Annotated in this window: 74 protein-coding genes, 1 pseudogene and 1 riboswitch (1 of these 76 only partly in view); of the genes and pseudogenes, 31 read left to right on the top strand and 44 right to left on the bottom strand. The window is 73.0% G+C overall.

What is annotated here, in order from left to right:
- The 5 genes and pseudogenes from ABZ840_RS16030 to ABZ840_RS16010 all read right to left on the bottom strand — a co-directional run.
- A pseudogene (locus ABZ840_RS16030) lies at positions 1–851 on the bottom strand (hypothetical protein); the annotation flags it as partial.
- A gap of 156 nt (positions 852–1,007) precedes the next feature.
- Positions 1,008–1,955: a hypothetical protein gene (locus tag ABZ840_RS16025; RefSeq protein ID WP_361559489.1), complete on the bottom strand. Its 948-nt coding sequence runs from the start codon at positions 1,953–1,955 to the stop codon at positions 1,008–1,010.
- 413 nt (positions 1,956–2,368) lie between these two features.
- Positions 2,369–3,589, bottom strand: coding sequence for a VWA domain-containing protein (locus ABZ840_RS16020; RefSeq protein WP_361559486.1), 1,221 nt, complete (start codon positions 3,587–3,589; stop codon positions 2,369–2,371).
- The gene (locus tag ABZ840_RS16015) at positions 3,586–6,243 is read right to left on the bottom strand and encodes a DUF5682 family protein (RefSeq protein WP_361559483.1); all 2,658 of its coding nucleotides are present in this window, start codon (positions 6,241–6,243) and stop codon (positions 3,586–3,588) included. The genes ABZ840_RS16020 and ABZ840_RS16015 overlap by 4 nt, the downstream gene beginning before the upstream one ends.
- Positions 6,240–7,397, bottom strand: a complete 1,158-nt coding sequence (locus tag ABZ840_RS16010; protein ID WP_361559480.1) for an AAA family ATPase — start codon at positions 7,395–7,397, stop codon at positions 6,240–6,242. Before ABZ840_RS16010 ends, ABZ840_RS16015 begins: the two co-directional genes overlap by 4 nt.
- A 153-nt stretch (positions 7,398–7,550) precedes the next feature.
- On the opposite strand from ABZ840_RS16010, the gene ABZ840_RS16005 reads away from it, so the two are divergent.
- On the top strand, positions 7,551–9,050 hold the full coding sequence (locus tag ABZ840_RS16005; protein ID WP_361559477.1) for an SWIM zinc finger family protein: 1,500 nt from the start codon (positions 7,551–7,553) through the stop codon (positions 9,048–9,050).
- Between the two features lie 286 nt (positions 9,051–9,336).
- Positions 9,337–11,058 (top strand): DUF5691 domain-containing protein, encoded by a 1,722-nt coding sequence (locus ABZ840_RS16000; RefSeq protein WP_361559474.1) that lies wholly within the window; start codon positions 9,337–9,339, stop codon positions 11,056–11,058.
- A 130-nt stretch (positions 11,059–11,188) separates the two neighbouring features.
- Here the strand turns inward: ABZ840_RS16000 and ABZ840_RS15995 are convergent, their stop codons facing one another.
- Positions 11,189–11,599, bottom strand: coding sequence for a cobalamin B12-binding domain-containing protein (locus ABZ840_RS15995; RefSeq protein ID WP_361559471.1), 411 nt, complete (start codon positions 11,597–11,599; stop codon positions 11,189–11,191).
- A gap of 1,151 nt (positions 11,600–12,750) precedes the next feature.
- On the opposite strand from ABZ840_RS15995, the gene ABZ840_RS15990 reads away from it, so the two are divergent.
- Positions 12,751–13,494 carry an alpha/beta fold hydrolase gene (locus ABZ840_RS15990; protein ID WP_361559920.1) on the top strand — a complete coding sequence of 248 codons (744 nt, stop codon included), beginning with the start codon at positions 12,751–12,753 and terminating at the stop codon, positions 13,492–13,494.
- A 269-nt stretch (positions 13,495–13,763) separates the two neighbouring features.
- Positions 13,764–15,545, top strand: coding sequence for a M23 family metallopeptidase (locus tag ABZ840_RS15985; protein WP_361559468.1), 1,782 nt, complete (start codon positions 13,764–13,766; stop codon positions 15,543–15,545).
- 140 nt (positions 15,546–15,685) lie between these two features.
- Here the strand turns inward: ABZ840_RS15985 and pcrA are convergent, their stop codons facing one another.
- Entirely contained in the window at positions 15,686–18,187 is a 2,502-nt protein-coding gene (gene pcrA, locus ABZ840_RS15980) for a DNA helicase PcrA (protein WP_361559465.1), read from the bottom strand.
- A 450-nt stretch (positions 18,188–18,637) separates the two neighbouring features.
- Positions 18,638–18,820: riboswitch (cyclic di-AMP (ydaO/yuaA leader) on the top strand.
- Between the two features lie 7 nt (positions 18,821–18,827).
- Between pcrA and ABZ840_RS15975 the strand changes: the two genes are divergently transcribed.
- The gene (locus ABZ840_RS15975) at positions 18,828–19,985 is read left to right on the top strand and encodes an NlpC/P60 family protein (protein ID WP_361559462.1); all 1,158 of its coding nucleotides are present in this window, start codon (positions 18,828–18,830) and stop codon (positions 19,983–19,985) included.
- A gap of 91 nt (positions 19,986–20,076) precedes the next feature.
- On the opposite strand, the gene ABZ840_RS15970 is transcribed toward ABZ840_RS15975, so the two are convergent.
- Positions 20,077–20,430, bottom strand: a complete 354-nt coding sequence (locus ABZ840_RS15970) for a hypothetical protein (protein ID WP_361559459.1) — start codon at positions 20,428–20,430, stop codon at positions 20,077–20,079.
- A 744-nt stretch (positions 20,431–21,174) separates the two neighbouring features.
- Positions 21,175–22,053, bottom strand: coding sequence for an alpha/beta hydrolase (locus ABZ840_RS15965; RefSeq protein ID WP_361559456.1), 879 nt, complete (start codon positions 22,051–22,053; stop codon positions 21,175–21,177).
- A gap of 130 nt (positions 22,054–22,183) precedes the next feature.
- Between ABZ840_RS15965 and ABZ840_RS15960 the strand changes: the two genes are divergently transcribed.
- Positions 22,184–22,957, top strand: coding sequence for a GNAT family N-acetyltransferase (locus ABZ840_RS15960; protein ID WP_361559917.1), 774 nt, complete (start codon positions 22,184–22,186; stop codon positions 22,955–22,957).
- Positions 22,958–23,354: 397 nt separating this feature from the next.
- On the opposite strand, the gene ABZ840_RS15955 is transcribed toward ABZ840_RS15960, so the two are convergent.
- From ABZ840_RS15955 to ABZ840_RS15945, 3 genes are all read right to left on the bottom strand, one after another.
- Positions 23,355–24,059 (bottom strand): response regulator transcription factor, encoded by a 705-nt coding sequence (locus ABZ840_RS15955; RefSeq protein WP_361559453.1) that lies wholly within the window; start codon positions 24,057–24,059, stop codon positions 23,355–23,357.
- A complete protein-coding gene (locus ABZ840_RS15950) occupies positions 24,056–25,372 on the bottom strand; it encodes a PspC domain-containing protein (protein WP_361559450.1) in 1,317 nt (438 codons plus the stop codon). Before ABZ840_RS15950 ends, ABZ840_RS15955 begins: the two co-directional genes overlap by 4 nt.
- An 85-nt stretch (positions 25,373–25,457) precedes the next feature.
- Positions 25,458–27,302, bottom strand: coding sequence for a serine/threonine-protein kinase (locus tag ABZ840_RS15945; RefSeq protein ID WP_361559447.1), 1,845 nt, complete (start codon positions 27,300–27,302; stop codon positions 25,458–25,460).
- Between the two features lie 213 nt (positions 27,303–27,515).
- Here ABZ840_RS15945 and ABZ840_RS15940 point away from each other — a divergent pair, with 213 nt between their 5' ends.
- The gene (locus ABZ840_RS15940) at positions 27,516–29,033 is read left to right on the top strand and encodes a PspC domain-containing protein (protein WP_361559444.1); all 1,518 of its coding nucleotides are present in this window, start codon (positions 27,516–27,518) and stop codon (positions 29,031–29,033) included.
- Positions 29,020–29,253: a hypothetical protein gene (locus ABZ840_RS15935; protein ID WP_361559441.1), complete on the top strand. Its 234-nt coding sequence runs from the start codon at positions 29,020–29,022 to the stop codon at positions 29,251–29,253. The genes ABZ840_RS15940 and ABZ840_RS15935 overlap by 14 nt, the downstream gene beginning before the upstream one ends.
- Before the next feature lie 19 nt (positions 29,254–29,272).
- On the opposite strand, the gene ABZ840_RS15930 is transcribed toward ABZ840_RS15935, so the two are convergent.
- The 6 genes from ABZ840_RS15930 to guaA all read right to left on the bottom strand — a co-directional run bounded on the left by ABZ840_RS15930 (position 29,273) and on the right by guaA (position 35,733).
- Positions 29,273–29,818, bottom strand: a complete 546-nt coding sequence (locus ABZ840_RS15930; protein ID WP_361559438.1) for a DoxX family membrane protein — start codon at positions 29,816–29,818, stop codon at positions 29,273–29,275.
- 163 nt (positions 29,819–29,981) lie between these two features.
- Positions 29,982–31,331: a hypothetical protein gene (locus ABZ840_RS15925; protein WP_361559435.1), complete on the bottom strand. Its 1,350-nt coding sequence runs from the start codon at positions 31,329–31,331 to the stop codon at positions 29,982–29,984.
- Positions 31,332–31,503: 172 nt separating this feature from the next.
- Positions 31,504–32,289 (bottom strand): class II aldolase/adducin family protein, encoded by a 786-nt coding sequence (locus ABZ840_RS15920; RefSeq protein ID WP_361559432.1) that lies wholly within the window; start codon positions 32,287–32,289, stop codon positions 31,504–31,506.
- A gap of 157 nt (positions 32,290–32,446) precedes the next feature.
- Positions 32,447–33,331: a 2-hydroxy-3-oxopropionate reductase gene (locus tag ABZ840_RS15915; protein ID WP_361559429.1), complete on the bottom strand. Its 885-nt coding sequence runs from the start codon at positions 33,329–33,331 to the stop codon at positions 32,447–32,449.
- 95 nt (positions 33,332–33,426) lie between these two features.
- Entirely contained in the window at positions 33,427–34,029 is a 603-nt protein-coding gene (locus ABZ840_RS15910) for a Uma2 family endonuclease (RefSeq protein ID WP_361559426.1), read from the bottom strand.
- A gap of 120 nt (positions 34,030–34,149) precedes the next feature.
- Positions 34,150–35,733: a glutamine-hydrolyzing GMP synthase gene (gene guaA / locus ABZ840_RS15905; RefSeq protein WP_361559423.1), complete on the bottom strand. Its 1,584-nt coding sequence runs from the start codon at positions 35,731–35,733 to the stop codon at positions 34,150–34,152.
- A 265-nt stretch (positions 35,734–35,998) separates the two neighbouring features.
- Between guaA and ABZ840_RS15900 the strand changes: the two genes are divergently transcribed.
- Complete coding sequence (locus tag ABZ840_RS15900) at positions 35,999–36,370, top strand: chorismate mutase (RefSeq protein WP_361559420.1); 372 nt, start codon at positions 35,999–36,001, stop codon at positions 36,368–36,370.
- Between the two features lie 784 nt (positions 36,371–37,154).
- Positions 37,155–38,183: an LPXTG cell wall anchor domain-containing protein gene (locus tag ABZ840_RS15895; RefSeq protein WP_361559417.1), complete on the top strand. Its 1,029-nt coding sequence runs from the start codon at positions 37,155–37,157 to the stop codon at positions 38,181–38,183.
- Between the two features lie 75 nt (positions 38,184–38,258).
- Here ABZ840_RS15895 and ABZ840_RS15890 read toward each other — a convergent pair whose 3' ends face one another.
- From ABZ840_RS15890 to ABZ840_RS15880, 3 genes are all read right to left on the bottom strand, one after another.
- Positions 38,259–40,070 carry a GMC family oxidoreductase gene (locus ABZ840_RS15890; RefSeq protein WP_361559414.1) on the bottom strand — a complete coding sequence of 604 codons (1,812 nt, stop codon included), beginning with the start codon at positions 40,068–40,070 and terminating at the stop codon, positions 38,259–38,261.
- A gap of 42 nt (positions 40,071–40,112) precedes the next feature.
- A complete protein-coding gene (locus ABZ840_RS15885; protein WP_361559411.1) occupies positions 40,113–41,735 on the bottom strand; it encodes a succinic semialdehyde dehydrogenase in 1,623 nt (540 codons plus the stop codon).
- A gap of 139 nt (positions 41,736–41,874) precedes the next feature.
- The gene (locus ABZ840_RS15880) at positions 41,875–43,509 is read right to left on the bottom strand and encodes a serine/threonine-protein kinase (protein ID WP_361559408.1); all 1,635 of its coding nucleotides are present in this window, start codon (positions 43,507–43,509) and stop codon (positions 41,875–41,877) included.
- A 95-nt stretch (positions 43,510–43,604) separates the two neighbouring features.
- On the opposite strand from ABZ840_RS15880, the gene ABZ840_RS15875 reads away from it, so the two are divergent.
- From ABZ840_RS15875 to ABZ840_RS15860, 4 genes are all read left to right on the top strand, one after another.
- Positions 43,605–44,078, top strand: a complete 474-nt coding sequence (locus tag ABZ840_RS15875; protein ID WP_361559405.1) for a hypothetical protein — start codon at positions 43,605–43,607, stop codon at positions 44,076–44,078.
- A 251-nt stretch (positions 44,079–44,329) separates the two neighbouring features.
- Complete coding sequence (locus ABZ840_RS15870; protein ID WP_361559402.1) at positions 44,330–45,340, top strand: hypothetical protein; 1,011 nt, start codon at positions 44,330–44,332, stop codon at positions 45,338–45,340.
- Positions 45,341–45,642: 302 nt separating this feature from the next.
- Positions 45,643–46,296, top strand: a complete 654-nt coding sequence (locus ABZ840_RS15865; protein ID WP_361559399.1) for a response regulator transcription factor — start codon at positions 45,643–45,645, stop codon at positions 46,294–46,296.
- The gene (locus ABZ840_RS15860; protein WP_361559396.1) at positions 46,293–47,522 is read left to right on the top strand and encodes a histidine kinase; all 1,230 of its coding nucleotides are present in this window, start codon (positions 46,293–46,295) and stop codon (positions 47,520–47,522) included. Before ABZ840_RS15865 ends, ABZ840_RS15860 begins: the two co-directional genes overlap by 4 nt.
- A 388-nt stretch (positions 47,523–47,910) precedes the next feature.
- Here the strand turns inward: ABZ840_RS15860 and ABZ840_RS15855 are convergent, their stop codons facing one another.
- On the bottom strand, positions 47,911–48,285 hold the full coding sequence (locus ABZ840_RS15855) for an STAS domain-containing protein (protein WP_361559393.1): 375 nt from the start codon (positions 48,283–48,285) through the stop codon (positions 47,911–47,913).
- A 433-nt stretch (positions 48,286–48,718) separates the two neighbouring features.
- Here ABZ840_RS15855 and ABZ840_RS15850 point away from each other — a divergent pair, with 433 nt between their 5' ends.
- On the top strand, positions 48,719–49,342 hold the full coding sequence (locus ABZ840_RS15850) for a sigma-70 family RNA polymerase sigma factor (protein ID WP_361559390.1): 624 nt from the start codon (positions 48,719–48,721) through the stop codon (positions 49,340–49,342).
- On the top strand, positions 49,339–50,790 hold the full coding sequence (locus ABZ840_RS15845) for a zf-HC2 domain-containing protein (RefSeq protein WP_361559387.1): 1,452 nt from the start codon (positions 49,339–49,341) through the stop codon (positions 50,788–50,790). The genes ABZ840_RS15850 and ABZ840_RS15845 overlap by 4 nt, the downstream gene beginning before the upstream one ends.
- Before the next feature lie 103 nt (positions 50,791–50,893).
- Here the strand turns inward: ABZ840_RS15845 and purU are convergent, their stop codons facing one another.
- Positions 50,894–51,766, bottom strand: coding sequence for a formyltetrahydrofolate deformylase (gene purU, locus ABZ840_RS15840; protein ID WP_361559384.1), 873 nt, complete (start codon positions 51,764–51,766; stop codon positions 50,894–50,896).
- A 97-nt stretch (positions 51,767–51,863) separates the two neighbouring features.
- On the bottom strand, positions 51,864–52,376 hold the full coding sequence (locus tag ABZ840_RS15835; RefSeq protein WP_361559914.1) for a hypothetical protein: 513 nt from the start codon (positions 52,374–52,376) through the stop codon (positions 51,864–51,866).
- A 121-nt stretch (positions 52,377–52,497) separates the two neighbouring features.
- On the opposite strand from ABZ840_RS15835, the gene ABZ840_RS15830 reads away from it, so the two are divergent.
- Positions 52,498–53,850: an ABC transporter substrate-binding protein gene (locus tag ABZ840_RS15830; RefSeq protein ID WP_361559381.1), complete on the top strand. Its 1,353-nt coding sequence runs from the start codon at positions 52,498–52,500 to the stop codon at positions 53,848–53,850.
- 95 nt (positions 53,851–53,945) lie between these two features.
- On the opposite strand, the gene ABZ840_RS15825 is transcribed toward ABZ840_RS15830, so the two are convergent.
- Together ABZ840_RS15825 and ABZ840_RS15820 are read right to left on the bottom strand one after the other, a co-directional pair.
- Positions 53,946–56,210 carry a hypothetical protein gene (locus ABZ840_RS15825; protein WP_361559378.1) on the bottom strand — a complete coding sequence of 755 codons (2,265 nt, stop codon included), beginning with the start codon at positions 56,208–56,210 and terminating at the stop codon, positions 53,946–53,948.
- Between the two features lie 261 nt (positions 56,211–56,471).
- The gene (locus ABZ840_RS15820) at positions 56,472–57,860 is read right to left on the bottom strand and encodes a transcriptional regulator (RefSeq protein ID WP_361559375.1); all 1,389 of its coding nucleotides are present in this window, start codon (positions 57,858–57,860) and stop codon (positions 56,472–56,474) included.
- Between the two features lie 497 nt (positions 57,861–58,357).
- Here ABZ840_RS15820 and ABZ840_RS15815 point away from each other — a divergent pair, with 497 nt between their 5' ends.
- The 3 genes from ABZ840_RS15815 to ABZ840_RS15805 all read left to right on the top strand — a co-directional run bounded on the left by ABZ840_RS15815 (position 58,358) and on the right by ABZ840_RS15805 (position 61,850).
- Positions 58,358–59,032, top strand: a complete 675-nt coding sequence (locus tag ABZ840_RS15815) for a bifunctional DNA primase/polymerase (protein ID WP_361559372.1) — start codon at positions 58,358–58,360, stop codon at positions 59,030–59,032.
- Between the two features lie 374 nt (positions 59,033–59,406).
- Positions 59,407–60,207 carry an ABC transporter ATP-binding protein gene (locus tag ABZ840_RS15810; protein ID WP_361559369.1) on the top strand — a complete coding sequence of 267 codons (801 nt, stop codon included), beginning with the start codon at positions 59,407–59,409 and terminating at the stop codon, positions 60,205–60,207.
- Positions 60,204–61,850, top strand: coding sequence for a transporter (locus ABZ840_RS15805; protein WP_361559366.1), 1,647 nt, complete (start codon positions 60,204–60,206; stop codon positions 61,848–61,850). Before ABZ840_RS15810 ends, ABZ840_RS15805 begins: the two co-directional genes overlap by 4 nt.
- A 142-nt stretch (positions 61,851–61,992) precedes the next feature.
- Here ABZ840_RS15805 and ABZ840_RS15800 read toward each other — a convergent pair whose 3' ends face one another.
- Both ABZ840_RS15800 and ABZ840_RS15795 read right to left on the bottom strand, forming a co-directional pair.
- Positions 61,993–62,874: an alpha/beta hydrolase gene (locus ABZ840_RS15800; protein ID WP_361559363.1), complete on the bottom strand. Its 882-nt coding sequence runs from the start codon at positions 62,872–62,874 to the stop codon at positions 61,993–61,995.
- 739 nt (positions 62,875–63,613) lie between these two features.
- Entirely contained in the window at positions 63,614–64,306 is a 693-nt protein-coding gene (locus ABZ840_RS15795) for a metal-dependent transcriptional regulator (RefSeq protein WP_361559360.1), read from the bottom strand.
- Between the two features lie 386 nt (positions 64,307–64,692).
- On the opposite strand from ABZ840_RS15795, the gene ABZ840_RS15790 reads away from it, so the two are divergent.
- Positions 64,693–65,457, top strand: coding sequence for an SIS domain-containing protein (locus ABZ840_RS15790; RefSeq protein ID WP_361559357.1), 765 nt, complete (start codon positions 64,693–64,695; stop codon positions 65,455–65,457).
- Positions 65,458–65,554: 97 nt separating this feature from the next.
- On the opposite strand, the gene ABZ840_RS15785 is transcribed toward ABZ840_RS15790, so the two are convergent.
- Positions 65,555–66,934, bottom strand: a complete 1,380-nt coding sequence (locus ABZ840_RS15785) for a PAS domain-containing protein (protein WP_361559911.1) — start codon at positions 66,932–66,934, stop codon at positions 65,555–65,557.
- 508 nt (positions 66,935–67,442) lie between these two features.
- The gene (gene pdxH / locus ABZ840_RS15780; RefSeq protein ID WP_361559354.1) at positions 67,443–68,123 is read right to left on the bottom strand and encodes a pyridoxamine 5'-phosphate oxidase; all 681 of its coding nucleotides are present in this window, start codon (positions 68,121–68,123) and stop codon (positions 67,443–67,445) included.
- Between the two features lie 419 nt (positions 68,124–68,542).
- On the opposite strand from pdxH, the gene ABZ840_RS15775 reads away from it, so the two are divergent.
- The gene (locus ABZ840_RS15775; protein ID WP_361559351.1) at positions 68,543–69,646 is read left to right on the top strand and encodes a citrate synthase 2; all 1,104 of its coding nucleotides are present in this window, start codon (positions 68,543–68,545) and stop codon (positions 69,644–69,646) included.
- Positions 69,647–69,692: 46 nt separating this feature from the next.
- On the opposite strand, the gene ABZ840_RS15770 is transcribed toward ABZ840_RS15775, so the two are convergent.
- The 8 genes from ABZ840_RS15770 to ABZ840_RS15735 form a co-directional block, all read right to left on the bottom strand.
- Positions 69,693–70,298 (bottom strand): TetR/AcrR family transcriptional regulator, encoded by a 606-nt coding sequence (locus tag ABZ840_RS15770; RefSeq protein ID WP_361559348.1) that lies wholly within the window; start codon positions 70,296–70,298, stop codon positions 69,693–69,695.
- Positions 70,286–71,056, bottom strand: a complete 771-nt coding sequence (locus tag ABZ840_RS15765) for an enoyl-CoA hydratase family protein (protein WP_361559345.1) — start codon at positions 71,054–71,056, stop codon at positions 70,286–70,288. Before ABZ840_RS15765 ends, ABZ840_RS15770 begins: the two co-directional genes overlap by 13 nt.
- On the bottom strand, positions 71,053–72,636 hold the full coding sequence (locus ABZ840_RS15760) for a 4-coumarate--CoA ligase family protein (RefSeq protein ID WP_361559342.1): 1,584 nt from the start codon (positions 72,634–72,636) through the stop codon (positions 71,053–71,055). Before ABZ840_RS15760 ends, ABZ840_RS15765 begins: the two co-directional genes overlap by 4 nt.
- Before the next feature lie 81 nt (positions 72,637–72,717).
- Entirely contained in the window at positions 72,718–73,881 is a 1,164-nt protein-coding gene (locus ABZ840_RS15755) for an acyl-CoA dehydrogenase family protein (RefSeq protein WP_361559339.1), read from the bottom strand.
- A gap of 25 nt (positions 73,882–73,906) precedes the next feature.
- Positions 73,907–75,760: a biotin carboxylase N-terminal domain-containing protein gene (locus ABZ840_RS15750; RefSeq protein WP_361559336.1), complete on the bottom strand. Its 1,854-nt coding sequence runs from the start codon at positions 75,758–75,760 to the stop codon at positions 73,907–73,909.
- A gap of 7 nt (positions 75,761–75,767) precedes the next feature.
- Positions 75,768–77,375 (bottom strand): carboxyl transferase domain-containing protein, encoded by a 1,608-nt coding sequence (locus ABZ840_RS15745; protein ID WP_361559333.1) that lies wholly within the window; start codon positions 77,373–77,375, stop codon positions 75,768–75,770.
- Positions 77,372–79,093 (bottom strand): acyclic terpene utilization AtuA family protein, encoded by a 1,722-nt coding sequence (locus tag ABZ840_RS15740; RefSeq protein WP_361559330.1) that lies wholly within the window; start codon positions 79,091–79,093, stop codon positions 77,372–77,374. Before ABZ840_RS15740 ends, ABZ840_RS15745 begins: the two co-directional genes overlap by 4 nt.
- Positions 79,090–79,932 (bottom strand): TIGR03084 family metal-binding protein, encoded by an 843-nt coding sequence (locus ABZ840_RS15735; RefSeq protein WP_361559327.1) that lies wholly within the window; start codon positions 79,930–79,932, stop codon positions 79,090–79,092. Before ABZ840_RS15735 ends, ABZ840_RS15740 begins: the two co-directional genes overlap by 4 nt.
- Positions 79,933–80,215: 283 nt before the next feature.
- Here ABZ840_RS15735 and ABZ840_RS15730 point away from each other — a divergent pair, with 283 nt between their 5' ends.
- A complete protein-coding gene (locus ABZ840_RS15730; RefSeq protein ID WP_361559324.1) occupies positions 80,216–80,575 on the top strand; it encodes a cupin domain-containing protein in 360 nt (119 codons plus the stop codon).
- A 38-nt stretch (positions 80,576–80,613) separates the two neighbouring features.
- Here ABZ840_RS15730 and ABZ840_RS15725 read toward each other — a convergent pair whose 3' ends face one another.
- From ABZ840_RS15725 to ABZ840_RS15715, 3 genes are all read right to left on the bottom strand, one after another.
- Positions 80,614–81,576, bottom strand: coding sequence for a teichoic acid biosynthesis protein C (locus ABZ840_RS15725; RefSeq protein WP_361559321.1), 963 nt, complete (start codon positions 81,574–81,576; stop codon positions 80,614–80,616).
- 365 nt (positions 81,577–81,941) lie between these two features.
- Complete coding sequence (locus ABZ840_RS15720; protein WP_361559908.1) at positions 81,942–82,850, bottom strand: EamA family transporter; 909 nt, start codon at positions 82,848–82,850, stop codon at positions 81,942–81,944.
- Between the two features lie 198 nt (positions 82,851–83,048).
- Positions 83,049–85,916 (bottom strand): FAD-binding and (Fe-S)-binding domain-containing protein, encoded by a 2,868-nt coding sequence (locus ABZ840_RS15715; protein WP_361559318.1) that lies wholly within the window; start codon positions 85,914–85,916, stop codon positions 83,049–83,051.
- A gap of 125 nt (positions 85,917–86,041) precedes the next feature.
- Between ABZ840_RS15715 and serC the strand changes: the two genes are divergently transcribed.
- Positions 86,042–87,160 carry a phosphoserine transaminase gene (serC, locus tag ABZ840_RS15710; protein ID WP_361559315.1) on the top strand — a complete coding sequence of 373 codons (1,119 nt, stop codon included), beginning with the start codon at positions 86,042–86,044 and terminating at the stop codon, positions 87,158–87,160.
- 108 nt (positions 87,161–87,268) lie between these two features.
- On the opposite strand, the gene ABZ840_RS15705 is transcribed toward serC, so the two are convergent.
- Complete coding sequence (locus tag ABZ840_RS15705; RefSeq protein ID WP_361559312.1) at positions 87,269–88,288, bottom strand: hypothetical protein; 1,020 nt, start codon at positions 88,286–88,288, stop codon at positions 87,269–87,271.
- Positions 88,289–88,378: 90 nt separating this feature from the next.
- Between ABZ840_RS15705 and ABZ840_RS15700 the strand changes: the two genes are divergently transcribed.
- Positions 88,379–89,065: a GDSL-type esterase/lipase family protein gene (locus tag ABZ840_RS15700; RefSeq protein WP_361559309.1), complete on the top strand. Its 687-nt coding sequence runs from the start codon at positions 88,379–88,381 to the stop codon at positions 89,063–89,065.
- On the opposite strand, the gene ABZ840_RS15695 is transcribed toward ABZ840_RS15700, so the two are convergent.
- Positions 89,062–89,475: a hypothetical protein gene (locus ABZ840_RS15695; RefSeq protein ID WP_361559306.1), complete on the bottom strand. Its 414-nt coding sequence runs from the start codon at positions 89,473–89,475 to the stop codon at positions 89,062–89,064. The two genes, ABZ840_RS15700 and ABZ840_RS15695, sit on opposite strands and share 4 nt — an antisense overlap.
- Before the next feature lie 120 nt (positions 89,476–89,595).
- Between ABZ840_RS15695 and ABZ840_RS15690 the strand changes: the two genes are divergently transcribed.
- From ABZ840_RS15690 to ABZ840_RS15680, 3 genes are read left to right on the top strand one after another with little or no spacing between them, the layout of a single operon-like run.
- Positions 89,596–90,372: a helix-turn-helix transcriptional regulator gene (locus tag ABZ840_RS15690; protein ID WP_361559905.1), complete on the top strand. Its 777-nt coding sequence runs from the start codon at positions 89,596–89,598 to the stop codon at positions 90,370–90,372.
- Positions 90,369–90,590 carry a DUF397 domain-containing protein gene (locus tag ABZ840_RS15685; RefSeq protein WP_361559303.1) on the top strand — a complete coding sequence of 74 codons (222 nt, stop codon included), beginning with the start codon at positions 90,369–90,371 and terminating at the stop codon, positions 90,588–90,590. Before ABZ840_RS15690 ends, ABZ840_RS15685 begins: the two co-directional genes overlap by 4 nt.
- Entirely contained in the window at positions 90,572–91,570 is a 999-nt protein-coding gene (locus ABZ840_RS15680; RefSeq protein WP_361559300.1) for an aldo/keto reductase, read from the top strand. Before ABZ840_RS15685 ends, ABZ840_RS15680 begins: the two co-directional genes overlap by 19 nt.
- 325 nt (positions 91,571–91,895) lie before the next feature.
- Here the strand turns inward: ABZ840_RS15680 and thpR are convergent, their stop codons facing one another.
- The gene (gene thpR / locus ABZ840_RS15675; RefSeq protein WP_361559297.1) at positions 91,896–92,477 is read right to left on the bottom strand and encodes an RNA 2',3'-cyclic phosphodiesterase; all 582 of its coding nucleotides are present in this window, start codon (positions 92,475–92,477) and stop codon (positions 91,896–91,898) included.
- A gap of 131 nt (positions 92,478–92,608) precedes the next feature.
- Between thpR and ABZ840_RS15670 the strand changes: the two genes are divergently transcribed.
- The 3 genes in view from ABZ840_RS15670 to ABZ840_RS15660 are tightly spaced (at most 24 nt apart) and all read left to right on the top strand, a layout consistent with a single transcriptional unit that may run on beyond the window.
- Entirely contained in the window at positions 92,609–92,992 is a 384-nt protein-coding gene (locus ABZ840_RS15670) for a hypothetical protein (RefSeq protein ID WP_361559294.1), read from the top strand.
- Between the two features lie 24 nt (positions 92,993–93,016).
- Entirely contained in the window at positions 93,017–93,367 is a 351-nt protein-coding gene (locus ABZ840_RS15665; protein ID WP_361559291.1) for a hypothetical protein, read from the top strand.
- Positions 93,364–93,599 carry the 5' portion of a hypothetical protein gene (locus ABZ840_RS15660; protein ID WP_361559288.1) on the top strand. Its footprint extends 22 nt past the window's final position, so 236 of the gene's 258 nt are visible here — the first part of the coding sequence; its start codon is at positions 93,364–93,366; its stop codon lies off the right edge, out of view. Before ABZ840_RS15665 ends, ABZ840_RS15660 begins: the two co-directional genes overlap by 4 nt.

The raw sequence follows: 93,599 nt of genomic DNA, 5'->3' as shown, positions 1-93,599 counted from the left end.
AGAGCGACGGGCAGCTGGCCGGTGGGCAGGTCGGCCGGGAGCTTGTCGGTCGGCAGAGCGACGGGCAGCTGGCCGGTGGGCAGGTCGGCCGGGAGCTGGTCGGTCGGCAGAGCGACGGGCAGCTGGCCGGTGGGCAGGTCGGCCGGGAGCTTGTCGGTCGGCAGAGCGACGGGCAGCTGGCCGGTGGGCAGGTCGGCCGGGAGCGTGTCGGTCGAGAGGCCGGTGGGCAGGTCCGCGGGGAGCTGGTCGGTCGGCAGGCCGCTGGGCAGCTCGGCCGCGGGGACCTCGACCGGCAGGCTGCGCAGGTCGAGGGCGGGAACGCCCTCGACGGGCAGGAACGGCACGGCGGGCAGGCGGCCACCGGCGGTGTCCTGGACCTGGCCGACGGTGCCCTCGGCGGTCTTCGCCACCTTGCCGACGGTCTTGGTGGCCTTGCCCGCGCCCTTGACGGTGTCGGCGACCTTGCCGGCGCCCTTGACGGTCTTGGTGACCTTGTTCAGGTCGGCCTTCTTCTGCACGCCGTTCACGGTGCCGGTCACGTCGCCGAGCCCGTCGGTGGGCAGCGCGTCGCCGGTCAGACCGTCGGTCAGGCCACCGGTGGCGGGCAGGCCGTCCATGGTGTGCACGTCACCGCCGCCGAGCGCGCCGGTCACCTTGCCGACCGTACCGCCCACGGTCTTCCCGACGGTGCCGGTCGCCCCGTCGGCGGTCTTCTGGACCGTGCCGGTCAGGGCGCCGGTGTCGGGAGCGTCGACGGGCAGCTCGGCGGCGCTGGCGCCGGTGGCGCCCAGGGCCAGCAGACCGGTGGCGGCAGCGGCGACGACGATGGAACGGCGGATGTTCTTGCGCATGATGGCGATGAGCCCTTCGGATTCCAGGGATGTGTCGGGCAGACCTGTCCCGCCCCCGCGCGGCAGGTCTGGAGGAGCTGACGGCCGTCGGATCCCTGCGCTCGCCGTACGTCGGCGAAGGCGCGTATGCGGTGGGAATCCGGCGGGAGGTCTGCCCTAACCCGGGAATTCGAGGATGTCGGTGCTGCGCTCGCGGGTCGGCGCACCGCCCGCGGCCCGTACGCCGCCGGGCACCAGCCCGAAGTGCGGCTGTCCGCCCGGCAGGACCGCGTGCTGGTCCCCGCTCCGGGGGCCGTTGCCGTCCCCGGTGGTGTGCGAGGCCGGCGCGGCCGGTCCCTGCGGGAGCTGGCCGGGCAGTCCGCCGCGGCCGTGTCCGTCGCCGGCGTCACCGGAGGTGGCACGCGCGGCCGTACGGTCCTGACCGGCGGCGTCCCCGGAGGGACCCGTCAGCCGGTCGTCGCCGGTACGGTCCGTGCCGCACCGCTCGGGCGCGGCCATGTGCTGCCGGCCGCCGTCCCGTACGTCACCGTGCTGCGCCCGCTCGCCGCCACTGCGGTCCTGACCAGCGATTTCGCCGGGCAGCCGGACCGGGAGGCCGGTCGCCTGACCCACGCCGCTGACGACGTCGTGCACCGGAGCGGTGACCGGGTCGGTGACGGGCTTCAGGCGCTCCGCGAGCGGGCGTACGGTCTCGCCGAGCCGCTCCTCGGACGCCTGCGCGCCCTCGGAGAGCCGGGCACCGGCCTGCTGCGCGACACCCGCCTCCGGCTCCGCGGCCGCCTCGCCGGCGTCCCGCCCCAGCGCGTCCCCCGAGCCGACGAGCGGCGAACGCCCGTCGGTGGGGGTGGCGGTGGTGGTCGAACCGGTGGTGACGGCGGAGCCGGTGCTGTCTGTGGCGGTGCCGGTGTCGTCGGTGGTGCTGGTGGCCTTCGTGAAGGCACCCTGCGCCTGCTCGGTGCTGTCCGCCGCGTGTGCGGTGCCGCCGCCGAACGCGACGGCGAGAGCGACGAACCCGACGAGGAAGAGCCCGGTCAGCAGCGCACGCCGCACGGCCACGGTGCGCGACAGGCGCACAACGGCAGGCAGAGCGAGCACAGCAGACAAGGGGGACCTTCCCGGAAGGACCGCGACCGGGACCAGGGCGTCAGGCACCCCGGATCAACCGGCACGTCGCGGGTGATCGAGCGATGCACCGATCCTTGCACGAGCAGCCAGGGGCCGCGCAAGTCCCCTGTGCCACCTGTCACCGTTACTCCGCCATGTCCGGTATCGACAGTGGCGAAAGGGTGTACGACCTGCGAACACGCCGGTGTGTCGGGGGAGGTGGGCGGCCGGTGGAGGATTCCGGTTCCGGTACGGCCGAGGAATCCGGTTCCGGGACGGCCGAGGAATCCGGTACCCGGTACGGCCTCGTCGTCGTGGACGGTGGTGTTGTCGTCATGGACGGTGACTGTCGTCGTCGGCGTGGGCCGTTCGGGCCGTTCGAGCAGTTCGGTCCGCCGGAGCGGTTCGGGCCGTCACGCCGTCGTGTCGGGTACCGGCAGCGGCCGCTTCTCCAGCGCGGCCGCCATCACCTCCGGGAAGAGGTCGGGCGTACAGGCGAACGCCGGTGCCCCCAGCGCGCCCAGAGCCGCCGCGTGCTCCCGGTCGTACGCGGGCGCGCCCTCGTCCGACAGCGCCAGCAGCGTCACGAACTGCACACCGGACGCCTTCATGGCGGCCACCCGCTTCAGCATCTCGTGGCGTATCCCGCCCTCGTACAGGTCGCTGATCAGCACGACCACCGTCTCGGTGGGCCGGTTGATCCGCGACTGGCAGTACGCCAGCGCACGATTGATGTCCGTGCCGCCGCCCAGCTGCGTACCGAAGAGCACGTCCACCGGGTCCTCGATCTGGTCGGTGAGATCCACGACCGAGGTGTCGAACACCACCAGCCTGGTGGCGAGCGACCGCATGGACGCGAGCACCGCGCCGAACACCGAGGCGTACACGACGGACGCCGCCATCGAACCGGATTGATCGATGCAGAGGATGACCTCCTTCTTGACCGACTGTGCTGCTCGCCCATAACCGATCAGCCGTTCCGGCACGACCGTTCGGTACTCGGGGAGGTAATTCTTGAGATTCGCGCGGATGGTGCGATCCCAGTCGATGTCGCGGTGGCGCGGCCGGCTGATGCGCGCCGACCGGTCCAGCGCGCCCGTCAGGGTGGCCCGCGTCCGGGTCGCCAGCCGCTTCTCCAACTGCTCGACGACCTGCCGTACGACCGCCCGTGCGGTCTCCTTCGTCGTCTCGGGCATCGCCTTGTGCAGCGAGAGCAGCGTGCCGACCAGATGCACGTCGGCCTCCACGGCCTCGAGCATCTCCGGCTCCAGCAGCAGCGCCGACAGGCCGAGCCGGTCGATCGCGTCACGCTGCATCACCTGGACGACGGAGGTGGGGAAGTAGCGCCGGATGTCGCCGAGCCAGCGCGCCACGGCGGGCGCGGAACCGCCCAGCCCCGCCGACCGTGTCCCGCCGCCCTTCCGGCCGTCGCGCCCGCCCGGGCCGCCCGGCCCGCCGGATCCGGGTCCTTCGCCGTACAGCGCCCCGAGCGCACCGTCCATCGCGGCGTCCCGCCCACGCAATTCGCACCCGGTCCCGTCGCCCTCTCCCCCACCGAGCACCAGCCGCCAGCGCCGCATCCGCTCCTCGGCCGACCCCGTACCGTCCGCCGTCTCCGCGGCCTCCGCCGTCATCCCTTCTCCCCCTTCGCTGTGGTGACGTCTTGCGCCCTGGTGGTGCCCTTCGCTGTGGTGGCGCCTGTCGCAGTGGTGGTGCCCTTCGCTGTGGTGGTGAGGCGGCGGGCTTCGCCCTCGGCGCCCATGCCCAGCGGGGCTTGCCCGTCGCCCTGGCCCAGCAGGGCGTGCAGCGTCGGCAGGACGGCCGCGGCGCGGTCGCGGTCCAGGCCGGGGCCGAAGCCGGGGGCCGCCGCCTCCTCTCCGGTGCCGGCCGCGCCACGACCGGCCGCCGTGCCGCCGCCCGGCGTTCCCGGGGCGACCGGCCCGCGTCGGGCCAGTTCCCCGAGCGTGCGCCGCACCCCCGGCTCGAACTGCGAGAACGTCCGGCGCAGCAACGGCAGTACGTCCGTGAACGCCTCCCCCGGAACCCGCGTCAGCCAGTCGTCCACCAGCCCGAGCAGCCGCTCGTCGTGGATCAGCAGCATCCCCCCGCCCGCACCGCCCCCGACGAACCCCTCGATCCAGGCCGCGGCGTCCGCCGGCGGCACCCCGGGCGAGAGCGCGAGCCCCATGAGCCGCCCGGCGCCCCCGTCCACCGACGCTCCGCTGCCGTGCTCCTGACCCTCGCCGCCGTCCAACGCCCCGTCGTCGACGAGCATCCGCGCCGCACGTCCCCGGATGAGTCCCGGTATCGCCTCCCGCTCGGCCAGCACGCGCAGCACGGCCGTCCAGCGCTCCCGCAGTCCCGCCCCCGCGCCGCTCTCCTCCCGCGGCTCCGACGCGCTCCGCTCCGTGTGCGCCAGCAGCGCCACCGCCTGCCGCGTTGCGTCGAGATGTGTACGCATCTCCGCCGCGCCCTCCGCGTCCAGCGAGGCGCAGGCCGGTGGCAGGCCCACGAAGACCCGCTCGGCCAGGCCGACCGCGACCTCGCGCAGCGCCGCCGCGTCCGTACCCCGCACATCGCCGTACCGCACCGACCGCACCAGCGCGGGCAGTGCCTGGGCGAGATGGCCGACATCGGCGTCGAGCGCGGCCCGGTCCGCCAGCACCCGCATCACCACCGGCAGCGCGTCCGGCAGTTCGGCGAGCAGGCAGCGCTCGGCCAGCGCCGTGACCTCGGCGAGCGCGCCGGCGTCCCTGGCGTCGGAGGCCGCCCGCGCCGTGGCGGCGGCGAGCACGGTCGTGCCCCAGATGCCCGCCTCCGCGACCCGCACCGACAGCTCCGGCTCCCAGCGCAGCCGCCAGGTCTCCCGGAACGTGCCCGTACTCGCCCGCGAGTCGGCGGGCGCCCCCCACGGGATGTCCAGCAGCCGCAGCCGGTGCAACAGGCGGCTGCGCGCGGCGTCGGTCTCCTTGCGCAGGTCGAGCTCCAGGTCGCGCTCCTTCGCCTCCGGCTTGAGGCGCAGGGAACGCTGGTGGCGGGCGATGTCCCGCTGGAGCGGCACGGCGGGCGCGGCCTGCGGCACCTCGCCGAGCACATCCCCGACCACCAGGCGGTCGTGGACCAGCGAGGCGGGCACGTCCGAGCCGTCACTCATCACGGCGCGCACCGCGTCCTCGGCCTCGGTGAGCCCCGCGAGCGGACGCCCGCGCATCGCCGCGAGCGACTCGGCGAGCCGTACCGCCTCGATGACGTGGGCGGTGGAGACCGCGTAGTCCTCCTCCCGGAGCAGGCCCGCGACCTTGGTCAGCCAGCGCTCCATGGGGCGGTCGGGGCTGGCGAAGAGGTGGCCGTACCAGCCGGGCGACGCGATCCCGGCCCCGTACCCGCTGTTCCGCGCCAGCCTGCGGTGCGTCCAGGGCACCCAGGTGACCGACACCTTCGCCTTCGGCAGGCCCTTGAGGAGGGCGCGGTCGGCGGTGACGGTCGTACGGCGGGTGAGCGCCGGTACGTGCCAGGCACCGCAGACGACCGCGACGTCGTCCCCGAACTCCCGCCGCGCGTCGCGCAGTCGGAGCCGCATGTGGGCTTCGCGTACGGCGTCGCGGGAGTCCGCGCCCTCCTCGTACCCCTCCCGCAGCGCCCCCATCGCCTCGGCCAGCGCCTCGAACGGCGCCAGGGCGTCACCGGAATCGCCGGGGTTGCCGCTGCCGCCCGTGCCGCGGTGCTCGACCACGTCCTCCCACCAGCGCTCCGCGTCGTCGTACCCGGCCGCCTCCGCAAGCACCCCGATCGGATCGACCCGAGCGTCCGCACGGGCGTCCACCCGCGGGTCGCCGCCCACCTCCCGGTCGCTGCCCCGGTCCAGCGTCTGGTCGCTGCCTCGGTCCGGCTCTCCGGCCGCCTCCTCTCCCGCTCCCTCCCCCGCTTCCGTCCCCGCTCCCGCGAGGGAGTGCGCCGCCGGGAGGTCGATGAAGCGCACCGGGATGCCGCGTCGCAGTGCCCACTGGAGCGCCACCCACTCCGGGGAGAACTCCGCCAGCGGCCAGAACGCGGCGCGCCCCGGGTCGTCGGTCACGTGCGCCAGGAGCGCGACCGGCGGCCGCATCTCCTCGTCGGCGGCCAGCGCCACCAGCGCGTCAGCCTCCGGCGGCCCCTCGATGAGCAGTGCCTTCGGCTCGCACTGTGCCAGGGCCGCGCCGACCGCACGGGCCGAGCCGGGCCCGTGGTGCCGCACTCCGAGCAGCCACGGGCCTTCCGCCCGGCGCTCCCCCGTGCCGTGTTCCGTCATGCGCTCACCTCCCGGCAGGCGCGGTAGAAGTCCTTCCAGCCGTCGCGCTCGCGGACGACCGACTCCAGGTACTCCTGCCAGATGACACGGTCGGCCGACGGGTCGCGCACGACCGCTCCGAGGATGCCCGCGGCCACGTCCGCCGGCCGCAGCACGCCGTCTCCGAAGTGCGTGGCCAGCGCCAGCCCGTTGGTGACGACGGAGATCGCCTCGGCCGTGGAGAGCGTCCCGGACGGCGACTTGAGCTTCGTCCGCCCGTCCGCCGTCAGGCCGTCCCGCAGCTCGCGGAAGACCGTGACCACCCGGCGGATCTCGTCCATGCCGTCCGGCGCCGCCGGCAGGTCCAGCGAGCGGCCGATCTGCTCGACACGGCGCGTGACGATGTCCACCTCGTCCTCAGGCGTGGCCGGCAGCGGCAGCACGACGGTGTTGAAGCGGCGACGCAGCGCGCTGGAGAGTTCGTTGACTCCGCGGTCGCGGTCGTTGGCGGTGGCGATGAGGTTGAAACCGCGTACGGCCTGCACCTCCTGGCCCAACTCCGGTATGGGCAGCGTCTTCTCCGACAGCACGGTGATGAGCGTGTCCTGCACGTCCGCCGGGATCCGCGTCAGTTCCTCGACCCGCGCGGTCATGCCCTCCGCCATCGCCCGCATCACGGGGCTCGGCACCAGCGCGTCCCGGCTGGGGCCGTGCGCGAGCAGCTGCGCGTAGTTCCAGCCGTACCGGATCGCCTCCTCCGGCGTGCCGGCCGTGCCCTGGACCAGCAGCGTGGAGTCGCCGCTGACCGCCGCGGCGAGATGCTCCGACACCCAGGTCTTGGCCGTGCCGGGAACGCCGAGGAGCAGCAGCGCGCGGTCGGTCGCGAGGGTGGTGACGGCCACCTCGACGATGCGGCGCGGGCCGACGTACTTGGGCGTGATGACCGTCCCGTCGGCGAGCGTGCCGCCGAGCAGATACGTCGCCACCGCCCACGGCGAGAGGCGCCAGCGCGCGGGCCGCGGCCGGTCGTCCGCGGCCGCCAGCGCGGACAGTTCATTTGCGAATGCATCTTCTGCGTGCGGCCGGATGACCGCTCCCGAACCTTCCGCCGACCCGGCCTCGGCCGCCGTCCCGCGACCGCTTCCCGCGCCGTTCTCCGTCATCGCGTAAGACATGACTCCCCCTCGTCCCAGGCCGTTCGGCCCGCACCCCGCAACCCGCGGGCCGCTTGCGGATTCCAGACTGCACCATGCCACTGACAATCGGCCCCGGCGTGACAAACATGCAGGTCAGAGCGATTGTCAGTGGCTGGGTCTAGCGTTTTCACCATGCTGGGAACGGACGGGGAGCAGACCCCGAAACCCCGAGCGCAGGGGGAACGCTGGACGACCGAACAGGTGCTGGCGGTGGCGCCCGACGCGGCGTCGCGCAAGGCCGGCGGAAAGCTCGCGACACCCGGCCCGTGGTCGGGGACGGGCGCGGGCGAGGGAGCGGTATGGGGCGTGTGCAAAGGGAGCGGCGGCACTCCGTACCGCACGATGACGGACACAACGGGGCCTGCCTTCAAGTGCAGCTGCCCGAGCCGGAAGTTCCCGTGCAAGCACGCGCTGGGGCTGCTGTTGCTGTGGGCGGGGGAAGACGGTTCCGAGGGGGATGCCGAGGCGGTGGTGCCGGCCGGTGAGCCGCCGCGGTGGGTGGCCGAGTGGCTGTCCGGGCGGCGCGAGCACCGCGAGGACCGGCCGGGCAAGGGGGACAAGGACGGGGGCAAGGGCGACAAGGGGAGCAAGGGCCTCGCCGACCCGGACGCGGCGCGCAGGCGGGCGGAACGCCGGGCGGAGCGAATCGGCGCGGGGGCCGAGGAGTTGGAGCGCAGGCTCGCGGATCTGCTGCGGTCGGGGCTGGCCGCGGCGGACCGTGCGGGGTACGGCAGCTGGGACGAGACGGCGGCCCGGATGGTCGACGCGCAGGCGCCCGGACTGGCGGCCGGGGTACGGGAGTTGGGTTCCATCCCGGGGTCCGGTGCCGACTGGCCGTCCCGGCTGCTGGAGGAATGCGCGCTGCTCCACCTCCTCGACGAGGGGTTCCTTGGTATCGAGCGGCTTCCGGAGCCGCTGGCGGCCACGGTCCGCTCACGAGTGGGGCTACCGGCCGATGTGTCCGGTGCCGGCGCCGCGGAAGACGCTCCGGACGGCTCCGCCGAGGGTTCTCGGAACGAGGGTTCTCGGGAGCGGACGGTCCGGGACCGGTGGCTGGTGCTGGCGCAGCAGGATCGCGAGGAAGGCCCGCAGGGGAAGTTGACCACGCGGCGCATATGGATGAGGGGCGAGCGGACGGGCCGGATGGCACTGCATCTGTCCTTCGCCGGCCCGGGGCGGGCGCACGAACTCGCCCTGCCGCCGGGGCTCGTCCTGGACGCCGACCTGACCTACCACCCCGGCGCCCGCCCGCTGCGCGTCACCCTGGGCGAGCGGTACGCGCCGGCCGTGCCGGGAGGCGTCCCGGCCGGGTGCGGCACGGACGCCGCGCTCGCCGCGTACGGGGACGCGCTGCGCGACGACCCGTGGCTGGACTCGTGGCCGGTGGTGCTCGCCGACGTCGTACCGATACCGGCCCGGCCGCCGGCACCCGGGCAGCCGGGCACCGGCTGGCAACTGGCCGACGTGGACGGCGAGTCGGCGCTGCCGGTGGATCCGCGCTGCGCGGGCGGCCCGGGACTGTGGCAGCTCGCGTCGATATCCGGCGGCGGTCCCGTCACCGTCTTCGGCGAGTGCGGCCACCGCGGCTTCGTCCCACTGACGACATGGGATCCGGCCCCGGTGGCGCTCTGAGGGGCAACGGGGGAAGCGGCGCGCCGCCCGACGGGGGAACGGGGGGTGTCGGCGCGCCGCCGCTCAGAGGGGGGAACGGGGGAACGGCGTGCCGCCGCCGGCCGGAGGGGGGTCGGCGGCGGCACGCGACGGGGGTGAGCGGAGGGGCCCCGCCCCTCGGGCGGTCGGCACCGGTCGGGCCCCTCAGGCAGTCGATCAAGCAGGCAGCCGATGAGGCGGGAAGAGCCGATCAGGCAGGCAGTCGAGCAGGCAGCAGGAAGTCGGTAACGGGAGGGGTTCGGAAGCCGTGAGTGATGTGCGAGGGACACGTGGGAACGGCGCTCCCTGGGGAGAGTTGGTGAGTGCCGCGCTGCTCGGGACGGACCGGCGTACGCCGGACGTGCCGATGCGCGTGGGCCAGGAGGCGGCCGCCGCGCTGCTGGACGCGGCGGCGGTGAGCACCGTACGGCGGCGGGCCGGGCTGCGTCCCGCACCCGCGGCGGAGCGCCCCGCTCCGGCCCCGCCCGACCCGCGGCCCGAATTGCCGGACGCGGCGCGGCGGAGGCTCGCGCTGCTGCTGGCCGACCGGGGCGGGCACACCGGCAGCCGGCGCGGCGCGGCCCCCGACCTGACGGAACTGCTGCCGCAGTGGCTCGCGGCAGCCGGGGAGCGGGGGTACCGCGCGCCTGCCGCACTGCTGCCCGCGCTGCTGGACGCGGCGCGGGCCCGTACGGATCTGCGGCCCGCCGCGCTCGCGCTGGCCGGGCCGGGCGCGCTGTGGCTGGCGCGGCTGAACGACGACTGGAAGTTCGCGCTGCGCGGCATCGGCGGGGCGGCGGCGATCCCGGCCCGCGGGGATCAGGAGGCCGGTCGCCGCCTCTGGGAGGAGGGGCTGTTCGCGGAGCGGGTGGCGCTGCTGTCGGCGACCCGGCGCCTGGATCCGGCGGCGGGGCTGGAGCTGATCGCGAGTACGTGGTCCACCGAACGGGCCGAGGACCGGCTGATGTTCCTGGATTCGCTCCGGGAGGGCCTGTCGGCGGCGGACGAGCCGTTCCTGGAGAAGGCGCTCTCCGACCGCAGCCGGAATGTCCGGGCCACCGCTGCGGAGCTGCTGTCCGCACTCCCCGGCGCCGCCCTGGCCACCCGTATGGCGGCCCGCGCGACGGCCTGCCTGCGGCTCGAGGCGGCGGGGGACGAGGAAGGCGGCGGCCCGGTCGTCGTCGTGGAGGCGCCGAGGGGCTGCGACGCGGGGATGGAGCGGGACGGGGTGGTGGCCAAGGCGCCGGCCGGGCGGGGTGAACGCGCTTGGTGGCTGGCCCAGTTGCTGGAGTCGGCGCCGCTGGACGCCTGGTCCGGGCACCTGGGCGGTCGCGGTCCGGCGGAGATCGTCGCACTGCCGGTGGCAGAGGGGCGGCGTACGGAGGTGCACGACGCCTGGTGCCGCGCGGCGGTGCGCCAGCGCGACACCGCCTGGGCGCGGGCCCTCCTGGGCACGCCGTCCATGGCGGCCGACCGGCCCTCCTCGATACCGGACGCCGCGCCCATGAACGCGGGCCCCGCCGCCACGGAGGCCGGATCGTCGCGCGACACCGCGAAGCTGCTCGGGGTGCTGCCGGAGGGGGAACGCGGCACATGGGTGGCGGAGTTCATCGCGTCGCACGGGCTGTCGGACGCGTTCCGGCTGCTGGGGGTGTGTGCCGTGCCGTGGACGGAGTCGCTCGGTACGGCGGTGGTGGACGCGCTGGACATCGCGCGGGACGCCGGGAGTTACCCGTGGAGTTTCAGCGGCGTGATGGGGCTGGCCGAACGGTGCCTGGACCCGGCCGCCGCCGATCGGCTCGACAAGCTCACGGCCCGGGGCGACGAGCCGGAGGACGGCTCGCCGGGCGCCGACGGCTACTGGTCCGAGGCCTTCCAGCGCCTCGTCGGCACCCTTCGGCTCCGCGCCACGATGCACGCCGAACTGGCCGGGCAGCCGACACCGACCACAGGGACCGGCAGCCCCATGAGCCCCGGAGCGGCGTCATGAGCACCGGAGCGGCGTCATGAGCCCCGGGGCGGCGCCGTCCCTGCGGGCAGCCCGCCGGACAGGCGACCCGATAGCCGGCCGGACAGGCGACCGGACAGTCGGCCGGGCTCTCGGCCGGGCTGCCGGGCGGTCAGGCTGTCAGCTGGCGGACGTGGGTGTTGACCCAGTCGACGATGGAGGCGGTCGTGGCGCCGGGGGTGAAGATCTCGGCGACGCCCAGCTCCTTGAGCGGGGGGATGTCGGCCTCCGGGATGATGCCGCCGCCGAAGACCTTGATGTCCTCCGCGTCGCGCTCCTTGAGCAGTTCGATCACCCGCGCGAAGAGGGTGTTGTGCGCCCCCGAGAGGATCGAGAGGCCGATCGCGTCGGCGTCCTCCTGGATCGCGGTGTCGACGATCTGCTCCGGGGTCTGGTGGAGCCCGGTGTAGATGACCTCCATACCCGCGTCACGCAGCGCTCGTGCGATGACCTTGGCACCACGGTCATGGCCGTCGAGCCCCGGCTTGGCCACCACCACACGGATCGGACCGGTCACACCCATCACTGCCTCCAAGCCAAGCGCGGCACGTGCCTTGACCAGTGCCGTCGAGCCGACAACCGAATGAGCGGCCGCCCGGGCGGCCGCCAGCGTGAACGAACGTTATCGCCAGCATCGCGTACGGAGCCGTTTCGCGACATGGAGGGAGGGGGAAATCACACGTGGGACACGTTCGCTACGCGCCGTACGCCTCACACCAACCGCCGCCGCGAGGCGGCGGGGGTGTCTGCGGACGGCGCAGGGAGCCGCAGCAGGTCGTCGCACCGCCGCGTCGTGAGCCGCGCGGCACGGAGGTGCGCACTTCGGGTACGTACAGGCCCTATGCACACGCACGGAGTGCGGGGAACTGGTATCGCGTCACGTACGGACACACAGCAGTACGGACGCAGGAGCAGCGGGGACACACGTCGGCGAGAGCGCCGGCGTCCCGTACCGGTATCAGGACGTCACAGGCGAGCACGGTGTACGGGGACCGTGTACGCACCCAACGGCTCCCCATGAGGGCATGACGGGGGACAGAGGCGTCCTCCCCATGCCGTTCGGGAGGTCGGCCGATGAAGGCCTTGCCCTTTCTCTGCTGTCTGATCCGCCCCTCCGCCGCCAGGCTGCGCGTCACGGTCTGGGAGCTGGCGGTGCTCGCGGGGCACCTGTTGCTGTATCCCATGGGCGTCTCGCAGGAGCAGGCCGCCGCAGCCGCGGCGCACGCCCGGGCGGCCGCCGACGCCGCCGCGGACGGACATACTGATCCCCCCCTCGACGACGCGGTCATCGACATCACCGACACCCTCGATGCGGCCATCGACACCGCCGACGCGGATGCCGACACAACCGATGCGAGTGTCGGCACGACCGACATGGCCGGCACCGCCATCGGCGCCGTCGGGGCGGCCACCGGCATCAGTGCCGGTTCGAGAGCGCGGAAGGCCGCCGGGCCGTGGTCCACCGACGCGGACCGGACGCACGCCAATGCGCGGACCCGAAACGAGGCGCGGAGAGGGGCCGCGGCGGAGGCCACGGCTCCGACAGGTCCCGAGGCGCGGACCGGGACGCGCGCGGGGGCGCGCTCCAAGCCGCTGACCGGGACCGGGGCCGACGCCAAGACCGGAGCCGAGGCCACGACCGGGACCGGCGCCAAGACCGGAGCCGGCTCCCGCATCGGCGCCGACACCGGCACCGGCCCCGACCGCCTGCCCGCGCCCGCCCTCCTCCCCACCGAGGGGCGGTCGCATCCGCCGGTGCTCCTGCTGCACGGCTTCATCGACAACCGTTCCGTCTTCGTACTGCTGCGCCGTTCCCTGCGCCGGCACGGCTGGCGTCACCTGGAGGCGCTCAACTACTCCCCTCTTACGTGCGACATCCGCAAGGCCGCCGAGCTGCTGGGCCGCCACGTGGAGGACGTCTGCGCGCGCACGGGGCACCGCCGCATCGACATGGTGGGCCACAGCCTCGGCGGGCTGATCGCGCGGTACTACGTCCAGCGACTGGGCGGCGACGCGCGGATCCGGACGCTGGTCACGCTCGGCACCCCGCACGGCGGCACCCGGCTCGCGTCGCTGCTGCCCGCGCATCCGCTCGTGCGCCAGATGCGGACGGATTCCGACGTGATCAAGGAGTTGGCCGCGCCGGCGCCGAATTGCCGGACGCATTTCGTCTGCTTCTGGAGTGATCTCGATCAGATGATGGTCCCGGTGGAGACGGCACGGATCGATCATGATGATCTCCGCACCCGGAACGTTCATGTCTCCGGTGTCGGACATCTCGCCTTTCCGGTCAACGGCGCGGTCGCCGCCGGCATCCGCGAAGCGCTGGCCGCCGCGGATCCGCTCAATCCGGGCCAGCCGGAGCAGACCGGCGCCCCGCCGGAAGCCGCCGCCCCCGACCGGGCGTCCGTGGCCTGAACTCCCCAGAACTGCCACGACCTGCTCCGACCTGCTCGTTCCGGGCGTCGGCGCAGGTGGCCGAAGCGCGCGCCGAAGCCGACGGCTACGCCAATTGATCTCGAACATTCTTCGAACGTGGCGCCAAGAACCTGTGTGGCGTCCTCCGAAAGACGGCCAAATGCCCGGTCTGGAAGGGCCCGAAACCTACGGAAGATTGTCGCCGTCGCATACCGCCGGGTACAGTCGCCGCTAATTCTCCTGCTGCCGAGGCGAAAGAGAAGTTGGTGGTGAACGACCGTCACCCGTCGGGGAACCCAGACCCGACCGGCTCTGCTGCTGACGCCTCGTACGGGTCCCATCCCGGATACGAGCCGCACGGGCAGCAGGACCCCCAGCTCGGTTACGCCGCGTACGACGGGTACACCACCGGAACGTACGACACGGGTGCGTATGCCGCCGGGGCGTACGACCCGACCATGTACGAAGCGGCCGCCTACGACACCGGCGCCTACGGCACGGTGTCCTACGACGGCGGGACGACGCACGACGGCGGAGCGTACGAGACCGGCAGCTACGACGTGAGCGGTGCGTACGACTCGAACGGGACGTACGACACCGGTACGTACGCCACGGGGTACGGAACCGGCAGCTACGACCCGTATGCGTACGGCGCGTACGACAGCACCGGTACGTACGACACCGGGGCGTACGACCCGAACACCACGTACGACACCGGCTCGTACGACACCACCGGTGCCTACGATGCCGCCGGTACCTACGACGCCACCGGTGCGTACGCCGGGTACGGGCAGCAGGACGCCGGGGCCGGCACCGACACCGGGCAGTGGGACGGCGAGGCCTGGGCCGGCGCCGAGGAGTACGAGGCGGCCTATCAGGGCGCACAGTTCGAGGCGAACCAGTTCGAGGCGACGCAGTTCGGCACGGGCCCGTACGACTCCGGACAGTTCGACACCGGGCAATTCGATGCCGGGCAGCTCGACCCGTCCCAGTTCGACACCGGACAGTTCGAAGCCGGGCAGCTCGACCCGACCCACCTCGACCCGTCCCAGTTCGAGACCGCGCAGTTCGATGCCGTCGAGCACGTGCAGGGCGCGGCCCCCGAGGGTGCTGCCGAGTCCACCGCCGTCTTCACGCCCGACGACCTGGCCGCGGCCGACGCCGGGAACGGCGCCGGCGAGGACGGCGACCTCCACTCCGCCGTCACCGCGATCATCCCCACCCCCGCCGTCTCCCCCGAGGGCGGCCTCGACGGCCCCTCCGGGGCTGCTCCCGGCGGGCGCCGGGCCGCCCGGCGCGAGGCGCAGGGGAGCGGCGGCCGGAGCCGGCGCCGCCCGGCGAAGAAGTCCGCGCTGCTGACCGTCGCGGTGCCGTCCGTGGCCGCCATGGGCGTGTGCGCCGTGGCCGCGGCCTCCGTCTCCGGCGCGACCGACAAGGACGACGACACCGCCGTACAGGCCGCGTCGGACGCCTCGGCCGTGAAGCCGTCGGCCGCGAACAACAAGCTGGACTCCCAGCTGTCGAACCTCAGCGCCGACGCGAACGACTTCGCCGACCGTGCCAGCCGTACGCAGGAACGTCTCGACCTGCAGGCCCGGGCGGCCGCCGAGAAGAAGCGCAAAGCCGAGGAAGCGGCGCGCAAGGAGGCGCTGCGCCCCAAGTTCGCGCTCCCGGTCAAGCAGCACGGGCTCAGCGCCCTCTACGGGCAGGCCGGCGTCAACTGGATGTCGCTGCACTCCGGGATCGATTTCCCGGTCAGCTACGGCACGCCCGTGATGGCCGCGACCGACGGTACCGTCGTCACCAAGTGGAACCCCGCCTACGGCAACATGGTGGAGATCACCGCGCCGGACGGCACGGAGACCTGGTACTGCCACCTCAGCAGCGCCAAGATCCGCTCGGGCACGGTGAAGGCCGGCGACGTGATCGCGTACTCGGGCAACTCCGGTAACTCCACCGGCCCCCACCTGCACTTCGAGGTGCACCCGGGCGGTGGCGACGCGATAGACCCGCTGCCCTGGCTGCGCTCCAAGGGCATCGACCCCAACTGAGCCGGCGAGAGCAGGCACGCCCCGGCGCGCACGCCCCAGCCGCGCGCTCCAGCACGCGCATACGCAGGTGGCCCGGAACCCCGAGGGGTTCCGGGCCACCTGCGTATGCGCTGTCTGCCCGTCGACGGCTTCCGCGCCGTCTACAGCTTCTGCACCGGCGCGTACCGCAGCAGCAGGCGCTTCGGCTTCTCGCCGCCGAAGTCGATCGTCGCCTCGGCGTTGTCGCCGCTGCCCTTGACCCCGACGACCGTGCCGAGCCCGAAGCTGTCGTGCGTGACGCGGTCGCCGATGGCCAGCGCGACCACCTGCCGGTCCTTGGCCCGGCGGGTCGCGAAGCCGCTCGGCCCGGCCTTGCTCCGCGAGGAGGACGAGGACGAGGAGCCGAAGCCGCCGCCGGAGAAGCCGGAGGACAGGCCCGAGGAGAGCCCGCCCATGGACGCGGACGGCGTCGCCGGGCCGGTCCGCTTCCACTCGACGTACTCGTCCGGGATCTCTTCCAGGAAGCGGGACTGCGGGTTGTACTGGGGCTGGCCCCACGCGCTGCGCATCGTGGAACGCGTGAGGTAGAGCCGCTCGCGGGCGCGCGTGATGCCGACGTACGCCAGCCGCCGCTCCTCCTCCAGCTCCTTGGTCTGGCCGAGCGCACGCATGTGCGGGAAGACACCGTCCTCCATGCCCGTCAGGAAGACGGTGGGGAACTCCAGGCCCTTCGCGGTGTGCAGGGTCATGAGCGTGATGACGCCCGTGCCCTCGTCGTCCTCGTCGGGGATCTGGTCGGAGTCGGCGACCAGGGCGACCTGCTCCAGGAAGTCGGAGAGGGTGCCGCCCGGGACGGCAGTCCCTGATGTCTCAGCGTCCACGCCGCGGTCCTGCTCGAACTCGAGGGCGACCGCCGCGAGTTCCTGGAGGTTCTCGATGCGGGTCTCGTCCTGCGGGTCCGTGGACGACTGGAGCTCGGCCAGATAGCCCGTACGCTCCAGGACCGCTTCCAGGACGGTCGCGGGCCCGGCACCGGACTCGACGATGGTCCGCAGCTCTTCCATGAGCGTGTTGAAGCGCTTGACGGCGTTCGCGGAGCGCGCGGCCATGCCGTACGCCTCGTCGACGCGGCGCAGCGCCTGCGGGAACGTGATCTTCTCGCGGGCCGAGAGGGCGTCGATCATCGCCTCGGCGCGGTCGCCGATGCCGCGCTTCGGCACGTTCAGGATGCGGCGGAGCGGGACGGTGTCCTCGGGGTTGGACAGCACGCGCAGGTACGCGAGGACGTCCCGGACCTCCTTGCGCTCGTAGAAGCGCACGCCGCCGACGACCTTGTAGGGCAGCCCGACCCGGATGAAGACCTCTTCGAAGACACGGGACTGGGCGTTGGTCCGGTAGAAGATCGCGACGTCGCCGGCCCTGGTCTCACCGGCGTCCGTGAGCCGGTCGATCTCGTCGGCGACGAACTGCGCCTCGTCGTGCTCGGTGTCGGCGACATAGCCGGTGATCTTCGGGCCGGTGCCGGCGTCCGTCCAGAGGTTCTTCGGGCGGCGGTTCTCGTTGCGCTCGATGACGGCGTTGGCGGCCGAGAGGATCGTCTGCGAGGAGCGGTAGTTCTGCTCCAGCAGGATCGTCGTGGCGTTCGGGTAGTCCTCCTCGAACTGGAGGATGTTCCGGATCGTGGCGCCGCGGAAGGCGTAGATCGACTGGTCGGCGTCGCCCACGACGCACAGCTCGGCGGCGGGCACCTCGTCCGTCCCCGGGCCGACCAGCTCGCGTACGAGGGTGTACTGGGCGTGGTTGGTGTCCTGGTACTCGTCGACCAGGACGTGCCGGAAGCGGCGGCGGTAGTGGTCCGCGACGTCCGGGAACGCCTGGAGCAGGTTCACCGTCGTCATGATGATGTCGTCGAAGTCCAGGGCGTTGGCCTCGCGCAGCCGTGCCTGGTACATCGCGTACGCCTCGGCGAGGGTCTTCTCGAACCCGTCGGCGGCCGTCCCGGCGAAGTCCTCGTGGTCGATGAGCTCGTTCTTGAGGTTGGAGACCTTGGCGCTGAAGGACTTCGGCGGGAAGCGCTTGGGGTCCAGGTCCAGATCGCGGCAGACCAGCGCCATCAGGCGCTTGGAGTCGGCGGCGTCGTAGATCGAGAACGATGAGGTGAAGCCCAGCTTCTTGGACTCGCGACGCAGGATGCGCACGCACGCGCTGTGGAAGGTGGAGACCCACATGGCGTTGGCGCGCGGGCCGACGAGCTCCTCCACGCGCTCCTTCATCTCGCCCGCGGCCTTGTTCGTGAAGGTGATCGCGAGGATCTGGCCGGGGTGGACGTGGCGCGTGCCGAGGAGGTGCGCGATGCGGTGCGTGAGGACACGCGTCTTGCCGGAGCCGGCGCCGGCGACGATGAGCAGCGGCGAGCCCGTGTGCACGACGGCGGCCTTCTGCTGGTCGTTCAGCCCCTCCAGCAGCGCGGCCGGGTCGACGGCGGGGCGGGCGGCGCCGTCACGGTAGTACGCGTCCCGCTGGACGGGCGCGTCGTAGCGGCCACCGAAGAGGTCGTGCGGCACCTCCTCCGCTGCCGGACGGTCCTCGTCCTCGGGAGGCGGCGGCTCCTCGTCCTTGGGGTCGAGGTCCGCCAGGAAGCTGTCGTCAAAGAGGCTGCTCATCGCCCACCGAGTCTAGGCCGCCCCACCGACAACCCGGCCCCGGCCGCGGAATTCCGGGCTCACGGATCCGGCGGAGGCGCGGTGCGGGCGGGTGGAAGCGCGGCGGGAGCAGGGCCGGAGGGCCGTACGAAAAGGGGCGAGCGCGACCTGAACGGGAACGGAGGACGGCACCGACAGCGGCGCGGAGGATACGGCACCCCGCCGCCCGTCACGGACGGACAACGGCACCGGACATTCCGTGGTCGCGACAGCCCTCACATCGGCACGGACACGATCAGGTCACGAAAAGATTGCGGGCAAATCGAACATCAGCCTTCACAGAAGTCACACGAGTTGGCTACCGTGCCGACCGGGCAGCCCGCCCCACCCGTCGGTGACAGCACCGGCACGGGCCGCCCCGCCGAGTCCGGTCTGTTCGTACGCACGGCCCTTGCCGATACGCACGGCAACTGTTCGTACGCACGGCAGCCGGAGCCGGGGACCCACACGCACGACCGGGGTGAATCGGCCTCTACGGAGCGATCCGTACGGCCGTAGGGCACCTTCCGTAGCACCAGTGGGCACGCGCCCCACGCGCGCGCTCACGCGCCCGAACCCGACAGCTAACCCGGTAGGCGGTCCACGGAAGGAGTCGCCGGCCTTGGCGTCTCATCGCAAGCCGCGCACCCGCATGCTCACCGTGCCCGCACACCGCCGTACGGCGGCCGGGCTCACCACCGCGGCGCTGGCCTCGGTCACGCTGCTCACCCAGACCGCGGATGCGTCCCCCAGGAAGCCCGCACCTTCCATAGAGGAGGTCAAGAAGAAGGTCGACGGCCTGTACCGGCAGGCCGAGGTCGCCACCCAGAAGTACAACGCCGCCAAGGAGCGCTCCGCGACGCAGCGCGACAAGGTGGACGAGCTGCGGGACGCCGCGGCCGAGCGGACCCAGAAGATGAACGACGCCCGGCGGGAGCTGGGCACCTTCGCCTCCGCCCAGTACCGGTCCGGCGGGCTGAGCCCGACCGCGCAGCTGATGCTGGCGCAGGATCCGCAGCAGTTCGTGGACCGCAATCACCTGATGAAGCGGCTCACCGGCCGCCAGCAGGAGGCGGTCGCCGACTACCAGGACCAGCAGGCGCAGGCCGCGCGCAAGCGTGCGCAGGCGACGAAGGGCCTGGAGGAGCTGCAGAAGTCCCAGGATTCGCTGAAGACGTCCAAGCAGGAGGTCCAGGGCAAGCTGACCGAGGCCCGGCAACTGCTGTCCCGGCTGACCGCGCAGGAGAAGGAGCGGCTGGCGGAGCTGGAGCGCAAGAAGAAGGCCGAGGCGAAGCGCAAGGCCGAGGAGCTGGCGCGGGAGCAGGCCGAGCGCGAGCGTGAGCAGGACGGCGGTGCGGGCGGCACGGACGGCGGCTCCGGCTCCGGCTCCGGGACGGGCAGCGGTTCCGGGGTGCCCGACGGTTCGTACGCGACCAAGGCGGAGAAGGCGATCGCGTTCGCCCGCGCGCAGATGGGCAAGCCGTACGTCTGGGGCGCCACCGGGCCCGCGTCGTACGACTGCTCGGGGCTGACCCAGGCGGCGTGGAAGGCGGCCGGCGTCTCGCTGCCGCGGACGACCTGGGACCAGGTGAAGACCGGCACGCGGGTCGCGACGCAGGATCTGCAACCGGGCGACCTGGTGTTCTTCTACGACGACATCAGCCACGTCGGGATGTACATCGGCGACGGCAAGATGATCCACGCCCCGAAGCCGGGCGCGAACGTACGCGTGGAGTCGATCTACTACATGCCGATCTACGGGAACGTACGACCTGCCTGAGGCAATGCATAGAACGACGAACCGCGCGGCTGCCCTCCGAGGGCAGCCGCGCGGTTCTCGCGTACGGCGGGACTCTCAGGTCCCAGGCCCCTCAGGTCCAGAGGAGCGCGATGAAGATGTTGACGACCGTGAGCAGGCCGACGAGTCCGAAGAGCGGCTTCTCCACCTTCTCCTCGTCGCGCTTCACGTAGACCAGGCCCAGGATGACGATCAGGACGGCGAGCTTGACGCCGATCTTGATGTTGTTGACCGAGGCGTCCTGCATCTGGTTCAGGCCGACCAGGATGACGCCGGTCACCAGCATCGTGATCGCGCCGTGCAGCATCGCGGGCACAAAGCGGGCGGTGCCCGCGCTCATCGCCTTCATCTGCGTGAGGAAGCCGCCGAGCAGCGAAGCGATGCCGATGATGTGCAGGGCGACGAACACATTGATCACTACGTCCATAGTGGTCGATCGTAGCTCCGGCGCCGCACGGCCCCGCGGGCAGGTCCGCCCGCCCCCTGTCGCGCATCCCCAGCACCCACCAGCGGCTCGAACTGCCGCGCGCCTCTGGTCCGCACTCTCGTACGGCACCGGTCGACGTCATTCACCCGGCGGCCAGAAGCGGGCACGGACCGGTAAGGGAGTGGGCAATGCCCGGCAAAGGCCCGCTTGCCGGCCGCCGGGAGGTTTAGCGTCCTCGTCCAGGCGGCCGGCTCCCCACCGCCGTCGGTTCCGCCCCGACGGCCGCCGGCCGCCCCCGCCGAAGGTACGGCGGCGGCCCGCTCCCCCTTGACCCGGGCCACCGCCGTACCAACGGCAGGGCGGACGCGGCGGACAGGCGAAGCGGACAGGGAGAGGGGTCGGCGGCGTCGCGAACCCCGAGGGCCCCTCCGGCGCTTTGCTGACGCGAGGGGAACACCGGGCCAACCTCGCCACATTCGTATCGGAAGACCGTTTCGGAAGACGGCCCCGGAAGACCGTTTCGGAAGACGGCTTCGGTAGACGGGAGTCCGCAGCGCGGGAACCGGTTCAGCAATCAATGAATTCCGACTCACGGTTCACGACTCACGGTTCACGTCTCACGGTTCACGACTCACGCCCCGGAATTCGACCGACCGGTCGAATTCCGCGTCCCGCACGTCCGCGCCCGCCGGTAACACCGGAACCGCCAGCCATATTCGGCCACGGAAAAGCGGCTCCGGCGGTTCAATGCAGGCGCGGCACATGACCGCTCACCACGAAGTCCCGCAACAGGTCCATCGCCCGGTTCGGCGACTCTCGGAAGACCCCGTGCCCGGCCTCCGCCAGGACGTGCAGCCGTACGTCCGCGCGGCTCAGCCGGTGCGCGAAGCGGCGGGCCGCCGAGGCGGTCGCCACCGGGTCCTGCTCGCCGGCCAGGATCATCGTGCGGCACTCCAGCCGTTCCAGCCCGTGCCAGGGGTCGAACCCCCTGGCCAGCACGGTGCGGAAGTGGTCCAGCACGTCGTCGTTCCAGCGCACCCGGCGGAGCCGGTCGTGGCTGGCCGCGTCCCCGCCGGGCTGCCGGGAGTACAGGGGCAGGCAGACGCGTTCCCACGCCTCGGTCATCTCGTCGCCGTTGTCCCCGGCCCAGTACCGCAGGGCGACGTCCCGCGCCTCCGGCCCTCCCAGCCGTTCGAACATCTCCAGCCGTTCATACGTGTCCCCGGGCATCACGCTGTCCAGCACCAGCCCGGCGAACCGGTCGGGGTGCCGGATGGCCGCCAGCAGCGCGACCCATCCGCCGCTGGACGAGCCCAGGAGGACGGGCCGTTCGATCTCCAGCGCGTCGCAGAAGTCGATCGCGTCGTCCGCCCACCGCTCCCACGTCCACTGGGACGGCCCGCACCGTACGGAACGGCCGCTCCCCCGCTGGTCGAGGTAGATGACCTGAGCGAATCCGGCCGCGGCGGAAAGCTCCGGTTTGAACAGGGTGTGGTCGGCCCCCGGTCCCCCGTGGAGCAGCACGATCGTCGGCCGTTCGGCCATGTCCGGGCCGTCCGTCTCCAGTTGGGCTCCCTCCACATCGAAGTAGAGCCGAACACCATCACCGATATGTACCCGCACGGCCCTTGGCCTCTCTCAAGTAGCCTGATTTTCCAAGGATTCGGGTGGCCCCGGCAGCGTTATGCAAGGGGGCCGAATTCGACCGTCACTATTGCGAAGCTCTCGCAATACGATCGGGTCCGTGGACACAATGACCGAGCACCACCGCGTGCCCGTGGCACGGCCCGAGGTCGTGCGCGCCTGGGTGGACGGCTGGGTGCGTTCGCGCGGCACGGACGGCGCGGTCGAGGTACCGGGCGGCTTCCGGATAGCCGTGGGCCGCACCGACCAGGTCGCGCGGTACGTCCTGCCCGCCGCGGACCCCGCGGTGCTGCGCCGCCTGTCCGTCGCGCTCATCACGCCGGGCCTGTGGCTGAAGGTCTGCGCGCCCCGCTCGGCCGTCGAGCCCGCACTGCCGGCCTCCTGGGAGTTCCGGGCACCGGAGTACCTGATGACCGCCCCGCTGGGCCGCACGTCGCACAGCGGTGCGTCACGGGCGACGGGGGCACCGGAGCTGCCGGAGGTACCCGACGGGCTGCGGGACGGCCTGGTGCCCGGCGCGGCCCCCGCGCCGCCGCCGGACCCGGCCGTGCTGCCGGGCGGGTACGTCGTCGAGACGGTCGCCCAGGGCGGCATCGTCGACGCGCGCGCGTTCGCCGCGTCCGGGGAGGTGGCGGCCGGCGGCCGGGTCGCGCTGGCCGGCGCGACGGCGGTCTTCGACCAGGTCCGCACCGACCCCGCACACCGCCGCCAGGGGCTGGGCCGGGTCGTGATGACGGCGCTGGCGGCCCGTGCGGCGCAGCAGGGCGCCACGCAGGGGGTGCTGGTGGCCCGGGACGACGGGCTGTCCCTGTACCGGGCCATGGGCTGGGAGCTGCACTCCCCCGTGACCACGGCGGTGCTCCGCAGACGGGGCACGCGGTGAGCACCGCCTCGCTCGCTCATCGCACTCAGTGGGGGGCGAGGCCCTTGCCGCCGGCGGCGTACGCGGCGTGTGCCGCCCGGGCGCGCGAAGCGCCTGCGCGGTCCCGCCGCGGATCCGCCCGGGCCGCGTGACCCGCCTGGTCACCCCGGTAGCGCCATGCGTCCGTCACTGCGCCCACCTCCGCAGGGGAGTACCGGCCGGGTACCACCGCGGAGGTGCCCGGTTGGTCACTTCCAAGGTATGACCGGGTGGTCACCTCGCGGTGACGAGCCACGGAACACCCCGGGACATCGGGTGGGATTTGCCGAGCGGCACCCGGAGGGCGGGGCTGTCGCGTACACTGCCGGCCTCCCGGGCCCGGGAGGCCGAACTCCCGGACCGGAGGCGGGAGTCGGCGTCAGATCAGGCGGCGGGCCGTCGCCCAGCGCGTCAGCTCGTGGCGGTTGGAGAGCTGGAGCTTGCGGAGGACCGCCGACACGTGCGACTCGACCGTCTTGACGGAGATGAAGAGCTGCTTGGCGATCTCCTTGTACGCGTAGCCGCGGGCGATCAGCCGCAGCACCTCGCGCTCGCGCTGGGTGAGGCGGTCGAGGTCCTCGTCGACGGGCGGGGCGTCCGTCGACGCGAAGGCGTCGAGGACGAAACCGGCCAGCCGCGGGGAGAAGACCGCGTCGCCGTCCGCGACCCGGAAGATCGCGTCCACCAGGTCCGTACCGGTGATCGTCTTCGTGACGTAACCGCGCGCCCCGCCCCGGATGACGCCGATGACGTCCTCCGCCGCGTCGGACACCGACAGGGCCAGGAAGCGGACCGGGCGCTCCGGGTCGGCCATGAGGGAGGCGGACCGGCGCAGCACCTCCACCCCGCCGCCGCCGGGCAGGTGCACGTCCAGCAGCACGACCTCGGGCCGGGTGGCCGTGATGACCGTGACCGCCTGGTCGACGTCGGCGGCCTCGCCGACCACCTCGACGCCGGTCGTGTCGGTCTGCCCGATCTCGGCCTGGACGCCCGTACGGAACATCCGGTGGTCGTCGACGAGGACCACGCGCGCCCGCCGGGCCGCCCCCTCGCCGCTCCCCTGTGCTGCTTCGGTGGCGTTCATTCCGCGGCCCTCTCCATTTCCAGTTCCACTACCGTCCCCCCGTCCGGGGCCGAGCGCAGCCGCGCCGTACCGCCGTTGCGCTGCATCCGCCCGATGATGGACTCCCGTACGCCCATCCGGTCCGCCGGCACCGCGTCCAGGTCGAAGCCGGGCCCCCGGTCGCGTACGGAGACGAACACCGACCGGCCCTCCACCTCGGCGAAGACCTGCACCGCGCCGCCGCTGCCACCGTACTTGGCCGCGTTCACCATCGCCTCGCGCGCGGCCTGCAGCTGCGCCCCGAGCTGCTCGTCCAGCGGGCAGTCACCGACGACCACGACCTCGATCGGCACGCCGTGCGCGTCCTCGACCTCGGCCGCCGCCTTCCGGACGGCGTCCGCGAGCCGGTCCGGCTCCTCGTCCTCGTCCTTGCCGCGGCCCTCCGGCTTGTACAGCCAGGCGCGCAGCTCGCGCTCCTGGGCGCGGGCGAGGCGCGCCACCTCCCGGGGGTCGTCGGCGCTGCGCTGGATGAGCGTGAGGGTGTGCAGGACGGAGTCGTGGACGTGGGCCGCGACCTCGGCGCGCTCCTGTGCCCGGATGCGCATCAGGCGCTCCTCGGAGAGGTCCTGCATCATGCGCACGAGGTAGGGGCCCGCGAGCAGGGCGATGCCGACGACGACGGCGAGCGCGGCCTGCAGGACGGAGCCGAGGTTCCGGACCGAGCCCTGGAGGATCACGATGGCGGTGACGCCGATGCCCACCAGGAGGACACCGGCCGCGCCGCGTGCGAAGGGCAGTACGCCCTTCCTGCGGCCGAGCTCCAGCCACTGGGCGCGGCGGGCGTTGTCGGCCTGCCGCCACACGAGGGCGACGCCGGCGCCGATGAGGAGCACCGGCCACAGGTAGGCGTTGGCCTGCCCGAGCCGGAAGTTCGAGGCGAGCACGGAGGCCCCGACGATCAGGGCGATCAGCGCGAAGAGCTGGCCCTTGTCGGGGCGCCGGACGCGGCGGGGGCGCCGGCCGTCCGGGGCCGTGCCCTCGGGGGCGTACGGGCCGTACGCGGCCCCTCGGTGGGCGTCGACGCCGCCGACCCCGAGGGGCACGAAGAACCAGAACGCGGCGTACAGGAGGGCGCCCATGCCCTGCGCCACGAAGAGCGCGACGAAGACGATCCGCACCCAGGAGACGGGCAGCGCCAGGTGGCCCGCCAGACCCCGGGCGACGCCGCCGAGGAGCCGGCCGTCGGCGCTGCGGTAGAGGCGGCGCGGAGGGCGGTCGGCGGGGTCGGGCACCGAGGCGTACGGGCCCTCGGTACGGGGCGGAGCGGTCGTCATGCTCCCGATCGTCACACGCGGACGGATGTCCGGGCATCAGGGTCGACCCTGATCGTCCCCTGATCGGTCCCGGCGGGCCGTGGCCTCAGCTGTTCGGCCGGTGGTCGCGGAATCCGTCGCGGGCCACGTTGAAGACGTTCTGGTACTGCGCCCACTGAGCCTTCGGCGCGGACAGGTAGAGGGCGTACTCGTCCTCCCCCTCCTTGCCGAAGCCGAGGTCGATGGCGCGGAACTCGCGCGCCCGGCCCTGGAAGGTGAACTCCCAGACGGCGGCGGGCTGCCCCTGGAACAGGGTGTCCTGGAGGCGCAGCCGCTCGTACCCCTGCGACTTGGCCTTGAGCTGCTGCTCGACCTGCTCGAAGTGGCGGACGTGATTGGAGCTGGCGAAGCCCAGCACGCTGACCTTCAGGCCGACGAGTCCGGACGGGTGGAGGTAGTCGACCTCGTTGCGGTCCGGCATGGCCTGGCGGGTCCAGCCGTTCGGTACGGGGAAGGAGACGCCCATCTTCTTCTCCGTGACCAGGTGGTAGCCCTTGGGCACCTTCGGCGGGTCCTGGCTCGCGGGGGCGGACGGCCCGGCCGACTCACCGGCCCCCGGGGCCGCCTGGACGCCGCCGCCGCCCCCCAGGACGTGTATCAGCCCGGCCGCGACCGCGCCGGCGCCCACGACGGCCACCGCGCCCCACAGGACGAAGCGCAGCGGACGGCGACGGGCGGGCACCGCCGGGCCGCCGCTGACGGTGACCCGGTCGGTGGCGTCGGTGGCGCGCTGGACGGGCACGGAGGGGAAGGCGCCCGCACCGGGGACGGCAGCAGCGGGGACGGCACCCGGGCGCGTCCCGGTGCCGGTACCCGTTCCCGTAGTCGTACCGGTGCCGGTACTCGTGCCCGTGCCCGTTGTCGTGCCCGTGCCCGTACCGGTGTCGAGGGTGCCGGGCCCGGCTCCGGTCGCTGTTCCGGATCCGGTTCCGGCCCCGATGCCGGTGCCGGTGCCGGTCGCGGTTCCGGTGCCCGTCGTCACCGGGCCGCCCCCGGTGCCCGTTCCGGAGGTCGTGAAGCCCTCCACCGTGAGGTATTCGGTCACCGCCTCGGAGGCGGGCGCGCGGAGGGTCCGTTCGACGGCCTCGGCCGACGGGCGGTCCGACGGCTCCTTGGCGAGCAGCGCCTCGATGAGGGCCGTGAGCGGGCCGGCCTTGCGGGGCGGGTCCAGCGGGTCGACGGCGATCGAGTACGCCGTCTCCACCGCGGTGTTCTTGCGGAACGGGGGCCGGCCCTCGACCGCCTGGTACAGCGTCGCGCCCAGGGCCCACAGGTCCGAGGCGGGCCCCGGCGTACCGCCCTTGACGCGCTCGGGCGCCAAGTAGTCGATGGAACCGACCAGTTCGCCGGTCTTGGTGAGGGTGGACGTGCCGCTGGCCACCGCGATCCCGAAGTCGGTGAGCACCACCCGGCCGTCCTCGCCGAGGAGGACGTTGCCCGGCTTCACGTCGCGGTGCAGAACGCCCGCCGCGTGTGCGGCCCGCAGCGCGGCGATCATGCCGCGGCCGATGCGGGCGGCCTCGGCGGGCGGTACGCCGTCGCCGGCGAGCGCGGCCTCCTTGATGACGTCGCCGAGCGTCACGGAGGGGACGTACTCCATGACGATGCAGGGCAGGCCGGCGTCGTCCACGACGTCGTGCACGCCGACGACGTTGGAGTGGTTGATGCGCGCGGCCGCCTGGGCCTCGCGGCGGGTGCGCTCGTTGCGCATGGCCAGCTCGTCCGGCTCCAGCTGGAGCGAGGAGGCGTGCAGGCGCTTGACGGCGACCTGACGGCCGAGCAGTTCGTCCTGGGACCGCCAGACGGTGCCCATGCCGCCCTGACCGATGCGTTCGAGCAGGCGGTACCGCCCGGCGACCAGCCGACCCTCGTCCACCGCAGCCTCCGACACCGCACGCCCTCCGGCTCCCCCATAACCCGTCAGAGGACAACGATAGTCAACGGAACCTCACCCGTAACGGGGCGGTCGCCCCCGGCCCGCCCGCCGGACCTCGGGGAATGCCGGAGGTGTCAGGAGTGTCGGGGATGCGCGGTCCGATATCTCAGGGACCGGCCAGGGTTGTCACTGATGCCGGGCCGCGGTTCCGCTTGTCACCATGGGCGCATGAACGATGCTTCCCCTCCCGGTGCGGGCGATGGTGCCGGTACGGGTGCCGGCGCCGGCCCTGACGGCGGTGCCGGTCCCGGGCCGGCACACGGCGCGACCGCCGCTCCTCCGCCCCCGCCGCCACCCCCGCTGCGGCGCAGCCGCACCAAGGTGGTCGGCGGGGTCTGCGGGGGCCTGGGACGGCACTGGGACCTGGATCCGGTCATCTTCCGCATCGTGCTGGCCGTACTGGCCGTCAGCAGCGGCATCGGCCTCATCGTGTACGGCCTCGCCTGGCTGCTGATCCCGGTGGAGGGCGAGGACGAGAACGAGGTGCGGCGACTGCTGTCCGGGCGTGTCGAGGGGACGGCCCTCACCGCGCTGCTGGTCGCGCTGGTCGGCTGCGGGCTGTTCCTGTCGGTGCTCGGCCGGGGCGGCGGCATGGCGTTCACGGTCATGCTCGCGCTCGCGGTGGCCGGTTCCGCGTACTGGTCGAAGCAGCGGCGGGCCGCGGCGCGGGGCACCGGCCCGGTGGACCCGGCGACGGCGCAGGCCGTCGCGGACGCACCGCCCGAGACACAGGCGCCGCCCGCGCCGGGCAGCCCTTCGTGGTGGCGGGATCCGCTCGCCAAGGAAGGGCAGCCGACGGGCACGTACGGGGGCCGTACCGGCTATCTCTGGGGGCCCGCGGACACGCCGTCCTACGAAGCGGCGGCGGCCGGCGGGCCGGGCCGGGGCGGCGCGCACTCCGAGGGCGCGGGCACGCGGGCCACGGAGCGGCGGGACGCGTGGGAGCGGCGGCCGAAGCGGGCCGGGCGGTCCATCGGCGGCCTGACGTTCCTGCTGGCGCTGGTCGCCGGCGCGGCGGCCACGGGGGTCACCTGGCACGACGGTTCGGTGCCGGCGAGCCTCCAGGCGGGGCTGGCCGCCGCGCTGGTGGTGTTCGGGCTCGGCCTCGTGCTGAGCGCGTGGCTCGGCCGGACCGGCGGCGGCACGGTCTTCATGGTGGTCGTCACCGCCCTGCTCCTGGGAGCCACGACCGTCCTGCCGCGCAACATCAGCGCCGACTGGGACGCCCGTACGTGGTCCCCGTCGACCGCGGCGGACCTCCGGCCGTCCTACGAACTGGGCGCGGGCCGCGGGCACCTGGACCTCAGCGGGGTGCGGCCCGAGCGGGGCGAGACGGTCCGGACGCACGCCGAGGTGGGTGCCGGGCTGCTGCGGGTGACGCTCCCCGAGGGCGTACGGGCGCGGGTGCACATCGAGGTCGGGCTCGGCGACATCCAGTTGCCGGGCGAGACGCCGGACGACGTGGACGTGGCGTCGGACCGGGAGCGTACGGTGACGCTGCCCGCCCACGGCCTCGAGAAGGGCGAGCGGCCGCACGGCACCCTGGACCTGCGGCTGGAGGTGGGGCTCGGCCAGGCGGAAGTGAACCACCTGAACCAGCTGCCGCCCACGGCCCCGCCGCCAGCCCCGGAGGCGCCGGACGTGACCGGCGCGCGGAAGGAGGTGGCCGATCGTGCCGCGGCATGAGTTCCAGCCCGCGCGGCTCGTCACGGGCCTGACCGCGCTCGGCATCGGCGGCGTCTACGTCCTGGACTCCGCGGGCCGCGTCGACGTACCCGGCGCCTGGCCGCTGATCGCCCTGCCCGCGGGGCTGTTCCTGTCGGGCGGCGTCTCGGCGCTGTACGGAATGGTCCGCCAACGGCGGCGGAGCCCGGAGCTGCCGCCGCCGGAGAACAGCCCCGGCTGACCGGTCCGGCCGGCCGCCGTCAGCCGATGAGGCGGCGGCCGAAGCGGCGGCGCCGTCTCGCGTAGAGGGCGTCGACGGAGAGGTACGGCGTGCCGGCCAGCACCAGCGGCAGCCAGGCCATCAGGTACGCGAGGTCGTTCCCGAAGTAGTACGGCGTGGTGGACCAGCTGACGGTCAGCCAGAAGCTCAGCGAGATCAGCGCGCCGCCGCACGCCGCGAGCCGTCCGAGGACACCGAGGAACACGCCGAGGCCGACCGCCAGCTCACCCGCCGCGATGGCGTAGCCGAAGCCGACGGGGCTGTTGAGCGCCAGGTCGACCAGGGCCGGCACACCGGCCGACTGCCGTGCCTGGCGCATCGTCTCGCCGATGGAGCCGGTGCCCGAGGCCGCGAAGAACCCCGGCTCGGTGAGCTTGTCCAGGCCCGCGTAGATGAAGGTGACGCCGAGGAAGATCCGCAGCGGCAGCAGCGCGTACCTCCCGAGCGTGCCGCGCAGCCCGCCGGGGCCGTGCCCGCCACCGGATCCTCCGTGGTCGATCGCGAGCGATCTGCCCGTGTGCACCATGATGTCCTCCCGCTCTGCGTCGCCGCCCGGCGCGGACGATTCTGCCCACGGGCAGGCGTTCGAAGACTGATACGGACCGGGCGTCGCAGAACGTTCAACGGAACCGGGCGAATCAGGATGCGCCCGACATCCTTACGTCACTCCTGCACGTCACACGTGCGAGTCATTCCTGGACGAACAGGGGGTAAGCGGCGGATTCGACCCCGGCCGCCGTGATGACCCGCACCTCCGCGCGGCCCGGCTCCACGTCGGCCGGCACCGGCACGACCAGCACGCCGTCCGACGGATTGGCGAAGCCGCCCGGGACCGGCACCAGCGGCACATGGACATCCACCGCGCCGATCCGGACGACCGTACGGGCGAGCCGGTGCGGCGGCTGGGCGCCCGGCGGCACGAAGCCGCTGCCGCGGATCTCGATGTCGTCGCCGGTACGGACCGGCCCGTCCAGCCCGCCGATCTCGCGGGCCCGTACGACGGAGAGCACGACCGGGCGGGTGCCCTCCGCGTACTTGCCCGCCAGATACGTCGCCGCGCTGACCGCGGCCAGCACCACCAGCCCCCACGGAAGGTCCGGGAGCCGGTCCGGCTCGGCGGCGAGACGGACCGCGGTGAAGACCACGGCGACCGCGTTCAGCAGCACGTACTGCGCGTCCGCGAAGCTGCCGCGGCCCGCGTCGTCGGTCAGCAGGTCCCCGGCGCGCGGGTACTCGGCGGGGATCTTCTGCTGCCGCCCGGCGCGGATGCGGACGGACACCAGCCGGGCCGCGGCGACCGCGACGGCACAGGCGATCGCCACCACGGTCAGCAGCCCGGCGCCGCGCGCGAGGCCGAGCCCCGCCAGCAGCCGGTGCCGCTCGGCGGCGTCCGGGGCCAGCGCCAGCCGGGCCGCGGACATCAGGACGACCCCCACGGCCGGCAGCAGCCAGGCCGCGGCGACCGTACGGGAGGTGGACAGCCGGCCGTCCTCGCCGGTGACGGGCGCGAGGAGGCCGCCGTGGCCGCGGTGCCGCACGACGAGCACGGTGAGCAGCGCGGCCAGGACGACGGCCGCCGCCAGCGCCGCCGTACGGGAGTCCGTCCAGCCCGCGCCGATCGCGGTGAGCGCCTGCCCGAGAAGCAGGGCCCCGACCGCACCCCACAGGACGAAGGGCGTGCGGCGCCGGACCGCCTCGCTGCGGGCGCGGCCCTCGGCGGCCGCTCGCTCGGCGACGGACCGTGCGGACTGGGCGAGTTCGTCGGAGATCCACTGGCGCGCCGCGCCCGCGGAGTGCGCCAGGCCGGCCGGTACGCCACGGCCGGCGGCGAAGTCCTCACGCAGCGCGAGGAACGCGGCGACCGCCTGCCGGTGGCCCGTACGGGCGCCGCTGGGGCAGTCCCCGCAGTCGCACTCCGCACGCGTGCCCGCCGCGTCCGCGGCCGTGCCCGCTCCCGTGGCCGGGGCCGGCCGGCCGCGCCCGTCCGCCGTGGCCCGCTCGTGCTGCCCGGCCCGCCGCCCCGCCGCGTCCACCGACACTTTCCGTACCGCCCGCTACCCGTAGTCGCCGTCCACCGCTTCCGGTTGGCAGCGTGGGCTGCGCATTGTGCCGAGCGGGACGGGCCCGGCGCCAACCGCCCTGTTCCGGAGGGTGCGGCCCCCCTTCGGGCGACGCCCCGCGGTACCGCCCGGGGCCGTCCGCCGCGCGCGCTCAGCCGAACAGGTCCGGCTCCTCGCGGCTGATCTGCTGGAACAGCGGCTGGTAGTTGATCCACGCCACCAGGTCGCTGCCGAGCTGCTCCCGGGTGCGCAGCGCGTCGCCGTGCTCGATGAGTACGGGCTTGCCCGCCGCCTTGGCGGTCAGCTGCACCTGGCAGGACCGTTCCATCGTCAGGAACCACCAGGCCGCGGCGTCCACGGAGTCGCCGACCGTCAGCAGCCCGTGGTTGCGCAGGATCACCGCCTTGTGCGGCCCGAGCGCGGCCGCGATCCGCCGCCCCTCCGCCTCGTCCACAACCACACCCGTGTACGCGTCGAAGAGCGCGTGGTCCTCGTAGAACGCGCAGACGTCCTGCGTGATCGGCTCCAGCAGCTCGCCGAGCGAGGCCAGCGCGCGGCCGTACGTGGAGTGGCTGTGCGCCACGGCGACGACGTCCGGCCGGGCGGCGTGGATCTGCGCGTGGATGGCGAAGGCCGCCTGGTTGACGTGGTGGCGGCCCTCGACGACCTGCCCCTGGCTGTTGACGAGGAGCAGGTCGCTGACGGTGGCGTGCCGGAAGGACATCCCGAAGGGATTCACCCAGAAGCAGTCGCCGAACTCCGGATCCCTGGCGGTGAGGTGACCCGACACGCCCTCCTCGAAGCCGTACCGCCCGAAGAGCCGCAGCGCCGCGGCGAGCCGCTCCTTGCGGTACCGGCGCTCCGCCTCGACGGTCGGGTACGTCGGGGGCATCGCGAACTGCAGCTGTTCGGTGGGTATCGGCGTCGGTTCGGGCATTCCGGCTCTCCCTCGTGTGTGACTCGCTCGGGAAGCTACGCCGGGGTAGGTGAAGAGGCCAGACATGAAGCGGGCGGTTGCAGTGGAAATGCTGTGAACTCCCCCCCGGGGCGGCCACGGACCGCCCCGGGCCGCCCGCTCCCTCGTCCTGCTCCCGCTACTTCTCGTCCGCGCCGCTCAGCAGGCGGATGCCGCGCAGCAGTGCCGAGTGGTCCAGCTCGCCGTCGCCGCGGGCCACGGCCGAGGCGATGAGCTGGGCGGCGGAGGCGCCGACCGGAAGGGGCGCGCCGACAGTGCGGGCGGCGTCGGTGACGATGCCCATGTCCTTGTGGTGCAGCGCGAGCTTGAAGCCGGGGCGGTAGTCGCCCTCCAGGAAGTTGGTCATTTTGCGGGTGAGAACGGCCGAGCCGGCGAGGCCGCCGTTCAGCACCTCCAGCGCGGCGGGCAGGTCCACGCCGGACTTCTCCAGGAAGCCGACGGCCTCGGCGCAGGCCTGGAGGTTGACCGCGACGATCAGCTGGTTGGCGGCCTTCACGGTCTGGCCGGCACCGTGCGGGCCGCAGTGCACGACGGTCTTGCCCATCGCGTCGAACACGGGACGGGCCGCCTCGAAGTCGGCCTGCTCACCGCCGACCATGATCGAGAGCACTCCTTCGACGGCACCGGCCTCGCCGCCGGACACGGGCGCGTCCAGCACCCGCACACCGTGCTCCTTGGCCCGCGCGGCCAGGTCGATCGAGGTCTGCGGGGTGATCGACGACATGTCGATCAGCAGCGCGCCGTCCGCGGCGTTCGCGAGGATGCCGTCGTCCCCGTACGCGACCTCCTCGACCTGCGGCGACGCGGGCACCATCGTGATGACCACGTCGGCGCCCCGGACGGCCTCGGCGATGCTCGCCGCCTCCGTCCCCCCGGCCTCGACGAGCGCCCCCGCCTTACCCGGGCTGCGATTCCACCCGCGCACGGTGTGCCCGGCCTTCGCCAGGTTGACCGCCATCGGGCTGCCCATGATCCCGAGTCCGATGAAACCGATGGTGCTCATGCCGCACGCCCCACTTACTTCCGCATCGCGGACCTATGTTCCGTAGTACGGAATCAATTTTCCGCGCGGGAGGGTGGGGCGTCAACAGCCGTAAGTCACCGGCGGCCGTGGAGCGCAGTGAGATCGATGTCGATGGCGAAGGGAATCGTCAGCTTGAGCCTGTTGTGATGGATGCCGGAGAGGGCGTAGGTCCTGGTCGCGGGGTCGAGCTCGTAGACGTACACGACCGGGAGGCCGTCGTTCTTCTCGACCCGCCAGAAGTGCGGGACGCCGGCGTCCGCATACTTGCGCGGTTTGACCTCGCGATCGCGCTCTCGGGAGTCCGCCGAGACCACCTCCACCGCCAGGACGACGTTTTCCGGCTCGTACCAGGTCTGATCGGTGTCGTCGGTCACCGCTTCCTCCCGGTAGACCACGACGTCGGGCTCCGGCCGGTTCTTGCTGTCCAGCCTGATCGTCATTTCCCGGTCGACGTCCAGCCCCTCCGGCAACTGCGCCAGGAGGGTGTTCTCCAGCAGGCGCATGGTGCGCGAGTGGAACCGGGTTTGCGGACTCATGAAGACGAGGCTCCCGTCGATCAGCTCCGTGTGCGGAGGGAGATTCGGAAGCCGGTCGAGATCGTCCGCGGTCCAGCCGCCCTCGGGCGGGCGGGGCCACTCGTACTGGTCGTCCAGCCCGTACTCGCGTGCGGCGCTCATGGTTGCTCCCATGCGACGGAGTCTCGTCTGTGCAGCCAGCGTACCCACCGCATACGACAACGCCGCCGCTCAAGCGAATGAGCGACGGCGGAGGCGTTGACCGGGGGACCTAGCGGAAGGTCACTCCCACTCGATGGTGCCCGGGGGCTTGCTCGTGACGTCGAGGACCACTCGGTTGACGTCCTTGACCTCGTTGGTGATGCGGGTGGAGATGCGGCCCAGGACGTCGTACGGCATGCGGGTCCAGTCGGCCGTCATGGCGTCCTCGGAGGAGACCGGGCGCAGCACGATCGGGTGGCCGTAGGTGCGGCCGTCGCCCTGGACGCCGACCGAGCGGACGTCGGCCAGGAGCACGACCGGGCACTGCCAGATCTCGCGGTCCAGGCCGGCCGCGGTCAGCTCCTCGCGGGCGATGGCGTCGGCCTCGCGGAGCAGGTTCAGGCGCTCCTCGGTGACCTCGCCGACGATGCGGATGCCGAGGCCGGGGCCGGGGAACGGCTGGCGCTGGACGATCTCGTCGGGCAGGCCCAGCTCGGAGCCGACCATCCGGACCTCGTCCTTGAACAGCTGGCGGAGCGGCTCGATGAGCTGGAACTCCAGGTCCTCGGGGAGGCCGCCCACGTTGTGGTGGGACTTGATGTTGGCCGTGCCCGTGCCGCCACCGGACTCGACGATGTCCGGGTACAGCGTGCCCTGGACCAGGAACTCGACCGGCTCGCCCGGGGTGGCCTCGGCGACGATCTCCGCCTGGGCCTGCTCGAAGACGCGGATGAACTCGCGACCGATGATCTTCCGCTTCTGCTCGGGGTCGGAGACCCCGGCGAGGGCGTTCAGGAAGCGCTCCTTGGCGTCGACGACCTTCAGCTGGACGCCGGTGGCCGCGACGAAGTCCTTCTCGACCTGCTCGGTCTCGCCCTTGCGCATCAGGCCGTGGTCGACGTACACGCAGGTCAGCTGGTCCCCGATGGCCTTCTGGACCAGCGCGGCGGCGACCGCGGAGTCCACACCGCCGGACAGGCCGCAGATCGCCCGCTTGCTGCCCACCTGCTCGCGGATCGCGGAGACCTGCTCCTCGATGATGTTGCCCATCGTCCAGTTGGGCTCGATGCCCGCGCCCCGGTACAGGAAGTGCTCCAGTACCTGCTGGCCGTGCGTGGAGTGCATCACCTCGGGGTGGTACTGCACGCCGTACAGCTTCTTCTCGTCGTTCTCGAAGGCGGCGACCGGGACGACGTCCGTGGAGGCCGTGACCGTGAAGCCCTCGGGAGCGGCGGAGCAGGCGTCGCCGTGCGACATCCACACCTGCTGCTCGGCCGGGGTGCCCTCGAAGAGCGTCGAGGCGTTCTTGGACACGGCCAGCGCGGTACGGCCGTACTCACGGGCCCCGGTGTTGTCCACCGTGCCGCCGAGCTTGATGGCCATCAGCTGGAAGCCGTAGCACATGCCGAAGACGGGGACACCGGCCTCGAACAGGGCGCGGTCGATGCTGGGCGCGCCCTCCTCGTAGACCGACGACGGACCGCCGGAGAGGATGATGGCCTTGGGGTTCTTCGCGAGCATCTCCTCGACCGGCATGGTCGAGGGCACGATCTCGCTGTAGATGCGCGCCTCACGGACACGGCGTGCGATGAGCTGGGCGTACTGCGCGCCGAAGTCGACAACGAGGACGACATCCGGGGCGGCGGCGGGGGGCGCTGCTGACACTTCGGCGGCCTTCCGGCGGTGGTGGAGCGATGGGGTTGGACTTTCGATTCTAACGGGCACATACTGAGCCCCATGTTCACGCAGCTGACCTTCGTCTTTACCTATGGCACCGGCCCGTCCGGCTGCCATGGTCGCGCTGCATGAACCGCTGAATACAGCGACAAGCGACTTCCCAGGCGCCCCGGGCCGTACAGGCCCGGGGCGCTGGTGTTTTCCCGTCCGGGCGGTGCGGGTCCCGGGGGCCACGAAACCCCAGGAGACGGACATGAGCAGCAGCATCCGGGCGACGGCAGTGAGCGCGACCGTGACCGAGACCACGGCGGCGGGGGCCGCCCCGGCCGGCGCGGCGACGGTGGTGAGGCCCCGCCCCGAGACCGGCGCGCGGACCGACGAGGCCGCGGCGCTGATCGGCGACGCGCGCCGCCGGATCGACGATCTCGACGGCCGGATCATCGGCCTCGTACAGGAACGGATGGCCGTGTCCGCGGTGATCCAGAAAGAGCGGATCGCCTCCGGCGGGCGCCGGGTGAACCTCTCCCGCGAGATGGAGGTCCTGGAGCACTTCCGCGAGCAGCTGGGCCGGCCCGGCACCGCGCTCGCGATGACGCTGCTGGAGCTCTGCCGCGGGCGCATCTGAGGACGCTGCCGGGGCCGGGCCTCGGGCGCATCTGAGTTCGGGCGGCGTCTCACCCGTACGGACCGTGACCGGGCGGCGCGGGGCTTCGTTGTTCCCGGTGCCACGTCAGCCAGGCGCGGCCTGCAGGACTACGCGTAGACGCCGCCCGTGGGCGGGAACGCCGGAGCGATGAGACGCCGGCCGCACTGAAGCGGCCGGCGCCGTGGGACCTCGCTGCGGTGCTGTGGCCGGTCGGCAGGGGACAGCAGCCCGGTCACATCCGATGGGTCGGTCGGCCCCGGGGACGCCTGGGGCCGACCGCATCCGGTCGAAACGGTTGCGCCGGATGAGGCGTATCCAGCACGATGCATGAAGAGCCAAGTACCTCGCACCGAGGTGGCTTCCGGCACCACCATTGGTCTATACCACCGGAACGTATCGTTCCTGCAGGTGGCAGGTGACAGGCGGTACCGGAAGCCTGGCACGACCCAGAGCCGCACAGGCGCTTCCCCCCAGCGCCTTCCTTCGGCGCCGCCGCTGCCCTGACGCCGGCGCCGGGCAGCAAGGGCCCCGCGGTCGCCCGCACCCCCCTCGCGGACGGCACCTCGGGGCCCTTCGCTCTGCCGCCTCCGCGCCCCCGCCGCGCCTTCTCGCAGATATGCGCGATCTTGCGTGCAACCTTTTCGGCATACGGCTGGTCATGTACGTGTAAACGCACGGCCATACCGCGCCCCACCGCGACGGCCCGCTACCGCTTTCGTGCCGCCCCCCTCGGCACTCCGGACCCCGAAGAGGTCTAGACACGATGAAGCTTCGCCGTGCACTGACGGCTGCCGCAGCGACGGCCGTCATCGCTCCTGCCGCGCTGCTCGCGGCGCCCGCCGCGTTCGCGACGGACGAGCCCGGTGCCACGCCGACCGCCGAGGCGCCGACGGAGCCGGGTGACGGGAACAGCCCGACCGACCCGGCGACCGAGCCGCCGGCCACCCCGGCGCCCACGGACTCCGCCGACCCGACGGTGCCGCCGACGGAGGAGCCGACCGCTCCGCCGACGGGGGCGCCGACCGAGCCCACCGAGGACCCGACCGAGGACCCGACCGACGAGCCCACCACTCCCCCGACGGCCACGCCGACCGATGAGCCCACCGAGGACCCGACCTGCGAGGAGGCGTCGGACGAGGCGGCCATCACCACCACGCTGCGCGGTCTGCCCAGCAAGGTCGTGGCGGGTTCGGGCTGGCACGGCTTCACGTTCCGCGCCTCGAACACCTCCGACAAGGCGATGAAGTCGGTCGACGCCTACGTCATGCTGTCGGCCATCGACAAGGGCGACTTCGACGACGTCTCGAACCTGCTGACCGTGCAGTGGTACGACGAGGGCGCCGGCGCCTGGGAGAACGTCGACGACTACGGCTACTTCGCCTCCCTCGCCGACCTCGCCCCCGGTGAGTACGCCGACGCCAAGCTGCGGCTGAAGGTCGACGCCAAGACGCCGGGCAGCTACGGCTTCGCCTTCGCGGTCGGCGCGTACCACGACGAGAACGACGTCTGCGGCTACTCCGAGGGGTCGGAGTACGAGTTCGACGTCCTGATCGCGGGCAGCAACCCCGGCTCGGTGCCGCCGGCGACCGGCAAGCCGAGCGACCGCAAGCCCGGCAAGCCCGCTCCGCAGGGCGGTCTGAAGGAGCTGCCGGTCACCGGCAAGCTCGCCGAGACCGGTTCGTCCTCGGCGCTGCCGATGATCGCGGCGGTCGCCGGGGTCACGATGGCCGTGGGCGCGGGGGCGATCTTCGTCGTCCGTCGCCGTAAGACCGAGGGCGCGGCTGCTGCCTGACGGCGGCCGGAGGCCGATTGAGCGGCGTGGGGCCGCACCCGGATTGCCCGGGTGCGGCCCCTCCTGCGTAAGCGGTCAGGCCTTCTTGGGCGGCACCGGCGGTACCGCCAGGAACGGGAGTTTCAGGGCCGCGAAGGCCTTTTCCGGGACGGCCGGGTGGTGGGGCGCGACCGCGGAGAGGCGGGTGTACGGGCTGCCGGGGGCCGGGCGCTGGTCGGCCTCGCCCTTGTTCGGCCAGAAGGACATCGCGCGTTCGGCCTGGGCGGTGATGGTCAGGGACGGGTTGACGCCGAGGTTGGCGGAGACCGCCGAGCCGTCGACGACGGAGATCCCGGGGTGGCCGTGGAGCCGGTGGTACGGGTCGATGACGCCGTGGTCCGCGTCCTCGCCGATCGGGCAGCCGCCGAGGAAGTGGGCGGTCAGCGGGGTGCCCATCAGCTCGCCGACGTTGCTGCCGGGGAAGCCGTTGATCTCCTCGGCGATCAGCGAGGCGGCCTCCGTGGCGGCCGGGATCTGCGCCGGGTTGGGCGCGCCGTGGCCCTGGCGGGCGGTGAGCAGGCCCTTCCCGATGCCGCCCGGCTTGCGGTACGTGGTCAGGGAGTTGTCCAGGGACTGCATGACCAGGCCGATGATGGTGCGCTCGGACCAGCGGCGGTTGGAGAGCGAGCGGGCCATGAGCACCGGGTGGCGCACGCTCTTCCCGAGCCAGCCGAGGACGCGGGCCGCGGCGCCGTCCCGTACGGGCACCTGGAGGACGGAGAGGCCGCCCATCGCGTTGGAGCCCTTGCCGTAACGGACCGGTTCGATGTGGGTGTTGGCGTCCGGGTGGATGGAGGACGTGATCGCGACGCCGCGGGTGAAGTCGACCTTCTGCTCGCCGGTCTTCTTCTTGTAGCGGCGGTTGTCCGTCAGCGCGCCGACCAGCGACTCGGAGTTGGTACGGGTCAGCTCGCCCAGCTTGGGCGAGAGGTGCGGCAGCAGACCGGTGTCCTTCATCCGGTGCAGCAGGGTCTGGGTGCCGTACGTGCCGGCGGCGAGCACGACCCGGTGGGCTGTGAAGGTGCGGCCCTTGCCCTTGCGCTTGTCGTCGGTGGGGAGGGTCTTGACCGCGAAGCCGCCGCGGGAGTCCTCGGTGACGGCGACGACGGAGGTCATCGGGTGGATGACCGCGCCGGCCTGCTCGGCGAGGTAGAGGTAGTTCTCGGTGAGGGTGTTCTTCGCGCCGTGCCGGCAGCCGGTCATGCACTCGCCGCACTCCGAGCACGCCTTGCGGGCCGGGCCCGCGCCGCCGAAGTAGGGGTCGGGCACCTCGCCGCCGGGCGCCGCCTTCGTGCTGCCGTCGGCGTCCTTGCCGTCGCCGAAGAAGACGCCGACGGGGGCGAGGTGGAAGGTGTCGCCGACGCCCATCCGCTCGGCGGCGGCCTTGAGGTGCACGTCGGAGGGGGTCACGGTCGGGTTCAGCCGTACGCCGAGCATCCGCTGGGCCTGGTCGTAGTACGGCTTGAGCTCGTCCTGCCAGTCGGTGATGTGGCCCCACTGCTGGTCGTCGAAGAACTGCTTCGGGGGCACGTAGAGGGTGTTGGCGTAGTTGAGCGAGCCGCCGCCCACTCCGGCGCCTGCCAGGACCATGACATTCCCGAGCAGGTGGACGCGCTGGATTCCGTAGCAGCCCAGGGCCGGGGCCCAGAGGTAGTTGCGGATGTCCCAGGAGTTCTTGGGCAGCGTCTCGCGGGTGAAGCGGCGGCCGGCTTCGAGTACGCCGACGCGGTAGCCCTTCTCGGTGAGGCGGAGGGCGGTGACGGAGCCGCCGAAGCCGGAGCCGACGACGAGGACGTCGTAGTCGTGGGCCGGCTGCTCCTGGTTTCGGGCAGAGTTCTCCCCTGGCATCGGCGCTCCTTGAAAGTGTGCGGGTCGGGGCTGGGGGGGCGGTCAGCGGAGCCGGATGGCCTTCATGGCCTTCAGGCTGAGCGACATGAAGGCGGCGTACTTCTCGTCGTCCATGCCGAACGACGGGGCGAGCGGCATGATCCGCTGGTGGGCGACGGTCTGGGCCTCGGTGTACTTGAGGATGCCCTCGGAGCCGTGGCGGCGGCCGAGGCCGGAGTCGCCCATGCCGCCCATCGGGGACTGGACGCTGCCGTAGCCCGCCGCGTAGGACTCGTTGACGTTCGCGGTGCCGGTGTTCAGCTCGGCGGCGATCTTGCGGCCGCGCCGGCCGTCCTTGGTCCAGACGCTGGAGTTCAGGCCGTAGGGCGTGGAGTTGGCGAGGGCGATCGCCTCCTCCTCGTCGCGGAAGCGGTAGAGGGAGACCACCGGGCCGAACGTCTCCTCCTGGCAGACCGCCATCGGGGCCTCGACACCGTCCAGGACGGTCGGCTCGTAGAAGAGCGGGCCGATGTCGGGGCGCGGCCGGCCGCCGGTGAGCAGCTTCGCGCCCTTGGCGACGGCCTCCTCGACGTGCCGGGTGACGGTCTCCAGCTGGCGCTCGCCGACCAGCGAGCCCATGTCGGCGCCGTACGCGAGGGCGTTGCCCAGGCGCATGGCCTTCACCCGGGCCACGAAGCGCTCGGCGAACTCGTCGGCGACCGACTCGTGGACGTACAGCCGCTCGATGGAGATGCACAGCTGGCCCGCGGAGGAGAAGCAGCCGCGTACGGCGCCGGCGGCGGCCTTGTCGATGTCGGCGTCGTGCAGCACCAGCATGGCGTTCTTGCCGCCCAGTTCGAGGGAGCAGCCGACCAGCCGGGCCGCGGCGCCCTGGGCGACCTCGCGGCCCGTGCGGGTGGAGCCGGTGAAGGAGACGTAGTCGGCGTGCTTGACGACCTCGGGGCCGACGACCGGGCCGTCACCGATCACGACCTGCCAGACCTCCGGCGGCAGGCCCGCCTCGATCAGCTGCTCGCGCGCCCAGAGGGCGGTCAGCGCGGTCTCCGTGTCGGGCTTCATCACGACGGCGTTGCCCGCGACGAAGGCGGGCAGCGCGTCGCCGACGGACAGCTCGAAGGGGTAGTTCCAGGGCGCTATCTGCCCCACCACGCCCTTGGGCTTGCGGAGTTCGGTGACCTTGGTGAGGGTCGGCACGACGCCGGTGTGGCCCTTGGGCTTCAGGTACGCGGGGGCCTTGCGGCCGTAGTGGCGGGCGGCGACGGCGACCGCCTGGACCTCTTCGTGGGCGTGCAGCCGGGCCTTGCCGGTCTCCAGCTGGATGAGGTCCAGCACCTCGGCCTGGCGCTGGAGCACCAGGTCGTGGAAGCGGAGCAGGATCGCGGCGCGCTTGCGCACCGGGGTGGCCGCCCACTGGCGCTGGGCCACGCGGGCCCGCTCGAAGGCGTCCGCGACGTCCTCGGGGGTGGACTCGGGCAGCTCGGCGAGGACGTCGCCGGTGAACGGCGTGTGGTTCGCCGTCCGGCCGCTGCCGACCACGCCGCGGGTCAGGCGGGCGACCAGGTCCTTGGTGACCACGTCGGCGGCGGTGCGGGTGCCCGCCGCTGCGGAGGCGACCGGGTTGCCGTCGGCGGGGGCGGTCTGTGCGGTGTCCAGCGAGTCCGTCATGGCGCCGAGCGTATGCCTCCGGGAACACTTTGTGTACCCGCCGGTAATAGGTTTTCACCGGGCGACCACAATTGCGCCAGTGTTCGCTGGCCAGAACGCCGGTGTCCTGGGAATTCGTCCGCGTACGAGGGGCGGCGGGTCAGCCGGTGGCCGGGGCACGCAGCACCTCGAAGGTGTCCAGCGCGGTGTCGAAGTGTCGTTTCGCCGCTGCCCGGTCACCGAGCGGCGCGGAGATCCACACGTCGTACATCCGGCCGCCCTCGGTCCAGCTGAGGTCGTACGTGCGGCGCGGGCCGCCGTCCCCGTCACCGCCGTCCCAGGTGAACTCCCACAGCGCCGCCCGGTACCCCTGGTGGATGGTGGCCGAGACCCGGCCGTCCCGGTACCCGCGGTAGTTCTGCGGGCCCTTGATGTGCGCCTCCCGCATCGTGCCGAGCGGCCCGCCCGGCTGCGGCGGCTGGACGTGGATGCCCAGCCGGAACCGCTTCCCGGCCGAGTAGTAGTACACCCGCGGCTTCTCGTAGGAGCGCGTGAAGCCGTCCGGCACGGCGAGCGCGAAACCCTGCGGGTCGCGGACGATGCCGTACCCGCGCGGCGCGGTCGCGCCCGGGCCCGGGTTCCCCGACGCCGTCGGCGCCGGCGTACGCGCCCCGTCACCGTCCGTCCCCTTCAGCACCAGCACGGCGGCACCGGCGCCCGCCCCGGCCAGCACCAGCGCGGCCGTCACGGCGAGCAGCACCGTACGGGTACGCCCCGTGTGCGGCCGGGCGGCGGCGGCCAGCGCCCGGCCGTCCAGCGCGTCCCGGAGCGGCGCCGACGGCCCCCGGGCGGGCGCGGACGGCAGCGGCCCGTGCTCCTCGGGCGGGAGGCCGCCGCCCGGCTCCGGCATCCGGCCGGTCTGCAGATAGCCGCGCAGCAGCCGCTCGGTGCCCGCGACGGTCAGCCGCCGCTCCGGATCACGCTCCAGCAGCCCGCTGACGACCGCGTGCAGCGGCCGGGCCGCCTCGGGGATGCGGATCTCGTCGGACAGCACGGCGTGCAGCACACCGCCCAGGGAATCGCGGTGGAAGGGCGTCCGGCCGCCGCTGAGGACCGTGCACAGCAGCACCCCCAGCGACCACAGGTCGCCCTCCGGGCCCGTACCGCGGCCCGCCATCCGCTCGGGCGCGGTGTACTCCGGCGAACCGACGAACGTCCCCGTCTCCGTCAGCGTCGACCCGCCCGCCACCTGAGCGATGCCGAAGTCGGTGAGGACCACCCGGCCCGTGCCCGCCTCCAGCAGCACGTTCGCCGGCTTGATGTCGCGGTGCAGTACCCCGCGGGCGTGCGCCACGCGCAGCGCGCCCAGCAGCGCGACGCCGATCCGGGCGGCCTCCCTGGGGGCCAGCGGGCCGCCCGTCGCCAGCCGGTCGGCCAGCGAACCGCCGTCCACCAGCTCCATCACGATCCACGGCCGGTCGTCCTGGGTCACCACGTCGTGCACGACGATCACGTTCGGGTGCTTGATCTGCGCCACCGTACGGGCCTCGCGCAGCATCCGCTCGCGCAGCACGGACACATCGGCGGACCCGCCCAGGCCGTCGGTGCCGAGGGTGCCGAAGGTGGTGCTGCTCCCCGCCTGGTCGTCGTCGAGGTTCAGCTCCTTCACCGCGACCTGCCGGCCCAGCAGTTCGTCGGCGGCCCGCCAGACCGTGCCCATCCCGCCGCGGCCGAGCCGGCCCTCCAGCCGGTAGCGGCCGGCGATCAGGCGGCCGTGTCCCCCGAAGCTCCCCATGAAGGCCATCTTGCCCCACCGTTCGCGAAGCGGAAGAAGGTACCGACCGCTCCGCACCCTGTCGCGAACGGGGACCGAGGTGATCAACTGGCCATATGGAGGCAGTAGTCACGAGCGTGGTCGCGGTGGTCGGCACGCTGCTCGGCGCCGGCACCACCCACCTCTTCCAGCGCCGCGAGACCGAGCGCAGCCACGCCCTCGCCCGCGAGGAGAAGTTGCGGCAGGAACGCATCGACGCGTACTGCGCCTACGCGGGGGCCCTGCTGGAGTACCGCAGAGTGCTGGTCCACCGGTGGTTCGTCCTGCACGACGGCGACGAACTGTGCGGCGAGGACACCCCCGAACTGCGCGAGGAACAGTACAAAGCGCGGCGCGCGGCACAGGAGACGATGTTCCGGGCCCAGATGGTCAGCGGCGACGAGGACGTGGTCGAGCAGGCCGAGCGGCTGATGGCGGGCGTCACGGAACTGCACTCCGTCGAGACCCGCCAGTCGCTCACCGCACTGCGCGCCCGCACCCGCCAGGAGATCCGCGACTTCGTCTCGGTGGTGGCAGGACGGGTGGGCTGAGATCGCGGGGCGGGTGCGTGCGCCGAGATCGCGGGACGGGTGCGCTGAGAACGCGGGGCGGACGGGCCGAATGGTGCGTGACACGGCCCGTGGCATCGCCGGGGCCCGCGACACACAGGGGTGGAACCTCCGCGCACACACGCGCCGTCCTTGAACAATGACAGTGGACGGCGGGCGCGTCGCGCAACGGGCGCCCGCGGGCGAGAGCGCGGCGTACGGCCCGGTGGTGCGCGGCGGATCGGGGGTCGGTCATGGCGATGCAGGACGGCGGGCTGCTCGACGTACGGCCGGGCGCCGACTCCGGCCGGGCCGCGCCCGAACACAGCGGCGCCTACCTCGCGGCCGGGCTGGCCCTGACGCTGTACGCGGGCGCGCTGCTCGCCTGGGTGGTGACCGGCGCCGTCGAAGCCCGGGTGGGCCCCCTGGACTTCGCCGAGGGCCTCTTCAACCCGCTGGCGGGGCCGGTGGGCTCGCTGGGCCCGCAGGAGTGGGCGCTCGCGGTGGCACTGGCCGCGGTGGCCGGTGCCGCGCTCGCGCAGCGCACCGTCGCCCGCCCCGCCGCCGTACTGCTCGCCTGCCTCGTCCTGGCCCGCTCGCTGCGCGAGGGCATCGGCCTGCTGCACCCCGGATACCGCTCCGCCTACCGCTTCGAGGCGATGGGCGGCTGGACGCTGGCCACCCACGTACTGGGCCTGCTCGCCGGGATCGTCGTGCTCTGCGCCCTGCTGCCCGCACGCCCCGAAGCGGGCCCCGGCCGGGCCCCCGGCTCCTGGTGGGCGGGGCGGGTCTCCCGGATCTGCGGGGCGCTGTTCCTGCTGGCCGGACTGGTGCAGACGGCCTGGCTGGTGCGGCTGCTCGCCGACGGCACGAAGGGCGCGGGGGCCTACCTGGCGAGCGCCGTGGACGCGGCCGTGAGCCCGTCGGCCGTGGCGCCGTCCGCCGGGGCCGCGTTCGCCACGCTGACCGCGATCGCGGGCTGGCTGGTGGCCGGCCGGCTCGCGCTGCGCGGGCGGCGGGACGTCCGCGGCGCCCTGCTGGTCTTCGCCGCGCTCCAGCTCTACCTCGTGGTGCGGACGGTGGTCGGCTACACCGTCACCGGGGCCTTCGGCACCGGGACGCGGACGGTCGAGGGCACGCTGGACCTGGCCACCACCGCGTACTTACTGGCCGCGATGACCTCGGTGGTGGTACTCACCACGGGGCGGGCGTTCAGCCCCGGCCACGGCAGCACGCACTCCTGGGCGCGCACCCGGCCGGAGTGAGCACGGGCCGGGTCGGCATGAGCACGGGCCCGGCAGCCGGAGTGAGCGCGGGTCCCGAAGGGGACGTTCGGTACCGAACGCACCGATGGCGGCCGTCGCGTGTGGGGGTCGCGGCGGCCGCCGGTGTGAGCTGCACCGCGTGACCGGCTTGCGGCCTCCTCAGTGGTGCAGCATGAGGAGCACTCTGCCCGCGGGTGCCGTCCCGCGGCATCCTCCGCAGGTCGCGTGCGGACCCCCGCCCAACGGCGGGGGTGCGGGCCCGCCACGCGGAGTCGGAACGGCACGACAGGAAGGGGCGACCGGTGATCCGTGTCGCTGTGGTGGACGACGAGCGGCTGGTCCGGTCCGGGCTGCGGATGATCCTGGGCACAGCGCCGGACGTGGAGATGGTCGCCGACTGCGGCGGCGCCACTGCCGTCGAGACGGTGCGGCGCAGCGGTGCCGAGGTCGTACTGCTCGACATCCGGATGCCGGACGTCGACGGTCTCACCGTACTCCGCGGCCTGCGGGCCGCGGCCGAGCCCCCCGCCATCGCCATGCTCACGACCTTCGACGCGCAGGAGTACCTGACGGCCGCGCTGCGCGAGGGCGCCTCCGGCTTCCTGCTGAAGGACTCCGACCCCGAGCAGCTGATCCGCGCCGTGCGCACCCTCGCGGCGGGCGGCAGCGTGCTGGACCCGGGCGTCACCCGGGCCGTCATCGGCGGGTACCTCACCGCCGAGACGCAGGCGGCCGCCGCGGACGCCGTACGCGCCCTCACCCCGCGCGAGTCGGAGGTGCTGGCGCTGCTCGGCGAGGGCCTGGGCAACGCGCAGATAGCCGCCCGGATCGGCCTCGCGCCCAGCACGGTCAAGGACCACGTCAGCGCGCTGCTCGGCAAGCTGGGCGGCATCAACCGGGTACAGGCCGCGATCGTCGCGGACCGCGCGGGCCTGGTCACGGGAGGCCCGAGATGACACCGGCCGGTACGGTCACGGAGCCGGCCCCGGCGGCGGACGCGGGGGACATACCGGCGGCGGGACGGCGCGGCGCCCGCGCGGCCCGGTGGCGGCAGCACGCCGTCCTCGTCGTCCCCACCCTGCTCGGCATCGCCGACTCCTTCCTCGTCAACGACGTCGACCAGCCGCTGGAGCTGGGCGTCTCGCTGCTGGCCGCGCTGGCCCTGCTGCTGCGCCGCCGACTGCCCCTCACGGTCTTCCTGGCGACCATGCCGGGTCTCTACATCGGCTACATCTGGTTCGCGCCGATGATCGCGCTGTACACGGTCGCCGCGCTGCGGCCGAGCCGCTTCCGGCTCGGCGCCTGCGCGTTCCTGCTGATCGCCGCGCACTTCTTCCCGTACCCGATCGCCGACTGGGAACCGACCGCGTACCGGGAGAACACCCTCGTCCTGATCGACGCCTCGGTGACCTCGGCCGGGCCGATCGGGCTCGGCCTGCTGGTCCGCACCCGGCGCGAACTGGCGGCCCGCGTCGCCGATCTCACCCGCAGCCTGGAACGCGAGGACCGGCTGATCGCGGACCGGGTGCTGGCCACGGAGCGGGCCCGGCTGGCGCGCGAGATGCACGACGTGGTGGCCCACCAGGTCAGCCTGATCAGCCTCCAGGCGGGCGCGCTCCAGGTCGCGTCGGAGGACGCCGGGGCGCGGGAGGGCGCGCGGACGATCCGGCAGCTGTCGGTACGGACGCTGGAGGAGCTGCGGCACATGGTCGGCATCCTGCGGGCCGCGGGCGGCAGACCGCCGGAGGAGCAGGACGGCGCGGCGCAGCCGGCGCCGGCGCCCCAGCCGGACCTGGCCGAACTGCCGCGGCTGATCGAGATGTCGGCGCTGGACGTGACGTACGAGAACGGCGTGGACGGGGACGCGCCGACGGACCGCACAGTGGAACGGGCGGCGTTCCGCACGGTGCAGGAGGCGCTGACGAACGTCCGCAAACACGCGCCGGGCGCCCGGGTACGGGTACGCGTCGCGCAGCCGCGCACGGAGGAGGCGGGGCTGCTGGTGGAGGTCCGGAACGGCCCACCGGACGCGGGCGCGTACGCCCCACAGCTCCCCGGCGGCGGCCACGGCCTGGTGGGCCTCCGCGAACGGGCCCAAAGCCTGGGCGGCACCCTGGAAGCCCGCCCCACCCCGGACGGGGGCTTCGTCGTACGCGCGGAGTTTCCACCTCGGGCGGCTTGAGGGGGGGTGGGTGCCGGGGGCGACGGGCGCGGGCGGCTTGAGGGTGCGTACGAGGCTGTTGGTGCCGGGGTGTTGTCAGACCCTCCCGCTACTGTTTTGAGAAGGGGACCTCGCGCTCCCCCCATGGGGGAAGAAAGCGGGGGAAACGGTACGGCGCAAGAGGCCAGAGGGCTCGGCCCGGCGCGAGGGGCGGCCGGGGGCAGGCGGTACGGCGGGGAACGCCGGGGCCGGCGGTACGGCTGAGCAAGCGGTACGGCGGCGAGTCGGGCGGAGAGCGGGCCGGCCAGGCGGAGAACAGGGGCGCTCAGGCCGAGAGCGGGGCGGCCAGGCGGAGAGCGGTGCCGGCCAGGCGGAGAACTGAAGCGCTCGGGCCGAGAGCGGGTGCTGGTCAGGCCGAGAGTGGGGCCGCGGTTTCGTCGACGGCGGTGGTCACGTCGGGGTACACCTCGAAGAGGCGGCGCACGCCGAGCGCCGCGAGCACGCGGTTCACGTGCGAGCCGTCGACCGCGCCCTGAGCGGGCAGGATCAGCCGCAGCCGGCCCTGGCAGGACCGCATCAGCCGGCGCGCGGCGATCAGTACGCCGACGCCGCTGGAGTCGCAGAACTGCACTCCGGACAGGTCCAGCACGACGCTGCGGCGCCCCTCCGCGACCGCGTCGTGCACATGCTGGCGCACCGAGGGGGACGTGACCAGATCCATTTCGCCGGACACCCGCAGGACCGCCCAGGGGCCCTGCTCGTCCTCTGCCACCTTCAACGTCACGCGCTCGAAGCCTTTCGCTCGCTCTCGGACCGGACGCCTCTCCGGAGCCATCCGGAACGCACCCTTCCCCGCATCGGCTGCCCGGACCCGCTCCCCTGAAACTCGTGGGAATTCCTCGCGCAACAGGCCGCCACGACCCAGGCTATGCCCTGGATCACCGGCTTTCCTCCCCGCATCCGGTCACACACGAATAACGCGCGGGCAAAAAAGGGCATGAACGATCCGTATCAGTCGCCTTCTGCCAGGAACTTCAATCAGAAAGTGACGGGACCTATACCATCCGCAGTCGCCGCGCGGCTCGTTTTGCCGTAAAGGTAAGTGCGCCGGCGGACCGGAGCACTACATTCGATGGCACGGCGCACACACGACGGACTCCGTGACGATGAACTTCTGTGACGGTGGGCACAGCGGCGACGGGGAAGGGGGCCCGTGGATGGTGAACGAAGCTCCGCCGCGCTGGGACAGGCGGATGCAGCAGCGGCTCGCCCGCGGCGAAGCGGCCGCGCTGGGCGAGCTGTACGACCGTTTCGCTTCGCTCGTGCACAGCCTCGCGCAGCGCGTTCTGGAGGACGAGGACGCCGCCGACCGGATCACCCGCGAGGTCTTCGGCTACATATGGGAGAACCCCGACGCGTACGACCCGAAGCAGGGTTCGCTGCGGTCGTGGGTCGCCACCCTCACCCACCGCCAGGCCGTGCACCGGCTGCGCCAGAACGAGGCCGCCTCCGCGCTGGACTGCGGCGCCGACGCACCGGAACCGGCCGAGATCGAGCAGAAGATCAACGCGGCCTCCACCGCGGCCCGCGCCGACTACATCGTCACCTCCATGCCGGCCCCGCTGCGCGCCGCGCTGGAACTGGCCTACTTCCAGCGCCGTGACTACCGCCAGACCGCCGCCGACCTCGGCGTCACCGAGGACGAGGCGCGCCGCCGGCTCCGGCTCGGCCTGCAGCTCCTCGCCACCGCGCACAACCACCAGGCGGGGCCGCCCACGCCGGGCCGTCCGGGCTCCCCGCCCCCGGCACCGCCCGGCTCCGGATACGGGCGGGCGCTGTGAACGGCCCCGAGGACTGGGACCGTTTTGGCCCGCAGGGCCCCGAAGGCACGGGCCGCCCCTGCCCCGGCAACGGCGAGCGCCCGCGCATACCGGCCCCGCGACGCCCCGCCGAGGACGAGGGCCCGCTGCCGGACATCCGCGTGCCGGCCCCTGGGCCGGACCCGCAGGCGGAGCAGGAGCGGAAGCAAGCGCGGGAGCAGGAGCGGAAGCAAGAGCGGGGACAGGAGCAGGGGCAGGGGCAGCAGCGGGACGCTCCCGAGGACAGCGGCGCCGAGCACGCCGCCACGCAGAAGGACGGGACCACGGACCAGCACCCGGCCGGCACCGACCGGCCCGAGCCGCCGCACGCGGTGCTCAAGTCGCTGCTGGGCGCCTGGGCACTGGCCGCCTGCTCGGCCGAGGAGACCGCCGCCGTCGAGGCGCACCTCACGGACTGCGCCACGTGTGCCGATGAAGCGCTGCGGCTGCGGGACGCGGTCGGCCTGCTGCACCCGGCCGACAGTCTGGACCTGGACCCGCTGCTGCGCAGCCGGGTCCTGGAGGGCTGCCTGGGCCGCCGTCCGGCGCGTATCCCGGTGCCCGAGTGGGCCGGCCCGTACGACGCGGAGACGGCCAAGCTGGACGCGCTGCTGCGGGACATGGGCGAGGCGGAGTGGCGGGCCCCGGTCCGGCTGCGGTGGTTCGAGAACGACCGGGCGGCCGGGCGGGCCACGACCGTCGCGGGCGTCATCGGGCATCTGATGTCCGTGGACGGCCTGGTCGCCAACGCCCTGGGCCTCACCGACCCGCTGGGCGCCGAGGTACCGGAGGACGCCCCCACCGACCCGACGGAGCGCACGCTCGCGTACTGGCGTACGTCGGTGCACGAGGAGTCGCCGCTCGCCACCCGCGAGCCGTGGCGTGAGCAGACCCACTCCCTGATACGGACGGTGGCGTTCGCGGGCCGCGGGGTCGCCGAACTGGCCGTTCCGTACGGCGACTTCCGGCTGCCGCTGCGCGACTCCATGCTGGAGCGGGCCTTCGAGTGCTGGGTGCACGCCGGGGACATCGCCGATGCCGTGGACTATCCGTACGAGGCCCCGGCGGCCGACCACATGCACGGCATGGTCGACCTGGCCGCCCGGCTGCTGCCGTCGGCGCTGGCCGTACGGCGCCGCTCCGGGCTGGCCACGCCGCCCCGGCGGCTGGTCGAGGCGGGCACGCCGGGGCGCACGCTGCACCTGGAGGTGGAGGGCAGCGGCGGCGGCCACTGGTACATCTCGCTGGACTCGCCGGGCGCGCTCGGCACGCCGGACCGCACCGTCGCGCACATCGCCCTGGACAGCGTGGAGTTCTGCCAGCTGGCCGCGGGGCACGTGTCGCCCGAGGACGCGGCGGCGGGCCAGCACGGCGAGCGGGACGCCATCCGCGACGTCCTCTTCGCGACGGCTTCGCTCTCGCGGCTCTGAGGCAGTGAGGCGGTGAGGCTGTGAGGCCCTGGAGCCGTGGGGCTTCAGGGCCTCACGGCTCCAGGGGCTTCAGGACCTCAGGGCTTCAAGGGCTTCAAGGGCCTCAGGCGAAGACGACCGTACGGCTGCCGTTGAGCAGCACCCGGCGTTCGCTGTGCCACTTCACGGCGCGGGCCAGCGCCTGGCACTCCACGTCGCGGCCGACGGCGACGAGCTGCTCCGGGGTGACGTCGTGGCCGACCCGGGCGACCTCCTGCTCGATGATCGGGCCCTCGTCGAGGTCGGCGGTGACGTAGTGCGCGGTGGCGCCGATCAGCTTCACGCCGCGGGCGTGTGCCTGGTGGTACGGCTTCGCGCCCTTGAAGCTCGGCAGGAAGGAGTGGTGGATGTTGATGATCCGGCCCGACAGCGCCTTGCAGAGGTCGTCGGAGAGGACCTGCATGTACCGGGCCAGTACGACCAGCTCGACCTGCTCGGCGCGGACCAGCTCCAGCAGCTGCGCCTCGGCCTGCGCCTTGGTGTCCTTCGTCACCGGGATGTGGTGGAAGGGGATGTCGTAGGAGGCGACCAGCTCGGCGAAGTCGGTGTGGTTGGAGACCACGGCCGCGATCTCCACCGGCAGCGCGCCGATGCGGGAGCGGAAGAGCAGGTCGTTCAGGCAGTGGCCGAACTTGGACACCATGAGGACGACGCGCATCTTCTCGTCGCCCCGGTGGATCTGCCAGTCCATCTGGAAGGAGTCGCCGACCGCGGCGAAGCTGGCGCGCAGCTTCTCCAGCGTGACGGCGGTCTCGGCGCGGAAGTGGACCCGCATGAAGAAGAGTCCGGTGTCCCGGTCCCCGAACTGCTGGCTGTCCACGATGTTGCACCCGGTCATGAAGAGGTAGCTGGACACCGCGTGCACGATGCCCTGCTTGTCCGGGCAGGACAGCGTCAGGACGTACTGATCGGAGAGGGCGGGCTTCGACTGGCTCATGAGGAGAAAGGGTCGCACATTCCGGCCCTTCGTACACCGTCCGCTCCCCTGCCGGCTGCCCGGAGGGCGCCGGCCGCCGGGCCTCGCGTGGCCCGGCTCACTCCTGCGGTTCCAGGCCCCTGGTGAGGATGGCCAGCACTTCGAGGGAGCGCGGCGGCACGTCCGGGTCCTCACCGTCGGCGGTGGCCATGCGGACATGGGCGTCCCGCGCGGCCCGTACGGCCTCGGGCCAGCCGTGGTGCTCCAGGTAGTCGCCGGCCGGAGCGTCCGCGCCGACCTGGTGCAGTATGCGCAGCACCCGGAGCACGGCGACGTCGACCAGGGCGGCTTCCTGGGAGTCCCGGAATATCGTGCCGACGTACTTCTCCGCTGACCAGTTGTCCAGCCAGGTGTCCTCCACCAGCCGGTACACGGCGTCGGTCACGTCGCCGTATCCGGGCAGGCCGGCCACCCAGGTGTCCTGCTGGAAGGCGGGGTCGGAAAGCATGTGCAGCGCCGAGCGCACATTGGCGCGCCAGCGCCACCAGGGCATGTCGTTGAGCGGCATGGCGCCCATGGTGGTCGAGCGGCGGCCGCGACGGGAAGACTTCTCCGAACCTTGCACAACAATCGATCGTACGTTCTCGGCCAGGACGCGGTGGCCGGGCCTCCCCCGCTGTTCACCTTCAAGTCACTTTCCGTTACCCGAGCAGCACTCAGGTGTTCTGTCCTGGCCGGAAAAGTGCGGGCACATGACCGGACGGCGTCGTTCCTTCCCCCGTTTCTGCCACCGCGCCACCGCGATCCGCTCGGCGGCGGCGGGTACGGCGGTGCTGGCGTCCCTGCTGGCCGGCTGCGGCTCGCTGCCCGGCGCCTCGGGCAACGCCGCCGGTGCCGGGGACGGTGCCCCGATCACCGTCATGACGTGGGCGCCCTCGGGCACCAAGGGCACGAACATGGCCGGGATGCCCGCCATGGCCGAGGCGTACGCGCGCTGGGTCAACTCCAAGGGCGGCATCGCCGGCCACCGGCTGCGGGTGCTCACCTGCAACGAACGCAACGATTCGGTCGCCGCGGCGCGCTGCGCCCAGAAGGCCGTCGACGCTCACGCCGTCGCCGTCGTCGGTTCCTACAGCCGCCAGGGCCGGTCCTTCATGGGCCCGCTGGAGGCCGCGAACATCCCGTACATCGGCGGGTACGGCGTCTCCGGCGAGGAGTTCGACAGCCCGCTGTCCTACCCGGTCAACGGCGGCCAGGCGGCTCTCCTGGCGGGTAACGGGCGGCAGCTCGCCGGCGAGTGCCGACAGGTCTCGCTGGTCCGCCCCGACACCATCCAGGGCGACCAGATGCCCCCGCTCCTCAACGCCGGCCTGGCCACCGGCGGCCGCGCGGCGGCCCACGACGTCCGGGCCCCCGAGAACGCCACCGACTACGCCGAAGCGGCCCAGCAGTCGATGGACGAGGTCGGCGCCGACCCGGCCTTCTACGGGACGGCGGAGTTCGGCGCCAAGGCCAAGGGCGCCTGCGTCACCGCCACCCTCGGCGAGCACACCGACACCTTCTTCGACTCCTTCCGGCGCCTCCAGGAGGACAAGCCGAAGGTCCAGATGGCGTCCGTGCTCGGCAGCGTGAACCAGACCCTGGTGGACCGTACGGGCGGCAAGTCCAGCCCGCTGGAGGGCGCGCTGGTCACCGGCTGGTACCCGGACGCGCGCGACCGGCGCTGGGACCCCATGCGCGACGTGATCACCGAGCACGCCTTCGACGACAACCGCATCGACCCGGCCGACGCCGGCGTGCAGACCACGTGGATCGCCTACACGGTGCTGCGCGCGACCGTCGAGCAGGTCGCCGAGGAGGGCGGGGACGTCACCGCGCGCTCCCTCCAGCAGGCGCTGGACAGCGGCGACCGGGCGGTCGACACCGGCGGCCTCACCCCGAAGCTGCGCTGGCGCTACGACGACATGCTCGCCGTGCAGTCCTTCCCCCGGATCGTGAACGCGATGGTGACGTACCAGGTCGTACGGGACGGCCGGCTGGTCACCACGCACTCCGGCTTCGTGAACCTCACCAGGACGCTGGAGAAGCCGCGCAAGGACGCGTGAGGGGCAGATCCCTGAAACGGGACACACCGGGCAGCACCGGGACGCCCGGGCGGCCTCAGAGCAGCCCGGACGGCCTCAGAGCTGCTCGGACGGCCTCAGAGCTGCTCGGGGCTGTGCTCGGTCAGGCCGTACTTCTTCGCGATCGGGTTCCAGAGCTGCGCGGCTTCCTTCTTGTTCGTGGTCGCCTGGCCGCTGGCGGTGTTGCCCTGCACAGCCGCCTTGGTGCCGCGCGCCTTGCCCTTGTGGCAGCCCTTCTTGCCCGCGTGCGCGACCTGGTCGGCCCAGGTGGCGTAGTGGTTGTCGGCCGCTGCCGAGGACTTCCAGGCGTTGGTGAGCGCGGTGGTCAGCGCGAGGTGGTCGGGCACCTGGTCGACCGAGAGCTTGCCCAGCCGGGTGACCAGGTCGTTGCGCTGCTTCGCCGCGTCCCGCAGGTCCTTGGCCGCGGCCCCGAGCTTGTTGCAGGACTTGATGTTCCCGACCGCGCCGATCACCGCGGAGCGGCTGTTGTTGCTGTCCTTGAGCAGCGCGTCCAGGTCCTTGGCCTGCGCCTCGGCCGGGTCCGCGGTCGGCGACGGCTTCTCCTTCTGCGCCGCGCCCGCGGACGTCTTGCCGCTGTCCTTCTTGGCGCTGTCGTCGCCGCTGCCGCTGAGCGCGTAGCCGACGCCCAGCCCGGCGCCGACGCAGACCACCACGACGGCCCCGATGACGGCCGCGGGCGCGAGCTTGCGGCGCCCGCCACCGCCGTGGCCCTGACGGCCCTCGGCGGGAAACCCGCCCTGCGGCGGGAAGCCGCCCGGCTGCGGTGCCGGGCCCGGCTGCTGGGACGCCGCGGGCTGCGCGGCGTACGGCTGACGGCCCCCGAAGCCCTGCGCGGCGGGCTCCTCGAAGCGCGGCATCTGCTGGGTGGAGGCCGGGGAGTCCGCCTCGCCGGCACCGGCCGGCGCGTCACGGAAGAGGCCGTCGAACTCGGCGGGGGTCCGCCGGTCCTCCGGCCTGCCCGGCCGGATGGCGAACGGCGCGCCCGGGGGCGGCTGCGGCGTACCGCCGCCGACCGGCGGGATGAGCTGGGTCGCCGCGTCGGTGCCGTCGGGCGAGGCGGGGGCCTTTGGCATCACCGGCCGCCGCAGCATCGTGGTGGACTCGGCGTCCCGCTCGGGCCGCTTGTTCTCGGGCGGCAGCGAGCCGGGCATCGGCCCGGGCGCCCCCTGCGCCGGCGGCATCGGCTGCGCGCCGGGACCGCCCTGCCCCTGCTGCCCCTGCTGGGCGGCGAAGGGCGGGATGAGCTGAGTCGCCTCGCTGTCCCCGGAGGCGGGCGGGATGAACTGGGTGGCCTCACTGTCCCCGGCCGTGGGCGGCAGGTACTGCGTGGCGTCGGCGTCCCCTGCGGTGGGCGGCAGCGGACCGGCGCCCTGTCCGGCGGCGGGCGGCAGCGGCGCGCCGGCGCCGGGCTGGTCGGCCGCGGGCGGCAGCGGTGCCGCGGGCTGCCGCTCGGCCCGCACGAGCGCCCCGCCGGAACCGTTCCCGGCCCCGTCCGTACCGGACTGCTGCGGAGCTGAGGGCTGCTGCGGAGCGGCGGGCTCCTGGGGGTAGCCGTAGCCGGAGTGCGCACCGTTCGGGCCGGCGTCCTGGCCGCCCCCGAAGGCGTTCCGGTCGCCGTAGGTGTTCTGTGCGCCGTAGGTGTTCTGCGCGCCGTGCGTGCCCTGGGAGCCGTAGCTCTCCTGACCGGCGAACGGGGGCTGCTGGCCTGCGATCGGGGGCTGCTGACCACCGACAGACGGCTGCTGGCCGCCGAAGGGCGCCTGCTGCCCGTACGTGTTCTGCGCGCCGCCGTAGGAGGGCTGCGCGTCCTGGGAGGGCTGTGCACCGTAGGGGGGCTGCTGCCCGTAGGCGCCCTGGGCGTCGCCGTACGAAGGCGGGGCGTCGTACGAGGGCTGTGCGCCGTACCCGGACTGGGGTGCGCCGTACCCGGGCTGCTGCCCGTACGTGCCCTGCCCACCGTGCGAGCCCTGGGCACCGCCGTACGAGGGCTGAGTGCCGCCGTACGGGCCCTGCGCGCCGTACGTGTCCTGGCCGCCCGGATATCCCGGGCCGGCCGACGGCTGTCCCGGCGGCATCGGGGGCACCGGGGCCTGGCCCTGCGGCGGCGGGTAGGCGCCCTGCTGCGGCGCCACCCCGTAGGAGTCCTGCTGCTGCGGGGCCTGGGACGGCCCCCAGGGCTCGCCCCACGGCTGACCGGCGGCGGGCGCGGACTGCTGGTCGGGCACGTACGGCTCGCCGCCGTTCGCGGGCAGCACCACGCCCTCGCGCGCGGGTCCGCCCGCAGCACTCTGCGGGTCGCCACCCTGTCCGCTCTGCGTCACCGGGACTCCTACTTCTGCTTCTTACGGAATCGTCGGCTCACGCTACCGGGTAGCAGTCACGTTCGACCACGTCGCCTGGTCATGGGCCACTTGACACCCAGCAGCCCCACACGGTGATGTCCGCAGATCCACGGATATGTGTGCCGCGCGACAGAACGGCACACAGCAGACGTCCGCCGCTCCCCTCCAGGGGAGCGGCGGCACCGTCCTTCCGCGGCTGCGCCTGTACGCCTCCGCCTGTACGCCTATGCCGGCACGCCGCTACGCCGCCCGCAGTTCCAGCCGCGCGGCGAACTCCCGCACCACCGCCTCTTCCCGGTACGGCTCCAGCCGCGCCTGGAAGTCCTCCAGGTACTCCGTACCGCGCGAGGACCGCAGCCCGCTCAGCAACTCGGCCGCGCGCGTGCCGGTGTGGCACGCCTGCTCGATCTCGCGCTGCTGCACCTGCGCACTCGCCAGCAGCACCAGCCCGATCGCGCGCCGCCGCGCCCGGCTCTCGGGGAGTCCGGCGAGCGCCCGCTCGGCCTGCTGCCCGGCCGCGGTCGCCTGCCCCAGGTCCCGGTGGCAGTGGGCCAGTTCGTCGGCGAGGTAGGCGGGGTCGAAGTGCGCGATCCACGCCGGGTCGTCGCCCGCGTCCGTACCGGCCTCGGCCCGGTCCATCGCGCCGACCGCACGCGCGGCCACGGTCTGGAACGCCCGCTCGTCCCCCATCAGCGCGTGCCCGCGCGCCTCCGCGGCACAGAACATCGCCTCGGCCCGCGGCGTCACATGCCCGCGCGAGCCTTCCTGTGCGGCCCGCGCGAGCTGGGCGATCTCCCGGGGGTTGCCGAGCGAGGCGGCGAGGTGGCTCATGCTCGCGGCGAGCACGTACCCGCCGTACCCGCGGTCGCCCGCCGCCTGTGCCAGCCGCAGCGCCTGGATGTAGTACCGCTGCGCCAGGCCGGGTTGCCCCGTGTCGACGGCCATGTATCCGCCCAGCTCGGTCAACCGGGCGACGGCGGCGAAGAGTTCGCGGCCGACCGACTCGCGGTACGAGCCGGCGAGCAGCCCGGAGACGACGCTGTTGAGGTAGTGCACGACGACCGGGCGGACGTGCCCGCTGCCGTACTGGTGGTCCAGCTCGCTGAGGGCGCTCGTCATCGAACGCACCGCCTCGACGTCCGAAAGGCCCACCCGGGCACCGGCGTTGCGTGCGACTTGGCTGTCGGCGCCGGTGATCAGCCAGTCGCGGCTCGGCTCGACCAGCGCGGACGCGGCGACGGTGGAACCGCTGAGGAAGTCCCGGCGGCCCACGTCGCTCCGCCACAGCTCGCAGACCTGTTCTATTGCGCCGAGGACGGTGGGCGAGAACTGCAGCCCGACGCCGGAGGCGAGGTTCTTGCCGTCGGCCATGCCGATCTCGTCGATCGTGACCGTGCGCCCCAGCTTGCGGCCCAGCGCCTCGGCGATGATGGCGGGCGCCCGGCCGCGGGGCTGCTGGCCGCGCAGCCAACGAGCGACGGACGTCTTGTCGTAGCGCAGATCCAGACCGTGCTCGGCGCCGCATACGTTGACGCGGCGGGCGAGCCCGGCATTGGAACAGGCAGCTTCCTGGATGAGCGCCTGCAGCCGTTCGTTCGGCTGCCGCGCAACGAGTGGCCTGGCGGCCATGCTGTACCCCCTGTGTACTGCGGCGCGTTCACCGTCGAACGCCGTCCCCGTCCATCATTTCCCGCCCGTACCCGTGATATCCGTGATACCCGCCATATCCGAGTTGCTCGGGATATCAGAGGTATCAGCGATATCAGCGGTACCTTCCACATGCCGCCAATTGCCCGCGAGGTCCGCCCCTCCCTCCATGAGCTTCACCGCGTGCGCACGGCAGGTACGAGGTACGAGCACATACGGGAAGCGCGCGGCGCCCGCCTTCTGTGTGCGTACGCGGCACCGCCGTACCGGAACGCCCCTTTCGGGGACGCCCACAGGACTCACGGCCCGCCGCCGGGCGGCCTTCCCGCCCTCTCAGGCAAGTGGCTACCCACCCTCCGCCGCACGGCCCCGTACGCGCCCCCGCCCGTGCATCCATGCGCCCCACATGCAAGAACGTTGCGCCGGGCCGTGCCACGGGTTGGCCGTAACCCTTGGTGACAGCGGAAGTTGTCACCTTCGTGGAACAGAGCAGCGGAGTCACTCAAGCCCCACAGGTCCCTCAGCAGCGCGGTGAGCGGCTGCTCGACATTGCGGTGCGTTACGCGGCGGAACGGCACTGGGACGTACTCCCCGGCGCATGGCTGGAAGACGACGGTGCGACCCCGTACTGCTCGTGCGGCGCCCGTGGCTGCCCCGCCCCCGGCGCCCACCCCCTGACGGCCGACTGGACCACCGCCGCCACCGGCAGCACCTCGACCATCCACACCCTGTGGACGAAGAACCCCCGCGCGGCGATCCTCCTCCCGACGGGCCGCACCTTCGACGCACTGGACGTGCCCGAGACCGCCGGCTGCCTGGCCATGGCCCGGATGGAACGACGCGGCCTGCCGCTCGGCCCGGTCATCCGCACCCCGGCCCGCCGGATGCTCTTCCTCGTCCTCCCCGGCGCCGCCGCCAAGGTCCCGGACCGCGTACGGAAGCTGGGCTGGTCCTCCCTCACCGGCCTCGACCTCATCATCCACGGCGAGGGCGCCTACCTCCCCGCGCCACCCACCCGCACCGGCCGCCACGCCCCGGTCCAGTGGGCCATTCCCCCCACCCCCGCCAACCGCTGGCTCCCCGACGCCGAAGACCTCCTCACCCCCCTCACCTACGCCTGCAGCCAAGAAGCGACGGCGCTGCGCTCTTCCTGAACGAGCCGGGGCGAGCCTGTGCGAGTCGGGGCGAGCCGGGCCAGGGGGTGGGGGCCGGGGGCGGGGGGATCGCGGGGGGGGCTGGGGTGGGGTGGGGTGGGGCGGCTTGCGTCAGCCCCCTTCGGGGGCCCTCCCCCCTCCCCCCGGATTGTGATCTTGAGCTTCTCTTGGGCCGCGCCTCAGGTGATGCCTGGCCCTGACAGGCCCCCATGCCTGACCCGTGCGGGCCCCCCGAGCCCTCGCCGCCCACGCCCCGCCTGGCCCGTGCCCCTTCGTGAGCGGGCGCATATCGTGGGGCGTGGCGGGGGCTTGACCGGTCTCTGCCGTGACGTCTATCGACAGGGGAACCGGTGACGACCGAAGGTTCGGGTGTTGTGGAACAGGCTGGCACGGCGGCGGCGCCGGCGGCCGTGCGTATCCACAACCTCTGGAAGAAGTATGGAGATCACACCGCCGTCGCGGGAATCGATCTGACGCTGCCCGCCGGGCGGTTCATCGGGCTGGTGGGCCCGAACGGCGCGGGCAAGACCACCACGCTCTCCATGGTGACCGGCCTGCTGCGGCCGGACTCGGGGCAGGTGGAGATCGGCGGGCACGACGTCTGGCAGGACCCGGTCGCCGTGAAGTCCCGGATCGGCGTACTGCCCGAAGGACTGCGCCTGTTCGAGCGACTGTCCGGCGCCGAACTCCTCTCGTACATCGGTCGGCTGCGGGGGCTGCCCGGCGACGAGGTGGACAAGCGGGCCGGTCAGCTGCTGGACGTGCTCGACCTGTCCGGGGCCCGGAACAAGCTGGTCGTCGACTACTCCACCGGCATGCGCAAGAAGATCGGGCTGGCGGCGGCGCTGCTGCACAACCCGGAGATCCTCTTCCTGGACGAGCCGTTCGAGGGGGTGGACCCCGTTTCGGCGCAGACCATCCGCGGCGTACTGGAGCGGTACACCGGCTCCGGCGCGACCGTCATCTTCTCCAGCCATGTGATGGAGCTGGTCGAGTCGCTGTGCGACTGGGTGGCCGTGATCGCGGGCGGGAAGATCCGCGCCGACGGGCCGCTCGCCCAGGTACGCGGCGACGCGCCCTCCCTCCAGGACGCCTTCCTCGAACTGGTCGGCGCGGGCGGCCGCGCGCGTGCCGGGCAGGACCTGGACTGGCTGGGCGGGAGCGGCGCACGATGAGCACGCAGGTCCGAGCGGTGAGCCGGCAGTCGGCCGCAGGCCCTGCGCCCGCCCTCACCCCCCTCTTCGTACGGCTCAAGCTGTCGCTGCTGAAGAACGGTCTGCGGCAGTCCGCCGGCCGCACCGCCGCGTACATCGCCTCGATCGTCGTCACCCTGCTGATCGCCGCCGGGCTGCTGCTCGGGCTGATCCTGCTGCGTGGCGTGCCGGGCGCGCCGACGGTGGCGGTGCTGCTCACGGCGCTCGTCGCGCTCGGCTGGGCCGCGATGCCGCTGTTCTTCCCGAGCGGCGACGAGACGCTGGATCCGACGCGGCTGGTGATGCTGCCGCTGCGGCCCCGGCCGATGATCATCGCGCTGCTGGTCGCCTCGCTGGTCGGCACCGGTCCGGTCTTCACGCTCGTCCTGGCGGCCGGTTCCGTGATCGCCGTGGCGCACGGCCCGGCGGCCGCGCTCGTCGGGATCGTGGCGACGGTGCTGGTGCTCCTCGTGTGCGCGGCGCTGGCCCGCGCCATCGCCACCGCGAACGTACGGCTGCTCACCAGCCGCCGCGGCCGCGATCTCGCCGTCCTCAGCGGCCTGTTCGTGGCGGTCGGCGCGCAGGGCATCAACCTCGGCGCTTCGAAGCTCTCCGAGGCGCAGAGCCTGACGGTGCTGGAGCCGGTATCCGATGTGCTGCGCTGGATCCCGCCGGCCTCGGCGGTGGACGCGGTGGCCGCGACGAGCGAGGGCGCGTACGGGCGTGCCGCGCTCGGGCTCGCACTCACGGCGCTCGCGCTGGTGCTGCTCCTGTGGTGGTGGCTCCGCACCCTCACCCGGGTGATGACCTCGCCCGACTCCTCGACCCTCCAGGCCACGGAGACCGACAGCGGCCGCAAGCGCGCCGACAAGGCGGGCGGCGGCTGGTCGCGGCTGCTGCCGGGCGGCCGTACGGGGACGGTCATGCAGCGCACGCTGCGGTACGCGTGGCGTGACCCGAAGACCAAGATGGGCTGGGCCTCGGGGCTCGGCGTCGGTCTGCTCGTGCCCCTCGTGTCGGTCGTGCAGGGCAACGGCAGCGTCTACACCGCCTGCTGGGCGGCGGGCCTGCTCGGTATGCAGATGTACAACCAGTTCGGGCAGGACACCTCGGCGTTCTGGATGGTCGCCTCGACGATCTCCACGCGGCGCGACGCGTACGTGGAGCTGCGCGGGCGGGCGCTGGCGCTGTGCCTGGTCGCGGTGCCGTACGTGTCGCTGGTGGTGGTCGGCGCCGCGGCGCTCCTCGACAGCTGGGACGTGTTCCCGGAGGCGTACGGGCTCTCGCTCGCGCTGCTGGGTGCGCTGGTCGCCACGGGCGCGTTCGCCTCCGTCTTCTTCCCGTACTCGATCCCGTCCGAGGGCAACAAGAACGTCGCTCCGGGGCAGGCCGGGCTCGCCTGGATCAGCATCCTGGGCGGGATGGTCGTGGGCGCGGTGCTCTGCGCCCCGATGGTCGGCCTGACGATCGGGCTGCATGTGGCGGGGCTGAACGGGCTGCTGTGGCTGGTGCTGCCGCTGGGTGTGGCGTACGGGCTGGGCGTGGCCTTCCTGGGGCTGTGGCTGAGCGCCCGTCATGTGCTGCGGCGGCTGCCGGAGATCCTGGCGGCGGTGAGCCGGGGCTAGGGATACCCGGCCGGGCGAGGCCTCGCCGCCCACCGTCGAAGGCGTGCCCCGGAGCATGAGCTCCGGGGCACGCGCATTCCCGATCAGCAGCCCCCTGGTGACCTCTGGCGAAAGCTTCCGCCCCGGTTCGGGAGCGGTGCCGTCAGGCCGGGAGGGCCGTATGCAGGAACGGTTCCAGGCAGCGGCGCCACTCCTCGGGGCGCTCCCACGGGACGAGGTGGCCCGCGTCGGAGATCTCGGCGTACGCGCCGCGCGGGAGGACGCGGACCATCTCCTGCGCCTCGGCGCGGCCCAGTTCGCCGTCGAGGCCGCGGACGACCAGGGTGGGGCACTCCACCAGCGCCAGTTCCTCCCAGTGCGCGTCGTGCACCCAGGCCTCGCGGACGGCGAGCATCTGGCGGCGGGAGAAGACCGGGCGCCAGCCGTCGGCGCGCTCGGCCATCACCTCGGCGAAGAACTCGCCGCGGGCCGGCCGGGGCCGCTCCAGCGTGGGGTCGTCCTCGCCGAACCACTTGCGGACGTCGGCAAGGGTGGCGAAGGGGACCGGCCAGGAGCGGAACCACTCCTCCCATTCGCGCTGCGAGGCCGCGCCCAGCGCGGAGGCCCGCATGTCGCAGATGACCAGAGCGCTGACGAGGTCGGGCCGCCGGGCGGCGAGCTGCCACGCGGTGAGCGCTCCCATGGAATGGCCGATAAGTGCCACCGGCGCGAGGTGCAGTTCCTCGATGGCGGCGATGGCGTCGTCCACGTATGTCAGGCGGTCGAACGGCCCGTCACCGGGCTTCTCGCTGCGGCCGTGGCCCCGTTGGTCCAGGCCCACGGGGCGGTAGCGCGCGCCGAGCCAGCGGGCGGTCTCCGCCCAGTGCGCCGCCCGTCCCATCAGGCCGTGCAGGAGCAGCACACCGGGACCTCGTCCGTTGTGCTTCTGCTCCGATCCCTCGCCGTAGGCCTTGGGAGGGTCGGTGAACTCCCAGGCCGCGAGCCGTACGCCCCCGCTACCTGTCACGTCGATGCGCCGCACCATTGCTTGGCACCCCCATCCGTCCCCTTGAGCAGCCCCACACTATCGAACCCATATTCGAATGTACTGCCGTCGCGTCTCAACACCCCTCGTACGAGTGACCATGCTCAAGGATTGGCCGCCCGCGGCAGGGAAAGAGTGTGAGCGGGAGGCGGGCCCTGACGGGAAGAGGGCCCGCGGGGGAAGACCCTGGGAGCTCGGGGCTCCGGGTCTTCGCGGGGGGACATGGGGAGGCAGGGCCCCGGCTGCTCGCAGCGCCGGGGCCCCTGCTGTCCGTGGCCCCCCAGCCAGGCGATGCTTCCATCCGCGGACTCATCCGAGCCCCCTCCCCAAGAGGTCACGGCGGCCGGCCGGATGTGTTCCCCGCGCACCCGCCGACGCCCGTCCCCAGGTCCTCAACGCCTCACGCACATGCGCCCACGCGCATGTGACAGCGCCAGGGTGACACGGAGCCGCGCCCACCGCTCGCATTCCGCCAAGTCCACGGCGGGCTGGTGACCGGAGCACGCTTTGGTACAGGCAATTGCTCCAGGTCAGGGGCGCAAAAGAGACGGAAGGGGCGGCGAAAAAATCTTCGCGGAACGGCGAAGCGGAACATGCCGCGGGAAACGGCGGTGAAGCCGTCGCACCGGGTGGGCGCCTGCGCAGACATTGCGGAAGCGGCGCCCCACCGGTGAAGCGGAGCGGCGGTACGCGGACGGAGCGACCGCCGGAACGGCGCCGGCGAGCGGGCCGGAAGAGGTCAGCGCTTCGCCACGAAGACGTGCTGCGCGATGTCGGTGGCCAGCTCGGCGGCCTCGCCGCTGCTGCCGACCAGCACCCCGGCCGACGACTCCGTCACGCTCACCACGGCCCCCGGCTGCACCCCGGCGCGCCGCAGCGTGTACATCAGCTGGGCGTCCGTCTGGATGGGCTCGCCGATCCGCCGTACGACGACGGTCTTGCCGTCGGCGCCCGGGTCGAGGTCCATCAGGCTCAGCAGGCCCTCGTCCAGGAACGCATCGGCCTCGGCCTTCTCGCCCAGCTCGTCCAGGCCCGGGATGGGATTGCCGTACGGCGACTCGGTCGGGTGGCGCAGCAGCTCCAGGACGCGGCGCTCGACCGCCTCGCTCATGACGTGCTCCCAGCGGCAGGCCTCGGCGTGCACCTGCTCCCACTCCAGGCCGATCACGTCGACGAGCAGGCACTCGGCGAGCCGGTGCTTGCGCATCACGCGCGTCGCCAGGCGGCGGCCCTCCTCGGTCAGCTCCAGATGCCGGTCGCCGGCGACCTGGACCAGGCCGTCCCGCTCCATGCGGGCAACGGTCTGGCTGACCGTGGGACCACTCTGGTCGAGCCGCTCGGCGATCCGAGCGCGCATCGGGACCACACCTTCCTCTTCCAGTTCGAGGATGGTGCGGAGATACATCTCCGTGGTGTCGATCAGTCCGGACATGCGTGCCCCTCGGCTGTGTCGTGCGATGGCCCTGGACTCAATTCTGACGCATCCCACCGACAACCGTGCCGCCCGTGGGCCGAAGGGCGGTCGGAAGCGCTGCCCGGAAGCGGCCGTCGAGCGGCCGTCCGGCCCGTGACCGGCGCCGTACGCACGGCGTTCGCCAGCCGCCGACACCTTTCGGCCCTACGGTACGGGCGCCGTATTGACAGGGCACTGGTCCAGACCGCAACGTGAGCCGCGCCACGACCGCGGAACCGGCCACACCCGAGCGCCACAGGAGCGACCGTGTACCGCTGCGGGCGGCCGTGCACCACTGCGGCGCGAGACGCCCGTCCGGCTCCGACCGGCCGGACGGGACCATACGAGGAGAGGGGCGCTCCGCGATGGGCGGAAGCGAGAGCAACGGGCTGGCCGGGCAGTTCTTCGACGCGGCGATCGACCTGCTGCGGACGGTGCGCGACACCGAGGGCGAGCGGATCGTCGAGGCGGGGACGCTGATCGCCGACACCGTGGCGGCCGGCGGCCGGATCTTCTGCTTCGGCGCCGGGCACTCCTCGCTGCCCGCCCAGGACACGGTCTACCGGGCCGGCGGCCTGGCGGTGATGAACCTGCTGGCCGTGCCGGGGGTGGTGGGCGTCGACGTGATGCCCGCGACACTGGGCAGCGCCCTGGAGCGGGTCGACGGGCTGGCCGCCGCCGTCCTGGACTCCAGCCCGGCGCGGGCCGGCGACCTGCTGGTGATCATCTCGCTGTCCGGCCGGAACGCGCTGCCCGTGGAAATGGCGCTGAACGCCCGCGCGCTGGGCCTGAAGGTCATCGGGCTGACCTCGGTCGGGTACGCGGACGGCACCAAGTCGCGGCACGTGTCCGGCACGTTCCTCAAGGACCACTGCGACATCGTGCTGGACAGCCGGATCCCGGTCGGCGACGCGGAGCTGACCGCGCCGGGCATCGAGGCGCCGTTCGCGCCCGCCTCGACCGTCGTCACCAGCGCGATCATGCAGGCGGTCGTGGCGACCGCGGCGGGCACGCTCGCGGAGCGCGGCATCGACCCGCCGCTGCTCCGCTCCGGGAACGTCGACGGCGGCCACGAGTGGAACGGCCGGGTCATGCGCGAGTACGCGGACCGGATCTTCTACCGGCACTGAGAGGCTCCCGCCGCCCGGCACCGAGAAGCCGAGGGCGCTCGGCACAGCGAGCGCCCCGGCGACGCGGGGCGCGGGCCCGGCACCACGCGCCCCGGCGTCATCTCTTGCCCAGCGCGTCCGCCAGGTCCAGGGACGCGGCGATGCGGGACGCGACGTCCTCGGCGTACGCGGCGTCCGCGCGGTCGAACGGGCGGCGGGAGGCGCCGCGCAGGAAGGTGGCCACCCCCACCGTGCGGCCGCGGCTGCGCAGCACCACGCACAGACCGTGCACCGTCCCCTCGGGCCACTTGCGGGCCGCCGCCCAGCCCTCGGGCGAGGCGGAGAGGCCCGCGCTGGCCCGGACCGAGCCGCGGCGCCGGTACGCCTGGACGGCCGGGTGGCCCGGTACGTACGTCAGCGGGATGCCGGTGGCGGCGACCGGCTGGGAGGGGCCGGGCGCGCCCGCCGGCGAGGCCAGGGCCCGGACCAGGCGGGGCGCGGGGTCCCCGGCGTCGTCGGGCGGCGCGCCCACGTCCGCGTCCTCGATGGGCGTGGTCGTGTCCAGCCCGGAGAGCGGCGGACCGGCGGGGGACGGTACGGCCGCCAGGTCCACCAGGCCGTGGTCGGCGAAGCCGGCGAGCGCGAAGTCGAGCTGGAGGGCGGCGGCCTCCATCGGGTCCTCGCACTCGGCGGCGGCACGGCCCGCGCGGTGCAGCTGGTGGGCGCGGAAGCGCTGGAGCGAGCTGTCCTGTTCGCTGCGCTTGGTGTCGGTGATGTCCTGGAAGAGCCAGCCGACGCCGAGCGGTACGGGCTCCTCGGCGAGCGGGGACGCCAGCCGCAGGAAGCCGCTGCGCCAGCACCGGCGGGGCTCCTCCGCCTCCTGGGAGCGCAGCGTCACCCACAGTTCGGTGGCGGCCGGGGGCGCGCCCTCGGCCAGGACGTGCTGGAGGGCGCCCTCCAGTTCCTCGACGCCCTGGGCGAGCAGGTCCCCCAGCGGGCGCCCGAGTACGTGCGTGCGCCCCAGTCCCAGGGCGCGCGCGGCGTGGGCGTTGACGACGGCGGGGCGCAGGTCGGCGTCGACGAGGACCACGCCCCAGGACGCGTCGTCGAAGAGGGCTTCGCTGAGCGCGATGGAGCGTTCGAGGTCGATCTGCGTGTGCACCTCGCTGAACGCGCAGTACACCCCGGCGGGCGTGCCGTCGGTGCCGGTGACGGCGGAGGACTGGGTGCGGACCAGGACCCGGCCGCCGTCCTTGGTGAGCAGCGCGAACTCGTGCACCTGGCGGCCCGGCGCGGTCATGGCGCCCATCAGGGCCGCGTGCACCTCGTCGGCGTCCTCGGCGCGCACGGCCCAGCCGGCCAGGCCGGCGCGGCCGACCGCCTCGGCGGTGGTCCAGCCGAGGATGCGTTCGGCCTCGCGGTTCCAGTGGGTGACGGTGCCGTCGGCGTCGAAGGCGCACAGGGCGGCATCCATGCCGTCCAGGAGTGCCGCGAGCAGGCCGGAGTCCTCGCTCTCGGGCGGGGGCGGATCCGCGTCGGCCTCCTGGTCGTGGCGCTGGTCCGGGCGGCCCGGTTCTCCGGGCAGCGCGGCGTTGAAGTGGCGGGACGAAGCAGTCACTGGCACCCCCTGCTGGACGCGGCTGCACGTGCTGCACGTCGGATCATTCAACTGGAACGTGATGCAGCCCACACCCCATTCCGGAAAATCTCCGCCCGCCGGAAATTCGGTTGTGGAGGGCCGGAGGGGTTCCTAGTGTGTGGAGCACACGAGAAGGGAGGTGGTTCGGCAGATGTATGCACACCGGACGCGTGAGGTGGCTGCGGGCTAGCGGCCCGTCGCTTCACCCAGTGCAGCGCCGGACCAGCGCACGAGAGTGGTGCGCAGCCGGCCAATCCCAAGCAGTCACCCGACCCGCGGGCCGCCGGTTCGTCCAACCGGCCCCCGGCGCCTCCCGGCGCCGGGGAGATGGCCCGCGGGTCGTCTGCGTCTCCGCCTTCCCTTCGCCCTACGGCGCCAGGCGCTCCACGGTCCAGCCGCCGCCCGGCGTGCGGACGTACCGCAGCCGGTCGTGCAGGCGGTTCTCGCGCCCCTGCCAGAACTCCACGCTCTCGGCGGCGACCCGGTAGCCGCCCCAGTGGGCCGGCGCGGGCACCTGCTCGCCCTCGGGGTAGCGGGCCGCGAGGTCGGCGTACGCCCGCTCCAGCTCCTCCCGGGAGCCGACCACCGAGGACTGTTCGCTGGCCCAGGCGCCCAGCTGGGAGCCGTGCGGGCGGGTGCGGAAGTAGGCGGCGGTCTCGTCGCGGCCGATGCGCTCCGCGGTGCCGCCGACGATGACCTGGCGGGCGAGCGGGTGCCAGGGGAACAGCAGCGAGACGGCCGGATTGTGCTGCAGCTCGCGGCCCTTGCGGCTGGTGTAGTTGCTGAAGAAGACGAAGCCCCGGTCGTCGAACGCCTTCAGCAGGACGGTGCGGGAGCTGGGCCGCCCGTCCTCGTCGGCGGTGGAGACGACCATGGCGTTGGGCTCGTGTATGCCGCTCGCGGCCGCTTCCTTGAACCAGCGCGCGAACTGCTCGTACGGAGTGCCCGCGAGGTCTTCCTCGGCGAGGCCGTGCGCGCGGTACTGGGCGCGCATCGAGGCGGGGTCGGGGTGGGCTGCGGATGCGGCGTCGGCAGGGTGCACGGGCATATCTTGCAGCATCCGGCGGGCAGTACGGGCGGGCGACGGCCGGCCCGTGCGCCACTCGTGGCCCGGCAGTCTGCCCGTCTTCGGGGGTGCGTAACCCTCCCGTCAGGAAATCGCACAGTGTGCCGGATGTCACGCTTCCCCGCACGTGCGGAACCCACCAAAATCATCTGGTGGGGCGCTGTGGACTCCGGACATCCGGAGATATGGTGTCCGCCCCTGAACGCACAGAACGCCGGAAGCGAACCGGTGACGCACCGTCACCGCCCGCGGTCCGACCGGAATGCGGGGACCGCCGGGCGAGCGAGAGCAGTCCAGGCAAGGAGAACCGACGACCGCATCACACGTGACCGCACGGCCCCGACCGCACGGCACCGTGGCCACGAGCCGCGCAGCCGTCCCTAGCTTGAGGAGCTTGCCTGATGTCCGACTTCGTACCCGGGCTCGAAGGAGTCGTCGCGTTCGAGACGGAGATCGCCGAACCTGACAAGGAAGGCGGCTCGCTGCGGTACCGCGGCGTCGACATCGAAGACCTGGTCGGCCATGTGTCGTTCGGGAACGTGTGGGGCCTGCTGGTCGACGGGGCCTTCAATCCGGGCCTGCCGCCCGCCGAGCCGTTCCCCATTCCGGTGCACTCCGGTGACATCCGGGTGGACGTGCAGTCCGCGCTCGCCATGCTCGCGCCCGTGTGGGGCCTGAAGCCGCTGCTGGACATCGACGAGGCCGAGGCGCGCGACAACCTCGCGCGGGCCGCCGTCATGGCCCTCTCGTACGTGGCCCAGTCGGCGCGCGGCCAGGGCCTGCCGATGGTCCCGCAGAAGGAGATCGACAAGGCGGAGACCGTCGTCGAGCGCTTCATGAAGCGGTGGCGCGGCGAGCCCGACCCCAAGCACGTGAAGGCCGTCGACGCGTACTGGACGTCGGCCGCCGAACACGGCATGAACGCCTCCACCTTCACCGCCCGCGTCATCGCCTCCACCGGCGCCGACGTGGCCGCGGCGCTCTCGGGCGCGGTGGGCGCGATGTCCGGTCCGCTGCACGGCGGCGCGCCGTCCCGGGTGCTGGGCATGATCGAGGAGATCGAGCGCACCGGTGACGCGAAGGCGTACGTGAAGAACGCGCTGGACCGCGGCGAGCGGCTGATGGGCTTCGGGCACCGCGTGTACCGCGCGGAGGACCCGCGCGCCCGCGTGCTGCGGCGGACGGCCAAGGAGCTGGGCGCGCCCCGCTTCGAGGTCGCCGAGGCGCTGGAGAAGGCGGCGCTTGAGGAGCTGCACAACCGCCGCCCCGACCGGGTGCTGGCGACGAACGTGGAGTTCTGGGCGGCGATCACGCTGGACTTCGCCGAGGTCCCGGCGCACATGTTCACCTCGATGTTCACGTGTGCCCGTACGGCCGGGTGGAGCGCGCACATCCTGGAGCAGAAGCGGACGGGCCGGCTGGTGCGGCCGTCCGCCCGGTACGTGGGCCCCGCGGCCCGCAGCCCGCGCGACATCTCGGGTTACGAGGACATCTCGGGCAGCTGACGGCCGGCGGTGATCAGGGACGGGCGCCCCGGCGGGGCGCCCGTTCTCATGTCTCCAGCGCCTCGTCGAGCAGCAGCGCCCACTGCGCCACCACCCGCTCGCGGCGGGTCGTGTCGTCGCTGAGGAGGGTGGCGAGGCCCAGGCCGCGGGCCATGTCCAGCAGGCCCTGGACGGTCTCGCGCACACCGGGGACGGTCTCGTCGGCGCCCAGCAGCTCCACGGCGATGCGGTGCGACTCGCGGCCGACCCTGGCCTCCAGTTCGGTGACCCGGCCGTGCAGCTGGTCCTCGTTGGCGGCGGCGACCCAGAGGTGCAGCGCGGCCCGGAAGAGCGGGCCGGTGTAGAGGTCGACGACGGCGGTGACCACGGCCCGGCGGTCGGCCGGCGCGGAGGCCGGGAAAAGCGCGCGCAGGGCGTGCGAGCGCTCCTCGGCGACGTACTCGACGGCCGCGGTGAAGAGGTCCTCGCGGGTGGGGAAGTGGTGCTGTGCCGCGCCCCGGGAGACGCCCGCGCGCTCGGCGACGACGGACACCGTGGAGCCCGCCCAGCCGTGTTCGGCGAGGCAGGAGACGGCCGCTTCCAGCAGTTTGCGGCGGGTGGCGCGGCTGCGGTCCTGCTGCGGCTCCTTGGGGGCGCGGGTCACTGTGCCCATGACGGCTCCCGGCGCTCCAGGAAGGCGGTCATGCCCTCGCGTGCCTCGTCGGAGGAGAAGAGGCGGGCGGACTGTTCGGCGAGCGCGTCGGTGTCCCGGTCGAAGGCGCGCAGCACGGCGGCGGAGGTGAGCTTCTTGGACTCCGCAAGGCCCTGCGGCGAGCCCTTGCGCAGACCCTCAAGCAGCGGTTCCAGCGCCGCGTCGACGTCCTCGGCGGCCAGCGTCACCAGGCCCGTCCGGGCCGCCTCGGCGGCGTCGAAGCGCTCGCCGGTGAGGTAGTAGCGGGTGGCGGCGCGGGTGTCCATGCGCGGCAGTACGGGCAGGGAGATGACGGCCGGGGCCAGGCCGAGCCGCGCCTCGGTGAAGGCGAAGGTCGCGCCGGGCCCGGCCACGGAGATGTCGCAGGCGGCGAGCAGCCCGAGCCCCCCGGCCCGTACGTGCCCGGTGACGCGCGCGACGACCGGGACCGGCAGGCCGGCGATCTCGCGCAGCAGCCGGGCCAGCCCGAGCGGGCCGTCCTTGGCCGCGCCGGACGTCGCCTCGGAGAGGTCGGCGCCGGCGCAGAAGGTGGTGCCGGTGTGGGTGAGGACGACTGCCCGGGTGCCGGGGTCGGCGACGGCGTCCGCGAGGCCCTGCCGCAGTTCGGTGACCAGGCGGGCGGAGAGCGCGTTGCGGTTGCCGGGCGAGTCCAGGGTGAGCGTGGTGATGCCGCGCTCGTGTGCCCGCGGCACCAGGGGGGTCTCGGGTGCGTCGGTCATGAGTCCTGCGAACTCCTTTCCCGGGCGCGGAGTTCGCGCCGCAGGATCTTGCCGGTGGCGGCGCGCGGTACGGCGTCCGTGAACTCCACCCGCCGGATCTTCTTGTAGGGGGCCACCCGGTCTGCAACGTACGCGATGATCTCCCGCTCGGTGAGCAGGGCCCCCGGTTGCGGTACGACGTAGGCCTTGGGTATCTCATTGCCGTCGGCGTCGGCGACGCCGATGACGGCGGCGTCGGCGATGTCCTCGTGCTGGAGCAGTACGGCCTCCAGGTCGGCGGGGGCCACCTGGTACCCCTTGTACTTGATCAGCTCCTTGACCCGGTCGACGACGTGCAGCCAGCCGTCCGCGTCGCAGTGGCCGATGTCGCCGGTGTGCAGCCACCCGTCGGCGTCGATCATGGCGTCGGTGTCCTCGGGACGCCCCAGGTAGCCCTTCATGACCTGCGGGCCGCGGATGAGGATCTCGCCGGTCTCGCCGGTGCCCAGGTCGGCGCCGCCCTCCAGGTCGACGATGCGCATCTCGGTGCCGGGCAGCAGCTTGCCGACCGCGCCGGGCGGCGCCTGGCGGGCGTCCCGCGGGACGACGTGGGTGCCGGGCGAGAGTTCGGTCATGCCGTACGCCTGGAGGACCGGCGGCAGCTTCAGGCGCGCGGCGCAGGCGGCGGCCAGCTCGGCGTCCAGCGGCGCCGCGGCGCTGAGCAGGTACTCCAGCGACGAGAGGTCTCTGCCCTCGACGGCCGGGTGCTTGGCGAGCGCGAGGACGATGGGCGGGGCCACGTAGACGGCGGTGCACCGGTACTTCTCGATGGCGCCGAGGAAGCTGTCGAGGTCGAAGCGGGGCAGCACGACGACCGTGGCGCCCTTCCGCAGCGGGGCGTTCATCAGCGCGGTGTAGCCGTAGATGTGGAACATCGGGAGTACGGCCAGGACGCGGTCGCCGGGCCCTGCGGTGAGGACGCCGTCGAGCTGGACGAGGTTGGTGGCGATGTTGCGGTGGGTGAGCATCACGCCCTTGGGCGCCCCGGTGGTGCCGGAGGAGTACGGCAGACACGCCAGGTCCTCGGCGGGGTCGAGGGCGACCTGCGGCTCGGGCGCGCCGGTGGCCAGCAGGTCGGGCAGGGAGCGGTGGCCCGGGGCGCCGTCGCAGACGAAGATCTCGGTGACGCCGCCGCACTTCTCGGCGGCCGTACGGGCCGTCGGCAGCAGCGCGGAGACCGTCACCAGCCAGCGGGCGCCGGCGTCGCGGAGCTGCTTGGCGACCTCGTCGGCCGTGGCCAGCGGGTGGACGGGCGTCACGGCGGCGCCGCAGCGGGAGGCGGCGTAGCAGACGACGGGGTAGGCGACGGAGTTCGGGCTGTGCAGGGCGAGGACGTCGCCCTTGCGGACGCCCGCCTCGGCGAACGCCGCGGCGAGGCGGCGGGTGCGGGCGTCCAGTTCGGCGTAGGTGACGGTGGTGCCGGTCAGGCCGTCGACGAGGGCCGGCCGGTCGCCGTGCTCGGGGGCCGACCGGCCCAGTACGGCTTCGTGGATCGGCAGGTCGAGGGGGGCGACGCCGGGGTACTCGCTGCGGAACACCATGGACTCACGGCCCTTCGCTCGGTGGTCGGTAGCCGGCTTCTGCGGCTGCGGTGTCGGACGATGTTCCGCAGCATGGCGGTCTCAGTAGGACTTGGGGAGACCCAGGGACTGGTGGGAGACAAAGTTGAGGATCATCTCCCGGCTGACCGGGGCGATTCTGGCCACCCGGGCCGCAGTGATCATCGAGGCGAGGCCGTACTCCGCGGTGAGGCCGTTGCCGCCGAGGGTGTGCACGGCCTGGTCGACGGTCTTCACCGCGGCCTCCCCCGCCGCGTACTTGGCCATGTTGGCGGCCTCGCCCGCGCCCATGTCGTCGCCGCTGTCGTAGAGATGGGCCGCCTTGTGCATCATCAGCCGGGCCAGCTCGATGTCGATGTGGCACTGGGCGAGCGGGTGGGCGATGGCCTGGTGGGCGCCGACGGGCACCTTCCAGACCTGCCGGTCGCGGGCGTATTCCAGCGCCCGGCCCAGGGCGTAGCGGGCCATGCCGAGGGCGAAGGCGGCGGTCATGATGCGCTCGGGGTTGAGCCCGGCGAAGAGCTGGAGCAGCCCGGCGTCCTCGTCGCCGACCAGCGCGTCGGCCGGCAGCCGTACGTCGTCCAGCACCAGCTCGAACTGCTTCTCAGGGGCCGCCAGTTCCATCTCGATCGGGCTGCGGGAGAAGCCCGGCGCGTCGCGCGGCACGATGAACAGGCAGGGCTTGAGCTTCCCGGTCCGCGCGTCCTCCGTACGGCCGACGATCAGGGTGGCCTCGGCGATGTCGACGCCGGAGATGAAGACCTTGCGGCCGTTGAGTATCCAGCCACCGGTCTCCGGGTCGCGGCGCGCCGTGGTGGTGATGCGGTGCGAGTTGGAGCCGGCGTCGGGCTCGGTGATGCCGAACGCCATCTTGCGGGAGCCGTCGGCGAGCCCGGGCAGCCACTGCCGCTTCTGCTCCTCGGTGCCGAAGCGGGCGATGACGGTGCCGCAGATGGCGGGCGAGACGACGAGCATCAGCAGGGGGCAGCCGGCCGCGCCCAGCTCTTCGAGGACGAGGGCGAGTTCGGTGATGCCGCCGCCTCCGCCGCCGTACTCCTCGGGCAGGTTGACGCCCAGGTAGCCGAGCTTGGCGGCCTCGGCCCAGAGGTCGTCGGTGTGCTTGCCCTCGGCGACGACACGGGTGAAGTACTCGCGTCCGTACCGCTTGCCGAGCGCGGCGACGGCCGCGCGGAGGGCCTGCTGCTCTTCGGTTTCGATCAGGCTCACGGGGTGCTCCTTCGAGGGGTGTCGGTCAGTCGGAGACGACGGCCAGCAGGGCGCCCACCTCGACCTGGCGGCCGGGCTCGGCGTGCAGCGCCGTCACCGTCCCGGTCGCAGGTGCAGTGATCTTGTGTTCCATCTTCATCGCCTCCAGCCACAGCAGCGGCTGCCCGGCTTCCACGCGGGCCCCCTCGGCGACCCCGTCCGCCACGCGGACCACGGTGCCGGGCATGGGCGCCAGCAGCGATCCGGGCTCCTGGCGGGCGGTGGGGTCGGGGAAGCGGGGCAGTGCGGTGAGGGCCGTGGCGCCGAGCGGGGAGTCGACGTAGACCCGGTCGCCGTGGACGGCGACCTCGTACGTGCGGCGCACCCCGCCGGACTCCAGGACGACGCGGTCGGCCGCTACGGCCACGACCTGCACGCCGTCCGCCGTGAGGCCGTCGCGGGTGTGCCGGTAGCGGGCCTCGTGCTCCTCGCCGTCCGCGTCGGTGCGGTACCGCTTGACCTGCGGCTGGGAGGGCACGTTGCGCCAGCCGCCGAAGCGCGAACGGCCGTGCGCGTCGGCGAGGGCGGCGGCGAGCGGCGCGTGCGGGTCGGGACCGGCGGCCGTGAGCGTGTGCAGGTGGCGGTCGTAGAAGCCGGTGTCCATGGTGGCGCCGACGAACTCCGGGTGGCGCAGGGACCGTACGAGCAGGCCGCGGTTGGTCACCGGGCCGTGGACGCGGGCCCGTTCCAGGGCGCCCGCCAGCTTGCGCACGGCGGCGGCGCGGGTGGGTGCCCAGGCGACGGCCTTGGCGAGCATCGGGTCGTAGTGGATGCCGATGGTGTCGCCGTCGGCACAGCCGGAGTCCAGGCGGACGCCGGGGACGTCGAGGCGGTGCAGGGTGCCGGTCTGCGGGGCCCAGCCGGCGGCCGGGTCCTCGGCGTACAGGCGGGCCTCGACGGCGTGGCCGCGCGGCTCCGGCGGCGTGTCCGGCAGCGCCTCGCCCTCGGCGACGCGGAGCTGGAGCGCGACCAGGTCGATGCCGAAGATCTCCTCGGTCACCGGGTGTTCGACCTGGAGGCGGGTGTTCATCTCCAGGAAGTGCGCGGTGGAGCCGACGACGAGGAATTCGACGGTGCCGGCGCCGCGGTAGTCGGTGGCGCGGGCCGCCCGTACGGCCATCTCGTACAGCTTCGCCGTCAGTTCGGGTCCGATTCCGGGGGCCGGGGCCTCCTCGATGACCTTCTGGTGGCGCCGCTGGAGGGAGCAGTCGCGGGTGCCGAGGGGCCAGACGGTGCCGTGCGCGTCGGCGAGGATCTGCACCTCGACGTGGCGGCCGTCCTCGATGTACGGCTCGACGAACACCTCGCCGTCGCCGAACGCGCCGGCGGCCTCCGCGCGGGCCGCCGCCAGCTCGCCGTCCAGGTCGGTCAGGTCGCGGACGACGCGCATGCCGCGGCCGCCGCCGCCCGCCGCCGCCTTCACCAGCACCGGCAGATCCTCCGCCGTGACCTCGGTGAGCGGGGCGATGCCCATCAGCTCCTTGGCCCGGGTCTTGGACGCCATCGCCTCGATGGCGGCGGGCGGCGGGCCGACCCAGGTCAGGCCGGCGTCGGCGACCGCGGTGGCGAACTCCGCGTTCTCGGAGAGGAAGCCGTAGCCGGGGTGGACGGCGTCGGCCCCGGCGTCCAGGGCGGCCTTCACGATCAGGTCGCCGCGCAGGTACGTGTCGGCGGGCGCGTCCCCCGGCAGCCGTACGGCCGCGTCCGCCTCCCTGACGTGCGGCGCTCCGGCGTCCGCGTCGGAGTGCACGGCGACGGTGGCGATGCCCAGCTCCCGGCAGGTGCGGAAGACACGGCGAGCGATCTCGCCGCGGTTGGCGACGAGGAGCGAACGAATCACTGGAACCTCACATCCGGAAAATGCCGAAGCCGCCGCGCGCGCCCTCGACGGGAGCCGTGTGGATCGCCGAAAGACACAGGCCGAGGACGGTGCGGGTGTCGCGCGGGTCGATGACGCCGTCGTCGTAGAGCCGCCCGGACAGGAACATCGGCAGCGACTCGGACTCGATCTGCTGCTCGACCATCGCGCGCAGCCCGGCGTCCGCCTCGTCGTCGTACGGCTGCCCCTTGGCGGCGGCCGAGGCGCGGGCCACGATCGACAGCACGCCCGCGAGCTGCTGCGGGCCCATGACGGCGGACTTGGCGCTGGGCCAGGCGAAGAGGAAGCGGGGGTCGTACGCACGGCCGCACATGCCGTAGTGGCCGGCTCCGTACGAGGCGCCCATCAGCACGCTCAGGTGCGGGACCTTCGAGTTGGACACCGCGTTGATCATCATCGCGCCGTGCTTGATGATGCCGCCCTGCTCGTACTCCTTGCCGACCATGTAGCCGGTGGTGTTGTGCAGGAAGAGCAGCGGGATGTCGCGCTGGTTGGCGAGCTGGATGAACTGCGCGGCCTTCTGCGACTCCTCGCTGAACAGCACGCCCTGCGCGTTGGCGAGGATGCCGACCGGGTAGCCGTGCAGCCGCGCCCAGCCGGTCGTCAGCGAGGGCCCGTACAGCGGCTTGAACTCGTCGAAGTCCGAGCCGTCGACGATCCGGGCGATGACCTCGCGCGGGTCGAAGGGGGCCTTCAGATCGCCGGGGACGATGCCCAGCAGCTCGTCCTCGTCGTACTTCGGGGGCTCGGCGAGCGGGGGATCTGCCTGGGCCTTCTGCCAGTTGAGGCGGGCGACGACCCGGCGGGCCTGCCGCAGCGCGTCCGGCTCGTCGACCGCGAAGTGGTCAGCGAGACCCGACGTACGGGCGTGCATCTCGGCGCCGCCGAGGGACTCGTCGTCGCTCTCCTCACCGGTGGCCATCTTCACCAGCGGCGGCCCGCCGAGGAAGACCTTGGCCTGCTCCTTGACCATGATCACGTGGTCGGACATGCCGGGGACGTATGCGCCGCCCGCCGTGGAGTTGCCGAAGACCACGGCGACGGTCGGGATGCCGGCCGCCGAGAGCCGGGTGAGGTCCTTGAAGAGCGCCCCGCCCGGGATGAAGATCTCCTTCTGGCTGGGCAGGTCGGCACCGCCGGACTCCACCAGCGAGACGACGGGCAGCCGGTTGGCGTACGCGATCTCATTCGCACGCAGCGCCTTCTTCAGCGTCCAGGGGTTGGAGGCGCCGCCGCGTACGGTCGGGTCGTTGGCGGTGACCAGGCACTCCACGCCCTCGATCACGCCGATGCCGGTGACCAGCGAGGCACCGACTGTGTATTCGGGGGAGGCGCTCCCCCAAGCGGCGAGCGGCGACAGCTCCAGGAACGGGGTGTCGGGGTCGAGCAGCAGCTCGACGCGTTCGCGGGCGAGCAGCTTGCCGCGTTTGCGGTGCCGCTCGACGTACTTCTCCCCGCCGCCGGCGACCGCCTTGGCCTGCTCGGCGTCCAGCTCGTCCAGCTTGGCGAGGAGCGCCGCGCGGTTCTCCGCGTACTCGGGGCTCGCGGTGTCCAGCCCCGTGCCGAGCACGGTCACAGCAGTACCTCCGGTATGTCCAGGTGGCGGGCGCGCAGCCACTCGCCCACGGCCTTGGCCTGCGGGTCGAAGCGGGCCTGGGAGGCCACGCCCGCGCCCAGCAGTCCGTCGATCACGAAGTTCAGCGCCCGCAGGTTCGGCAGCACGTGCCGCTCGACGGGCAGGCCGGCGGCCTCCGGGAGGAGCTCGCGGAGCCGTTCGGTGGTCAGCTCGTGCGCCAGCCAGGCCCACGCCTCCTCCGTACGTGCCCATACGCCGACGTTGGCCGCGCCGCCCTTGTCGCCGCTCCGGGCCCCGGCGACGAGGCCGAGGGGCGCGCGGCGGGTGGTGCCGTCGTGGTGCAGGGGTTCGGGCAACGGAGGATCGGCCTCGCGCACCAACTCCCGTGTTGTGGTCGGTGGTTCGATGTCCACCCGGCGGCCGTCCGGCAGCACCGCGACGTGCGGGACCTCCCCGACCGGTACGTACGCGGCCTCGAAGACGCCGTACGGCGCGCCCTTGCCGGGCGGGGCCGTGACGTGGAAGCCCGGATAGCTGCCGAGGGCGAGTTCGACCGCGGCGCCACTGATCACCCGGCCCACCGCGTCCTGGTCCGGGTCGCGCACCACCAGCCGCAGGAGCGCGCTGGCCTCCTCCTCGGACGCCGCGTCGGGGTGGTCGGTGCGGGCGAGCCGCCAGTCCACCTCGGCGGGGCGGCGGCCCGCCGCGTCGAAGGCGGCCTCCATCTGCTCGCGCACGAGCCCGGCCTTGAGGTCCACGTCCAGCCCGGTCAGCACGAACGTGACCTCGTGGCGCCAGCCGCCGAGCCGGGTCAGGCCGGTCTTGAGGGTGGGCGGCGGCGCCTCGCCCCGTACGCCGTCGATCCGCACCCGGTCCGGGCCGTCCTGGGCGAGCCGGGCGGTGTCCAGCCGGGCGGTCACGTCGGGTCCGGCGTACCGGGCGCCCGTCGTCTCGTACAGCAGCTGCGCGGTGACCGTGCCGACCGTGACGGCGCCGCCGGTCCCCGGGTGCTTGGTGATCACGGCGGAGCCGTCGGCGGCGATCTCGGCGAGCGGGAAGCCGGGTCTGCGCATGTCGAGGGCGCCGAAGAAGGAGTAGTTGCCGCCGGTGGCCTGGGTGCCGCACTCCAGGACGTGCCCGGCGATCACCGCCCCCGCCAGCCGGTCGTGGTCGTCGGGCCGCCACCCGAAGTGCGCGGCCGCGGCCCCGCTGACCAGCGCGGCGTCGGTGACCCTGCCGGTGACGACCACCTCGGCGCCGGCCCGCAGGCACTCCGCGATGCCGCCACCGCCGAGGTAGGCGTTGGCCGTCAGGGTGCCGTCGGGCCATCCCCCGCGGGCGAGCAGATCGTCGCCCTCTACGTGGGCGACGCGCACGGGCACGCCGACCTTCTCCGCCAACTCCCTCACGGCGTCGGCGAGTCCGGCCGGGTTCAGGCCGCCCGCGTTGGTGACGATCCGTACGCCCCGTTCGGCGGCCAGGCCGAGGCCGGTCTCCAGCTGCCGCAGGAAGGTCTTCGCGTAGCCGCGGTCCGGGTCCTTCAGGCGGTCGCGCCCGAGGATGAGCATGGTCAGTTCGGCGAGGTAGTCGCCGGTGAGGATGTCGAGCGGGCCGCCGGTGAGCATCTCCTCCAGCGCGCCGAAGCGGTCGCCGTAGAAGCCGGAGGCATTGCCGATGCGGAGGGGAGCCGTGGGCTCCCCGGGTATCGCGGGGGTCACGCGGTGGGCTCCTTCGGGGTCGCCGACTCCTCGGGGACCGTGGACTCCTTCGACGCTGCGGATCGTGGGCTGCGGCCCGGGCCCGGCGGGCCGGCGAAGGCCTGCGCGATACCGAGCCACCGCTCGGCCTCCGCCCCCTCGGCCGTCACGGCCACGTCGTCGCGGTGCGCCCGCTGGGTGACCAGCAGGCAGAAGCCGAGCGCGTCGCCGGCCACCCGCTGCGCCGCGTCCTCGGGGCCCCACGCCCAGAGCGCGCCGTCCGGGGCGCGCAGCTCGACGCGGAACTCCTCCTCCGGCGGCGTGCGCCCGTGCGCGAAGTAGGCGAAGTTCCGGGCCCGTACGCCGATGTGGGCGACATGCCGCAGCCGCGCCGTGGGCTCCCGTACGACGCCGAGCGCGTCGGCCACGTCCTGGCCGTGCGCCCAGGTCTCCATGAGCCGGGCGGTGGCCATCGAGGTGACGCTCATCGGCGGCCCGAACCACGGCAGCCGGCCGCCGGCGTGCCCGGCGAGCGCGTCGTGGAGGGCCGCGCGGCCCGTACGCCAGTGGGCCAGCAGCTCGCCGGGCGGGCGGCGGGCCCCGTCCTCGGCGCCCTCGTCGACGAAGGTGTCCGGGGACGCGAGCGCCGCTTCGGCGGCGCGCCGGAAGCCGTCCGGGTCGGTGGCCGCGCGCAGGGCCTGCTGGTCGGTCCAGGCGAGGTGGGCGATCTGGTGGGCGATCGTCCAGCCGGCGGCGGGCGTCGGCAGCGCCCAGCGGTCCCCGGCGAGCTGTCCCACGAGGCCGTCCAGCGCCTCCCCCTCCGCGTGCAGGTCGGCGAGGACCGGGCTCGGATCGGACACGCTGCACTCCCCTCATCAGGCCCGACTCGCAGGCGGACGGGCCGCGTTGACGTGTGTGGTGCGGCTTACGAGAGTGGCACCCGCCCCAGAAACAATCAAGCACGCATGCATGATTTTCTGCCGCGCGGTCGGCCGCGTGATCGGTCGCGCGGTCGGCCCCGGGCGGGCGCATCATGGAAAGGAGAGGTCCGTCCGGCGCTGTGGCCGGTCCGTGAACTTCGCCGGAGGGGTGGTGACGGGCCCCCGGAGGCATGGCACGGGCCTGAGGACGAAAGGACCCCTCATGCTTGAGGTCAAAACGATTGAGCAGCCGGACGAACGGCGCGAATTCCCCCGTGGCCACCTCGACACCGTCCACCTCTCGGGGCTGGACTTCGCCAAGGCGACCTTCGAACCCGGCTGGCGCTGGTCGGAGTGCGTGGCCCCGCTCGCGGGGACCGCGAGCTGCGAGGTGCCGCACAACGGTTATGTCGTGCAGGGCCGCATGGGCGTCCGCATGGACGACGGCACGGAGGGCGAAGCCGGCCCCGGCGACGTCTTCGTGCTCTCCCCCGGGCACGACGCCTGGGTCGTGGGTGACGACACGGTCGTCGTGTTCGACTTCGCCGGCGTCATGGCCCAGCAGTACGCCAAGTCACAGTAGTCACAGGAGCCAGAGAAGCCATAGGAGGAGGGACGCACTCAGCCGCCGTGCGCGTACAGCGAGAAGCGACGGCGGTTGACCTTTCCCGAAGTAAAGCCCGCGACCAGCCGGTCGCCGCCCCGGCGCAGCACCGCCAGCCCCTCCGGCTCGCGCGGGCGCAGCTTCCGTCCGGCCGTCGTACGGACGTCCTGGAGGACGGTGCCGGTGCGCAGGTCGATGCCGGCCAGGCGGGCGTCGCCGGGCCCCGAGGCGGGGTTGCCGGGGCCGTACGGGCTGCCGGTGAGCTGGTACGCGTAGTTCCCCGAGAGCGCCAGGCCCTGGTAGAAGACGCCCTTGCGCAGCGGCGGCTGCGGGACGTCGGTGAGCGCCTTGGGCTTCGTGCCGCGGGCGAAGTCGTCCAGGTCGTAGAGCGCGTAGCGGTAGATGCCCCGGCGGCGGTAGCGGAGCAGCAGCCGGCCGGTGGCCATGTCGACGGCCGGCTGGTTCTTCGTGGTGCCCGGCTGCGGGTGGAAGGTGGTCAGCGAGCGGTCGCCGGCCCGCAGGACGCGGTTCGGGGTGTAGGTGAAGCGGGCGATGCCGCGGCCGTAGCCGGAGGCGGGGTTGACGTCCCACTCCGTCCACAGCAGGGGCGCCCGGCCCGGCCGTTCCTGGACGCCGAGCGAGCCGCCGTGCCCGAAGCCCTTGAGGAACATCCGGTCCTTCAGCCGCCCGGCCATGGTGAGGCGGTTCAGGCAGAGGTCGCCGCGGGTGACCCGCTGGGCGTGGGTGTACGTGCGCGTCTCGCCCCTGAGGCGGACGCCGCCCTGCACGACCTGGAGGGCGTAGATGTAGCCGTTGCCCTCGTCGAACGCGAAGGACTGGAGGACCGAGGTGTGCGTGAGCCGCTTCTTCTGGAGCAGCGAGGCGGCCGGCCCGGACACGTCGATGTACCCGCCGCCGCCCGGCGCTGCGCCGGGCAGGGCGATGTCCGGCATGCCGACGTCGGCGGGCGCCGGTTTCACCGTGGGGACCGGCTTGCGGCCCGGGCCCGGGGGCCGCGGGGCCGCCTCGGCCGAGCCTGTGAGCAGCGCCGGACCGCCGAGAACCGCGGCGCCTCCGAACCTGAGAAGTTCCCTGCGCCCGATCCCCGTCATACCGCGTCGCCCCTCCGTCGCCGTCCCGTACGTCGTCGCCCGTACGTCCTCTTTCCGTACGGGAGACGTGTGACCGATGGCGGACAGGAGCCACACCCGTTTTCCGGCCGCTTCATCCATCCGCCCCCGGCCCCTCACACCAACGGCGGCAGGGGGCGGGGGCGGTGGCGGAAGCGGGTCCGTGACCGGGGCTCGCCGGGTCCGGGGCGGTGGCCGGAGCTCGCCGAGTCGGGTCAGTGACCGGAGCTCGCCGAGCGGACGGCGCCGACGCTCGCGAGGACGACCATGCCGATGGCGGCGACCTCCGCCATGCCGAGCGACTGGTGCAGGACCAGGAAGCCCGCCGTCGCGGCGGCGGCCGGCTCCAGGCTCATCATGACCGCGAAGCCGGAGGCCGGGAGCTTGCGCAGGGCGAGCAGCTCCAGCGTGTACGGCAGCACCGAGGACATCATCGCGACGGCGGCGCCCAGCCCGATCGTGACGAGGTCGAGCAGCGCGGCGCCGGAAGTCGTGATGCCCAGCGGCAGGGTGAGGACGGCGGCGACGGTCATCGCCAGCGCCAGCCCGTCGGCCTGCGGGAAGCGCTGTCCCGCGCGGGCCGACAGCAATATGTACGCCGCCCACAGCGCACCGGCCGTCAGCGCGCACCCGGCGCCGAACAGGTTCAGCCCGTCGAAGCCCTCGCGGCCCAGCAGCGCGACGCCGCCCAGCGCGAGCGCCGCCCACACCAGGCTCAGCGCGCGCCGGGAGGTCACGATGGACAGCACCAGCGGGCCGAGGAACTCCAGGGTGACCGCCGCGCCCAGCGGGATGCGGTCGATCGCCAGGTAGAAGAGGGAGTTCATGCCGGCCAGCGCGAAGCCGAAGCCGACCACGGTGGCCCAGTCGCCGCGCGAGTAGCCGCGCAGCTTCGGGCGGCAGGCCACGAGCAGGACCAGCGCCGCGACGACGAGGCGCAGGGTGACCACACCGAGCGCACCGGCCCGCGGGAACAGCAGCACGGCCACCGAGGAGCCGAACTGCAGCGAGATGATGCCGCCGATCACCAGCCCCACGGACATCATGCGGCTGCGGGAGCCGTTGGCCCTGTCCGCCCGCTCGGCCCGCCGGACCTCCTCCGAGGGCGGTACCGCTACGGGCAGCGCGCCCGCGTCGGACGCCGCGAGCCGCGAGGGCTCACCGGCGTCCGGGAGGCCGGAGGAAGCACGGGAACGGGGGCCGGCCTGCGCGCCGGTCGAGGGAGACGAATGATTCACGTTCCCCAAGCTACGGTCCGACCGCCGCACGGAAAAATGCACTTTCCGCGGATACGTTGCGATCGCACATTTCCGGCCGTTCCGTCACAGGCGCTCCGCCAGCACCTCCGCGAGGTGACGTCCGGGCCGTTCTCCCAGCTGAGCCAGTTGCGTACGGCAGGAGAAGCCATCGGCGACGATCTCGGCGGCCGGGTCAGCGTCCCGTACGGCAGGGAGCAGTTGCTCTTCTGCACACGCCACGGAAACGTCGTAATGACCGCGTTCGAAGCCGAAGTTGCCCGCGAGACCGCAGCAGCCGCCGCTCAGCTCGCCCGTCAGCCCCGCCCGCTCCCGCAGCCGCCGCTCGGCCGCGTCACCGAGGACCGCGTGCTGGTGGCAGTGGGTCTGACCGGCCACGGGGCGGTCGATCCGGGGCGGCTGCCAGTCCGGCGCGTACTCCTCCAGGTACTGGGCGAGGGTCCGCACCGAGCGGGCCAGCTCGGCCGCGCGCGGGTCGTCCGAAAGCAGCTCGGGCAGATCTGTGCGGAGCGTGGCCGCGCAGCTCGGCTCCAGGACGACCATGGGGCGGCCGAGGGCCGGGCCGATGTGGTCCAGGGTGCGGCGCATCACCTTGCGCGCCTGGTCGAGCTGGCCGGTGGAGACGTAGGTCAGGCCGCAGCAGACGGCCTTGCCGGGCGCCGTCGGGAGCACGACCTCCTTGCCCGCGGCCTCCAGGACCCGCACCGCGGCCTGCCCGACGGACGGCGCGAGGTAGGTGGTGAAGGTGTCGGGCCAGAGGGTGGCGGCCTTCGCCTGCGGGATGATCCGCGGCCGGGGGCCGGTCGTACGGGCGCGGAAGCGGCGGGCGAACCAGCGCGTGAACGGCTCCGGCGCGATCTCGGGGATCGTGCGCTCCGCCGCGATACCGCCCGCCCGCTTGGCCACGGCGGCGAGCGGCCCCACCCCGGCCGCCGCGTTGAGCACGGGAGCCAGCCGGGCGACGGACGCGGCACGCAGCCACAGCGGCAGCCGCCCCATGGCGTAGTGCGCGGCGGGCCGCAGCCGGCCCGCGTAGTGGTGGTGCAGGAACTCCGCCTTGTACGTCGCCATGTCCACCCCCACCGGGCAGTCGCTGCGGCAGCCCTTGCAGGACAGGCAGAGGTCGAGCGCGTCGTGCACCTCGGCCGACCGCCAGCCATCCGTGACCACCTCGCCCGCCAGCATCTCGTGCAGCAGCCGGGCGCGGCCGCGGGTGGAGTGCCGCTCCTCCCCCGTCGCACGGAAGGACGGGCACATCACGCCCGCGCCGGAGACGGAGGTGTTGCGGCACTTGGCCACGCCGACGCAGCGCCGTACGGCGGCGGAGAAGTCGCCCTTGTCGTGCGGGTAGCCGAACTCCACGTCGACCGGCTGCTTCGGCAGCACGGCGAAGCGGAGGTTGTCGTCCATGCGGTGCGGACGGACGAGCATGCCGGGGTTGAGCCCGCCCGCCGGGTCCCACATGTCCTTGAAACGGCCGAAGAGGCCCGTCAGTTCCGGCCCGTACATCTTCGGCAGCAGCTCGGCGCGGGCCTGCCCGTCGCCGTGCTCGCCGGACAGCGAGCCGCCGTGCGCGACGACCAGGTCCCCCAGGTCGTGCGAGAACTCCCGGAAGCGCCGGATGCCGGGACCGGTGAGCAGGTCGAAGTCGATGCGTACGTGGATGCAGCCGTCGCCGAAGTGGCCGTACGGGGTGCCGCGCAGCCCGTGCTGGGAGAGCAGCGCCCGGAAGTCGCGGAGGTAGCCGCCGAGCCGCTCCGGGGGAACGGCGCAGTCCTCCCACCCGGGCCAGGCTTCGCTCCCGTCCGGCATCCGCGTCGCCGTCCCCGAGGCGTCCTCCCGCACCCGCCACAGGACACGCTGCCCCGCCGGATCCGAGACGACCATGTGGTCCGTGACCCCGTCGGCGGCCGCCGCCCGGCACATCTCCTCGGCGCGCGCCCGCGCCTCCGCCGCCGAGCCGCCGCCGGTCTCCACGAAGAGCCACGCCCCGCCCTTGGGCAGCCCGCCCGCGTCGGGCACCAGGTCGGACGCCATCCCCTCCACCGTCAAAGGCCCGTACGGGAGCAGGGTGTGCGCGGCCTCGGCGGCGGCGCTCTCGTCGGGGTACCCCAGCACGGCCAGGGCCCGGGCCGCCGGCGCCTCGACCAGTTTCACGGTCGCCCCGGTGAGCACCCCGAGCGTGCCCTCGCTGCCGGTCAGCGCCCGCGCCAGATCGACGCCGTTCTCGGGGAGCAGCGCGTCCAGCGCGTAACCCGAGATCCGGCGCGGCAGCTCGGGATAGCCGGTACGCAGCAGCGCGAGGTCCCCGTCGACCAGCGCGCGCATGCCCTCCGCAAGCGCGCCCGGCACTCCGTCGAGCCCTTGGCCGGCCCGGACCCGCTCACCCCCGTACGTCAGCACGTCCAGCGCACTCACGTTGTCCGCCGTCGTCCCCCAGGCCACCGAGTGCGAGCCGCAGGAGTTGTTACCGATCATGCCGCCGATCGTGCAGCGGCTGTGCGTGGACGGGTCGGGCCCGAAGGTGAGACCGTGCGCGCCGGCCGCGGTGCGCAGCTCGTCGCAGATCACGCCGGGCTGGACCACGGCCGTCCGCGCCTCCGGGTCCAGCGACTCGATCCGCCGCATGTGGCGGGTGAAGTCCAGCACCACGCCCGTACCGGTGGCCTGCCCGGCGATGGACGTACCGCCGCCGCGCGGCACCACCGGCACCCCGTGCTCCCGGCAGACCCGCAGCGCCGCCGCGACGTCCGCCGTGTCGCGGGGCGCGACGACCGCCCGCGGCACCCGCCGGTAGTTCGACGCGTCCATGGTCATCAGCGCCCGGTCCGCCGGGGTCCCCGACACCTCCCCCCGTACGGCCGCCGTCAGCGCCCGTACCAGCTCCTGGTCCGCCGTCCCTGTCCCTGTCTCCCTCTGCGCACGCTCAGCCATACCCCTCAGCCTGCCCCGCGGGACGCCGGGAGATGGGCTGCGACGCCCGGCCATCCCCGGACACTCCCGTCTCAACGGCTGGACTCGGGTCAGAACTCGGCGGCGCGACGGATTAGGCTTCGCATGTGGCTGATATCCAGATTCCCGCTGACATCAAGCCCGCCGACGGTCGCTTCGGCGCGGGCCCCTCCAAGGTGCGTACGGAGGCGGTCGACGCCCTGGCCGCCACCGGAACCTCTCTCCTCGGCACTTCCCACCGCCAGGCCCCGGTGAAGAACCTGGTCGGCAAGGTGCGCGAGGGCGTCCGCGACCTCTTCCAGCTCCCCGAGGGCTACGAGGTCGTGCTCGGCAACGGCGGCTCCACCGCGTTCTGGGACATCGCGACGCACGGTCTGATCGAGCGCAAGTCCCAGCACCTCACCTTCGGTGAGTTCTCCTCCAAGTTCGCCAAGGCCAGCAAGCTCGCGCCCTGGCTGGAGGAGCCCACCGTCATCTCCTCCGAGCCCGGTACGCACCCGGAGCCGCAGGCGGAGGAGGGCGTGGACGTCTACGCCTTCACGCACAACGAGACCTCCACCGGTGTCGCCGCGCCGATCAAGCGCGTCGCGGGGGCCGACGAGGGCTCGCTCGTCCTGGTCGACGCCACCTCCGGCGCCGGCGGCCTCCCGGTCGACATCGCCGAGACGGACGTCTACTACTTCGCCCCGCAGAAGTCCTTCGCCTCCGACGGCGGTCTGTGGGTCGGCGTCTTCTCCCCCGCCGCCCTGGAGCGCGCCCGCGCCGTCCACGCCTCCGGCCGGCACATCCCGGAGTTCTTCTCGCTGCCCACGGCGATCGACAACTCCCTCAAGAACCAGACGTACAACACCCCGGCCCTCTCCACCCTCTTCCTGCTCAACGAGCAGCTGGAGTGGATCAACGGGCAGGGCGGTCTGGACTGGGCGGTCCGCCGCACGGCGACCTCCGCACGCACCCTGTACGGCTGGGCCGAGGACTCCAAGTACGCCACCCCGTTCGTCACCGACCCGGCCAAGCGCTCGCAGGTCATCGGCACGATCGACTTCAACGACGACGTGGACGCCGCGGCCGTCGCCAAGGCCCTCCGCGCCAACGGCATCGTCGACACCGACCCGTACCGCAAGCTCGGCCGCAACCAGCTGCGCGTCGCGATGTTCCCGGCCATCGACCCGTCCGACGTCGAGGCCCTGACGAACTGCATCGACTACGTCATCGAGAAGCTGTAGCCAGCCGCTTCCACTGACACACGGACACACGGGCGGGCCCCGGCGGAGGAGATCGCCGGGGCCCGCCCGCGTACTGCATGGCGCCGTCGCGCTCAGCGACGCCCGCGCTCAGCGGCGCCCGCGCCGCCGGATGGCGAGGATGCCCGCGATGGCGATCCCGATGACGATGACGCCGGTGACGGCCGGATTGCTCTTGTCCGACGAGTCGGAGGAGTCACCGGACCCGTCCGAGCCGTTCCCGTCCGCGCCGCCGGGGCCGGCGGAGCCGCCGTCCGACGCCGACTCCGGGAGCTGTCTGCCGCTCAGCCCCACCGGCTCGACCTGACTGTCGGCGCCCTCCGACCCGAACATCAGCGTCCGCCCGTCCGGGGTGAACGTGACGGACTCGCCCTGCCCCTGTATCGGTACGCCCACGCTCCCGATGTCGTCCTTCGGGCGGCCGTCCTGCCAGCGGAACATCCGGCCGCCGAAGTAGCTGCGCAGCATCAGCCGGCTGCCGTCCGGCGAGAAGGCGCCGTCGGTGACCCACATGTCGATGCCGGAGACGCGTCCGAAGACGTTCGGCCCGGACGTGCTCAGCCGCTCGGGCCCGGCGTACAGCGCCGCGCCCCCGTCCTCCTTCTTCGAGACGACGTACACCCGCCCGGTCTTCGGATGCACCATCATCGCCTCGGCGTCCCGCGCCCCGTCCGCGTACTTCACCACGTACTGAGTGGCCGTCACCGTCTGATCGCGCAGCTGCTTCGGCTCCGGGAAACGGTAGATCCAGACGTGGTCCCAGGAACCGCCGAGGTTGTCGCCGATGTCGCCGACGTACAGGTCGCCGTCCGGCCCGACCGAGATCGCCTCCACGTCCCGCGGATCGCCCACTCCCCGCATGGTGACGGTCGCGACCGTCCGGCCGGTCCGGGAGTCCACGGCGTAGACGTACGGCCCGTCGTCGCTGTCGTTGTGCGTCCAGTAGATGCCGGGGTGCGCGCGGCTGGCGGCCAGGCCGCTGGACTCGGTGATCCGCGGGTCCTTGATCGTGAACTGCTCCGGCTCACCGCCGGACGCGGCCACGGCGCCGGCGGCCGACCCGAAGAGCAGTACCCCCGCGGCACCTGCCGCGCACAGAAGCGAACGCATGCCCCCAGCTTCCCATCAGCGCGGCGCTCTACGGGGGCGCGTGGCCAGCGTCACGTACCGGCCACGCCGGTGATCGGCGAAAATGGCCGGATGCGGATCATGTTCGTCGGCGACTCCATGACCATCGGCTCCGCCGGCGACTACACCTGGCGCTACCGCATGTGGCAGCACCTCAACCGCGCGTACGGCGGCCCGTACCGCATCGTCGGCCCCCGCGACACGCTCTACGACGTCGCCGCCGCCGAACCCGTCTCGTACGACTACGGCGACCCGGCCTTCCCCGAACGCGCCCGCCGCCATCTCGCCGGCTGGGGCGAGGGCTGGCTGCACATGGCCCCGCTCATCGGCGACGCCGTACGCGCCCACAAGGCCGACACGCTGCTCATCTCCCTCGGCCTGATCGACCTCGGCTTCTACACGGACGCGGAACAGACCGCCGCGAACGCCCGCCGCTTCCTCGCCGAGGCCCGCGCCGTACGGCCCCACGTCCGCGCCGTACTCCTCCCCGTCATCCCCAACATCCGGGCCCTGACGGACCCCCTCTTCGCCGCCGAGTGCGACCGCTTCAACGAACTCCTCGCCAAGGCCGTCGCCGACCTCTCCACCCCGCAGTCCCCCCTGCTCCTCGCCTCACCCCCCGAGGACTACGTCCTGGACCGCGACACCTACGACGGCACCCACCCCTCCCCCTCCGGCGAACATCTCCTCGCAGCCGCCTTCGCCGACGCGATGCACCAGGGCTGGGACGTGGGCACCCCGTACGAACCGGCCGCCTAGGCCGCCAGCACCCGCACAGCCATCTCCTGCAACAACTCCGCCTCCACGAACGGCGCTTCCGCGCAGGGCAACGACCGCCAGTCGAGCGGCCAGGTGTCCCCGTACAACGCGGGCACCCCGACGAACGCCGTATGCCGCCGATCCCGCCCCACCACCTCGACCCCAACGGGCCACGCGTATGCCGCGGCGGTGCGCGGCGGCAGCAGGAAGTAGGAATTCCGGCCCCGGGTCGAGGCCCGCACGATGGGCCCGGCCCGGAAATCGGTGAACGTCATGAGCTCGTAAGCGACTTGCTCACCAAACAGGTCCCCGATCCGGACGGCATCAAAGTGCACCCCGACCAGCCGCAACGCATGCCCTGAAGCGGGCACCCAGGCCGGGACGAGATCGGGTGAGATTCCAAGGTTCATGCCTCGAAGCGTTGCGGCTGGCCTTTGACTGTGACCAGTGCCACACGGGCGCTGTGAAGTGTGGTGAGCCAAGGGGAGGGTGCTGTGAACAAAGGTGGTCTCGGCTCCGGTAATACGAGGATGTTCGGCGCATTGCTGCGCTTCTACCGGGAGAAGGCCGAGCTGACGCAGGAGGCGCTGGGCCGCAGGATCGGGTTTTCGAAGTCCCAGGTGGCCATGGTGGAGCGCGGCGACCGTCCACCCAAGGGGACGTTCGCGCCACTGGCGGACGACACACTCGCCGCAGGCGGTGCTCTGCTCGCAGCCGCAGAGCACCTTCACGTCAGCCGGATGCCGTCCTGGTTCGAGGAGTTCGCAGAGGAAGAGGCGAGGGCTCTGGCCCTCTACTCGTACGAGAACCACCTGATCCCCGGTCAGCTGCAAACAGACGGCTACGCGCGCGCAGTATTCAACTGCCACTGTCCGCCGCTGGACGACGAGGAGATCGAGGCGCGGGTGGCTACTCGCCTGGCACGCCAGGAGCTCCTCCATCGCAAGCCCGCACCGATCACGAGTTTCGTGCTGGAGGAGATCGCCCTCACTCGCCCCTTGGGTGGCCCGCAGGTGCTCAGGGAGCAGTTGCACCACATGCTCGACATCGCCCAACTCCGCAACGTCGAGATCCAGGTCATGCCCCCGGACCGGCAGACGCATGCCTCCTTGAGCGGGCCCATGGTCCTGTTGGAGACAGCCGAGCACCGTCAGCTCGTGTACATCGAAGGGGCGGGCGGCAGTTTCTTCGTCAGCGAACAGCCGGACCTGGGGAACCTTTTCGCGCGCTATGGCATTCTGCGAGCTCAGGCCCGCACCCCGGAAGAGTCCATGAAACTCATCGAACAGGTGGCAGAAGACCTATGAGCACTCACCTCGATTGGTTCAAGAGCAGCTACAGCAGTGACCAGGGCGGCAACTGCGTCGAGGTCGCCATCGCGCACACCGCCGTCCACGTGCGGGACTCAAAAGACATAGCGCGGCCCGGCGTCACCGCATCCCCCGACGCCTGGGGCCGCTTCACGTCCTTGATTCGAGCGCGCTCTAACGCGTTGGCTGTGGGGTCATGGAGTACACGCAGCTAGGACGTACCGGGCTCAAGGTCAGCCGGCTCGTTCTCGGGACGATGAATTTCGGGCCGCAGACCGACGAGGCCGACAGCCACACGATCATGGACGCCGCGCTGGGTGCGGGCGTCAACTTCTTCGACACGGCCAATGTGTACGGCTGGGGCGAGAACAAGGGGCGTACCGAGGAGATCGTCGGGTCGTGGTTCACCAAGGGCGGGGGCCGGCGCGACAAGGTCGTGCTGGGGACCAAGGTCTACGCGAACATGGCCCCGGACGGGGACGGCGCCTGGCCCAACCACGACAAGCTGTCCGCCCTGAACATCCGGCGGGCCGTGGACGCCAGCCTCAAGCGGCTGGGGACGGACTACATCGACCTGTACCAGTTCCACCACGTGGACCGGTCGACGCCGTGGGACGAGATCTGGCAGGCGATCGACGTTCTCGTGCAGCAGGGCAAGATCCTGTACGCGGGGTCCTCGAACCACGCGGGCTGGCACATCGCGCAGGCCAACGAGACCGCCGCGCGCCGCGGCTCGTACGGGCTGGTCAGCGAGCAGTGCCTGTACAACCTCGCCGAGCGGCGGGCCGAGATGGAGGTCATCCCGGCCGCGCAGGGCTACGGGCTCGGCGTGATCCCGTGGTCGCCGCTGCACGGCGGGCTGCTGGGCGGCGCCATCCGCAAGGAGCGGGAGGGCGGCAGCGGCCGCACCGCCTCCGGGCGGGCCGCCGACACGCTCGCCGACCCCACCGCGCGGGCGCAGATCCAGGCGTACGAGGACGCCGTGGACAAGCACGGGCTGGAGCCGGGCGAGGTCGCGCTGGCGTGGCTGCTCACGCGGCCCGGCGTGACGGGGCCGATCGTGGGGCCGCGTACGACGGATCAGCTCGCGTCGGCGCTGCGGGCGGTGGAGCTGACGCTGCCGGACGAGCTGCTGCGGTCGCTGGACGAGATCTTCCCGGGGCCGGGCCCGTCTCCCGAGGCTTTCGCCTGGTAGGCGGACGGGCACCGCGCGGGACGGCTCCTGGGCCGGGTGGTTCAGGAGCCGGCCCCGCCGTACGGGCCGACGCCGCAGCCGTCACTGCATGGCGGCCGCCACAACGACGACGATCAGCAGTACGGCGAGCAGGCCGGACATGATCCGGTTACGGGTCTTGGGGTCCACCCTTTGAGCGTAACCGGACCGCCGGGCCGGTCCGCAGCCAGTACCGCCCCAGGTCGTCCCCGGATCATCCCCGGGGTCGTACGCGGGTCCCGCCCGGCGCCGGGCCCGCCGTACTCAGCGGCCGCCGTACTCAGCGGCCGTCGCGCCGCCACCGCGCTCAGCGGCCGCCGTCGCCCAGCGGCCAGGACGCCACCGTCTCGTAGCGGGGCTGTTCGCCGGGGACGCCGGAGGCGGGCAGGTTGCTGCGGACGAGGGCCAGGTCGGCCACCGTCCACTCCTCGCTCTCGTACTCCGCGAGCGCGTCGGCGAAGGGGACGAGATCCACGCGGGCCTCGCCGCCCCGGGCGCGGGCGAGGGTGAGGTGCGGGGTGTAACGCCGGTGCTCGTCCATGTCCACGCCGGCCCGCCGGGCCGCGGCCCCCGCGGCGTCCGCCAGGTGCCGCATCGGCTCCCGGCCGCCCGCCGCGCCCGCCCACAGCACCTTGTGGTCGAACCGGCCGCCACCGCTGATCCGCAGCGGGAACGGCCCGTGGCGGTGGGCGGCGCGGGCCAGCCGGGTGTGCAGCTCGGGGAGGATGCCGTCGGCCACCTCGCCGTAGAACGCGAGCGTGAAGTGCCAGCCCGCGTGGCCGGTCCAGCGCAGCCGCTCCGCGCCGGGGATCCGGCGCAGGGCCGCCGTCTCGGCCGCCAGTTCCTCGATCACCGCCTGCGGCGGAAGCACCGCTGCGAAGAGTCTCATGCGGTCATTTTGGCGTGCGCGGTCACGCCGTGGTTGCCCGCCCGGTTCCCCGCGTCCCTCAAGGCGGCAGCCCGGCCCGTCGCGCCCCTTCACAAGGTTGCCCGGTGAAGGGGAATCCCCTTACTCTCGCCGTGACGCCAGCAGAAGGGACGGCCATGCCGCCCGCGCCCCGCACCCGCCAGCAGCCACGCATAGGCCGCGAGACGGCCGCGCAGGTCGGCACCCTCGCCGGGCAGATCGGGCTCTCCACCGCCCGCTTCCTCGAAATGCTGCTCGCGGCCTACACGAACCAGCAGATCACCATGGACGACTGCCCGCCCTACACCCGCTCAGGCATCGATCGCCGGCAACTCGACGTAGAGATCGACGAAGCGGTCTGGCACCGAGCCGACCAGCAGCGCAAGAGCGACAACATGAGCAGCATGGGCCCCCTGTGCGAACGGCTGCTCAGTGCCTACGCCAACGAAACCTTCACGATCGGCGTGGTCCGCACCCCTCAAGCCCTCATCGCCTGACCGTCACCAGGAAGAAGGCCGTCCATGACCTCCGCCGCCGTACCCCCCACCGGCCCCGTCGTCCCCCGTCCTGCCAATACTCCCGAGGCGCTCAGGCAGGCCCTCGCCACCGTCGCCCCGGACCGGCTCGACGAAATGGCGGCGAGCAAGGACGAGGCCTTCGCTCAAGCCGTCGAACAACAATCCGTCACCCCGGTAAAGGCCTGGGTTCTCACCTGGGCACGGGACATCGAGATCGCCCGCCGGCCCGACCTCGCCGCCCGCTACCACCACGCCACCAGTCACCTGGAGGACGAGGACCCCGACACCGCCCGGAAGGCTCTCGAAGAACTCACCGCCGTGCTCGATGAAGCACTGGCGGAGGTACGTCAGTGAGCTGGAAGTGGGAGTACGCCTTCGGGGCTGAACAGGCATCCCGTACCGCACCGTCGGAGTTCGTCGCCGCGGTGGAGAAGAAGGCCGCCGAGCTGATGCGGATGTGCGAAGCGAAGTACCTGGACGGCACCCTCCACCAGGACGCCGGCCCCAAGGGCGGCGACATCACCGTCCCTGGCGGGATGTTCCGCTATCAGATCGTCGTCCGCCGCGAACGGGTCTTCATCGTCCA

The organism is Streptomyces sp. NPDC047117, assembly GCF_040643545.1.
Lineage (GTDB): Bacteria > Actinomycetota > Actinomycetes > Streptomycetales > Streptomycetaceae > Streptomyces.
This window is presented reverse-complemented; position numbering and strand designations above follow the sequence as displayed.

Bases quoted from the DNA above. Each gene is read 5' to 3' on its own strand.
- ABZ840_RS15940 (WP_361559444.1), top strand. From the start codon at position 27,516: ATGAACGATGCTTCCCCTCCCGGTGCGGGCGATGGTGCCGGTACGGGT.
- ABZ840_RS15895 (WP_361559417.1), top strand. From the start codon at position 37,155: ATGAAGCTTCGCCGTGCACTGACGGCTGCCGCAGCGACGGCCGTCATC.
- ABZ840_RS15700 (WP_361559309.1), top strand. From the start codon at position 88,379: ATGCGGATCATGTTCGTCGGCGACTCCATGACCATCGGCTCCGCCGGC.
- ABZ840_RS15775 (WP_361559351.1), top strand. From the start codon at position 68,543: ATGTCCGACTTCGTACCCGGGCTCGAAGGAGTCGTCGCGTTCGAGACG.
- ABZ840_RS15690 (WP_361559905.1), top strand. From the start codon at position 89,596: ATGTTCGGCGCATTGCTGCGCTTCTACCGGGAGAAGGCCGAGCTGACG.
- ABZ840_RS16010 (WP_361559480.1), bottom strand. From the start codon at position 7,397: ATGTCTTACGCGATGACGGAGAACGGCGCGGGAAGCGGTCGCGGGACG.
- ABZ840_RS15685 (WP_361559303.1), top strand. From the start codon at position 90,369: ATGAGCACTCACCTCGATTGGTTCAAGAGCAGCTACAGCAGTGACCAG.
- ABZ840_RS15900 (WP_361559420.1), top strand. From the start codon at position 35,999: ATGAGCAGCAGCATCCGGGCGACGGCAGTGAGCGCGACCGTGACCGAG.
- ABZ840_RS15880 (WP_361559408.1), bottom strand. From the start codon at position 43,509: ATGGGGAGCTTCGGGGGACACGGCCGCCTGATCGCCGGCCGCTACCGG.
- ABZ840_RS15795 (WP_361559360.1), bottom strand. From the start codon at position 64,306: ATGTCCGGACTGATCGACACCACGGAGATGTATCTCCGCACCATCCTC.
- ABZ840_RS15970 (WP_361559459.1), bottom strand. From the start codon at position 20,430: ATGGACGTAGTGATCAATGTGTTCGTCGCCCTGCACATCATCGGCATC.
- ABZ840_RS15870 (WP_361559402.1), top strand. From the start codon at position 44,330: ATGGCGATGCAGGACGGCGGGCTGCTCGACGTACGGCCGGGCGCCGAC.
- ABZ840_RS15995 (WP_361559471.1), bottom strand. From the start codon at position 11,599: ATGGGTGTGACCGGTCCGATCCGTGTGGTGGTGGCCAAGCCGGGGCTC.
- ABZ840_RS15760 (WP_361559342.1), bottom strand. From the start codon at position 72,636: ATGGTGTTCCGCAGCGAGTACCCCGGCGTCGCCCCCCTCGACCTGCCG.
- ABZ840_RS15730 (WP_361559324.1), top strand. From the start codon at position 80,216: ATGCTTGAGGTCAAAACGATTGAGCAGCCGGACGAACGGCGCGAATTC.
- ABZ840_RS15915 (WP_361559429.1), bottom strand. From the start codon at position 33,331: ATGAGCACCATCGGTTTCATCGGACTCGGGATCATGGGCAGCCCGATG.
- ABZ840_RS15800 (WP_361559363.1), bottom strand. From the start codon at position 62,874: ATGGTGCGGCGCATCGACGTGACAGGTAGCGGGGGCGTACGGCTCGCG.
- ABZ840_RS16015 (WP_361559483.1), bottom strand. From the start codon at position 6,243: ATGACGGAACACGGCACGGGGGAGCGCCGGGCGGAAGGCCCGTGGCTG.
- ABZ840_RS16005 (WP_361559477.1), top strand. From the start codon at position 7,551: ATGCTGGGAACGGACGGGGAGCAGACCCCGAAACCCCGAGCGCAGGGG.
- ABZ840_RS15910 (WP_361559426.1), bottom strand. From the start codon at position 34,029: ATGAGCGCCGCACGCGAGTACGGGCTGGACGACCAGTACGAGTGGCCC.
- purU (WP_361559384.1), bottom strand. From the start codon at position 51,766: ATGAGCCAGTCGAAGCCCGCCCTCTCCGATCAGTACGTCCTGACGCTG.
- ABZ840_RS15680 (WP_361559300.1), top strand. From the start codon at position 90,572: ATGGAGTACACGCAGCTAGGACGTACCGGGCTCAAGGTCAGCCGGCTC.
- ABZ840_RS15830 (WP_361559381.1), top strand. From the start codon at position 52,498: ATGACCGGACGGCGTCGTTCCTTCCCCCGTTTCTGCCACCGCGCCACC.
- ABZ840_RS15920 (WP_361559432.1), bottom strand. From the start codon at position 32,289: ATGCCCGAACCGACGCCGATACCCACCGAACAGCTGCAGTTCGCGATG.
- ABZ840_RS15885 (WP_361559411.1), bottom strand. From the start codon at position 41,735: ATGACGGACTCGCTGGACACCGCACAGACCGCCCCCGCCGACGGCAAC.
- ABZ840_RS15770 (WP_361559348.1), bottom strand. From the start codon at position 70,298: ATGGGCACAGTGACCCGCGCCCCCAAGGAGCCGCAGCAGGACCGCAGC.
- ABZ840_RS15790 (WP_361559357.1), top strand. From the start codon at position 64,693: ATGGGCGGAAGCGAGAGCAACGGGCTGGCCGGGCAGTTCTTCGACGCG.
- ABZ840_RS15665 (WP_361559291.1), top strand. From the start codon at position 93,017: ATGACCTCCGCCGCCGTACCCCCCACCGGCCCCGTCGTCCCCCGTCCT.
- ABZ840_RS15765 (WP_361559345.1), bottom strand. From the start codon at position 71,056: ATGACCGACGCACCCGAGACCCCCCTGGTGCCGCGGGCACACGAGCGC.
- ABZ840_RS15875 (WP_361559405.1), top strand. From the start codon at position 43,605: ATGGAGGCAGTAGTCACGAGCGTGGTCGCGGTGGTCGGCACGCTGCTC.
- ABZ840_RS15820 (WP_361559375.1), bottom strand. From the start codon at position 57,860: ATGGCCGCCAGGCCACTCGTTGCGCGGCAGCCGAACGAACGGCTGCAG.
- ABZ840_RS15695 (WP_361559306.1), bottom strand. From the start codon at position 89,475: ATGAACCTTGGAATCTCACCCGATCTCGTCCCGGCCTGGGTGCCCGCT.
- ABZ840_RS15850 (WP_361559390.1), top strand. From the start codon at position 48,719: ATGGTGAACGAAGCTCCGCCGCGCTGGGACAGGCGGATGCAGCAGCGG.
- ABZ840_RS15930 (WP_361559438.1), bottom strand. From the start codon at position 29,818: ATGGTGCACACGGGCAGATCGCTCGCGATCGACCACGGAGGATCCGGT.
- ABZ840_RS15715 (WP_361559318.1), bottom strand. From the start codon at position 85,916: ATGGCTGAGCGTGCGCAGAGGGAGACAGGGACAGGGACGGCGGACCAG.
- ABZ840_RS15890 (WP_361559414.1), bottom strand. From the start codon at position 40,070: ATGCCAGGGGAGAACTCTGCCCGAAACCAGGAGCAGCCGGCCCACGAC.
- ABZ840_RS15960 (WP_361559917.1), top strand. From the start codon at position 22,184: ATGACCGAGCACCACCGCGTGCCCGTGGCACGGCCCGAGGTCGTGCGC.
- pcrA (WP_361559465.1), bottom strand. From the start codon at position 18,187: ATGAGCAGCCTCTTTGACGACAGCTTCCTGGCGGACCTCGACCCCAAG.
- ABZ840_RS15955 (WP_361559453.1), bottom strand. From the start codon at position 24,059: ATGAACGCCACCGAAGCAGCACAGGGGAGCGGCGAGGGGGCGGCCCGG.
- ABZ840_RS15860 (WP_361559396.1), top strand. From the start codon at position 46,293: ATGACACCGGCCGGTACGGTCACGGAGCCGGCCCCGGCGGCGGACGCG.
- pdxH (WP_361559354.1), bottom strand. From the start codon at position 68,123: ATGCCCGTGCACCCTGCCGACGCCGCATCCGCAGCCCACCCCGACCCC.
- ABZ840_RS16020 (WP_361559486.1), bottom strand. From the start codon at position 3,589: ATGACGGCGGAGGCCGCGGAGACGGCGGACGGTACGGGGTCGGCCGAG.
- ABZ840_RS15950 (WP_361559450.1), bottom strand. From the start codon at position 25,372: ATGACGACCGCTCCGCCCCGTACCGAGGGCCCGTACGCCTCGGTGCCC.
- thpR (WP_361559297.1), bottom strand. From the start codon at position 92,477: ATGAGACTCTTCGCAGCGGTGCTTCCGCCGCAGGCGGTGATCGAGGAA.
- ABZ840_RS15805 (WP_361559366.1), top strand. From the start codon at position 60,204: ATGAGCACGCAGGTCCGAGCGGTGAGCCGGCAGTCGGCCGCAGGCCCT.
- ABZ840_RS15705 (WP_361559312.1), bottom strand. From the start codon at position 88,288: ATGCGTTCGCTTCTGTGCGCGGCAGGTGCCGCGGGGGTACTGCTCTTC.